We start from the raw sequence: 111793 nt of genomic DNA, 5'->3' as shown, positions 1-111793 counted from the left end.
CAACGCGGCAGCCCGCCCCAGCCCAGCCCCTCACGCATCAACATATGTTTGGTGCGCAGGTCCGTCAGTCGCCAGGTTCGGTAGGCGAAGACGCCAAAATCGCGCCCCTTGGTACGCTCGGACTGGTCGGTGACGACGAGTTGTGTGTGTTCGCGCGCGTCCTCGATCGCTACCGGTTTGGGCAGCAGCGCCAGCGGGTGGCTGGGCGCGGCTGCCAGCACTATCGACATGAAGCCTATACCCACCAGGTGGACGTCGACATCGCCCAGCAGGCCGCCAATACCGAGATCGGCCTGGCCACCGACAACGTGGTCGGGGATTAGGCCGAGTGTGCCGATGTGCAGGCGCAGCATCACGGTCGGAAACTGCGCCTCAAACGCCTTGAGCACCCGCACCAGCACTGGCGAAGGCAGCGCCGCATCTACCGACAGCGCGACTTCCGCCTCCAGCCCCCGATGGTGACCATCGACGCGTGAGCGTATGCGGTGCAGCACGCCGATCATCCGCCGCGCGTCTTCCAGCATCGCCCGACCGATCTCCGTCAGCTGCGGCTCTCGCGTGCCCTCGCGCTCGAACAGCTTCAGCCCAAGCTGCGCCTCGAGATTGGCGATGCCGTAGCTGATGACGGATTGCGCCCGGTTAAGCTTGCGGCCGGCAGCGGAAAAACTTCCGGTGTCGGCAACGGCCACGAGGATCTGAAGCTGGTCGAGTGTCGGGTTGGGTTGCATTATTGTATCTAATTAATGGATGGATCGTATAGAAAATATACCAGTTTATCTGATGGATCGAAAGCCCATATGTAGCGGGACAATCCAATTCCACTGGAGAGACCCACCATGTCCATTCTTCTCGTCACGTCGAGCCCGCGCGGCGCGGCCTCGCACTCGACCCGTATCGCCACCGAATTCGCTCAGAAGCTGCTCGCCGCCGACCCGTCGAACACGCTTGTCGTGCGCGACCTCGTCGCCAACCCGCTGCCGCATATCGATACCGACTATGCGACCGGCATATACACCCCTGCCGAAGCCCGCACGCCGCGTCAGGCCGAAGTGGTCGGGGTCTCGGATGCCGTGCTCGACGAACTGTTTGCCGCCGACACGGTGATCCTGGCCACCGGCTTCATCAACTTCAACATCTCCTCGACGCTGAAGTCCTGGGTCGACCATGTCGCCCGATCCGGCAAAACCTTTGCTTACGGCGAAAATGGCCCCAAAGGCCTCGTCACCGGCAAGAAGGTCTATATCGTGCTGGCATCCGGCGGCATCTACTCGGAAGGCGCGGCTGTGCAGTTCGATCACGCCGTTCCTTATTTGCGCTCGGTGCTCGGCTTCATCGGCATGACCGACGTCGACGTCATCCGCATCGAAGGCGTCGCCAAGGGTCCTGACGCAGTCAGCGAAGCGCTCGCCAAGGCAACCGCCAAGGTCGACGCCGTGGTGGCTGCCAGCCGGGATGTCGCGGCAGCCGCGTAAAAGCTCTGATTGCCAACCAGATCGAAGGCAGGCGCCCGCGCCTGCCTTTTTTGGCCTATCCAATGATGTGCCGCAGCAGTCCTGCCGAAGTGACCCCGATCAGCACGGTCGGCAGCATCGAAAATCGCGTGGCGGCAATCAGCGTGACGGCCAGAGCCAGAAGATCGGCCGGGTTTTTCGAGACGAAGGCAGGCGCGATCACCGAGATCAGCACGCAGCCGGGCGCCGCCTCCATCACGGCCGTTGCCCGCGCGCTGAGCACCCGATTGCGCAGCACGACATAGCCGCCGACGCGGCTGAGGTACGTGACACCGGCCATCAGCACGATGGTGAGAAGCGTCTGCGCGTCGATCATGCCTCATCCCTCCACAACAGCCAGGCCGAGACCAGCCCCGCCAGCGCGCCCGCCGCTACATACCAGGCGCCGGGAACGAAAAGGTAGGTCAGCGCCGCGATGATCAGACTGACCAGCCACGGCCGCGCAGCGGCAACATCCTTCCACATGCCGCGCAGCAGTACCAGGAAGACGGCCGCGAACGCCATGTCGAAGCCGTAGGTCTCGGCTTCGCCCAGCACCGGCCCGAGCAAGGCGCCAATTGTGGTGAAGGCCACCCAGGTCAGGTACATCGCCACTGCCGCGCCCATATAGTAGCGCGGGCTGAAGGCTGGCGCGACGCCGTCGGCGGCGCGCCGTTTGGCATCGGCCAGGCCGAGCGCCCAGCTTTCGTCGCACATGAAGAACAGCGCGGAAAACGCCTTGCGCCGCGGCAGGTCGCGCAGGAACGGCGCCAGTGCCGCCCCCATCAGGAGATGGCGGCTGTTGACCAGGAAGGTAATGGCGACGATGAGCAGGACATGCGGCGGCGACGTCCACAGCTGGATCGCCGCGAATTCCGAGCCGCCGGCGAAGTTCAGTCCCGTCAGCAGCGACAGTTCTGCGGTGCTGAGCCCCCTTTGTGTGGCCTGTGCACCAAGCACCAGCGCATAAGGGATGGTGCCGAACAGCACGGGCGCGCAGGAGGCCACGCCGCGCCGGAACTCGGAGTTCAGTCCGCCGCCCGCCGCCGATCTGGTCTCTGCAATGCTCATGATCTTCCTCCGGCCGCGCCGCGCGGCCGCCTCTGCCGGTTCCGTTGGATGCCGCTGATGTCAGGGCAACCATAGCCGCCAGGCCTCGCAATTTGGTTGCGAAGATTGTTGTCTTTTACCAGATTTTGGCATCTTGTGCCATGAATCAACAGATAAACGGAATTTAGAGCCATGAAACTTGACGAGATCGACAGGCGCATCCTGCGGGCGCTGCAGCGCGATGGGCGCATGGCCAACAATGAGCTGGCCGCTGAAGTCGGCCTGTCGCCGTCGCCGTGCCTGCGCCGCGTCAAGCTCCTGGAGGAGGCCGGCGTCATCGACCGCTACGTCGCAGTGCTCAATCCGGCCCGCATCGGCAAGGGCCTGACCTTCTTCACCCGCATCTGGCTGAAAGCGCAGGACGAAGACACGATCGAGCATTTCGCCACCGAAGTGGCCAAGCTGCCGCAGGTGATGGAATGTTATCTGATGCTCGGCGACTGCGACGCCATGGTGCGCGTGGTGGCGGCCGGCATCGACGACTACCGCCGCTTCCAGTCGGAACATCTCAGCCGCATCAGGGGCGTGCAGAACGTCAAGACCGACGTTCCCAGCCAGACCATCAAATACACATCGGAACTGCCGATCTAGGCGCCGGGGAATGGCCTCATCTCAGACTGGATAAAAAATGCAACCGGATTGTAGGATTGGTGCCGGCGCCGGCGTCCTTCGGACGCAAGCGGCAGGCCAGGTCAGGCCGTGCCGCACAACAAATGCCTTACGGCATGGGAGAAAACCATGAACCTTTCCTATCGTTGGGTCATTGTCGCGGCCGGCGCGCTGATGTCCTGTGTCGCCATCGGCACCATGTTTTCGCTGGCAATCTTCCTCGAGCCGATGGCGCTCGATACCGGTTGGTCACGCGCCGGCATATCGAGCGCGATGACGCTCAATTTCCTGGTCATGGGCCTTGGCGGCTTCGCCTGGGGCGCGCTGTCGGACCGCTTCGGCGCCCGCATCGTCGTCACGATCGGCGCGGTGCTTCTCGGCCTGGCGTTGGTGCTGGCCAGCCGCGCGGGCTCGCTTGTCACCTTCCAGATCACCTTTGGCGTGCTCGTCGGGCTCGCGGCCAGCGCCTTCTTCGCACCGATGATCGCGCTTACAACAGGCTGGTTCGACACCAATCGCGGCCTTGCCGTGTCGCTGGTCTCGGCCGGCATGGGCGTCGCGCCGATGACGATCTCGCCCTTCGCCCGCTGGCTGATCTCGGCCTATGAATGGCGCACCGCCATGTTCGACATCGGCATCATGGCTTGGGTGCTGCTCCTGCCGGCGGTGCTTCTGGTGCGCCAGCCACCGAAGCCTGTCCTGACCGACACTGGCTCCTCGCCGGTTGCCGAGGGCGCCGGCCTGAGCGTCGGCCAAGCGCTGCGCTCGCCGCAATTCATCGTGCTGGGGCTCACCTTCTTCGCCTGCTGCGCGGCGCATTCGGGGCCGATTTTCCACATGGTCAGCTATGCCATGCTGTGCGGCGTGGCACCCATGGCCGCCGTCTCGATCTACAGCGTTGAGGGCCTTGCCGGGCTTGGCGGGCGTCTGCTCTACGGCGTGCTCGCCGACAGGCTTGGCGTCAAGCCGGTGCTGATCGCCGGCTTGTTGATCCAGGCCGTGGTGATCGCCGCCTATCTCTCGATCAGTCAGCTCGGCCAGTTCTACATGCTGGCCGTCGTCTTCGGCGCCACCTATGGCGGCGTCATGCCCCTCTACGCAGTGCTGGCGCGCGAATATTTCGGCCAGCGCATCCTGGGCACCGTGTTCGGCGCCGCCACCATGCTGTCCAGCCTCGGCATGGCGCTCGGCCCGCTCGCCGGCGGCATGGTGTTCGACGCCTACGCCAACTACCATTGGCTGTTCATCGGTTCGGCCCTCATCGGGCTGGGTGCGGCGGGCATCGCCATCGCCTTCCCGCCACTGCCGCGCAGAGCGTTGCAGCCGGCATAGCGGAGCAAACGAAAGGGCCGGCCCATATCTGGACCGGCCCTCGGATCTCTGGAATTCTTGAGCCGTTCGTCGGCGGTCTACCCGAACATCCGCTCGCCCTGCTCGTCGACGAGTTGGATGCCCTTCTTGATCGAGATGTCGACGGCGTCGTCCAACCCGGCGAAGCGATCGGCGCGGATGAATCTGTGTTCCTTCAGGACGCCGTCGACGTCCTTGGAGACGACGCCGCAGGTCTGGTACTGGCCATCGGCCTTGTAGGGCGTGGCGCTGATCGTGAAACCCTTGTGCTCGACCTGCTTGGCCGGTGCGGCGCTCTTTGGCTCGGCCGCTTCATCACCGCCTCCGCCGAAAAGACGCTTCAGAAAAGACATCGGACTTCCTCCAACAGCATTCATCCCGCACCACATAATGTGGCGCGGGATGAATTTCACTATCGCTCCTTGCCTGAACGGGCAAGGGCCGTGCCGGTTGGACCGAAGCCGGGTTATTTGCGCGACAGCGCTTCGAGCGCCGCGGCGGCGTCTTCGAGGATGCTCATCGCCTCGGCCTGCTTGTCCGCCGGCGCATCGACGATGTCGCTCAGCGCGGCGCGCAGCCGGTGGCGCAGCGCACGGAATTCGTCGCGCTTTTCCGAACGGCCGCCTCGGCCGTCGCGCCGATCCTCGCTATCGTCGTTCCAGCCGAACCAGTCGCGCGCCTTGGCCATCTTGCGGCCGAAGCGCTCGAGATGGTCTAGCACGCCGTCGATCATCTCACGGTTGTCGGCAAGATGCGCCTGCCCGGCCTCGGTGATCGAAAACACCTTCTTGTTGCCTTCGCTAGAGGACACGGCATAGCCTGCCTCTTCCAGGAAGGTCAGCGTCGGGTAGACCACGCCCGGGCTCGGGCTGTAGATGCCGCTGGTGCGCTCCTCCAAGGCCTTGATGATGTCATAGCCATGGCGTGGCGCCTCGGCCAGCAGCGACAGCGTGATCAGCTTGAGGTCGCCGTCGGCCAGCATGCGCCCGGCGCGGAACATGTCGCCCGGGCCGCCGCGTCCGCCGCCCCTGCCATGGCCGAACGGGCCAAAGCCGCCGCCCCCGCCTCTGCCGCCAAATTTGCCGGCCATGTGCATGAAGACGCGCTCGGCGCGATCGCCAAAATGATTGTGTCTGTGCATTGATTGCTCCTTGAGTTCTATCTTACGATATATCTTAGCTAGGCGCACGCCAGCATGGAGTCAAGACATATCTTACGATGTATCGGGCCGGAAGCGAACAGCATCTGTCGGACGCCGATCCGTCGGTCGCGCTCGAACATGCGTTCATCATGATTGGAGTAGCCGGCGCTACCAGCGGCCGTTGCGCCGGTTCCAGGCATAGAGCAGGTCGGCGAAGCGGTCGTAGCCGAAGCGAGCGAGCGGCAGGGTAAGGGCGTTGCCGAGCAACTTTGCCAGCCAGCCCTCTCCCGGCGTCAGCGCCCACACGGCGATGGCGACATCGGCGCCGACCAGTAGCCTGCCCTGAGCATCGGTCGCGTGCAGCCGGCGGCGGATGTCTTCCAGCGAAGCGCCAAATCCGGCCAGTGCTTCCGGTTCATGATTGATGTCGCGAAATTCGATCCGCCCGGCCTTGACCACCTCGATCAGCCGCCGCTTCTGCCTGGTAATGCCGGCATCGCAGACCGGGCAGCGCGTGTTGTACCAGACGGTCAGCAAGGGCCTGGTTCTGCTATCGATCACTTCAGGCCCATCGCCATCTTCGGCCCTACGCATTTGTTGTCGCGAAACAGCGCCCATTCTTCGCATAGCCGCTGGTGGGACAGCCGGCAAAATCCATATTCATTGCCGGCCTTGTCCTTCTTGATCACCAGGCGCCCGCCGATCTCTCCGCAATGAACCGATGCGGGATTGGACATGCCGACCGGTTTTTGCGGGGCAGTGTCGGCATCGATCGGCATCGACGACTACGCGGCAAGGCTGATAGCCAATATCGAAACTGTCTTCATCGCGATCTCCGCTGGCTGCATTCTATCACGATGAAGCGCACTGTCTTGCCGCAAGGAGCCATCGAGCCCGGCACCTGCTCATCGGCTCCGGAACGTCCCGATTTGCATCATCCAAGCGACGAGATGATCTCGCGGTAAGCAAGCTCCGGGAAAGCCTTCAGGGTCCGTGACTTGACGTTGCCGCCCGCGGCCAGCATCAGCGCGAAACGCGCCAGCACCGCATCGTCGGGCGCTTCGACCACCGCCACCATGTCGAATTCCCCCATGGTCAGGTAGAACGACTTGAACGATCCCCCCATCTCGCCCAGTTGCGTCTTGGCGGCATCGAGGCGCTTGGGGGATTCGCGCACGTTCTTCGCGCCCTGCTCGGTCCAGTTCATCAGCATGATGTAAGTCGTCATGGCACGCCTCCTCCGGGGCCACGGAGCACGGTGCTCAGGCCATGCGATGTCGACACGGCCTCGACCGGGGCGGGCTTCCCGGGCTGTCGCCCAGAAAAATGCATCCGACACGAAATTATCCTCCCTAACGGCGCGTGCCGCAATGGCGAGCGCCAAAGAAAAAGGGCGCCACGATGGGCGCCCTTGATCTCTTCGCAATCGGTAGGCCTCAGCTATCCAGGAAGCTTCTGAGCTTGCGCGAGCGGCTCGGGTGCTTGAGCTTGCGCAATGCCTTGGCTTCGATCTGGCGGATACGCTCGCGGGTGACCGAGAACTGCTGGCCGACTTCCTCGAGCGTATGGTCGGTGTTCATGCCGATGCCGAAGCGCATGCGCAGCACACGCTCCTCGCGCGGCGTCAGCGAGGCGAGCACGCGCGTGGTGGTCTCGCGCAGATTGGCCTGGATCGCCGCGTCGATCGGCAGGATCGCCATCTTGTCCTCGATGAAGTCGCCCAGATGCGAATCCTCCTCGTCGCCGACCGGCGTTTCGAGCGAGATCGGCTCCTTGGCGATCTTCAGCACCTTGCGCACTTTTTCGAGCGGCATTGCGAGCTTCTCGGCCAGTTCCTCCGGCGTCGGCTCGCGGCCGATCTCGTGCAGCATCTGGCGCGAGGTGCGCACGATCTTGTTGATCGTCTCGATCATGTGCACCGGAATGCGGATGGTGCGCGCCTGGTCGGCGATCGAACGCGTGATCGCCTGCCTGATCCACCATGTCGCGTAGGTCGAGAACTTGTAGCCGCGGCGATACTCGAATTTGTCGACGGCCTTCATCAGGCCGATATTGCCTTCCTGGATCAGGTCGAGGAACTGCAGGCCGCGATTGGTGTATTTCTTGGCGATGGAGATGACGAGGCGCAGATTGGCCTCGACCATTTCCTTCTTGGCGATCGCCGCTTCGCGCTCGCCCTTCTGCACCTGGTTGACGATCTTGCGGAATTCCAGGATCGAGATGGCCGTTTCCGTGGCCAGATTCTGGATCTCGGCGCGCAGATCCCTGATCGCGTCCTTCTCGTTCTTGGTGAACTCCTTCCAGCCGCGCGAGGTCAGATTGGCGATCGAGCGCGTCCAGTTCGGGTCGAGCTCGGAGCCCTGATATTCCTTCAGGAACTCCTCGCGGCGCACGCCATAGCTTTCGGCGAGACGCAGAAGCTTGCCCTCGTTCTGCACCAGGCGCTTGTTGATGTCGTAGAGCTGCTCGACGAGCGCCTCGATGCGCGCCGTGTTGAGCGACAGCGACTTCACCGCCTTGATGAGCTGATCCTTCAGCTCCTTCAAGCGGCGGTCCTGACTGGGCGACAGCGTGCCGGCCGCGGCCAGCCGGTTCTCGACCTGCTGATCCTGCAGCTTGCGCAGCTTCTTGTAGGTGTCGGCGATGACGTCGAGCGTTTCCATGACCTGCGGGCGCAGCTCGGCTTCCATTGCCGCCAGCGACAGGCTGGCCTCGTCCTCGTCCTCCTCGTCGTCATCCCCGATGCCGCGCGTGTCAGCGCCGACATTGGTGATGTCGTCTTCATCGTCGCGTCCGCGGCGCGGCTTTTCCTCGACCTTAGGCGCTTCCTCGACGCGCTCCACCACTGGCGCCTGCTTGGCCTCGGGGCCGGCATAGGTGGCTTCGAGGTCGATGATCTCGCGCAGCAGGATCTTGGATTCGTTGAGCTCGTCGCGCCAGATGATGATGGCCTGGAAGGTCAGCGGGCTTTCGCACAGGCCCGCGATCATCGTCTCGCGGCCGGCCTCGATGCGCTTGGCGATGGCGATTTCGCCCTCGCGCGACAACAACTCGACCGAACCCATTTCGCGCAGGTACATGCGCACCGGATCGTCGGTGCGGTCGGTCGGCTCTTTCTTCGTGGTTGTGGCGGCGACGGCGGTGCCGGTCTGCTCGGCCAGCTCGTTGGCGTCTTCCTCGGCATCCGCCGCGGTGTCGCCGGCCTCGGCCTCTTCGCCCTGCTCGTCGTCCTCGACGACGTTGATGCCCATGTCGGACAGCATCGCCATCGTGTCCTCGATCTGCTCGGAGGTCACTTCCTCGGAGGGCAGCACCGAATTCAGCTCGTCCATGGTGACATAGCCGCGCTTCTTGGCGGCCTTGATCATCTTCTTGACAGCATCATCGGAAAGGTCGAGCAGAGGGCCATCGGTGGCGCCTTCGCGTTCGGTCTCGACCTCTTCCTTTTCCTTTGTCGCCATAGTCTTTATCTTCTCCTAGCGGCCCGACATCGAGGCCGCGCAAGCTGTCGGACCGGTCAAATCGGCTGGGCTCGCTTTTGCAACGCGCTTCACCGGGCCAATAACTGCATCATCTCTTTGTTGGTGCCCTGTCGTCGCCCAAAACCGGTTTCCATTTTTGGGCGACATGCATTAAGTCCAGATTAACCCTGATATCTGTGGCAGGCTGGCTGCCTGTCCAGTGACCAAGACCTCACATCGCTGCTTTTCCCGTCGACGCGAGTGCGGGTTAACGTTTCGAATCGTCCTGATTCCGCCATTCTGCCGGAAGGTCAAGCGCCTCTCGCATGATTCGCATGAAAAAAGCGAATCAATTACCCGACTTAGCGCGGTCCGGCTCTAGAAGATCCATGACAACGCCGTCATTCCTGCACTTGCTGGCATGAGCCCGTCCCAACCCTCGGGCCGAAATGAGCTCCGCCTTTCTTCTGCTGGAGTATGATCGTTCCCGAAAACCGGGTCCCGCTTTTCGGAACCATGCTTCAGGCCCGACCAGCCCTGCCCGACGAAACACCGAAACCTTCGATCAGCGCTTCCGTCGCTTGTACATCCCGAAATTGCGCTTGAATTTCGATCAGATGGCGGAAATTCTCGTCCGAAGGATCCGCATCCATCGCCGCTTCCGCCTGTTTCAGCTCCTTATGTAAGGTGCGCGCGCTACGCTGCAAGTGCAGCGCCTGGTTCAGAGCGTCGCGGGCGTCCTCGAGCGCTGCCGTCTCCAGCGCCGGCCACTGCCGCGCTCGCCTGATCAGGCCGACGGCACGCTCCCAGATCTCGGCGCAGCCGGCGCGTTCGATCGTCGCCACCACGGCGTGGCGGTCATTGGCCATGTCATGTGCCATCGCGTCGAGGATGGCGCCGTGCAGCCGCTTCAGCTCGGAATTGGCGAGATCGAGGAACTCGACATGGGCGAAATTCTCGTCGATCAGCGCCGGGTGGTTGACCAGTGCGACGATGATCGTCGCCTCGCGCACCGACATGCCTTCGCTGCCGCGCTTGACCAGTGCCGACTGGCCGAGGCTTTCCGTGATGGCGATGCGACCACCGCCGGCTTTAGCGAATTGTCCGCCGGGAGCGGGCGCCTTGCCCTGCCCCGGTTTCCAGTCCGGACGACCTTGCCGCGTTGCGCGCTGAGAACCGAAGAAGCTCAGCACGCGCTCGCGCATCTCCTGCTGGTAGTGATATCGCAGGCTTTCATCACGGATGCGGCTGGTCAGTTCGCGCAGCCGCTTCTCCAGTTCGGCCCGCCGCTCCGGCGTGTCGAAGACGCCGCCCGCCGTCTCGCGCATCCATAACAGATCGGCAAGAGGACGCGCTTCCGCCAGCACGGCGCGGAAGGCATCCGGCCCCTCCGCCTTGACCAGGTCGTCGGGATCCTTGCCTTCCGGCAGCAGCGCGAAACGCGCGGTGCGCCCGGCTTGGACTACGGGCAGCACCATGTCGGCGGCCCGCCATGCGGCCTTCAGCCCGGCCTTGTCGCCGTCGAAGCACAGCACCGGCTCGGCGGCCATACGCCACAACAGTTCGAGCTGGTTTTCGGTAAGCGCCGTGCCGAGTGGCGCGACGACATTCTCGAAGCCGGCCTGCGCCAATGCGATGACATCCATATAGCCTTCGACGGCGATGACCGTGCCGCCCTTGGCCAGCGCTTTTCGCGCGCGGGCGAAATTGTAGAGCACGTTGCCCTTGTGGAAGAGCTCGGTATCGGGCGAGTTCATGTATTTGGCGAGCGCATCCGGCGCCAGCGCTCGCCCACCGAAAGCGATGATCTTGCCACGCGAATCCGGAATCGGGAACATGATGCGGTCGCGGAACCAGTCATAGGAGACCGGAATGTCGTCGCCATGGCGCACCAGCCCACAGGCCTCGATATCGGCCTTCGGCACGCCCTTTGCGGCCAGATGCTCCTTCAGCGCATTGCGGCTGTCGGGCGCATAGCCCAGCCGGAAAGCATGCTGCGTCGCGGGCGTCAGTCCGCGGTCGCGCAGATACGCACGGGCCTTGGCGCCTTCCGCGCCCTGTAGCCGCTCCTGGAAAAAGGCAGTCGCCATTTCCATGACGTCGGTAAGGCTGGCGCGTTCCTTCTCGCGCCGCTCCTCCTGCACGTCGCGAACCGGCATCGGCACGCCGGCCATGTCTGCAATCTTCTCGACCGCCTCGGGAAAGCTCAGTCCGTCAAGTTCGGTCAGGAACTTGAAGTGATCGCCCGAGACCGAGCAGCCGAAACAATGGTAGCGGCCCTTCTTGTCCTCGCAATGGAAGGACGGGCTCTTCTCGCCATGAAACGGGCAGCAGGCCCAATAATCGCCGCGCGACGCATTGGTCTTCTTGCGATCCCAGGCGACGCGCTGGCCGATGACCTGCGAAATCGGCACGCGGTCGCGTATCTCGTCGAGGAAGGCGGGCGGAAAGCGCATCGGGGAACTCGTTTATCCCCCATATAATCATGCCCGCGAAGTCCGGCGACCCCTAATGCTGACGATGCCCGGTTTCCACAGGGCAAAAGGAAAGGCGGCCGTTGCGGGCCGCCCTTCCTCCAGTCTGGCACTATCGGGACTTTACTGCGCGGCGATGGCGCCAAAGATGATGCCGGAGAGGGCGCCGACCAGCACATAGTCATTGCCGACGCGGATCCATTCCTGGCCACTGCCCGGACGATGCAGGCCGTAGCGCCCATAATCGCGGACCGGCTGATGCTGCCGCCAGCCGGAATATTTCTGGCCATTGCGCCAGTTGTTCCGCTTCACGACGACCTTCTTTTGAATGATGCGCTTCTGGATGACCCGCTTCTGGATGACGCGCTTCCTGACATCCCGGTTGGTGGGCTTCTGCCAGTCGACATTGGTATAGTTCGACTGCGGCGCGACCGGCGCATTGAGCGGCGCGGCCTGGCCCGTCAGGGACGTGGCGGCCAGCATCGAGAAAGCAAGACCGGAAAGAACGATGCGTTTCATGAAGGAATCTCCTTGGTTGTCGATGCCGCGGAAATAGCCGTCGAAGAATGAACCGAAACTGAACATGAGCATTACAATTCCGTAATAAATCCGAAGCTTAGATCGATTGGTTGAACATCTTCGCAAATTCCGGGCGAAGGGCGGGCGGCAACACCGGCCGATCCGCCGCGTCAAGGCGGCGAGGCTCATGCAACCATTTCGGCATCCGTCCATTCTCCGACACGCCCCGTCGCGCGCCGGCAGCCCTTGAAATCGACAAATTTTTATTATCCGGCTAAAATATTCGAGCTATTATCGGCCAACGCCATGATCATGATTCGCACCCCTCGTCCTTCCCCCGGCCGCCGCGCTGCCCGTGTCTCCGGCTTTGTCCGTATCGGTGCGCCGCAATGAGCGGCTCCGTGGTTCTTCTGCATCTGGCCGGGGCCGTGGCGCTGATGTTGTTTGCCACGCGCATGGTGAAGACCGGCGTCGAGCGCGCCTATGGCGACGTGCTGCGCCACAAGCTGCGCGCCACCATGCGCAATCCTGTCATGGCGGTGCTGGCCGGCACCGGCCTCGCTATAGCGCTGCAGAGCTCCACCGCCGTCACGCTGCTGGTCGGCTCCTTCGCCGGCTCCGGCATCGTCTCGGGCGCGGCCGGGCAACTGGCCGTACGCGGCGCCGAGATCGGTTCGGCTCTGGTGGTCAAGCTGCTCACCTTCGATCTCACGCTGCTGGTGCCGCTCTGCCTGATCACCGGCACGGTCATGTTCATGGCCACCGAGCGGCGCGACTGGCGCCAGACCGGTCGCATCCTGGTCGGCATCGGCCTTTTGATCCTGTCGCTGGAAATGATCGGTCAGGCATCCGAGCCGCTGCGCAACAGCCAGTTAATGCCGGTCATCATCAATTACTTCTCCGGCGATTCCATCACCGCCTATCTACTGGCGGCGCTGATCACCTGGCTGTTCCAGTCGAGCATCGCCGCGGTCCTGTTGATGGCGACGCTGGCGGGCCGCGGCCTGATCACGCCCGAACTCGGCGTCGTCCTCATCCTGGGCGTCAATCTCGGTTCGTCGATCATCGCGCCCATGCTGACCCGCTCCTCCGGCCCCGAAGTGCGCGTCGTGCCGATCGGCAACCTCTTGATGCGCGGGCTTGGCTCGCTGGTCATGCTGATCCTGGTCATGATCTTCAGGCCGCATTTCGCGTTCCTTGGCGCGACGGCAGCGGACCAGATCGTCAATGCCCACATCCTGTTCAACGTGCTGATCCTGCTCGCCGGCCTGCCGCTGGCGGGTCTCGTCTACCGCGCCTCGGAGAAGATCGTGGCGCTCGGCACCAAGACGCCAGCCGCCACGCTCGACGTCGTCGAACTCTCGGCGCTCAACGAAAGCGCGCTCGACGTGCCGAGCCAGGCGCTGGCCAATGCCACCCGCGAGGTGGTGCGGGTCTGCGAGACGGTCGAGATCATGCTCAAGCGCATCATCGAGCTCTACGAGAGCGCCGATGCCGACAAGATCAAGGCGCTGGCCGCCCTTGACGACCGCGTCGACCGCAAGCACGCGGCGATCAAGCTCTACCTCGCCAAGGTCACCAAGAACCCGCTGACCGAGGACGAGGCGTTGCGCTGCCAGGAACTGATCGGCGCCTGCGTCAAGCTGGAGCAGGTCGGCGACATCATCGTGCGCAACATGCTGGTACATGTGAAGAAGAAGTTCGACCGTGGACTGGAATTCACCGACGAGGGTTGGAGCGAGCTGTGCGCCTTCCACGCTTCGGTGCTCGCCAATGCGCGGCTTGCCTTCAACGTGCTGGTGTCGCGCGATGCCGAGACGGCTCGCCAATTGGTGCTGGAGAAGGAACGGCTGCGCGACGCCGAAAAAGAGACCAGCGCCAGCCATTTCCTGCGGCTGCGCGAAGGCACTGCCAAAAGCGTCGAGACCAGTTCGATCCACCTCGACACCATCCGCGATCTCAAACAGATCAACTCGCTGCTGGCATCGATGGCCTATCCCGTGCTGGAAGAACGCGGCCTCCTCGGTGGATCCAGGTTGAAGGCGAGCTGATCAACGACATCTCTCCCTTCTTTGAGACACCTCATCCCACCTCGCTTTGCGACGCCACCTCCCAACAAACAAGGGCAGAAGGAAGAGCGCCGCACTCTGTCGAAAAAATTGTATTGCGGCAGAATTGCATGGCGTCGGTCCTTCGGCGGCAAAATTGCCATTGCCGCGTTTCCATCGCTCGGGCTAGGCATATCAGCCAAAGCTTTCGGAGGAGATCGATGGACACCCATTCGCGCAGTTTCGCCAAGGCGCTTTCGTGGCGCGTGACCGGCACCATCGATACGATGATCATCTCGCTGGTGGTGACCGGAAGCGTCAAGCTGGCGGCCGCCATCGGCGTGACAGAAGTCTTCACCAAGTCGCTGCTCTATTATTTTCATGAGCGGGCATGGCTGAAGGTTCCTTATGGACGCAAGACCCCGTTCTGAACCCGGGGTCAAGATTTTGAACCCGGAGATCAAGAAAAGCTAAAGCGGCGACAAAAATTTCTGGATTGCCGGCAGCGCGCATCCGTGGTTTGAGGCCTGCATTCGAGGATTTAATTCCCGCCATGTCGCTTCCGCTCATCGCCCTGTTCATCGCTGCCTTCGCTTTCGGCACCACCGAATTCGTCATCGCCGGCGTGCTGCCGCAGGTGGCGCAAGGGCTTGGCGTTTCGGTTCCGACATCGGGCTATCTCGTCTCCGGCTATGCCTGCGGCATTGCCATCGGCGGTCCGCTTCTGGCACTTGCCACCAAGTCCTTGCCGCGCAAAACCTTGCTGCTCGGCCTCGCGGTCGCCTTCACCATCGGTCAGGCGGCCTGCGCGCTGGCGCCCGACTTCACCTCGATGCTGCTTCTGCGCATTGCCGTCGCAGTCGCGCATGGCGCTTATTTCGGCGTCGCCATGGTGGTGGCGGTCGGGCTGGTGCGCGAGGACCAGCGCGGCATGGCGGTGGCCGTCATCCTGTCGGGCCTCACCGTCTCCAACGTGATCGGCGTGCCGGCGGGCACTGCCATCGGCAACATCTGGGGCTGGCGCGCGACCTTCTGGGTTATGTGCGCATTGGGCGTGGCGGCCACGCTTGCCATGGCAGCCCTTTTGCCGCGCACCACAGGTTATCAGGCCAAACCCGCCGGCCTCGCCCGCGAGGTCCGCGTGCTTGCCCGCCAGCAGGTCTGGACCTCGCTGATCCTGATGCTGATGCTGATGATCGGCCAGTTCGGCCTGTTCACCTACATCACCCCGACATTGATCGAGATCACCGGCCTCGACGAGAACCTGGTGCCCTGGGTGCTCTTGCTCAACGGCGTCGGCGCCACGCTTGGCGTCTTCCTCGGCGGCAGGCTAGCCGACTGGAAGCTGATGCCCTCGCTGATCACCATGCTGGCCCTGCAGGCGGTGACGCTTGCGGTGATCTATGCCGTCAGCCCCTATCCCGTGCCGATGATCGTGGCGATCGTCATCTGGGGCGGCCTCAACTTCGCCATCGGTACGCCGATTCAGACCCGCATCCTGTCCTGGACTGCGGATGCCTCGAACCTGGCCTCCTCGCTGATCCCATCCGGCTTCAATGTCGGTATAGCGCTCGCGGCATCGCTCGGTGCTGCCATGCTCAATGGCGGTTACGGTTATCGCAGCCTGCCGCTGCTTGGCGCTGTGGCGATGCTCGTCGCCGTCGCGGTGGCGCTCGCCTCGCACATCTGGGAGTGGCGCAGCAACGCCACGCCACCGCTGACGGCAGCGGCTGAGTAGATTATCCGCGTCAGGACATCCACCACCGATCATGCCTGATCCGGGCGTCCACCGGCGCAAGCACGACGCGATGAACAGTCATGTCTCGCCCGGCGGCTGCGCAGCTCCAACGCATTACAGATCGATGCGGAACCGCAGGCTCTCCGCTCCGCCATAGGCGGCATCTTCGAGGAAACGTTCGACCAGTCTGCCGCCGTTGGCCAGGATCACTTTGTGCGAGGCCGGATTGCCAGGTTTTGCGGTGATGTCGACATGAGCCAGGCCGACCGCCCTCGCCTCATCCAGCATAAGCCGCAGCGCTTCCGTCGCGTAGCCGCGTCGCTGTTTCCACGGCACCACGGCGTAGCCGATATGGCCAAGCACGTGCGGCGGCAGCGCCGACGTGCCCTTTTGCCAGCGCAGGCCGATCGAGCCTGACGTCTCGCCGTCCCACATCCAGCGCCTGAAGCCCGGCAGGCGCGGGACCTGTCTGCCGTCAGGCAAGGTGATCGGCGGCCCCTTGGCCTCGGGATCATCGAGGCTGGCCAGGAACGCCGCCGGATCCTCCTCGATTGCGGCAAGCTGCTCGCGAGCTGCCTCCATGAGCCGTACATTGTCGGGCGACCAGCCGCGCTCGAGCGCAGCCTTGTAGGACGCCAGATGCTTGAGCCCGGGCTTGACGATTTCGATCATGATCCATGCTCCCTCGCAGGCCAAGCAGGCATAGCGATGGCCACTGGAACGCTCAAGCGGGCTGGAAGCGGATCGCGCCCTTGTTGAGGAAACACGCTTTGCTGAACAGCGACAGATCCAGCGGGTTCGGTAGCCGAACGTCGCTGATATCGGGAAACGGCTTCGTTGACGGATCGTAGGAGCGGTCGATCTGCGAGATGAAGACCAGGATCACGCCCCTGTCACGCGCAAAAGCCTTCAATGTCCGGACCTGGTCCATCAGCTCCGGATTGTCCCGCTTCTGGTCGAGCAGTTGCAGATAGTCGATGACAGCGAGCGTCCCGCGCGCCGCCGATCCCAACACCTCGACGATGTAGTCGGCGCTGATGCCATCGGAAGTGTCGGACGCGAACAATCGGTCGAACTGGGCGGGGTCCGCCCCGATGGCGCGAAACCGGTCCAGCACATCGCGATGCGTGTATTCCAACGAGAAGAACACGCTGCGATGGCCACGCTTCATGGCTTCGACCGCGAGTTCGAGGCTCATCAGCGTCTTGCCGTGGCCTGGTCGCGCACCGACCAGAACCAGGTCGCCGGGCATCAGCCGCGAGAACAGCCTGCCGGCGGCCGTCGTCTCGGCTGCCTTGGCCGCAAGCAGACTCCAACTCGCAAAACCTTCGCGGGCTGCAATACGGTCAAGCGCCTGATGGAGCGGAATCTTCTCCTCGCGGGACAACAGCCTGGCTTGACGCTTCAGATTGTAAACGGGCGCAATCATCGCAAACCTCCTGGTGCGAGCAGTCTTCGCAACCCCTCCTTATGCCTGGTGCTCGAACAGTCGGTTCGATGATCGGATTGCCCCGCATGAATGATGCTTTCCCGACGGAGGGAGGAGGCGTGGGCGCGCCGGAATCAGACAATACCCTAATGCTGGCGGGTCGAAAACGCGCATACGTGCCGGGAATGCTGAACAAGATGTGTTTCGCCGGCGGGCGTAAGCCGATTTATGATCGTGCCGGGGGTGATTCACCGCCAAAACACAAACGCTTCGACAGGAGAACGGGTCTGGTGCGGTTGAGATCTATCCCGCTGGGTGTCGTCGCCAGCCTCTTCCTCGTTGTCGTCGCTTTGACGGCACGGTCCTTTGCCGCGCCCTCGGCCATTCCGGCCTGGCTGCAGGCCCATGTCGGCGAAGGTGATGGCCAGATCTCAGCTGTGGTCCTGGAGCGGGCCCGAGCGCTTTACCTGAAGAAAGTCGGCGCAGGAGCCGTTAACAATCCCTGCTACTTCGCCATGGATGCGACGCGCCCTAGCGATCTGGGCAACAACAAACTGGGTCACCGTTATTACATCATCTGCGAGGCCAGCCAGGCGTTTCGCGCCGTTTCGGCGGGCCACGGCAGCGGCCGGAATCTGAAGGGCGTCGCCGATTTCGCCAATGGCAAGCGCTGCGCGAAGAACTTCGGCAATGCGCTGGATTCGTCACTGACCGCCGGCGGCGCCTATATGACCGGCGAGGCGAAAACCTCGTTCAAGGGCTATTATCGCACCGCGGCGAAGCAGGACGTGGCTTTCATGCGTACCTTCGTGCAGTTCGATGGCGAGGGCGAGGCCGCGAACGCCAGGCAGCGCGTGATCGGCGGGCATCCGGCGGAAGTGTTGAAGGGAATGTGTCTTCGCAAAGACCCGGCCAGCTCGCATGCCGACCATGACGGCTACGTGCCGTTCGGCAAGCTGGTGGATTATGCCGGCGGCCGCAGCAATGGCTGCACCAGTTGGTCGGCGGCGGATGCGCGGCAGATCATCCCGATGGTGAAGGACAATCCGACGACGCTCTACATCTACCCTGAATCGCGCGACATCGCCGCCGTTGCGCAAATCGTGGCGGCGGGGCGTTCGCTGTCGGACGCTGGGCCCTATTGGAACGCATCCTGCCTGAAGGAAATCGGCTCTCCGAAATTCTGGCCGCGAAAGACGCTCGAGCCGATCATTGCCCAATATAGGAAGGACCACCCGGCACCGCCTCCGCAGCCGGTGCCGATCTGCAAGGAGCCGTGAGGTCCGTCCCGGCTCGGGGGATGCGGGGCCTACGGGATCGCATTCCTCAGCGCAGGAAATCGAACATCGCCTGCATGAAACCGGATGGATATTCGACGTTCGACAGGTGAACCGCCGGCAGGACGACCAGCTTCGCGCCGGGCACCGCCGCGGCGATCAGTTCGCTGTGGCTGGCCGCCGTCACCGTGTCGTGCTCGCCGGCGATCACCAGCGTCGGCCGCGAGATCAGCGCCACCGTGCGGCGAAGGTCGGCGTCGCGCACCGCCGCAAAGAGGCCCGCCAAGCCCTGCCGGTCGATGGTGAGCAGCATGGCGCGAAATTCCCCGATGACGGGCTCGTTGGCCGCCATCATTTTGGCCGGGAACCAGTTGTTGAGGAACGTTTCGGCGGTTTCGGCCATATCGGGCGCCTGCCGGACGGCGGCAATGCGCTCGTCGAAATAGCTTGCCGGTCCGAGATGCGACGAGGTGTTGCTCAGGATCAGCCGGTCGATCCGCTCCGGCGCGTGGATGCCGAGCCATTGCCCGACGAAGCCGCCCAGCGACAGGCCGAGGAAATGCACGCGGCCAAGACCAAGCGCATCGAGCAGTTCGATCACATCGCGGCCGAGCCGGTCGAGCGAATAGGCGCCGGCCGGCACGCTCGATCCGCCATGGCCACGAAAATCATAGCGCAGAACCCGGAAATGCCTGGACAGCTCGCCGATCTGTCCATCCCACATATGCAGCGTGGTGCCGATGGAGTTCGACAGCATCAGAACCGGCTTTCGCGCATCGCCGTCGAAACGGTAGGCGATGCGCGTGCCGTCGCCAACAGTCACAAAATTCAGCTCACTCATGATGAAAGATCCTTCTGGAAGGGTTGAATGACAGAGCGTAGTCAGATCGTTGGTTTGTTGATATTACAAAGTCAGGACAATCTCTGTAATCAAAGCTGACATGGCTGAATTCACCTTGCACGACCTGCAGTGCTTCGACGCCGTGATCCGCACCGGCGGCTTTCAGCCGGCGGCGGCCCTGTTGCATCGTTCACACCCGGCTGTATTCGCCGCTGTCGCCAAGCTGGAACGGCAGCTCGACCTCGTTCTCCTGGACCGCAGCGGCTATCGCGTTCGCCCGACCGAGGCCGGGCTGTCGTTCCACCGCCGGGCGCAATCGCTGCTACGCGAACTGGAAGGCCTGCGCGTGCATGCTGCCCAGCTCTCGATGGGCGAGGAAACCGAAATTCATGTCGTGATCGGCGACCTATGCCCACGACCGCAGGTGCTGGGCCTGCTCGGGCGGTTCTTCGCGCAATGTCCCGGCACGCGTCTGCACCTGCACTTCGAGGCCGTCGGCGGCCCTTGCGAACGCCTTTTCGACGACGAGGCCGATCTGGTCCTGCACTGGATCGACAAGGGCGATGCGCGGGTGGAATGGATCGATTTGTGCAAGGTGCCGTTCATTCCCGTGGTGGCACCGGGCTTTCTGCCGGAGCGCATCGAGCCGCCGATCACGCTCGACCAGATGCAGGCGCTCACCCAATGCGTGATGCGCGACACTGCCCGCCATTCACCACAACAAGATTACTTCATGGTCGAAGGCGCGCCGCAATGTCTGGTCGCTGACCAGGGCATGAAGAAGGAGATCATCCTGCAGGGCCTCGGCTGGGGCCACCTGCCACGCTTCCTGATCGAAGAGGAGCTGCGCGATGGACGCCTGCGGTCCATCGCCGGCCCTCATATGCCGGGCCGCACCGACGAACTGGTGGTGGCGCGCCGCCGCGACCGTCCCCACGGGCCGGTCGCCAACCGTTTGTGGGATCATATCCAGCAGGAGGCGCCGGCATTGCGCCGCGCGTTGGAGCCCCAGAAGGTTGTTCCATAGGGCAGGCAAGCACCGAGGGTCGCGCCGGCTACTGCAGCAGTCCCTTGATGATGCCGCTTGCCTTGCCGAAATCCATCTGGCCGGCATATTTTTGCTTCAGCGCCGCGATCACCTTGCCCATGTCCTTCTGGCTGGCGGCACCGGTCGCTGCGATCGCCTCGCGTGCCGCGGCGGTGATGGCGGCATCGTCCAATTGCGTCGGCAGGAAATCGCGGATGATCTCCATCTCGCCGCGCTCCTGCGCGGCCAGTTCCGGCCGCTTGCCGTCCTCGAACGCTTTGGCCGATTCTTCGCGCTGCTTCACCATCTTGGCCAGGATCTGCAGGATCTCCTCGTCGCTGGCCGGCTCCTTGCCGGCACCGCGATTGGCTATGTCGCGATCGTGGATGGCGGCCTGGATCAGCCGCAATGTCGGCAGCCGGTGCTTGTCCTGCGCCTTCATCGCGCTCTTCAGGGATTCGGCGATTTTTGCGCGCATCGTGCTCTCTCCTTCGGTCGGCGCGGACAATAGCGCCGGGTGCAGGCCAACGCAAACCCTGATATGTCGAGGCAAGCCTATGATATTGCTCAATGAAATAAATCGCGGCGGCATTTCCCATCATCATTGACCGACCTGCCCCCTTCCCCTATGTACTGGGCCTTGCATGAACTGAAGCTTGAGTGCGTGAAGGCCGCGAATTCGCCGCTCCGCGCCGTTTGCCGCGCAAATAGCCCGCCGGGCCTGTTTGAAGCGCGCGGCCTGATAGGAGTGCCGCCATGGCCGACACCGCGTCCACCCCCGCTTGGGCCACCGAGAAACCGACGGCATTGCTGGTGCTGGCCGACGGCACCGTCATTGAGGGTCGCGGTCTCGGCGCAACGGGTTCGGCGGTCGCCGAGGTCTGCTTCAACACCGCGCTTACCGGCTATCAGGAGATCCTGACCGATCCGTCCTATGCCGGCCAGATCGTCACCTTCACCTTCCCGCATGTCGGTAATATCGGCACCAACGGCGAAGACATCGAGGACCTCAATCCGGCTGCTCGCGCCGGTGCCGTCGGCGCCGTGTTCAAGGCCGATGTCACCAATCCCTCCAACTACCGCGCTGCCGGCCATCTCGATCAATGGCTGAAGAAGCGCGGCATCGTCGCCCTCTCGGGCATCGACACCCGCGCGTTGACCGCGTTGATCCGCGAAAAGGGCATGCCCAACGCCGTTATCGCGCATGCGCCCGACGGCGTCTTCGATCTCGACGACCTGAAACGCCGCGCCGCCGCGTGGTCCGGCCTGATCGGCCTCGACCTCGCCAAGGAGGTCACGTCAGGCCAGTCCTCGGTGTGGCGCGAGACGCCTTGGGTGTGGGACGAGGGCTTTGGCGAACAGAACGAGCCCTCCATGCATGTCGTCGCCATCGACTATGGCGTCAAGCGCAACATCCTGCGCCTGCTTGCGGGGCTTGGTGCCAAGGTGACCGTGGTTCCGGCCAAGACCGGCGCCGAGGAAATCCTCGCCATGCAGCCGGACGGCATCTTCCTGTCCAACGGCCCCGGCGACCCTGAAGCCACCGGCGCCTATGCCGTGCCGGTCATCCAGGACCTGCTCAGGACCGAGATTCCGGTGTTCGGCATCTGCCTCGGCCACCAGATGCTGGCGCTGGCGCTGGGCGGCAAGACCGCCAAGATGCATCAGGGCCATCACGGCGCCAACCATCCGGTCAAGGACCACACCACAGGCAAGGTCGAGATCGTCTCGATGAACCACGGCTTTGCCGTCGACGCCGACTCGCTGCCGTCAGGCGTCGAGGAAACCCATGTCTCGCTGTTCGACGGCTCGAATTGCGGCATCGCGCTGACAGGCCGGCCGGTATTCTCGGTCCAGCACCACCCCGAGGCCTCGCCCGGCCCGCAGGATTCGCATTATCTGTTCCGCCGCTTCGTCAACCTGATCCGCGAAAAGCGCGGCGAGGAACTGCTGGCCGAACGGGCTTAGTTCCGACAGATCCTCATATTCGTGCCCCATCTTCCGCGACGCCTTTGGTGACGGTTCCGAGTGCCGCGGGCCTCGCCACTTTCGTAACGAAGACAACGAGCGCCAGCACTAGGAAAACCGCGCCAACCAGGTAAGGCGCACCGCCGAAGGTCACTGGCGCGCTTGGCCCGGTGAACCAGGAAAAGATCGCGGTATAGAGCAGCGGCGTGACGATCGATGTGATCGAGAAGATCGACGTCATCGCGCCTTGTAATTCACCCTGCGCCGAAGGCGGCACCTTGGCGGCGGCGAGGCTCCTGAGCGGCGGGTCGGCCAGCGCTTCCAGGCAGCCGACGACGATCACCGCATAAATCATCCAACCCTGCGTCGCGAAGGCGTAGCCGAAAGCACTGAGCGCCGTGAACGCAAGACCGATAACCGCCGTCCTCCACTCGCCAAGCCTGGGAATGATGCGCGGCAGCACCGTTGCCATGACGATGGCACCGCACAGACCGAAAGCGCCGAGCGAAAAACCGATCTGCTGCTCGTTCCAGCCATAGCGATAGCTGGAGACGAACGACCAGACCGCCGGATACATCATGTGGCCAAGCGTCATCAGGAAGAAGACCAGCCCGATCCAGCCAATGCCTTGATATTGGCGCATCTGGAGAAGCGTGCCGACCGGGTTGGCGCGTTTCCAGTCGAAGCGCCGGCGGTGCTTTTCATCGAGCGTTTCGGGCAGCAGGAACAGCGCGATCAGGAAGTTCACAAAGGCAAGTCCGGCGGCGAAATAAAACGGCACGCGCGGCCCGAAGGTGCCGAGCAGCCCGCCAAGGACCGGCCCGATGACGAAGCCGACGCCGAAGGCGATGCCGAGCAGGCCGAAATTCTTGGCCCGGTTCTCATCGTTCGAGATGTCGGCGATGAAGGCTGATGTGGTCGAATAGCTGGCGCCTGAAATGCCGGCCAGCACGCGCCCGATGAACAGCATCGGGTAGGACCAGGCTATGGCGCAGATCAGATTGTCGATGGAAAACGTCAGCACGGAGGCGAGAAGGATCGGCCGCCGGCCGAACCGGTCGCTCAACCCGCCCATGATGGGCGCGAAGAAGAACTGCATGGCCGCATAGACGAAGAACAGCCAGCCGCCTTCGATCGCCGCCTGCGAGACGCCGACGCCGGTCAACTCTTGCAGATAGGCCGGCAGCACCGGCATGATGATGCCGAATCCGATGATGTCGAGGAGCAGCGTCGTGAAGACGAGCGCAAGCCCCCGCTTGGCGGTTTTGGGATCCATCATGGTTTCGTCTGCTCCTTCCCGGCGCCTGGCGCGCAGGCGGAGGCACTTATAGGCGAGCAGGCCGTCAGGAACAATGAGGGAACAAGCAGGACGTTCGCATCCTGACACCCCCTGACGACATCCTTGCCGTCAGGTCACCCGTGAAAGAACCGGATGCTCAGATCGGGTTGTTGAACGTATCGCAGTCGGAAAGCTTGCCGCTCTTGTAGCCGCGCGCCAGCCAGGTCTGCCGCTGCGCCGACGTGCCGTGGTTGAAGCTTTCCGGCACTACGTAGCCCTGCATCTTCTTCTGCAGCGTATCGTCGCCGATCTGCCTGGCGGCATTGAGCGCGCTTTCCATATCGCCTTGCTCCAATATGCCCTTCTGCGCCGTGTAATGCGCCCAGACGCCGGCGAAGCAGTCGGCCTGAAGCTCGACGCGCACCGACATTTGATTGGCTTCGGCCTCGCCCATGCTTTGCCGCATCTGGTTGAATTTGGACATGATGCCGGTCAGATTCTGCACGTGATGGCCGACCTCATGCGCGATCACATAGGCCCGCGCGAACTCGCCCGAGGCGCCGAACTGCTGGTCCAGCTGCTGGAAGAATGTCATGTCGAGATAGACCTTGTGGTCGCCGGGGCAATAGAACGGTCCGGCCGCCGACGAGGCGAAGCCGCAGGCCGAGCGGATCTGCCCGCTGAACAGCACCAGCTTGGGGTCCTCATAGGTCAGTCCGTTGGCCTTGAAAATGCCTGTCCATGTGTCCTCGGTCTCGGCCAGCACGGTTGCCACGAACTGCTTCATCTCGTCGGAAGCCGGCGCACCGGTGCCCCCGCCCTGGCTGCCGCTGTTGTCCGTTATCTCGCCGCCGCCAGGCAGCAGGCCTCCACCGCCGCCGCTCAGCACCTGGATCGGATCGATGCCGAAGGCTTTCAGGCCGAAATAGAGCACGACGAGGATGATGATGGTCGAGATCGACATGCCGCCGCCGCTGCTGCCGCCGATCGGAATGCGGAACTGGCCGGGTCCGCCGCCACCAAATCCGCCGCCGCCGCTGCTGCGCTGGTCCTCGACATTGTCACTCTGACGACGGCCTCTCCAGAGCATGGCAACTCCCCGCGCTGCGAATTTACTGGTCGATCCGGCGCGAGGCCGGCTCCACCTCATAAACAATTATCTCAATGGTTGCGCCAAGTCACAGCATTTTTCGCAGCCGTGGCCGTGCTGGCATGTTGGCTCCGCTGCTCTGGCCGCGACTGTGGAATGTCTATGGCATCGCCGGCGAAACGAGCCAACGGCTTGGCAAAGTCCCTAGCCCGCCGTCATCGCCTTGCGGAACGCTTCCAGTGTCTCGGCACTGACATGGTGCTCTATGCCCTCGGCATCGATGCGCGCCGTCTCGGCGCTGACGCCGAGCGAACGCAAAAAAGCCTCCACCGTCTGGTGGCGAATGCGGCTCTCTTCCGCGACCTTGCGACCTGCTTCGGTCAAGAACACGCCGCGATAAGGCTTTCTGGAGACCAGCCCGTCGGCACACAGCCTGGTCAGCATCTTGGCCACTGTCGGTTGGGCGACCCCCAGCCTGGCTGCGATGTCGACCTGGCGGGCCTCGTTGCCGTCCTCGATCAGGTCGGCGATCAACTCGACATAGTCCTCGACCAGCGCGCTGCGGCGCGCTTCGCGCGTCTGCCGGAACCCTTCCGAATGGACATCGGCATCGGGCAGCGGCTCACGCGGGACCGGTCTGTTCTTCAGCGCCAATATGCGCTCCTCCTTGGCTGCCCGAAGATTGAATCGGCCCGCATTCATAGCACGGGCCCCGACAATCCTGGCGTTTATTTGCATTCGGGCCCAGGCGCAACCGCATCGCCGCCGCGTCGGAGCACGATCGATCGCATCACAAAAGCATGATCAATGAAATATAGCATATTGCATAATGTTGAGCCGTGGCATAGATAGGAGACATCATCCATTGCATCAAGCGGAATTCGCCATGTCCGAGACCGACGCCACCGCCATAGCCAGACCAGCGTGGCGGTTCGACAGGCCAGGCGATGAGCAGCCGAGCCTGCGCGAGGTCAACTCCTCGATCGCCGTACCGAATTCGGGCGTCTGGTTCCGTCGGCTGTTTGCCTTCATGGGGCCGGGCTACATGGTCTCGGTAGGCTATATGGACCCGGGCAACTGGGCGACCGACCTCGCCGGCGGCGCCCAGTTCGGCTACACGCTGCTGTTCATCATCATGCTGTCCAACCTGATGGCGATCCTGCTGCAGGCGCTGGCCGCGCGTCTCGGCATCGCCACCGGCCGCGACCTCGCCCAGGCCTGCCGCGCCTACTACCCGCGTCCGGTCAACTTCGTGCTGTGGATCGCCTGCGAGCTCGCCATCATCGCCTGCGACCTCGCCGAAGTGATCGGCACCGCGATCGCGCTGCAGCTCCTGTTCGGCATTCCGCTGATCGGCGGCGCCATGCTCACCGCGCTCGACGCCTTCCTGGTGCTTTTGTTGATGAACAAGGGCTTCCGCTATCTCGAAGCCTTCGTCGTCGCGCTTCTGATCATCATCTTCAGCTGCTTTGCCATCCAGATCTTCGTCGCCGCGCCGCCGGCCGGCACGATCCTGCATTCGATGTTCGTGCCGTCATCCGAAATCGTCACCAATCCGGCGATGCTCTACATCGCCATCGGCATCATCGGCGCCACCGTCATGCCGCACAATCTCTATCTGCACTCCTCAATCGTGCAGACCCGCGCCTATGAACGCACCGACGAGGGCAAGCGCGACGCCGTCAAATGGGCAACGACGGACTCGACCATCGCCCTGATGCTGGCCCTGTTCGTCAACGCCTCGATCCTGATCGTGTCGGCGGTCGCCTTCCACAACACCGGCCATCAGGACGTCGCCGAGATCGGCCAGGCTTTCGAACTGCTGTCGCCGCTGCTCGGCCTGAGCATCGCCTCGATCCTGTTTGCCGTGGCGCTGCTCGCCTCCGGCCTGAACTCGACGGTGACCGCTACGCTTGCCGGCCAGATCGTCATGGAAGGCTTCCTGCGCCTGCGCATCCCGCAATGGGCGCGGCGCCTGCTGACGCGCGGCCTCGCCATCATCCCCGTCGTGGTCGTCACCGCGCTCTATGGTGAAAAGGGCACTGGCCAGTTGCTGGTGTTCAGCCAGGTGATCCTGTCGATGCAGCTGCCCTTCGCGGTGATCCCGCTGGTGCAGTTCGTCTCCGACAGGAAGACGATGGGCAATCTCGCCATTCCGCGCGCCGTTGCGGCGCTCGCCTGGGTGGTCGCCGCCATCATCCTGCTGCTCAACTTCAAGCTGCTCTACGACACGCTGTTCGGGATCGGCTGAAATCGGCCGCGACAAAGACGCGGCCCGCGCTATTTCTCGCTCGATCATGACCACGATAGCCCAATCCCGAAGCTTCTATGCCAAGCTGATGGCTGCCCAGGCGCGTTCCGCCGATCCGCGTCTTGAAGAGGTGTTCGCGGCCGTGCCGCGCGAGGCGTTTCTCGGTCCTGGCCCATGGACGATCGTCGCCGGCCAAGGCGCGGTCGAGACCCCGAGCGCCGACCCGCGCTTCATCTACCAGAACGTGCTGGTGGTGCTCGATGCCGACAAGGGCATCAACAATGGCGAGCCGTTCCTGCACGCCATGTGGATCGGGAAACTCGCGCCCAGGCCCGGCGAGGCTGTCACTCACATCGGCGCCGGCACCGGCTACTACACGGCTTTGCTGGCCAGGTTGGTTTCACCTGGCGGCACCGTTGCCGCCTTCGAACTGGACGCCGATCTTGCCTCGCGGGCAAAGGCAAACCTTGCGGGCTACGAGAACGTCACTGTCATTCCTGGCGATGCCGTCACATCGGATTTGCCGCCGTCGGACGTCATCTATGTCAATGCCGGCGTCGCGGCACCTCCACCCGGCTGGCTCAAGGCGCTGAAGCCGGACGGCCGCATGATCTTCCCGTGGCGCCCGGCCGAGCGCGTTCCCCTGGCCGTTCTGGTGACCCGCACCGAAAAAGGTTTTGCCTGCGACCCTTTCATGCGCTCCTGGTTCATCCCTTGCTCCGGCGCGTCGATTGCAAGCCCCGCGGCAAAAATCCCGACGCGCGACCAGGCCGCGCGCAGCCGCTCGATCTGGCTGACGGCGGACAAGTTGCCGGACCGCACCGCCACCGCGATCTTTGAGCATGTCTGGTTTTCGTCACGCAGCCTCGACGCGCGGCCTCGGGGCTGACGAACCGAAATTCGGCAGGGCCTGTCGGACGGCCAGCCAGTCATCCGTCCTTGGACTGAAGTCCGGCCCTGACGGCATGGATCGAAACAGGAGGAGCATCCCATGAGAAAGATCATAGCGGCGACATTCGTCAGCCTCGACGGCGTGATGCAAGCGCCGGGCGGCCCGGAGGAGGATCCCGTCGGCGGCTTCAAGTTCGGCGGCTGGACGTTCCACTATTTTGACGAAGTGGCGGGCGCGGCGATGGATGAACTATTCTCCGAGCCCTTCGCCCTCTTGCTCGGCCGCAGAACCTACGACATCTTCGCCGCGTACTGGCCGTATCAGAAAGATCCGATCGCGGATGCCTTCAACCCTGCGACCAAATATGTGGCGACGCATCGTCCGGATTCGCTCACCTGGCAGAACACGCAATCGCTTGGGCCTGATATCGTCCCGGCGTTGCGCCGCCTCAAACAGGAAGATGGACCTGACCTGCTCATCCAGGGATCGGCCAATCTGATCCAGACCTTGCTCGCCAACGGGCTGATCGACGAGATTCGGCTGATGATCTTCCCGCTGTTGCTGGGCAAGGGCAAGCGGCTGTTCGGCGATGACGCGATGCCGGCCGCCTTCAAGCTGACCCGCTCGCAGACTTCCAGCACCGGCGTCATCATGGCGACCTACGAGCGCGCCGGCGAAATCAAGACCGGTTCCTTTGTCACGGGGGAGCCATCCGACGCCGAGCTCGAGCGGCGCAGGACCTGGAAGTAGTGTGTCGGCCTTGGCACCTTCCTCTCCCTCCGGAGGGGAGAGAGGAACCCAAGGTCTACTTGGTCTCAAGCCGCCATCAGCCGCCGCGCCAGACCGTCGCGTACATACCGCGCAAACTCCTGGGCCGCGGGGCCGACACCATGCCTTGGCAAATGCAAACTGATGGCAAAATTCGGCAGCGGCGGCAGCGCGCCGTCAGACGATAGGATCTCCAAGTCGGCCGGCACCGTGGAGGCCAGCCAGGTGGTGACGGCCAGGTCGGAGCGCACCGTCGCGGTCGTCGCGTCGATATTGCCGTTCTCGAACACGGTGCGCCATTCCAGCCCATGCTCGTGGAGCGCCGAAAGCACCACCGGCCGGAAGGCGCAGCTGTCGGCGACCATCGAGACCGGCAGGGGGCGCTTGGCGCGCGCGACACCGCCCTTGGCGCCGACCCACACCAGCCGATCGATGGCGAGGCACTCGCCATCCGATGCCCCCACCCGCTCCTCGATGACCGCCAGGTCGATAGTGCCGGCCGCGAGCGCCGCGGCCAATTCCGGTGAGGAGGCGCAGACCAGCGATATCTCGACCTGCGGATGGGTTTGCGCATAGGCTTTCAGCACCGGCGCCAGCGTCGTGCCGACAAGGTCGTAAGGCACGCCGAACCGCACCTGGCCGGCCACGACATTGGCAGCCATTTCGGCCCAGATCTCGTCATTAAGGCTGAGCAGCCGCTTTGCCTTGCCGAACAGCCGCTCGCCGGAAGAGGTCAGCCGCAAGCCGCGCCGGTCGCGCTCGAACAGGCTGCGGCCGAGCGCCTCCTCCAGCCGCCGGACTTGCTGGCTGACGGCGCCTTGCGTCAGGTGCAGCGCATTGGCCGCCGCCGTCATGCTGGCCTTGTCGGCGACGGTGACGAAGGTGCGCATGAGCGTCGTATCGAGGTTGCGGATCATGTCCTGCATTATAGATGCTAATGCCAGTCATCGCAAATATTGCATTTACTGATATTCGGCTGCATCTACCATGGGGCCTCCGACTGAGGACGCCGCATGCTCCAACCCGTCATCCCGCTGATCCTGTTCGCCCTGGTGGCGACCAGCACGCCCGGCATCGCCACCACCTTGTCGACGGCGTCGGGCGCGCAGTTCGGCTTTCGCCGCTCCATCCCGCTGGTGGTCGGCAGCGCGGCCGGCTTGGCCACCGTCACCGGGGCGGCGGCCGCCGGGCTGGCCGGCCTGCTTCTCGCCATGCCGTCCTTGCAGCTTGCCATGAAGATCGCCGGCTCGCTCTACCTCGTCTGGCTGGCGCTCAAGATCGGCCGTGCGGGGGCCCCCAAGCTCGATGTGACGATGATCAAACCGAACAGTTTTCTCGGCGGTGCCGGCATTCAGTGGATGAACCCCAAGGGCTGGGCGATGGGGCTTGGAGCCGCGGCATCCTTCGCCGCACTCGCCGACGGGCCGGCGCGGCTGGCCCTGCTGCTCGGCTCCACCTTCGGCCTCACCGCCGCCTTCTCGCTGTCGCTATGGTGTGTGGCCGGCATGCTGCTCGCCCGGCTGCTGAAGACCGAGCGGCAATGGCGCGCGCTCAACATCCTGCTCGGCCTGGTGCTGGCGGCATCGATCATTCCGATGTGGCGGCAGGCGTAAGATGGGCCTGCAGAACCTGGGTTCCTCGCCCCCGCAAGGCGAGGCGAGGAACCCGAATCCTGTCAAGCCGCGTAGCGTGCGGCTGGCTTGTCGGCGTGCAGGCTGCCGTAGAAGGTCTGCCGGGCGCCGAGGAAGGCGTCCAGCTTGGCCGTATCGGCAAGCGCGGGCACGGTGACGGCTTCGCCCCTGGCCAGGCCGACAAGGGCAGCATCGACCATATCGTCGGCAGTCATGATGATTTCCTTCGGAAGCTGGTCGATATTACTTCCCGCGGCTTCCCAGAAATCGGTCCGGGTCGCCCCCGGCAGCACCACCTGCGCCTGGACATGGGTGCCGGCAACCTCGCGCTGCAGGGCTTCGGTGAAGTTGACGACATAGGCCTTGGTGCCGCTGTAGATGCCGCCGAACGAGGTGTCAAAGGCCAGCACCGAGGCGATGTTGACGATAGCGCCGCGGTTGCGCGCGAGAAATCCCGGCAGCACAGCACGCGTCAACCGCGTCAGGGCGATCACATTGACCTTGATCATGCGTTCAGCCGCATCGGCGTCCGCCGTCGCAACCACCTGCGCACCACCAAGCCCGGCATTGTTGACCAACAGCGTGACGCTGTCATCCGTCGACACCGTCCGCTCCACCCGCCGCACATCATCGTCGTTGGCCAGATCGGCACTGATCACGCTGACCTTGCGGCTGTAGGCATAGCGCAGCCTTTCAGCCAATTCCTCGAGCCGGTCGGCGCGGCGCGCCACCAGCACCAGGTCATAGCCCTGCCCCGCCAGCCGGTCGGCATAGACAGCGCCGATGCCGGAGGAGGCGCCGGTGATGACGGCCGTGCCCTTGTTCTCGCTCATTGTCCTGTTCCTTTTCGCTTTTCGCTCTGGTTCGGCTTCGACGGATGCGCCGGCTGCCGAGCTTCTCGATCGTCAATTGGTGGCATATGCCACCTTTGGCGAAGTAGGTATATGCCACTATCTTGTCAACGGCGGTCGCGAAAACTATTTCTGGCGGCAGGCTGGCACAGGCTTTGCCGGCGAGGAGTTGACATGACCGACCTTCAGCAGCCGGGATTCAGCCGATGCAACAATGCCACCTTGCGGCGCACCGCGCGCAGGCTCGGCCGCTTCTACGACGACGCGCTTGCGCCTTCTGGGTTGAAAGGCACGCAATTTGGCCTGCTCTTTCAGATCAGTGCCAGCAGCGAACCGGCGATGGGGACCGTTGCCGAGGCGCTGATCATGGATCTCTCGGCGCTCGGCCATACGCTGAAGCCGCTGGTCCGCGACGGCTATGTCGAAACCTTCCCCGACAAGGACGATCGCCGCGTCAAGCGCGTCCGGCTGACGCCGCACGGCCAGGCCAAGCTCGAAGAGGCGATCAGGCTGTGGAGTGTCGCCCAGCAGCGCTTCGAGGAGATGATCGGCGCGGAGCAAGCCGCGAAGCTGCGTGCGACGCTGGATGATGTGGCCTCTCTGGACCTCGAAACGCCGGCGGCCGCTCCCTCCAGTTGAAGCGGCCGCGTAAGAACCAGTGACGAAAAGCTCGGCGCCCTCTACTCCGCCGGCATGGCGACCGGCCGCGCCAGCATCCGGCCGGCCAGCACGATGCCGAGCCCGATGACCGGGAAGACGGCCGCGATGAGGCCGAGATCGGCCGGCCCGCCATAGCGCAGCACGGCGCCGCCAACCACCGCGCCGAGCGCCACGCCGAGATAGAGCGCGGAGGCGTTGAGCGACAGCACGATCGGGGCAGCGTCCGGGGCGAGCTTGATGATGCGGCTCGCCTGCGCCGGCGGGAAGGCCCAACCGACGATGCCCCATGGCACCATCATGCCCATCAGCGCCGGCCCGGCGAGATGATGTGGCAGGAAGGCCGGGATCAGCGAGAAGGTGACAAGCATGGCAGCGCTCAGCGCCAGCGACCAGCCGACGGTGCGCGTCGCGCCAAACCGGTCCGCGGCCTGGCCGCCGGCGATGTTGCCGATGACGGCGCCGACACCGAAGGCGAGCAGCATGCCGGGCAGCGCTATCGGGGAGAGCCCGCTGGCTTCGATGGCCAGCGGCGCGATAAAGCTGAAGACGGTGAAGGCGCCGATGAGGGCAAGCGTGGTCGTGACCAGGATCGGCATCACGCCGGGACGCATTGCCGCCGCCAGCCGGCGCTTCAGCGGCAGCTTGGTGCCGATGATGCCGCGCGGCAGCCGGTACCAGAGGATGGCGCCGGCGAGCGCGCCGAGGCCTGCGATGGCATAGAACGTTCCGCGCCAGCCGGCGATCGCCGCGACCAGCGCACCGAGCGGGGCGCCCACCGCCACCGCCACCGTGGTACCGCCGACGACGACGGCAATGGCGCGGGCCCGGTGATGGTCATCGACCAGCGCCACCGCCGTGCCTTGCGCGGTCGCCGCGAACAGGCCCGACGACAGCGCCATGATGATGCGCGCGGCGAGCAGCACTTCGAAGGAGGAGCTCAAGGCCGCGGCAACGTTGCCGATGACGAAGAACACCAGCGTCCACAGGATGACGCGGCGCCGGTCCCATTCGCCGGTCAGCGTCGCCAGGATCGGCGTGCCGACCGCATAAGCGAGCGCGAAGGCGGTGATCAGCGTGCCGGCGAGCGGAACGGAGATGCCGGCATCCCAGGCGATGTCGGGCAGAAGGCTGGAGATGACGAAGCCTTCGGTCGAGATCGCAAACGATCCGAGCGCAAGCCAGAAGATCCGCTTGTCCATGGCGATGTGTCCTTAGTTCAAAAGTTATTGAACAATTGGACATAACCCGGCAGGATGTCAATGAAGCCAGGGAAAAATAGCACAACCATCCTGACAGCCCTGTGTCAGCACGGTCGTGAAAGGGAGAGCGGTGTGCACGGCAGACGTGGAGCGGGTGCGTTGAAATCGGCCGGAACTGTGCTTAGGTTGCAGCCATGAGCCTGCCACATCCCAATACGGACCAGATCAGCCTGCCGATCGTGCTCGCCGTGCTCGGCGACCCGACGCGGCTGGCGATCGTGCGTTATCTCGCCAGCAAGGAAGGCGTGCCGCTGAACTGCAGCAAATTCCTCGATCTCGCCTCGAAGACCAATCTGAGCTACCACCTGGCAAAGCTGCGCGAGGCCGGCGTGACTCGCGCACAAGTGGCCGGCACCAACCGCATGATCACGCTGCGCCGCGCCGATCTCGATGCCCGCTTCCCCGGCCTGCTCGACAGCATTATTGCCGCCGCAGGCGACGATCCGGCGCTGCCGGCGGTCGGCGGCCATGATATCGAAGTGACGGCCTGACTCGCGGGATCTGGGTTCTCGCCCCCACGGAAGTGGGGAGAGGAAACGCTGCCTCACAACCGGAGCTCCCCATGCGCATCGCTGTCCTCGCCGATATCCATGGCAATGTGCTGGCGCTTGACGCCGTGCTCGCCGACCTCGAGCGGCGCGGCGGCGCGGATATCACGGTCAATCTCGGCGACAGCGTTTCGGGTCCGCTCTGGCCGCGCGAGACGTTTGCGCGGCTGGAAGCGCTGGACCTGCGGACCGTGCGCGGCAATCATGACCGCCGCGTCGCCGCCGATCCGGCCGATGAGACCATGTGGGCCTCCGACATCTACGCGCGGGAACGGCTGACCGGGGCGCAGCGCGAGGTGCTGTTCGCCTAGCCTCTGACGCTGGAGATCGCGCCCGGCGTGATCGCTTTCCATGCCAGGCCCGATCATGACGAGAAATACCTGCTCGATGCGATCACCGATGGCCGGCTGGTGCGTGCGCCGCTGGCGGCGATCCGGCGGCGGTTGAAGGCGCTCGATCCGGCCTGCCGCCTGGCCCTGTGCGGCCATAGCCACCGGGCCGAACTGATCCGCTTGCCCGGCGGTCCGGTGATCTTCAACCCGGGCAGCGTCGGCTGTCCCGCCTATGAAGACTCGACGCCGCCGGCGCATTCCTCCGAGCAGGGCGCGCCGCATGCGCGCTATGGCATCGTCACTTCAGGCGAGCCCGGCCGGCCCGACCGTTTCGAGGCCATCGCCGTCGATTACGATCACGAGGCGGCCGCTAGCCAGGCCGAACAGGCGGGACGGCCCGAATGGGCCCATGCGCTGCGAACCGGCTTCATGCCCGGCTGAATGCTCTTCGCATTCATGCCGCCAGGCTGCTCTCTCCCCGCTCCTCCGATCATCGCCTTCACGCAGATCCGTCCCTGTCGGAAGAAAATCTCGCTTCTGGACATGGCGCAGCGTCGTCGCCTATAAAATCGGCTTCGCGTGTGGCGGCGTTTTCGTATCTGGCGGTGCCTTTGGTAATGCAATCTATCGGCCACGGCGAAGCGATGAAGCGCCGGTCTACGCTCCGAACGACGCTCTTCGCGCTGATCGCCGCTCCTGTGCTTCTGACGGTGGCCCATGCCGAGGATGGGCCGTTCATCTCCATCATCACCGGCCTCGCCCCCGACGATCTCCTCAACGTCCGCGCCCAGCCATCGCCGATCGGCAAGACCGAGGCGCGGCTGGCCAATGGCGCCAGCGTGAACAATCTCGGCTGCATCGACGTAGACGGCCGGCAATGGTGCAAGGTCGAGGCCGAGAACCCGAAAATCAGCGGCTGGACCCCTGCCCGCTACCTGAACCCCGTCAATCCGGCTTCGCCGCCCGATCCGGATCAGGCGGATGCGTCCGCTGCCGCGACCAACAATGCAGGCCAGGCGCTCGACGCCGCGACGGCCAGCCCCGCGGCCGCTCAGCCGCCCGCCTTGCCGCCCGACCTGACGGCGAGGCTGGGCGGAGCCGATGATGCGGCTGCCCCCGCAACCACGCCGAAATCCGCCGCGGTGATCGCCATGCAGGATGCCTACGGCCTGGCGCTGGTGGCGAATGAACGGCCGCCCACTGGGGAGAATCCGGCTCAGGCGGAGGCCACCGCCGGAGGTGCAGCCATTGAAATTCCCTGTGCGCGCAATGTCGGCCAGCCGATGACCCTTTGCGCGGCAAGTGTCGAGCACAAGGGCAGCGACAAGGCCGACGTCACCGTGACCTGGCCCGACGGCGGCAGCCGCGTCATCTCCTTCTACGGCGGCCTGCCCGCCGGCTCCGACGGCGACAGCGATTTCCGCTTCACCCGCGAAGGCGGCCTAAGCATGATCCGCGTCGGCATCTCGGAACGATTCGAGATTACGGACGCGGTGGCGTTTGGGGATTAGTTTGGAAGGCAGTAGGGCAGTAAGGCAATATGTGAAGTGCCTGGAGTGACTGCCCTACTGCCCTACTGCCCTACTGCCCTACTGCCCTACTGCCCTACTGCCCTACTGCCCTCATTTTCGGGGTTACATCCCGCAAAACTCTTCCCTATAAGGCCCTCCTAGCCTGATACCAGAATCGCAAGCACAACCGGCCGGGTCTCCCGTCCCGGTTTTTCGTGCAAGCCGCTCGCCGAACGGAATTCATAAAGATGCCAAGACGCACCGACATCAAGTCGATCCTGATCATCGGGGCCGGCCCCATCGTCATCGGCCAGGCCTGCGAATTCGACTATTCCGGCACCCAGGCCTGCAAGGCGCTGAAGGAAGAGGGTTTCCGCGTCATCCTGGTCAATTCCAACCCGGCCACCATCATGACCGACCCGGAACTGGCCGACGCCACCTATATCGAGCCGATCACCCCCGAGGTCGTGGCCAAGATCATCGCCAAGGAGCGCCCGGATGCGCTGCTGCCGACCATGGGCGGCCAGACCGCGCTCAACACCGCGCTGTCGCTGCGCCGCATGGGCGTGCTGGAGCGCTACAATGTCGAGATGATCGGCGCCGACGCCACGGCCATCGACAAGGCCGAGGACCGGGCGCTGTTCCGCGAGGCGATGAAGAAGATCGGCCTGGAAACGCCGAAGTCGATGCTGGCCAACGCCACCGACGTCAAGAATGCCGACCGCAAGACGCATGAGGCCGAGCGCGCGGCGCTGAAGGCCGAAAAGCCCGACAATCTCGACGCCGCGCTCGACGCGCTGGAGACAAGCTGGAACCTCGGCGAAGGCGACCGCAAGCAGCGCTACATCAGCCACGCCATGGCGATCGCCGCCCAGGCGCTCGACCATGTCGGCCTGCCCGCCATCATCCGCCCCTCCTTCACCATGGGCGGGACCGGCGGCGGCATCGCCTACAACAGGGCCGAATTCTTCGACATCGTCCAGTCCGGCCTCGACGCCTCGCCGACCACCGAAGTGCTGATCGAGGAGAGCGTGCTCGGCTGGAAGGAGTACGAGATGGAGGTCGTCCGCGACAGAGCGGACAATTGCATCATCGTCTGCTCCATCGAGAACATCGATCCGATGGGCGTGCACACGGGCGATTCGATCACCGTCGCCCCGGCGCTGACCCTGACCGACAAGGAATACCAGATGATGCGCAACGCTTCGATCGCGGTGCTGCGCGAGATCGGCGTCGAGACCGGCGGCTCCAACGTGCAGTTCGCCGTCAACCCGGCCGATGGCCGGCTCGTGGTCATCGAGATGAACCCGCGCGTCTCCCGCTCCTCCGCGCTGGCCTCCAAGGCGACCGGCTTCCCCATCGCCAAGATCGCCGCCAAGCTTGCCGTCGGCTACACGCTGGACGAGCTCGAGAATGACATTACCGGCGGCGCCACGCCCGCCTCGTTCGAACCGAGCATCGATTACGTCGTCACGAAAATCCCGCGCTTTGCGTTCGAAAAATTCCCCGGCGCGGAGCCGGTGCTGACCACCGCCATGAAGTCGGTCGGCGAAGTCATGGCTATCGGCCGCACCTTCCAGGAATCCCTGCAGAAGGCTTTGCGTGGCCTGGAGACCGGCCTCACCGGCCTCGACGAGATCGAGATCCCCGGCCTTGGCTCCGCCAACAGCGCCGACGACCGCAACGCGATCCGCGCCGCCTTGGGCACGCCGACGCCCGACCGGCTGCGCATGGTGGCGCAGGCGATCCGCATGGGCACCTCGCTCGAAGACGTGCACGCAATGTGCAAGATCGATCCGTGGTTCCTCGAGCAGATCGCCGGCATCCTGGCCATGGAAGCCCGCATCCGCGAGCACGGTCTGCCTGAGGACGCCGCCAATCTGCGCATGCTGAAGGCCATGGGTTTTTCGGATGCCCGCCTCGCGTCGCTGACGAAGAGCGACGTGGAAGTCGTTCAGAAGATTCGCGAAAAGCTCGACGTTCATCCGGTTTATAAACGCATCGACACCTGTGCGGCCGAGTTCGCGTCGCCCACCGCCTACATGTACTCCACTTATGAAGTGCCCTTCGCCGGCGCGCTCGCCAACGAGGCGCAGGTGTCGTCGCGCAAGAAGGTGGTTATCCTCGGCGGCGGTCCGAACCGCATCGGCCAGGGCATCGAATTCGACTATTGCTGCTGCCACGCGGCGTTTGCGCTGCGCGACGCCGGCTATGAAGCGATCATGATCAACTGCAACCCGGAGACCGTGTCGACCGACTACGACACGTCGGACCGGCTCTATTTCGATCCCCTGACGGCGGAGGACGTGCTGGAGATCCTGCGCGCCGAGCAGGCCTCGGGCGAGCTGGTCGGCGTCATCGTCCAATTCGGCGGCCAGACGCCGCTGAAGCTCGCCGATGCGCTGGAGAAGGCCGGCATCCCGATCCTCGGCACCTCGCCCGACATGATCGATCTGGCGGAGGACCGCGACCGCTTCCAGAAGCTCTTGCACAAGCTCAATCTCAGCCAGCCGAAGAACGGCATCGCCTATTCGGTCGAGCAGGCCCGCCTCGTCGCCGGCGAGCTCGGCTTCCCCCTGGTGGTGCGCCCCTCCTATGTGCTGGGCGGCCGCGCCATGCAGATCATCCATGACGAGGGCATGCTGCAATCCTACCTGCTCGACACCGTGCCCGGCCTGGTGCCGGAGGACATCAAGCAGAAATACCCCAACGACAAGACCGGCCAGATCAACACGCTGCTGGGCAAGAACCCGCTTTTGTTCGACACCTATCTCTCGGGCGCAATCGAGGTCGATGTCGACTGCCTCTGCGACGGCAAGGCGACCTTCGTGTCGGGCATATTGGAGCACATCGAGGAGGCCGGCATCCATTCGGGCGACTCGGCCTGCTCGCTCCCCGTTCACTCGCTGCCTTCGGAGCTGGTCGAAGAGCTGGAGCGGCAGACGGCGGCCCTTGCCCGCGCGCTCAATGTCGGCGGATTGATGAACGTGCAATACGCGATCAAGGACGGCACGGTCTATGTGCTGGAGGTCAACCCGCGCGCCTCGCGCACCGTGCCCTTCGTCGCCAAGACCATCGGCCGCCCCATCGCCAAGATCGCCGCCCGCATCATGGCCGGAGAGAGCCTGGAAGACGCCTTCGCCCATTACGGCGCCATGCCCGACCCCAGGAACCCGGGCCACATCGCGGTCAAGGAAGCCGTCTTCCCCTTCGCCCGCTTCCCTGGCGTCGACATATTGCTCGGCCCGGAAATGCGCTCGACCGGCGAGGTCATGGGCCTCGACCGCGACTTTGCGCTGGCCTTCGCCAAGAGCCAGTTAGGGGCGGGTGTTGATCTCCCCCGCTCAGGCACGCTGTTCGTCTCGGTGCGCGACGAGGACAAGAAAGGCATATTGCCGGCGGTCAAGCGCCTCGCCGGCCTCGGCTTCAAGGTGATGGCCACATCAGGCACCGCCCGCTTCCTCGCCGAAAACGGCGTCGTCGCCGAGAAAATAAACAAGGTGCTCGAAGGCCGCCCCCACATCGAGGACGCCATCCGCAACCGCCAGGTCCAGATCGTGTTCAACACCACGGACGGCCAGAAGGCGGTATCGGACTCCAAGTCGCTACGCCGCGCGACCCTGATGCAGAAGGTGCCGTATTATACGACGCTGTCGGGTGCTGCGGCGGTGGCGGAATCGATTGCGGCGCTGAAGGCGGGGAGCCTGGAGGTCAGGCCGCTGCAGGAGTATTTTGCTTAAGGCGACAGCCAATCAGTGAAAAATTCCGAGACGATGACTCCCACGGGAAATCAAAGGTCACTTTCTCCTAGGATTCTTAAGCGCTATCAAATAGTCGGCAGACGAATCGACACTGTTCTTTGGAAACGTTAGGCTCTTTTTATTCCGGTTAGTTTTAGAAACACCTTCAATTTGCTTCGACCATTGACCGAACGTATCTAGAATCTGCTGTATCTGCGACAGAGAAAACTTCTCCCCCTTGGCGAGGTAGAGGAGTGGGGTTACTCTTCACTTGGATGCAGGCCATTGGAGCCTGCTCACCCCACCGCCACACACTCAATCTCGATGTCAAACTCCATCGGCCACGAAGCCACCGGCACAAAGCTCCGCGCCGGCGGGTTGGTCGAGAAATACCTGGCATAGACCCGGTTGATCGCGTTGTAGAAGCCGGAATTGACGGCGTAGATGCGCACCATCACGACATTGTCCAGCGAGGTGCCGGCCGCTTCCAGGCAGTGTTTCAGCGCCTTCAGCGACGCCTCGGTCTGCACCTCGATGTCGCCCCGCACCATCTCGCCGGTCACCATGTCCACCGGCGGTGTCGCCGAGATGAACACGAAGCCGTTGGCCCTCACCGCCGTCGAACAGGGCAGGCCGAGCGCCCGCACCTTGTCCGACATGACGGGCACTTCGATGACTTCCTTTTTCACAGTGGTGCTCCCTGGGTTTGGGGGGAGCTTATAGTGCCGGCCGGGGAACGCCAGCGCCGACCCGCAGTCCAGAGCCGGAACTCGTCCCTCGCCTGCGAAATCTCGTAGGGCGCTCCCCCTGGCGCCGACGCGTTGTCCAGCCCTCACCCTTGCCCCGGATAGGGCGTGCCGTCCTTGTGCAGGAAGCGGCCGTCCGAACTCGGGCTCATCATGTCGATGTCGGAGCAGGTGATGACATCGTCCGGGTTGCGCGAGCCGACCTCGAGGTAAAGCGCCGTCGTGGACGAGCGGTTGATCAAATGGTGACCATTGCCGCTGTTCTTGGCGAAGGTGGCGCAGTCGCCGGCGCTGAGCAGCGACTCCCCGCCATCCTCGACCAGCGTCAACTCGCCTTCCAGCACATAGACGAACTCGTCCTCATGGCTGTGCCAGTGACGCTGGCTTGACCAGCCGCCGGGCGGCAGCGTCATCAGGTTGACGCCGAAATCGGTGAGCCCGCCGGCATCGCCAAGCCGGCGGCGCGTGCGGCCGGCGCAAGGGCCATCGAAGGGCGCGGGATAGCCCGAGCCCTTGCGGATGGGCAGGGATGCGAGGTCGAGTTTGGGCATGGGTGCTCTCGGGATGGTGGTGCGGCAGTGTAGTCCCACGCAGGCCTGGGAAGAACCCTGTTGCGCGATGTGAGCCGTCGCGCCCTACGGCGCCCCCCTCTGTCCTGCCGGACATCTCCCCCTCAAGGGGGGAGATTGGCTGTCGCGAATGCTTTCGCCAAATTTTCGGCGTGGGCAGAAAGAGCGCCGACGCCCAAGCTGCCGATCTCCCCCCAAGAGGGGGAGATGTCCGGCAGGAGAGAGGGGGGCGCCGTAGAGTGCTATCGTCTGCGGTTCAGCTCCCTCTCGACCGCCCTCACCCCTGATGCGCGGCCCCCAGTTCCTTCACGTGCTTCTCGTGCATCTTCAGCGTCGGCAGCGTCTTCTTGGCGAATTCCTTCATCGCCGGATCATCGCCCGATTGGGCGTAGGTGCTGAAGAGCGCGACGGCGTCCTTGTGGGCGGCTGTCTGCATCATGATGTATTTGGTGTCGAAGTCCTTGCCGCTGGCGGCCTTGAGTTCGTCGAGCTGGCCCTGTTCTTTCGGCTGAAGCGCCGGGCCGGCCGGCTTGGTCGAGGCGGTGGTCTGGCCCTGCGCGAGTGCCGCCTTGAAGTCCTCGCCGGCCTTGGTGTGATCCTTGATCATCTGTTTGGCGAAGGCCTTGACGTCGGCCGACGCCGATTTCTGCTCGGCGAGCTTGCTCGACTGGATCTCGAACTCGTTGGCGCCGGGCACCGTCTTGATGAAGGTCTGCGTGTCGACCTTGCTGTCGGCCGCCAACGGCGTCGTTTGGGCGGTGGATTGGGCAAGCGCGGCGGGCGCGGCGGCGAGCAAGGCCGCGGCGGTCATGGTCAGAAGCGTTTTCATCTGCAATCTCCGATCGGAATGGTTCCCTCGGGATTCCAACGCCGCAGATGCACGGAAGTTGCGCCGGGCGCCTTGCCGTCAATGGCAGCATGCCTCGCCATATTGCAGCTGCTCGTGCCAGTTCGGCCGGCCCTCCGGGGTGAAATCCATCAGGTTCCACAGGATCTCGCAGGTGCCGATGGCGCGCGGGTCCTGGCCGGGTTCGGGCGGCGCGAAGCCGAGTTCGGACGACCAGAAATGCCTGATGCCGTCAGCGTCGCGGTGGAACACCGAGAGCAGCGGGATCTGCGCACCGTCGGCATCCTCGGCGTTGTAGTCGCGCTTGAAGCTGTTGGAGGCCGACGACACCAGCCGCATGTTCTTCCAGCCACGGTCGCGGCCGAGCGTGACGAGGTTTTCGAGCGCCGTTTTCGCCACCACGGCGAAGTTGAAGCCGGCCGCCTGGAGATGGCCGACGGCGCCGTCGAACTGGTCGAGCAGCGCCGTGCAGGACGGGCATGGCTGGTCCGGCCGAGCCAGCTTCGCCGTGCCGCCCGTCATTGCCACGTCGCGCGTCTCCTGCGGATGGCGCGGAAACATCATCTGGTAGAGGATCAGCGTGTCCTTGCCGGGTGCGAACAGTTGCGACAGCTTTATCTCGGCCGCCCTGCCCTCGGCATCCAGCCCATCAAACACGTAATCCTGTGGCACCAGCCCGCCCGGCGGCAACGCGCGGCGCGCCGCAGCCACATCCTCCATGGCGCGGCGCAGCGCGATTTCCTTCTTCAGCAGCTTTTCGCGGGCGGCGCGGTATCTGGCGGATTCGTTGGGGAAGGTGATCATGATCGGCTCCTTGGGTCACAGCGCCGGCGTCCCGGCGCGGTTGCTCTAAGACCTAAGGACGCGCCGCTGCGGCCGGTTCCGACATTTTCTCCTCACCCCTTCACGCCGCCGGCGGTCAGGCCGGAGACGATCTTGCGCTGGAAGATCAGCACCAGCAGCACCAGCGGCACGGTGACGATCACCGATGCGGCCATGATGTTGCCCCACGGGATCTCGAACTGGGAATTGCCCGAAAGCAGCGCGATCGCCACCGGCACGGTCCGCTGGGCGTTGTTGGAGGTGAATGTCAGCGCAAACAGGAACTCGTTCCACGCGCCGATGAACGCCAAAAGCCCGGTGGTCGCCAGCGCCGGCCACATCAGCGGCAGGAAGATGCGCGTGACGATGATCCACGGCGTCGCGCCGTCAAGGATCGCCGCCTCCTCGACCTCGACCGGCAGGTCCCGCACGAAGGCTGTCAGCACCCAGACGGTGAACGGCAAGGTGAAGATCATGTAGGAGAAGATCAGCGCGACAAGCGAATTGTAGAGGCCGAACATCCGCACCAGCTCGAACAGCCCGGCCAGCACCGCCACCTGCGGAAACATCGACACCGACAGGATGGCGAAGAGCAGCGCCGAGCGGCCACGGAAGCGCACGCGCGCCAGCGCGTAGGCCGCGGTGACGCCAAGGAACAGCGAGAGCGCGACAACCGCGCCCGAAACCACCAGCGAGTTCATGAGGTTGCGCGCGAAGGCGCCTTCGGTGAGCACGTTGCGGTAGTTGCCGAGGCTGAACGTCCGCGGCCACAGGTCGGCCTGGAACAGCTCGGTGCCCGATTTCAGGCTGGTGACGATGGCGTAGTAGAACGGGAATACCGCGACCAGCACGATGACCGCGACCGACAGGTAGAAGCCCGCCCGCTTCAAGATCCACATCTCAGCGCCCGCCCTCGAGGCTGACCCCGCCGATCCGGATATAGGCCATGGTGAGAAGCGCAAGAATGAGGAACAGCAGCGTCGAAGCGGCCGAGCCGTAGGCGAACTTGTCGAACTCGAACAGGTTCTCGCGCGCGAACACCGACATCGACTTGGTGTGCACGTTGTTGGGCGTCAGCACATAGATCAGGTCGAAGATGCGCAGCGCATCGAGCGCGCGGAAGATCACCGCCACCATCACCGCAGGGCGGATCAGCGGCAAGGTCACCCGCCAGAAGATCTGCCACGGATTGGCGCCGTCGAGCCTCGCGACCTCGATGATCTCGCGCGGCAGCATCTGCAGCGCGGCAAGGATGAGCAGCGCCATGAACGGCGTCGTCTTCCAGATGTCGACGACCAGCACGGCCGCCATCGCCGTGTCGGCGTTGGCCGTCCAGGCGATCTTGGTGTCAATCAGGCCGAGATTGAGCAGAACCACATTGATGATGCCGAACTGGTCGTTGAGCATCCACTGCCACATCTTGGCCGAGACGATGGTCGGGATCGCCCAGGGGATGAGGATCGCCGCCCTGACGATGCCGCGGCCCGGGAATTCGGCATTGAGCACCAGCGCGACGATCGTGCCGAGGATCGTCTCGCAGGTCACCGAAATCGCCGCGAAACGCCCCGTGTTCCAGACGGCGCTCCACCAGACCGGATCGGCCAGCACGCCATCATAGAGCACCCGGCCGCTCGGCATGCGCAGCACCGAGAAGTAATTGGCGAAGCCTGCCCACTGGCGGGCGTCGAGGTCGGCCAGCGAAGCGTCGGTGAAGCTGAAATAGATGGTGCGGGCGAGCGGCCAGCCGGCAGCGGCGGCGAGCACCAGGAGCATCGGCGCCAAGAACAGCCAGGCCGAGCGCACGCGCTGGCGCATCAGCCGCGAGCGCGGGCGGCGGGTCGCGACGGCTTCAGTCCTCGGCTCCGCTTCTGTCATCCCTTGCGCCGGGTGGGATTGGGATATGGAGGCGCGTTGTGGTGTCACCAGCCACGGCCCTTCAGCCTTGTCAGCATGGCTTCGAGGTCGGCCAGATTGTCGCCCGCGGTGCCATCGCCCGACAGCGTCTTGTGGACGGCGTTCCAGAACTGGCTCGACGCCTCGTTGTACTTGATCTTGGCCGCGGCCGAGGGACGCGGCACCGCATTGAGGAATATCTGCTTCCAGCGCGGGACGATCGGCTGTTGCCTGGCGATGTCGGCATCGTCATAGAGCGCCTGGATGGTCGGCAGGCTGGAGTTCCTCAGCGCGCGGTATTTCTGCATCGCGGGCGAGGCGATGAATTTGACGAGCCCGATCGCCGCGTCCGGGTGCTTGGAATATTTGGACACGGCAAGATTCCAGCCACCCAGCACCGCCGCCGGGCGCGCGCCTTCGCCGGTGCCGGCCGGCAGCGGCGCGACGTCGAACTTGCCCTTGATCGGCGAGCCTTCGGAATTGCCGAGTGCATAGGCGTAGGGCCAGTTGCGCATGAAGACCGCATTGCCGGTCTGCCACACGCCGCGCGATTCCTCTTCCTGATAGGCCAGCACGCCGGGTGGCGCGATGCTTCCGACCCAGCCCTTGGCCATGTCGAGCGCTGCCGCCGCTTTTGGATTGTTGATCGAGATGGTGCCGTCCGGCTCGATGATCTGGCCGCCGCCATTCGACATCACCCATTCGAGCGCGTCGCAGGTCAGCCCCTCATAGGCATTGCCCTGGAAGACGAAGCCCCAGATGTCCTTGTTGCCGGCAGCCCGCTCCTTGTCCATGACCAGCCTGGCGGTGTCGGCCAGCTCCTTCCAGGTGGCAGGCACCTTGGCGCCGTATTTGTCGAGCAGGTCCTTGCGGTAGTAGAGCGCCGGCGCATCGGTGAAGATCGGCAGCGCCACCAGCCTTCCGTTGACGGTCTGCGACTGGATGATCGAGGGGAAATGGGCGCCGACGACGTCCTTGGTCGCCGCGGTCAGGTCGACGAGCTGGCTGGCGAGCTGCGGCGCCCAGATCACATCGGTCTGGTAGACGTCGATATCGCTATTGCCGGCGGCAAGCCACAGCCTGTACTGGCCGAACTGGTCGGTCCCGGATGCCGGCATGACGACGATGCTGACCTTGTTGCCGCTGTCCTTCTCATAGCGGTCGAGGATTTCACGCAGCACCTTGATGCCGATTCCTGTGTCGCCCGATACGATCGACAATTCGACGGCTCGCGCAGGGATGGCCGCAATCATCGCGGCAGCGACCAACGTGGCAAATGCGTGAAAGAGCCTCATGGCGGCGGAGGATCTCCTTTCGGAACGGCGACGCAAGCCTTCGAGGCTCCGGAAGCTCGTCGGACCCCTCCACCACTCTTTGAATGCGGAGCGGCGCTCTGGGTTCCCGAGCGATGCCCGCGAGCGGCGGTGGGCCGGGCCGCGGCTTCAGCCTTCCCAGGCGACAGGGCTCATCCCAAGCCGCTGATAGAGCCTGACAGCGGCGGCGTTTTCCACCGTGTTGGTCTTGAGGTCGACATGGTCTGCGCCGCGTTCGCGAAAGACGGCGAAGGCGTGCCACATCAGCGCCTCGCCGATGCCCCTGCCGCGCGCCTGCGGATGCACGGCGAGATCCCTGACGAAGGCGCTCGTCCAGCACAGCGCCGCCGCCACCAGCAGGCCCTTGGTGTCGATGACGAGGAAACAGAGCGCAGGGTCGAATTCGGGGTCGCCTGAGATGCGTGGCCACCATTCGTCGAACGGGCCGTCGGCGCCATCATCGAACACCTCGCTCAGCAGCGCATGCAAGGCCGGCGCATCGCCGTGCTCGAGGGTGCGCATGACAAAGCCATCCGGCCAGTGCGCGGGAACCAGCGTCTCGTCGAGGATCTTGCGCAGCCGGATGTCGTTCGGAGCCGGCGGGCGCGGTTCGGGCATTTCGCTCAGGCGTCGGGCAGCAGGCGGCGCCGCTTGCGGTCGACGCCGAGGCCGGTCGCCTCGAGCAGGCCCTTGCGCTTGGCGTCGAAATAGTAGCCGGTCTGGTAGAGCCAGTCGGCGCGCTTGGCGTTGCCGTCCGACACCAGCCAGGCGCCACGCAGGTATTTGACGGCGTATTTCAGGTTGGTTTCGGCATCGAACAGGCCCCTGGCCGGTCCGTCATAGCCCATGCCGCGCGCCGTCGCGTGCTTGATCTGCATCAGCCCCCAATGGCCGTTGTTGTAGGCTTTGGGATTGAAGGTGCTTTCGCGGTTGACGACATGGCGCACAAGGTCGACCGGCACCTGATAAAACGCGGCGTATTTTACGATCAGCCGGTCGATATCGCCGCGCACGCCGGTCGCATGCTCTTCCTGCACCGGAGCGGCAGGAAACTGGACGAGGGCAGCCGGATTCTGCGGCACAACATAGGCCGCCTGCTGCACGCCGGGCATGGCTTTCTGATCGTTCCTGGCGATCGCCGGCACGATGAGCCCGGCGGTGGCGTAGGTGGCTGCCGCCTTGATTGGTGCGCCGGCGCCAGCCGGCGGCGGCGCCTGCCAGGCATTGGCGGTCATCACCGCCGGCACGGCCGGTGCGGTTGGGGTCGCTCCGGCAAAGGCCGCGGTTGCCGCGGCCGCCTGTGTGGTCGGGCCGGCGGACAACTCAGCGGTTTGAACGGGCGTAATCCCCGACGATTCCGGCAGCACCGAAACCGTCTCCGGCAACGGTATGGTGAAGCCGGCATCGGTGCCGGCGACGGTCGCTGTTTCGGTCAGGGAAGACGCGGATTTCATCTGCGATGTCGACGTGCAACCGCTGACGCAGGCCATGGCCGCGATCACGCCGAGCGCGATAAGGGTTTGTTTTGCTGGCAAGCCGCGTTCGGGTCCGGTTCGTCGGATGTTAAGAAATCCCTTACACCAGCGATTCCTGGCGAGCAATCGGGGCGCTCAGGTGGTTTTCGGGTGGCGAGACTCGGGCCGAAATGCCATATTGTTCCTGATATGTACCGGCATGAATGCCGGTTTCTGGCCATTTTGCGAAAGGAGCACGCCATGCAAACGCCGTCGCAGATCACAGCCGGCCACGCAGTGTTAGAAACAGTGATCGGCTTCATGGGTATTGCCTGGAGCGAAAAGGGCCTGATCCGGCTCTGCCTGCCCGAACGCAGCCGCGAGGCGGTCGAGCGGCGGCTGATGCGCCACGCCGGCGTTTCGGCCGCTACCGTGCAGCCGCCGTGGGTGGTCGAGCTGATCGCCTCGATCAAGGCCTATGCGGCGGGCGAGGATATCGATTTCTCCAGCGTGCCGGTCGATCTCGACGGCATCGACGATTTCCGCCTCGCCATCTATGGCGCGGCGCGAAAGCTAGCCTATGGCGAAACCACCACCTATGGAGAACTGGCCAAGCGCGCCGGCCATGCCGGCCTGCCGCGCGAAACCGGTGCCGCGCTTGGCGCCAATCCGGTGCCGCTGGTCATTCCCTGCCACCGTATCCTCGCGGCCGGCGGCAAGATCGGCGGCTTTTCGGCGCCCGGCGGTTCGACCACCAAGGAAAAGATGCTGGCCATGGAAGGCGTGCGCGTCGGCCCGCCGCCGCCCGCGCAGGTCTCATTCGGATTTTGAAACGATAGCCGCCGCGCCAGGCTATGGCCTAGTCGTTATGAAAAAACCGCCGGCGGAAATGCCGATCGTTGTCCGGGCGCTTGCAATTATAGACCGGGCAGGATTTCGTATCGGCGCTCGGCACATAGGCGCGTGTCCTCACCTCGCCCGTTGTGCAGAATTGCTGGCTCTGCACATAGCGGTCGTAGAGTGGCAGTCCCGGTACCCGCCTCGACTGGTAACGCAGGATGACGGCGCCCTGCCGCGCGATCGTCGCCTGCACGCGGCCACACTCCATCCGCGTCGGATCGTAGCGCGAGATCGCCTGCGCCTCGGCGGCAACCAGCGTCAGGCATGCTGCCAGCAGAATGGTCTTCATGGTCCTCTCCCCTGATGCGCGGCTCACGGACAGCGCCATCTGACGCAACGGTTTCACCGGATTGGGGCGGCCATTGGGCGGTCCCTCGATCACGGCTTTCTCACGCAGTCTTGTATTTCGTGCGAAAGCAGCCTATATCAGCCCCATTGATATTTCGGCCGATCGATCCGGGCCTCGCGATCTTCGCGTTTGCTGACGTCTATCTCCAAAATCTCGATGCACACCGGCTGGACCTCGGTTCGGTCAAACCAAAGCAAATGTGAAGGACTATTTTTATGGCAACTGGAACGGTCAAGTGGTTCAACGCCACCAAGGGCTTCGGCTTCATCCAGCCTGACGCGGGCGGCGCGGACGTTTTCGTCCACATCTCCGCTGTCGAGCGCGCTGGGCTGTCGACCCTGGTCGAAGGCCAGAAGATCAACTTCGAGATCGAGCAGGACCGCCGCACTGGCAAGTCGTCCGCTGGATCTCTGAGCAAGGCAGCCTGATTTTGAAAATGGCGCGCGCCGGGCGACAGCCCGGGGCGCGCGGCAAGTCACGGATGTACTGACGGTCGCGCGAGAAGCGCGCCGGAGCGGAAAGACCCGACAAGCCGGATCAGCAGATAGCTGCCAGCCCGGACCGGACGCTCCCGATCAGGCTACCGAAATGGGAAGGCGGGCATTGTCCCGCCTTTTTATTTGCCTGGATTCCAGGCATGTAAAGCCGAACCTGGAGTCCCACCTGTGGTACCACTAGAGTGGTATTATCCGGCCATGACCAAGCTTGAGCAAATCGAAAAGTCCATCACCGAACTGAGCCCCGAGGAGCTGAAGGCGTTTGCCGCATGGTTCGAGGCGCTCCAGGCGGACCTGTGGGATCGGCAGATCGAGACCGACGTGAGGGCGGGGCGATTGGACAAGCTTGCCGAACAGGCATTGGCTGACCATCGCGCCGGCCGGACTCGCCCTCTGTGAATCACGGCGCCTCTCCATCATTCTGGAAGGCTTATGAAAAACTGTCATCGTCGATCAAAGCAAAGGCGGACAGGGAGTTTTCCCAGACTGCGTTCCGATCCTTTTCATCCCTCCTTACATTTCAAGCAGGTCGGTTGCTATTGGTCGGCGCGGGTCGACGAAACTACCGGCTGTTGCCATACGCAACAATGAAGATGTGATCTGGTTCTGGATCGGCACCCTATGCCGACTACGACCATCTGTTGAAATAGCTCCCGCGCAGCTTCCCGGACGATGGGCGGCCGGGCCTCGCGCCTGTTGACGCGTGCCCCGCCCCCAAAGAGCCGCGAGGCGGCGACGAGGTTGAGGATAAAGCTACCCCACCCACTCCATCGGCACATGCCCCGGATCCGCTTCCACTCGTTTTAGCCACGCAGCCACCGCCGGGTAGGCGTCGAGCTGGAAGCCGCCCTGCTCCGCCGTATGCGTATAAGCGTAGAGCGCAATGTCGGCGACGCTGTAGGCGCTTCCGGCGAAGAACGCGTTGTTCTCCAGGTATTTATTCATGACACCGAGCGCCTTGTTGCCGCGCTCCAGTGTCACCGCCAGCCGCTCCGGCGTCGCGTCCTTGGCCCTTTCGGGAAAGGTCAGCAGCGCCTTGCGCACGGCGATATAGGGCTCGTGGCTGTACTGTTCGAAGAACAGCCATTGATAGGCGAGCCCGCGCTCATACTTGTCCGCGGGCAGGAAGCGCGTGCCCTCGGCGAGGTAGAGCAGGATGGCGTTGGATTCAGCGATCCGCCTTCCGTCGTCGAGCTCCAGCAGCGGCACCATGGCGTTCGGATTCTTGGCGACGAAATCCGCTTTTCGCGTATCGCCCGTGTGCGAACTCACCTCGACAGTGGTGAAAGGGAGGCCGAGCTTGGCCATCAGCAGGCGCGGCTTGTAGCAGTTGCCGCTATCGATCATGCTGTAAAGTATCATCGCTGGTCCCCGAGCGCTGCCATGTGCAGACGCGATTATCGTAGCCGCGCCGTCCTCACCAATGATTAGTTTTGGCGCGACGATCAGCGCCGCTGATGTGTAGCACACGGCGCTACCCGAACAGCGGCACCACCTTGCTGTCCCTGCCCAGCAGCGCGTCGATGGCGAGCGGTCGCTCGTCGACGATCACCCCGGCCAGCGCCGGCCGGGCGAGTAGAAAACCTTGCAGCAGGTCGACGCCGCCATCGAGCGCGACGCGCAGATGGGTGGGCTGTTCGATGCCCTCGACCAGGACCTTGGCGCCGCGGTCGTGCAGGCTGGAGACCAGCGGGCGGAAGAACCGCTCGGCGGCGGCGTGGCGGCAGAATTGCGCGAACCAGCCACCGTCGATCTTGACGATATCGGGCTTGAGCAGGCTGACCCGCTCCTCGGTCGAGTGGCCGGTGCCGAAATCGTCGATGGCGATGCGGATGCCGTCGCGGCGCATCTCGCGCACCAGCCTGGCCAGCAGCGTGTCGTCGGCCGCCTGTTCGGTGATTTCGCAGACCAGCATGCCGGGGGCCAGGCCGAGCTCGCCGAGATGCCTGCTCATCAGCCGGATTTCGGCCAAGGCCCGGCCCCGATGGGCGTTGACCAATGGATTGTAGTTGAAGAACAGATCGAGCCCGTCGACGCCGATGTTGCGGAAGTTCCTGAGATGCAGCACGCGGCACATGGTTTCGACGAACAGCCGGTCCTCGGCCGCGACGCCTTCGAAGAACGCCCGTGCGGCGCCCGGCCGGCCGGCGCGATGCGGCTCTATCAGGCCCTCGACCGCGATTGCGTGCAGGAAGCGGCCGCGCGGCGCGAAGATCGGCTGGTAGGCGCTGCGCAGGCGGAAGTCGCCATAAACGCCATATTCGATACCGACCTCGTCCATGAAGATCGCATCGCCGACATCGCGCCGCCGCTCGGGCCTCATCGTGTGCCCCTGCGCCCAAAGGCTTTCGCCGCCCGCGCGGTATGCGGCGCGGCTGCCGGGACGGAAGATGCACTGTCGGCGGCAGGCGATGGCCCGTCCTCGCCGAAGACGCGGAAGCTGGTCGGCGCCAGTTCCGGCCGTGCCAGCACGAAACCCTGGACCATCGAAGCCCCGGATTTCTCGGCCAGCTCCAGCTGCCAGCCTTCCTCGATGCCCTCGAACACGGTGCGGATGCCTTGTGCCTCGAAGCTTTTCACCATGGACGTCAGCAGCGCGAAGCCGGCGCCGGACTCCATCAACTGCGTGATCCAGTGGGCATCGAACTTGACGATGTCGGGTTTCAACTCCTTGATGCGGTTGATGTCGGAATCGTCGGCGCCATAGTCATCGACGGCAATGCGAAAGCCGTTGCCCTTCAACGCCGCGACGAAACCGTGCAGGGTCTCCTGCGAGGCTGGACGCTGCTCGGTCACCTCGCACACGACACGGCCCGGATCGATGCCGGCCTCGTGCAGCACCAGGCGCATTTCGCGCAAGGCATTGTCGGCAACGGCGCGCTCGGTGAACACCGACGGATCGAAATTGACAAAGATCGACGCTTCCTGCGGCAGGCAGGCGCCGGCATTCAGCAGATGCAGCGTCCTGGTCAGCGCCTCGACATGAAGCCGGTCGGCGGCCGGGCAGGTGCTGAAGAAGCTCATTGGCGATTGCGGCTCGCCGTCGCGGAACGGCCGGATCAAGCCCTCGAAGGCGGCAACCGACAGCTTGCCTTCCCTGAAGGCGAAGATCGGCTGGAAGGCGCTTTGCAACGTATAAATGCCCCAGACACCTGACGAGGTGCCGTCATCATGACGGATGATATGGGCAAGCCCGATGCTGCGCGACAAGGTTCCTCGCTCCGCGAACTGGCGCAATTGGGTTACGATCCTGCCACGCAAGCCTCTACCGCCCGTTAATGAACTTTCTGTTGCCGATCACGGCTCATTGACCTCCTTGCGGCACTGGCCCAGCCGACAATGCTTGCACTCACGGGAATGATGCGACATGAGAAGCGCCGCGGCCGCTCCTGGCCGCGCTGATCCTTTCTGGAGAGAAAAAAGGTCATGGCCTTCCTTGCCGACACCCTTTCCCGCGTGAAGCCTTCCGCCACCATCGCAGTGACGCAGAAAGCCCGCGAGCTGAAAAATGCCGGCCGCGACGTCATTGGCTTGGGTGCCGGCGAACCGGATTTCGATACGCCCGACAACATCAAGAATGCGGCGATCGAGGCCATCCGCCGTGGTGAGACCAAATATCCGCCGGTGTCGGGCATCGCGCCGCTGCGCGAAGCGATCGCGAAGAAATTCAAGCGCGAGAACAATCTCGACTACAAGCCGGAGCAGACCATCGTCGGCACTGGCGGCAAGCAGATCCTGTTCAACGCCTTCATGGCGACGCTGAACCCTGGCGACGAGGTCATCATCCCCCGGCCCTATTGGGTCAGCTATCCCGAGATGGTGGCGATCTGCGGCGGCACTTCGGTGTTCGCCGACACTTCGATCGACAACGGCTTCAAGTTGACGGCAGAAGTGCTGGAAAAGGCGATCACGCCGCGCACAAAGTGGCTGCTGATGAACTCGCCGTCGAACCCGTCGGGCGCCGCCTACACCGAGGCCGAGCTTCGGTCGCTCGCCGACGTGCTGCTCAGGCATCCGCATGTCTGGACGCTGACCGACGACATGTACGAGCATCTGACCTACGGCGACTTCGTCTTCAAGACCATCGCCGAGGTCGAGCCGAAGCTCTATGAGCGCACGCTGACCATGAACGGCGTGTCGAAAGCCTATGCGATGACCGGCTGGCGCATTGGCTACGCCGCGGGTCCCGTCCAGCTGATCAAGGCGATGGACATGATCCAGGGCCAGCAGACGTCGGGCGCCTGCACCATCGCGCAATGGGCCTCGGTCGAAGCGCTGAACGGCCCGCAGGACTTCATCGCCAAGAACAAGGCGATCTTCCAGGGGCGCCGCGATCTCGTCGTCTCGATGCTCAACCAGGCGCGCGGCATCTCTTGTCCGTCGCCGGAAGGCGCCTTCTACGTCTATCCGTCCTGCGCCCAGCTGATCGGCAAGAAGACCAAGGCCGGCAAGGTGATCGACACCGACGAGGCCTTCTGCTCGGAGCTGCTCGAGGCCGAGGGCGTGGCGGTGGTATTCGGTTCGGCCTTCGGCCTCGGTCCGAACTTCCGCATCTCCTACGCCACGTCGGAGACGCTGCTGGAGGAGGCGTGCACGCGCATCCAGCGCTTTACGGCATCACTGACCTGATCGTGAAAACAAAACCCGGCCAAACGCCGGGTTTTTAGATCGGCTCGACACGGTACTCAGCCGCCATATTGGGCCGGCGTCACCGCTTCCAGCCAGTCGGCATGCACGCCCTCGAGCGCTTCCTGCATCGCTATATGCGTCATCGCCGTTTTCGGCCCGGCCCCATGCCAGTGCTTTTCGCCTGGCGCGAACGAGATGACGTCCCCTGCCCTGATCTCCTGGATGAGACCGCCCCAGGTCTGGGCGAGGCCGGCACCCGACGTGACGTACAGCGTCTGGCCAAGCGGATGCGTGTGCCAGTGGGTCCGCGCGCCCGGCTCGAAGCTGACCAATGTCGCCCGCAGCCGTGCCGGAGCCTCCTTCTCGATGATCGGCGTCTGCAGCACCCGGCCGGTGAAGTACTTTTCCGGCGCGATGACGGTCGGCGTGCTGCCGCAAGCAATGATCTTCATCGTTCGATCCCTGGAACTGGTGGCGATGCGGGCGGCGGCGACGCCGCTCTTCTTTCGAGACCCTAGTTTCGGCCGATATGGCCGTCGACGCAACCGGTCTGTTCGGCTTGCAAGTCAGCGGCAACCGCACCGCGCGCTCAGCCCCTGAGGCTACCTATTTTCCTTGCCCTGCCGGCAAACAAGTGGGACGATACCTTTGGGCCGGTTGAAGACAAGCCCGCCCGCGACGGTCGAACAGGCCGGCCGCCGCTCAGGACCGACTGACCTTGGCCTGAACCATGAATGCCAGTCGGTCCCCAGGGAAACGCCTGAGTGGAGGTCAGTCATGGGTAATCGCGCCGGAGGACGACGCACGGGACCGAAATGCATTGCCATAGTCGGTCCCTTCGCAAGCGGTAAGACGACACTTCTCGAAGCCATATTGGCGCGCACGGGCGCCATTCCCCGCCAGAACCCGGTTTCCTCAGGAAACACCGTTTCAGATCATTCGCCCGAGGCGCGCGCGCACGCCATGAGCGTCGAGGCGACCTTCGCCACCACAGAATTCATGGGCGAGCAGTTCACCTTCGTCGACTGTCCCGGATCGATCGAATTCTCCTTCGAGGCCGAACCGGTGCTGGCCGCCAGCGACCTCGCAGTGGTCGTCGCCGAAGCCGACGAAAAGAAGATTCCCGCCCTCCAGCTCATCATGCGCAAGCTCGACGATCTCGGCGTGCCGCGCATCCTGTTTCTCAACAAGGTCGACAAGGCGATCGCGGGCGTGCGCGACACGTTGAAGATGCTGCAGCCGGCAAGTGCGGTGCCGTTGCTTCTGCGCCAGATACCGCTGCGCAAGGACGGCGTCGTCATCGGCTCGATCGACCTGGCGCTGGAACGCGCCTACATCTACCGCGAATATGCCGAGAGCGAGGTGGCCCAGATACCTGGCGACGAAAAGGCGCGCGAGCTGGAAGCCCGTTTTTCGATGCTGGAAAGGCTGGCCGACCATGACGACCAGTTGATGGAACAGCTGCTCGAGGAGATCGAGCCGCCCAAGGACGCGGTCTTCGACGATCTTGCCGCGGACCTGCGCGACGGCGCCGTCACGCCGGTGCTGATCGGCACCGCAGAGAAAGGCAATGGCGTGCTGCGTCTCCTGAAGGCGATCCGCCATGATGCGCCCGACATCGACGCGACCCGCAAACGGCTCGGCGCCCCCGAAGGCAACGCGACCGTGGTTCAGGTGATGAAGACCATCCATACGCCGCATGGAGGCAAATTGTCCGTGTCGCGCATCCTTTCGGGACAAGTCGCCGATGGCTCCGAGCTCTGGCTGCCCGGCGGCGACATGGCAAAGGTGTCCGGCATCTACAGGATGCTTGGCAAGGACCAGTCGAAGCTCACCGCGGCGAAGACCGGCGACACGGTCGCGCTCGGCAAGCTGGACGCGGTCAAGACCGGCCAGACGCTGACCTCGGCCAAGGGCGGCATGAAGCCGCTGCTACAGTTCGAGCCGCCGCAGCCTGTCTTCGCTTTCGCCTTGCGGCCGAAGGAGCGCAAGGACGAGGTGAAGATGTCGGCCGCCATCCAACGGCTGGCCGAAGAAGATCCCTCGCTCAGCCTGCATCATAACCAGGACTCGGCCGAGACCGTGCTGTCGGGCCATGGAGAAATGCACCTGCGCGTCGTACGCGAACGGCTCGAGGGCAAGAACCAGATTCCGGTCGAAGGCCATCCGCCGGCGGTGCCCTACCGCGAGACTATCCGCAAATCGGCGCAGCAGCGCGGCCGCCACAAGAAGCAGTCCGGCGGCCACGGCCAGTTCGGCGATGTGGTGATCGAGATAAAGCCGCTGCCGCGCGGCGCAGGTTTCCAGTTCACCGATACCATCACCGGCGGCGTGGTGCCCAAGACCTACATCCAGTCGGTCGAAAGCGGCATACGCGATTACCTGAAGTCGGGCCCGCTCGGCTTTCCCGTCGTCGACGTCGCCGTCAACCTGTCGGACGGCTCCTACCACGCGGTCGATTCCTCCGACATGGCCTTCCAGATGGCGGCCAAGCTTGCCATGAAGGAAGGCATGGCGGGCTGTTCGCCCGTGCTCCTGGAGCCAGTGATGAAGGTCGAGATCGTGACGCCCTCCGATGCGACCTCGAAGATCATCGCCCTGATCCCGCAGCGGCGCGGCCAGATCCTCGGCTACGACGCGCGACCCGGCTGGCCAGGATGGGATGTCGTCGAGGCGACCATGCCGCAATCCGAGATCGGCGATCTGATCATCGAGCTGCGCTCGGCCACCTCAGGCGTCGCCAGCTACCGCGCCGTCTTCGACCACATGGCCGAACTCACCGGCCGGCTCGCCGACGAAGCGATGAATGCCAACGGCAAGGCAGCCTGATTCTGATGCATGTCGTCTAAAGTGATCTCGGCTTTGGGACATCGACATCCACAAAGATTTGGGTGAGTGCCCTCTCGAACCTTGTTCGAGGGGGCGCAAACAAAAAACGACGCCCGGGGGGCCGGACGCCGTTTTGTTTGCGGACCGTTTTCTTGGGAGGAGAAACGGCAGGTCCGCCGCATCTTGAAGTCGCCGCTTCGGCGGAAGAAGGTTCGGACGCGGTAGCCGCCTGAGCCCGGATCGTCCGAGTGATGCCCCCATCTCCCGTCCGACCACACCGCGTCCTATGGTCTGCTTAGCAGGAGCCGAACGCCTTTGACATGTTACCAGAGGTTACATGTCACTGTTACGTGGCTATTTCGGTGGATTTTCCCGCCCTTCCGGCAGCCTCCGGGCAACAAAAAAGCCGGATCAATGAAGATCCGGCTGAGTTTGATTGGAAGTGCCTGTTAAGGCTAACCTCCAGAGGGGAACACTCGAGGGCGCTAATGGGAGGAGAACGCGCCCAGGAGATGAACTATATATGTGCTCATCATGCCCAAGAAACAAGCATCTATTTTGCAACACACGCATGCAAAAAGACGCAGGCTGTGGTCTAAGCCATTTCTGGACCCAATAGGACCAGCAGAATCACCGAAGCGGAACCCGCAATGAGACAATTGTCACGGCGGAATCGCGAATCACGCTCGGTTTTCATCCCGAAATGTCAAAAATGCGCAATGGCGTGGAATGAGGCAGCAGGCGTTTATTTCCGAGGCAACTAATGCATGTCGCGCAAAGTGTCCTCGGTTCGGCAGCGACGTGAACAACAAAGACTTGAGCGCGTCGCGGGAATCGGTTTGGGCGTGACATGCTTCAGGCGGGAGACAAGCAATGCGGACCTTTTCGGCGATCGCCGGCAGTGCTGCGTTCTTCATCGCGGCACCCTGTATCGTCGCCGGCCTCGTGCCGTGGCTGCTGACGGATCGCTGGGACCGGCCATGGTCGAGCCTGCCGGGTCTTGCCCCTCTTGGCTGGATCCTCATCGCGGTCGCCGTGGCGGCGCTGCTGCATGCATTCGCCTGCTTTGCGCTTGAAGGCCTCGGCACGCCTGCTCCGGTCGCTCCGACCGAGAGACTGGTGGTCGGCGGGCTCTACCGCCATGTCCGCAATCCGATGTATGTGGCGGTGCTGTCGATCATCATCGGCCAGGCACTGCTGTTTTCAAGCTGGACGCTTGTCGCCTACGCCGCCATGGCAGCCGCGGCCATGGCCACCTTCGTCAAGCTGTACGAGGAGCCGACGCTCGCACGCCGCTATGGCGATGAATACCAAACCTACCGCCGCAACGTGCCCGCCTGGCTGCCCCGCCTGACGCGCTGGCGGGGGTGAGGGTCTGCACGATCTCCGGTCAATACGACCAGCTCCGCGCCTTGGCGATGATGAAGTCGCGAAATACGTGCAGCTTCGCCTGGTTCTTCATCGCGTCCGGGTAGGCGAAATAGGTGTCGAAGGAAGGCACCTCCGTTTCCGGCAGGAGCTGCACCAGGCCGGAATCCTTGGAGATGACATAGTCGGGCAGCATGGCGATGCCGGCGCCGCCCTGCACCGCGCGCTTGATCGACAATATGTCGTTGATCTGCAGCGTCGGCACGCGCTGGCCGCCCTCGAAATCGCCGACCGTTTCCAGCCAGTTCAGCTCCGACAGATGCGCGGGCACCGGCACGCCGAAAGTGACGATGCGATGCGCCTTGAGCTCGGCCACCGAAGCCGGCCTGCCATGCTTGGCGATATAGCCTGGCGAAGCATAGAGGTGGAAATGCACCGTGAACAGGCGGCGCTGGATAAGGTCCGGCTGCTGCGGCTGGCGCAGCCGGATGGCGCAATCGGCCTGGCGCATGGTGAGGTCGAGCTCCTCGTTGGCGAGGATCAGTTGCAGGCTGATTTCAGGATAGAGCTCGATGAACTCCTGCACGCGCTCGGTCAGCCAGCCGGCGCCGAGCCCGACCGTGGTCGTGACCCTGAGCACGCCGGAGGGGCGGTCCTTGGTCTCGGTCAGCCGCGACTTGATGGTCTCGAGCTTCATCAGCACGTCATGCGCCGTGCGGAACAGCATCTCGCCCTGTTCGGTCAGCACCAGGCCGCGGGCGTGACGGTTGAACAGCGGCACGCCGACATCGTGCTCGAGCGCGCTGACCTGGCGCGAAATCGCCGATTGCGACAGATGCAGCGTCTCGGCCGCATGTGTAAACGACCCCGCTTCCGCCGCAGCGTGAAACACGCGTAGCTTGTCCCAGTCCAACGCCATGATTCCCCTCGTTCCTGTTTGGCGTCTGAATGAAAAATCAGGCTTTTACACGGCGTTTCTAAGCCGTTCTTTCAACAGTTTGCGAACCGCTATTCGGCCGCCTCGCGATGCACCTCGATGCCGGCCAGGTACTTCTCCGCCTCGAGCGCCGCCATGCAGCCCAGCCCCGCCGCAGTCACCGCCTGGCGGTATATATCGTCGGTCACGTCGCCGGCGGCGAACACGCCGGGCACGTCGGTGCGGGTCGAATCCGGCGCCGTCCACAGATAGCCGTTCGGCTTCTGCTTCAGCTTGCCGACGAACAGCTCGACCGCCGGCGCATGGCCGATCGCGACGAACACGCCGTCGACCTCGAGCTGCGTCTCGACACCCGTCACCACGTTGCGCAGCTTCAACCCTTCGACCGAAGGCGGCAGTGGCGTCTTGCCCGGACGGCCGGTGATCTCGTCGACAACCGTGTCCCAGATGACGCGGACATTGTCCTTCTTCAAGAGCCGCTCGCGCAGGATGCGTTCGGCGCGGAAGTCCGAGCGCCTGTGGATGACCGTCACGCTCTTGGCGAGGTTCGACAGATAGAGTGCTTCTTCCACCGCCGAATTGCCGCCGCCGACCACCGCGACATCCTTGCCGCGGTAGAAGAAGCCGTCGCAGGTGGCGCAAGCCGATACGCCGAAGCCCATGAACGTCTGTTCGGTCGGAATGCCAAGCCATTTGGCCTGCGCGCCGGTGGCGATGATCAGGGCATCGGCCGTGTAGACGGTGCCGGAATCGCCGGTTGCGCGGAACGGCCGCACGTTGAGATCGACCTCGGTGATGATGTCGGCGATGATGTCGGTGCCGACATGCTCGGCCTGCCTGAGCATCTCGCTCATCAGCCACGGACCCTGGATGGGTTCGCCGAAACCGGGATAGTTCTCGACGTCGGTGGTGATCATCAGCTGGCCCCCCTGCTGCAGGCCGGCGACCAGCATCGGCTTCAGCATGGCGCGGGCGGCATAGATCGCCGCGGTATAACCGGCCGGGCCGGAACCGATGATGAGGACAGGCGCGTGCTTGGTGGTCATGAAAAGCCTCTGCGGAGGGCTGCCGGCGTTTGCGGCATGGAAAACTCGTCGATGTCGCGCGTAATGTAAGTGTTGCCCACGACGCCAGCAAGGCAAGTTGGCGTTCGTCCCCGGAAAGCTTTGTCGCACCGGGCGAACCGCTCCGGTACGACGCGGATTTCTTCGTAGGGGATGGCGTGGACAGCAAAGTCGTTTAATTACAAAATCCCGCAAGATTCTTGCGCCACCCGTAATCATCGAAAGCCCCGAAATGCCGCTCAAGGCCGACCTCGACGCAATCGACTGGAAGATCCTGCGCGAATTGCAGGCAGATGGGCGCATGACCAATGTCGAACTGTCGAACCGCGTCGGCATTTCGGCACCGCCTTGCCTACGCCGCGTCAAGCGACTGGAGGAAGCCGGCATCATTCGCGGCTATCGGGCGCTGCTCAACGCGCCGGCGCTCGGTCTCGACGTGGTCGCCTTCTGCCTGGTCGGCCTGCACCATCAGGCCGATGCCGAGCTTCGCATCTTCGCTGAGCGCACGCGCGGCTGGCCGGTCGTACGCGATGCCTGGATGGTGTCGGGCGAATCCGATTTCCTCCTGCACTGCGTGGCAAGCGACCTCGGCGCCTTCCAGACCTTTGTCATCGAGGAACTGACCTCCACGCCGAACGTCGACACGGTGCGCACAGCCCTCACCATCCGCCGGGTCAAGGATGAAGGGTTGGTCTCGTTCGAGCGGCCGTGACGCCGATCGATTGCGGCACCCGGCCAAAGCGAATTCCGGAATTTCGCCACATCGCCGCCGCGTTGATAACGGACAGCGCAGGCAGCCGGATCGTCTTGTGCGATTTGGCGCCTGATTGGTTTCCTTGCCCAAGCAGCGTAAGTTCCAAGGACAATCCGCCGTGGAAGGGACCATGACCAGGTTTGCAAGCCCGATTTCGGCGCTCATCATCTGCATGAACGAGGCCGATATGATCGGCCCGTGCCTCGAAAGCATCGATTTTTGCGCCGAGATCGTCATCGTCGATTCAGGCTCCACCGACGCCACGTTGGACATCGTTCGGCAGTTTGTCGCTGAGGGCTATCCGATAAAGCTGCTGCACAATGGCTGGCCGGGTTTTCCGCATCAGCGGCAATTCGCGCTCGACCACGCCACGCAGCCCTGGTGTCTTTCGATCGACCCGGACGAACGCGTCGACGACCGGCTGCGGCAGTCGATCATGGCGGCGGTCGAGACGGCGAATGCCGGCATCAGCGGATGGTACATCCGCCGCCGCGACTGGCTGAAGGGCTACGGCTATGCCCATCGCTGGGTGCTGCACAACAGGCTGTTGCGGCTTTTCCGCCGGGAAGGTGCGACCATGGACGTGACCGCGCGGGTCCATGAATCCTTCGGCGTTTCCGGCGAGACCAGCACGATCGAAAGCGGCGTGCTGCTGCATCGCCGCGAAATATCGGTCGAGGAGGATCTGGCCCGGGCAAATGCCTATTCCAGCCTCAAGGCGGCCACCCTGGTCGAGAAAGGCAAGAAGCCGGGCCTGGTGCGGCTGGTGCTTTCGCCGCTCGGCAACTTCCTGAAATTCTACCTGGCCAAGCGCTACTTCCTGTGCGGCCGGCACGGCTTCGTCTATTCGATGTCGGTGATGATCTATTCCTTCGCCACCGAGGCCAAACTGTATGAGGCCTCGCAAGGCAGCGAACCGGCGTGAGCGGTCAGGCCCGGATCAAGACCGCTTATCCCGGCCATCGAGCCGCCCTATGGCGGCGATGAGACCGTCGAGGTCGCTGCTGTCCCGCAAGGGCCTGATGACGAAGCCGGAGCGAAGCTGCGCCTCGCCGCCGACGAGCCAGCCCTGCGGCAGGCCGGCGCTCAGGCCTGCCTCCATGTCGGCCAGCTTGTCGCCGACGATCACGGACCGCCGGAGATCGAGATCGAGGCGTCTCGCCGCCTCGAAGAGCATGCCGGGATTGGGTTTGCGCATCGGGTGATCCGATATGCCCAGCGGCCCCACGCCAGCCTCGTGGTAGGCGCAGGCCAGCACCATGTCCACGACAACGCCCTGATCGCGCAACAGCTCGAGCACGCGGCGGTTCACATCGGCGAAGGCACTCCAGCCGAAATAGCCGCGCGCGATGCCGGACTGGTTGGTCACCACCACGACCGGGATGCCGGCATTGTTGGCGGCGGCGATCGCCGGCAACATCTGCGGCCGGAGCTCGATCTCGGCCGGATCGCTGGGATAGTCGGTATCGACATTGATGGTGCCGTCGCGATCGAGGAACAGAGCCGGCTGGCCGGCGGGAAAAACCCTGCCGCCGATCCGCTCCACCCACAGGCCCGGCTCGGCCAACGGGTGCGGCGCCTTGTCAGCCATTGCTGAGGCGCGCTTCCACCACCTCGCACAGGTGATGGTAGAGGCACAGATGCCCCTGCTGGATGATCGGCGTCGAGGTCGAGGGCACGTTGAGCAGGATGTCGGTCAGCGGCGCGAGCTTGCCGCCTGTGTCGCCTGTCAGGCTGATCACCGTCATGCCCATGGTCCGCGCCTGTTCGGCGGCCGCCAGGATGCTCGGCGAATTGCCGCTGGTCGAGATCGCCAGAAGCACGCTGCCGGCCGCGCCATGCGCCTCGACTTGGCGCGAAAAAACGGTGTCGAAGCCGTAATCATTGCCCCAGGCGGTCAGCACCGCGGCATTGGCCGGCAGCGCGATGACATTGTAGCCCTTGCGCTCCTTGAGAAAGCGGCCGACCAGTTCGCCGGCGATGTGAATGGCGTCGCTGGCCGAACCGCCATTGCCGCAGATCAGCAGCGCCTTGCCCGACGAAAGGGCGGCGACGATCGCGCTCGCCGCACGTTCCATCGCGCCTGTGAGATCGCGCTCGACCAGCGCCGTGATCGCGGCCGCCGAGCGGACCAGGTAATCGTTCAGTTCGGACATGAAACCCTCAATTCTTATTACCGGCCGAGCGCAACCTGCCGATGGTGCCGGTCGTGCTCTTGCCGGCGACGAGATCGACCAGGACCACGCGCCCGCCGGCTTTCTGCACCACGTCCGCGCCGACCACGGTGTCGACAGTGTAGTCGGCGCCCTTGACCAGTATGTCGGGCAGAAGCGCCTCGATCAGCGCCAGCGGCGTGTCCTCGTCGAAGACCACCACCGCGTCGACAGACGCGAGTGCCGCCAACACGCAGGCGCGGTCATGCTGGTCGTTGACAGGCCGTTCCGGCCCCTTCAGCCGGCGCACCGAAGCGTCGCTGTTGAGGCCGAGCACCAGCCGGTCGCACTGGCTGCGCGCCGCGTGCAGCAGGCTGACATGGCCGGCATGCAGGATGTCGAAACAGCCATTGGTGAAGCCGACGCTGAGGCCCTCCTCCTTCCACGCCGACACCAGCCGTGCGGCCGATTTGGCGTCGAGGATGGCATCCCTGTGGACGCTCGGACCGTGCGATCGAAACAGCGCGCCGTTGAGTTCCTCGACCGTCAGCCGCGCCGTGCCTCGCTTGCCCACCACAACGCCGCCGGCTGCATTGGCGATCGAGGCGGCCGCGGCCGGATCGGCGCCGGCGGCAAGCGCCAGCGCGAAGGTCGCGATCACCGTATCGCCGGCGCCCGACACATCGAACACTTCGCGCGCCTGCGTGGCGATGTGGCGCGCCTCCGTCGGACCGACGACGCTCATGCCCTTTTCGCTGCGCGTGGCGACGACGAAGTCGAAGCCATGCGCCGCAAGCAGCTCGCGCGCCGCGGCCACGATCTCGTCATCGCTGAACACCGGCCGTTCGACCGCTTCGCCGAGTTCCTTGCGGTTGGGCGTGATGGCGGTCGCGCCGGCATAGCGTGCATAATCCCGGCCCTTCGGATCGACCAGCACCGGCTTTCCCGCCTCGCGGCAGATCGCGATCAATTCGCCGGCGACGCCGTCGAGCAGGATGCCCTTGCCGTAATCCGACAGGATGACGATGTCGGCGTGCGCCAGCGCGGCGCGGAAATGCCGGACCAGCGCCGCGCGCTCCGCCGCGCCGAGCGGCTTGATCTCTTCCTCGTCGAAGCGCAGCACCTGCTGGTTGAGCGCGCTGAAGCGGCTCTTGGACGACGTCATGCGGCCGCGCTCCCGCGCCAGGCCTGTCGTGTCGGCGCCAAGCTCGCCGAGCATGCGCACCAGGCTGTCGCCTGCCGTATCAGAGCCGATCACCGAGACCGGAATGGCGGCGGCGCCGAGCGAGATGATGTTGGCCACGACATTGCCGGCGCCGCCCATCGCCAAGCTCTCGCCGCGCCCATGGAGCACCGGGATCGGCGCTTCAGGCGAAATCCGCTCGATGATGCCGTTGACGAACCGGTCAAGGATGAGATCGCCGACCACCAGCACGGTGGCCTGGCCGAAGTGCGCGATGGCGCGGTGCAAGGGCTCGGGGGAAAGTGGGTCGTGCTTGGTCATGTCACTGGCAACGCGCAAAAACCGGTTTTGAAGATGCATGGAGGACAAATTGGCCGGGATCGGTCGTTCATGGCGATGCCGATATACCGCAATTCGAGCCAGCGCAACGCCGGCTGGCCTCGTCAACTCTTCTGCAAGGCGACATGGACGCCAAGCCCGACCAGCACCGCGCCGCCGGCTCGCTGCATCATGCGCTGCGCGCTGCTGGAGCGGCGCAGCCTGCCGATCAGGGCACCAGCCAGGAACACGCAGACGATATCGGCCGAGGAGAACATCAGGTTGACTGTCGTGCCCAGCACGACGAATTGCAGCCAGACCGGGAATGCGGCAGAGGCATCGATGAACTGGGGCAGGAAGGCCATGAAGAAGATCGCGGTCTTCGGATTGAGCACCTCGACGGCGATGCTCTCGAAAAAGGCGCGGCAAGCCGATTTCCGCTCGATCGCCGGCAGTGCCATGTCGCCTTCCGCGCGCTTGCGGAACAGCGCCACACCGAGCCAGATCAGGTAGAGCGCGCCGACGAGCTTGACCGCCATGTAGAGCGGCGGCACGGCGTGGAAAAGCACGGACAGGCCGGCGGCAGCGGCAAAGACGTGAACATAGCCGCCCAGATGAATGCCGAGCGCCGCAGTCAGGCCGGACCAGCGGCCGCGCGCCATCGTCTGCGCGGCGGCATAGAGCATGGCCGGGCCTGGAATATAGGCGAAGATCGCCGTGGTGGCGAAAAACGCGACGAGCAGCTCTGTCGACGGCATTCCTGGTCCCTCATGATCGCGCCCGGCGGCGCGAGCCGACTGAAGCGGCAGCTTTGCGGCGCCACTGTGGCGCGCTGCCCCGCGCAGGGCAATCGCGGACGGGTCCACCCCTCGATTGTTCTTGCGGATCCCAGTGCCGCCCGGCAACGCTGCTTTGTCGACAGCTTCGCAAGCCTCCCTTATAAGGACCGGAATCGCAAGCAACCAGAGGCGTTCATGATCATCGTCACGGGCGGCGCCGGCATGATCGGCTCCAACATCGTCGCCGCGCTCAATTCGGAGGGCCACGACGACATTTTGGTCGTCGACGACCTAAGCGATGGCCACAAGATCGCCAACCTTGCTGACTTGCGGATCGCCGACTATCTCGACAAGGACGATTTCCTGGCCCGCCTCGAGGACGGCGGGCTCGGCCGCATCGAGGCCGTCTTCCATCAGGGCGCCTGCTCGACCACCACCGAATGGAACGGCAAGTTCATGATGGAGGTGAACTACGCCTATTCGAAGCGGCTGCTGCATGCCTGCCTGGCGCTGCGCGTGCCCTTCCTCTACGCCTCCTCGGCATCGGTCTATGGCGGCGGCTCCGAGTTCCGCGAGGACGCGGAGCTTGAGCGGCCGCTCAACGTCTACGCCTATTCAAAAAAGCTGTTCGATGACTATGTCAGGCGCAATGTCTTCGATACCGATCATTCGCAGGTCGCGGGCCTGCGCTACTTCAACGTCTATGGGCCGCGCGAGGCGCACAAGGACGCCATGGCCTCGGTCGCCTTTCATCTGTTCAACCAGGTCGGGCGTGGCGAGAATCCAAAGCTGTTCGGCGCCCATGACGGCTTTGGTCCGGGCGAGCAAAGCCGCGACTTCATCCATGTCGGCGATGTCGCCGATGTCAATCTGTGGCTGTGGAAGCGCGGCGCGAGCGGCATCTTCAACTGCGGCACCGGCCGGGCGCAACCCTTCCGCGCCATTGCCGAAACCGTCATCGACGCGCTGGGCAAGGGCGAGATCGAGTACATCCCCTTTCCCGACCACCTCAAGGGCAGCTACCAGAGCTTCACGCAAGCTGATATGTCGCGTCTGCGCGCCGCCGGTTACAACGGGCAATTCCGCAGCGTCGAAACCGGCGTCAGAGACTATGTCGAATGGCTGAAAGCCCAGCGATCCTCGTGATCGGCCCACGCTGGGTGGGCGATATGGTGATGGCGCAGTGCCTGTTCTCGGCGCTGAAGGAGCTTCATCCAAATGCAGCCATCGACGTGCTGGCGCCGGCCTGGGCGGCCCCTTTGGTCAAGCGCATGCCTGAGGTCCGCCAGCAGATCGATTTCCCGCTGAAACCCGGCGCGCTCGAATTCGCACATCGGCGCCGCTTCGGCCGTCTGCTGCGCGGCCGTTACGACAGGGCCTATATCCTGCCCGGCAGTTGGAAGTCGGCGCTGATCCCGTTCTTTGCCCGCATTCCACGCCGTTTCGGCCATCTCAGGGAAATGCGCTACGGCCTGTTGACCGATATCGTTCCGCTGCCGGAGGCCGTAAAACGGCGCACGGCGCAGGCCTATTTCGGCCTTGCACAGGGTGGCGGTTTCCGGGCGCCTCATCTGACGGTGGACGCCAATAACCAGGCTACGCTGCTCGACCGTTTCGGCCTGGAGTCGCAGAAATTCGTGGCGTTGATGCCAGGTGCCGAGTTCGGCCCGGCCAAGCGCTGGCCGAGCGAACGCTATGCCGGCCTTGCCCGGGAGTTCATGGCCAGAAGGTTCAAGGTCGCGCTGTTCGGGTCGAAGAACGACCGCGACGTGACCGCGGAGATCGCAGCCCTCGCTCCTGGCGTGGTCGACCTGGCCGGCCAGACGCGGCTGGAGGACGCCATCGACCTGATCGCGGCCGCCGGGCTGGCGGTCTCCAACGACAGCGGGCTGATGCATGTTGCGGCGGCGGTCGGCACGCCGGTTGTCGCCGTCTATGGTTCGACCTCGCCACAGAATACGCCGCCGCTGGCCGAACGGCGCGAACTGGTCTGGCTCGGCCTCTCCTGCTCGCCTTGCCACCGCAAGATCTGTCCGCTCGGCCACCTCAATTGCCTGAAGACGCTCGAGGTCGCACGGGTCATGGCGGCGGCGGACCGCCTGCTGGACATCCCGGCCTCCGCATGAAGGTGCTGATCGTCAAGACCTCGTCGATGGGCGATGTCATCCACACTTTTCCGGCGCTCCAGGATGCGCGCCGCGCACGGCCCGATATTGCCTTCGCCTGGTGCGTCGAGGAGGCTTTCGCCGGCATCGTCGCGCTGCACCCCGCAGTCGGAACCATTCACATGGTCGCCATCCGGCGTTGGCGAAAACATCTCTTCGACAAGGCCACCTGGCGCGAGGCGACCGCCTTGCGACGCGCCTTGCGTGCGTGCCGCTATGATCTGGTCATCGATGCGCAAGGCCTGTTGAAATCGGCGCTGGTGGCCAGGCAGGCGAAGGCGCCGATCGCCGGCTTCGACCGCTCAAGCGCGCGCGAGCCTTCGGCAACGCTGCTTTACGACGTCGGCCACGCCGTCCCCCGCAACCTCCACGCCATCGAGCGGACGCGGCGGCTTTTCGGGCTGGCATTGGGCTACCGGCCCGATCTTTCGATGCTGGATTCGGGCATTGTGCCGCCGCCCGGCAATCAGACCGGCATAGCCGGCAACACGGCCTTCCTGCTGCACGGCACCAGCCGCGAGGACAAGAAGTGGCCTGTTGAAGACTGGATCGAAACCGGCCGCCTGCTGGTTGAGCGCGGCATGACGCCGGTCACGACCTGGTCGGACGAGCGCGAACAGGCGGTGGCCGAAGCGATCGCCCGGGCAGTTCCATCGACGAGCATCGTGCCAAAATCACCATTGGCCGACATCGCGGCGATCCTGGGCAGCTCGAGGCTGGTAATCGGCGCCGACACGGGGCTCACGCATCTCGCCAGCGCCTTCGGCCTGCCGACGGTCGCGGTGTTTTTGGCCACGGAGCCGGGTTTGACCGGCCCGCGCGGCCCCTATGCATCGACGCTGCAGGCCGCGCCCGGTGAGCGAGTGTCGCCCGCGAGGGTGGTGGCTGAGGCTGAGAGGCTGCTGGAGCACCAGACGCATGGTCAGGCCGGCGCTGGCAAGAACTGATCTATTCAATGGGAAAGCTGGCGCTGCCCCTCATCGCCCTGCCGGGGAGAAGGACACCTTCACCGATGACTGCGCCAATTTTAAGCGTTTGCAGAATAGACGCCGACTTCGCGTTCAGCCGTCTTCTCCCCGTCACTATACGGGGAGAAGGTGCCGGCAGGCGGATGAGGGGCGGCGCCAACCTTGGCTAAAAACGCGCAGATCAGCGCCCCTCGAACCCCTTAGATAAACTGCACCTGGACGATCTCGTATCCCCTTGCACCACCCGGCGCGTTGACCTCGATGGCGTCGCCGACTTCCTTGCCGATGAGCGCCCGCGCGATCGGCGAGGAGATCGAGATGCGGCCGGACTTCACGTCCGCCTCCTGATCGCCGACGATCTGGTAGGTCTTCTTCTCCTCGGTGTCCTCGTCGACCAGCACCACGGTGGCGCCGAACTTGACCTTGTCGCCGCTGAGCTTGGTGACATCGATGACTTCGGCCCGGGCGATGAGATCCTCGAGCTCGTTGACACGGCCCTCATTGAGGCTCTGCGCCTCTTTGGCGGCATGGTATTCGGCATTTTCGGATAGGTCGCCGTGCGAGCGCGCTTCGGAGATCGCCTCGATGATGCGCGGCCGCTCCTCCTGCTGGCGCCAGCGCAGTTCTTCCTTCAATGACGCGAACCCCTCGCCTGTCATCGGGACCTTGTTCATGATACCTGACCTTTCCTGCCGCCACCCCCGCATTTCGGGGAAAGCCTTATCGATGGTGCAAAAAGAAAACGGTCCGGCAGCCTCGGGCTAACGGAACCGTTCACCGCAATTTCCCTGAATATAGCAATCTTTGCGGGCTTTTCACGCCCAAAAATCGGTTTCTGAAGAAATCATCACCGTTTTCGCCCGCGCCGTCGCAGGAGCCGGCATGGCAACAAAAAACCGGCCGTGATTGCTCGCGGCCGGTTCGAAAAGGCATCGAGGGGGGTCAGCTCCTCATGAAATGGTCGATCTGTTCGGCCAGCATGCCGTATTCGCGTGAACCCTTGCCGGTTCGCTTTTCGATCTCCATCAGCTGTTGCTGGGCGCCGGCCAGGTCGCCGATCTGGAGATGGGCTTCGCCGAGATATTCGCGCACCAGCGTGTAGTTGGGATCGATGCGCAGCGCTTCCTCGTAATAGCCGAGGCCAACGGCGACGCGGCCGGAATGGCGGTGCGAATAGCCGAGATAGTTGAGGATGCGCGGGTCCTGCTTGTTGGCGGCGAGGCTGAGCACGGCGATCGCCTCGTCATAGCGGCCGGCCATCGCCAGGTCATGCCCGGCATCATAGATGCTGTCGTCGTCCAGCATGCCTTCCTGGGGTGCGACGCACTTGTTCTTCTTCTTGTCCCAGACCATGCCTTTCTTGCATTTGGTGGTCGTACTGGTGTCGTCACCGCTGCCTGCGGCAAACACCGGAACGGCAAGGAACTGCAGAGCGAGAAGCGCGCTCGCCGCCTGGATCAGCACTCTTTTATGCATCGGAGCCTCCTGGAGGGGTGAGAATGCAACACTAACGCAGCGTGTCGGCGGTTTCATCCCGGAAAAAAGCAAGGGGCTAACATGAGGTGACGGATGCTCGAAATCCGCTATCATCGGCGGCGATGAAAGCTGAGCCAGCGGAGACCGCCAGTGCAGCGACGGCTTGAAAAGAACTGGGATTTGACGATCGGGCCCGACACCGTGCGGCTGTTCATCCTCAAATGCAAGGCGTTGAGCGCCGCGATCAATGAAGACTATGCCGACGGCGCCGAACACGAAATCGAGTTCGATGGAAACACCCGTGACAATCATCATCATGACGGACTCGCCGAGGAAAGCTCGGAAAACCTGACCGAAGAGGAACTGCGCGAGCTGATCAACGACCTCAATGTCGACGAGGCGGCCGAGCTCGTCGCACTCGCTTGGGTCGGCCGTGGCGACTACGATGCCTCGGAATGGGCCGACGCCGTCGCCGCCGCGCGCGAGCGCGCCAACAAGCACACGGCCAAATACCTGCTCGGCTTGCCGTTGCTCGCCGATTGGCTGGAGGAAGGGCTGGAAGCGATCGGTGCGTAACGCGCCGGTAATCGATTGTGATCGGGCCTAAGCGCCTTCCAGGCAACTTCGAGCATCCCGGCACCGTTTCGAGGCGATGGCAACACTGAGCTTTTCCCGAAAATACAGGATTGCATTGGTCATGGTCGTGACAGCACTGCTGGTGACGCCGGCCGATGCCAGGCATCGTCACAGGCATCACGAGCCGCTTTCACCACGGGTGGAACAGCCGCTGACGCCGCGGGTTGACCGGCAGCTGAAACCGCGCGGCGAAAGGCATCGCAAGCCGAAGCCGGCACGGCAGAGGACGCAAAATCCGAAGCCGGTACGTGCGGATGTCCCCGTGCCTGAACCGCGCCCCGCTGACGCGCCAGAACCGAACACGCAAAATCCAGCCGCAACATCCGACCGGTTTCAGGAGGAAGGATCCCCTCGGAAGCAACAAGCCCGGCCCGAGCCGCCAGCCGATGCGAAAGGCGAACCGGAGCCGCCAGCCGTGGCGCCGACGCCGACACAAAGGCCTGAGACTGCGGAACCGGAGGTTGAGCCGCCGGCCCTCGCCCCGCCACCGCCGCCAAAGCCGGCGGACGCGGACAAAAAGGAGATGCTTCCCGATCCGCGTTCGGCTGACCTGCCAGACGCGAAAATGCCTGCCGAGGAAGTCGCCTGCCGCGAGCGGCTGAGGGGTCTCGGTGTCGAATTCGAGGAGCACAAGGCTGAAAGCGATCGCGATATCGGCTGTTCGATCCCCTATCCCCTGGTGCTGAAGAGCCTTGGCAAGTCGATCGCCATTGCCCCGGGCGCCGAGCTCAATTGCGCAATGGCCGAGGCGGCGGCACGCTTTGCCGGCAACGTCATCCAGCCGGCGGCGAAAGCCGAATTCGGCACCGACCTGAAATCGATCGGCCAGGCATCGGCCTTTGTGTGCCGGCCACGCAACGGCACGCGCAAACTGTCCGAACATGCCTTCGGCAATGCGCTCGATATTGCCAGCTTCACACTTGCGGACGGCAGGACGATCGAGGTCGGCCCGGCGCCACCGGACAAGGACGCCAAATTCCTCGACGCGGTGCGCAAGGCCGCCTGCGGGCCGTTCAAGACCGTGCTGGGCCCGGGCAGCGATGCCGATCATTCGCTGCATTTGCACCTCGACCTCGAGCCGCGCCGCCACGGCGGTACTTTCTGCCAGTAGGGCCGGCTCAGAAGCGATGCCGCAATTCGGCCGCAGGCATGAACGCCGGCGCTGATTTTTCCTTTACCGTTGATCGTTAAAATCCCGCCTATCGGGAAAGGGACTGCCGATGGACGGGATATTTCGTGCCGCGCTGGCGCTTGCGCGGCAATCGAAACGCGCGCGCGCCGCGGCCGGCGGGCTGGCCGCCCTGCTTGCGCTGGCCGCGGTGTCGGCCTGCAACACCGGCAACGTGCTGGCACTGGAGCCAGCCGTCGATGTCGGCGCGCAGACCGCGGCCGTGCCGCAATATTCAGGCATGCAGCGGCTGGTTCCTTCCAATCCCTACATGACGCAGGCCGCCTATCCACGCATGGACGAGCCGATGTCGCCGGTCGAGCAGATGCCGGCCAGCGAGACCGACTGCCGTCAGCAGCTGAGGCGCCTCGGCGTCACCTTCACCGACCTGGCGCCGATCCATGAAGGCCAGTGCGGCATCGACTATCCGGTGAAGGTTTCGGCCATCGGCAGCGTCGAGATGAAGCCCGCCGCGACGCTGACCTGCGACATGGCCGCCAGCTTCGCCGCGTGGACGAAGAACGAGCTCGTTCCTTCCGCCCGCTGGCGCTACTTCTCCGGCGTCAGGACCATCCACCAGGGTTCCAGCTATTCCTGCCGCAACATCGCCGGCGAAGGCGTGCTGTCGGAACACGGCAAGGGCAACGCGCTCGACGTGATGAGCATCGAACTCAACAATGGCAACGACATCGACGTGCGCAAGCCCGGCCTGTTCGCCTTCCGCACCCGCGGCTTCCTCAACAATGTGCGCGCCGACGGCTGCCAGTATTTCACCACCGTGCTCGGCCCCGGCTACAACTACGACCACCGCAACCATTTCCACTTCGACATCAAGAACCGCAAGAGCGGCTATCGCGCCTGCCGCTGATCCCTTTGCCTGGCGGCGGCTTCGCCGCGTACAGTGACGTCGTAGAACTCGAGCGGCATCGATGAGCCAACGAAGCTTCCGACGACGCGCTGCGACCTGGCTGGTGTTGCTCCTGGCGACCTATCTGGTGCTGGCCTATGTCGCCGCGCCGGAATTCTGGACGTTTCGCGATCGCGGCTTTCGCAGCCAAAGCTTCGAGATGGTGACGCACACCCCGCAAGGCATTCCGGGCGACCCGATCAATGTCGGCCTGATCGGCACGCAAAAGGAGGTTGTCCATGCCTTCGCCGTCGCTGGCTGGGACACGGCCGACGCCATCACATTGAGGACAGCGATCGACATCGGCGAAAGCGTCTTGTTTTCGCGCCCCTATCCGGACGCGCCGGTGAGCCGGCTGCTGTTCGAAGGTCGCGCCCAGGATCTTGCCTTCGAGAAGCCGGTCGGCGGCAGCGCCGACCGCCGTCACCATGTGCGCTTCTGGCAGACTGATGCCACCGGCGACGACGGCCGTCCGCTACGGCTGGGCTCGGCCAGTTTCGACCGTGGCGTGGGCCTGAGCCACGACACCGGCGCCATCACCCATCATATCGGCCCCGACATCGATGCCGAACGCGACTTTCTTATCCAGGATTTGACCGCCGCCGGAATGCTGATCTCAACCAGCGAACTGGAAGGCATCGGCGCCACCACGCACGGGCGCAATGGCGGCGGCGACCCCTATTTCACCGACGGCAAGGCCGTGCTCGGCGTGCTGAAGCAACTGCCGTGATGCCTGAAGTCAGCTCGTGGCGACCACGACCTTGCCGAACGGTCCCTTCTCCAGATGCTGGAAGGCCTGCTCCACCTCCTCGAAGCCGAAGACCTTGTCGACCACCGGCCGGATACCGAGCACCTCGATCGCCTGGTTCATCCGCTCGAAGGCGCGGCGATGACCGATCGATATCCCTTGCACGACGATGCGATTGCGCAGGAACGGCACGATCGGAAAGCTGAGTTCCATCGAGCCCAGCAGGCCGATGACCGACAGGCGGCCGTCGGCGGCCAGGGCATCGAGCGATCGCCGCGCATTGTCGCCGCCGACCATCTCCAGGATATGGTTGACGCCGGTTCCACCCGTCAGGTCACGCGCGGCTTCGTCCCATGCCGGCTGGGTGCGGTAGTTGATCACTTGCCAGGCGCCGAGTTTCCTGGCCCGTTCGAGCTTGTCGTCGCTGCTCGAGGTGACGATGGCGCGCAGGCCGAAAGCGGCCGCGAATTGCAGTGCAAACAGCGACACGCCGCCGGTACCCTGGATAAGAATGGTCTGGCCGGGCACCGGCTTCGTCGCCTCCGCCAAGGCAAACCACGCCGTCAGCGCCGCGATCGGCAGCGTCGAGGCCTCGGCGTCGCTGAGCGAAGGCGGCGCCAGCACGACGGCATCCTCGTGAAGCAGCACGTAATCGGACAAGGTGCCGGGCAGTGACAATCCCAGCGTGTGCTGGTGAAGCACCGGCGGCGCATCGCCGTCAGGCCAGTCGGCGATCACTTGGCCCAGCACGCGTTGCCCGGCCTGGAAGCGGCTGACGCCGCCGCCGACCGCCACGACCTCGCCCACCGCATCCGATGTCGGCACGAAGGGAAAGACGAGGTCCGGGATCAGCACCCCGTCCAGGATCATTCGATCCTTGTAATTCAGCGATATGGCCTTGATCCGCACCAGCAGCTCATGAGGCCTGGGGGCGGGTACCTTTCCCTGCGCCGGTTGCAGCTTGGACAGGCCAAAACCGGTCATTTGCCAGGATCTGTTGATGTCTCTGTTCATCTCGTCTGCTCCGGATTGAGTTGCTGGCGAGATCTTTACGTCATTCCACTATGGAAAAAAGTGCTTCTATGCGGCATAATTGGAAACGAATTGAAGATCATTATTCTACAATAGGGGCACAGCCATGGAATCCGCCGATCTGCAGGGCATTGTCGCCTTCGTTCAAACGATCGAAGCCGGCAGCTTCACCAGTGCGGGAGAACGGCTGCGCGTGACGAAATCGGCGGTCGGCAAATCGATCGCACAGCTGGAGCATCGGCTTGGGGTGCGTCTGCTCAATCGCACCACCCGCAGCCTGAGCCCGACAAGCGAAGGCCTCAGCTATTACGAAGCCTGCGTCAGGGCGCTGTCCGAAATCGAAGCCGCCCAGTCGCTGCTTGCCTCGCACCGGCAGGTGCCCTCGGGCCGGCTTCGGGTCGATTTGCCGTCGGCCTTCGGCCAGCGCTGCGTTGCCCCAGTTTTGTTCGACATTTCCAAGCGCTTCCCCGATCTGGCGATGGAGATCTCCTTCAACGACCGTCGCGTCGATCTCATCGAAGAAGGCATCGACCTGGCAGTTCGCATGGGCGAGCTCGACGACAGCCTGTCGCTCGCGGCGCGGCGGCTCTATGTCCAACGCTCGTGCGTATTGGCCGCCCCCGCCTACCTCGAGGAGCACGGCAGGCCGCGAACGATCGAGGAGCTCGCCGCTCATAAGCTGATCGGCTACACCCGTAACGGCGTCGCCCATCCCTGGACCATAAGGCACGTCGACGGCCAAATCGGAAAGTTCACACCGCGGGCAAGGCTGGTCCTCGACAATGGCGAGCCGATGCTCGACGCCGCCCTTGCCGGCTGCGGCATCACCTTCCTGCCGACATGGTTGGCGGCGGACAGCCTCAGGAGCGGTGCGCTCGAAATGGTGCTGTCGGACCGCCTCGTCGAAAACATTGCCGTCCACGCCGTTTGGCCGGTGACGCGAGCAGTGACGCCGAAGGTCCGCGTCGTAGTCGATGCGCTGGTCGAGCATTTTTCGGCGCCGCCCTGGGATGCCGCCTGACGGGGCCGCATGCGCTGTCATCTTCCTGAAAACGGCTGCTGACTATTTTCCAATCCAGCACGGCAATGCTATTGACCCCTGATGCTATATGTTGAAATCGCCACCGTGGTCGTCCTCATCTGCGTGAACGGCCTTCTGGCAATGTCCGAGCTTGCCATCGTCTCGTCGCGGCCGGCCCGCCTCAAGGCAATGATCGATCGCGAGGTCAAAGGCGCCGGCCGGGCGCTTGCGCTTGGCTCCAACCCCGGCAAGTTCCTGTCCTCGGTGCAGATCGGCATCACCCTGGTCGGGGTGCTGTCCGGCGCCTTTTCCGGCGCCACTCTCGGCGAAAGGCTGGCGCAGTTCCTGGCCTCGAACGGCATCCGCGAAAACATCGCCGATCCGCTCGGCGTCGGCATCGTCGTGGCCATCATCACCTATGCCTCGCTGATCATCGGTGAGCTCGTGCCCAAGCAGATCGCGCTGCGCGATCCCGAGCGGGTCGCCGTGCGCGCCGCCCCGGCCATGACCGTCCTCGCCACCGTCTCGGCGCCGCTGGTCTTCCTGCTCGATATTTCGGGCCGCGCCGTGCTTTGGCTGCTCGGCCAGCGCGGCGAGAGCGAGGAGAAGGTTACCGACGAGGAGATCAAGATGCTGGTCGCCGAGGCCGAGCATCACGGCACCATCGAGTCCGACGAGCGCCGCATGATCGCCGGCGTCATGCGGCTTGGCGACCGCGCCGTGCGCGCCGTCATGACGCCGCGCACCGAGGTCGACTGGATCAACCTCCAGTCCGACGATGCGACCACCCGCAAGCTCCTGATGGATACGCAGCATTCGCGCTTGCCCGCCGGCGACGGCGGCGTCGACGCCATGATCGGTGTCGTCCAGACACGTGATGTGCTGGCGGCATTGCTGGGCGGCCGCGCGCTCGACCCGCGTCGGCACGTGCGCACCGCGCCCATCGTGCACGATCAGGCCGACGCGCTCGACGTGCTGCAGACGCTGAAGGAATCCGACGTGCCGATGGCGCTGGTGCACGACGAATACGGCCATTTCGAAGGCATCGTCACCCCCGCCGACATCCTGGAGGCCATCACCGGTGTCTTCCGTTCCGACCTCGAAGCCGGCGAGGAGGAGAATGCCGTCAAGCGCGACGACGGCTCATGGCTGCTTGCCGGCTATATGCAGGCCGACGAGATGGCCGAGGTGCTGGGCATCGACCTGCCGGAAAACCGCGACTACGAGACCGTCGCCGGCTATGTGCTGTCACACATGCACCATCTGCCGGCGACCGGCGAATGCGTCGACGCGCAAGGCTGGCGCTTCGAGGTGGTCGATCTCGACGGCCGCCGCATCGACAAGCTGATCGCCACGCGCCTGCCCAGCGGCCACCGCGAAGTGGTGCGCTGACTGTTCCAACGTTGCCTCGGGCCAAGAGCTATGGGCGTCGGCCGATCGATCTACCGGTCCGCGCCTACTGCTCCGTGAAGGCGCGGGCGAACGAATCGAGCATCGGCCGTGCGAGATATTCCAGGAAAGTCCGGTCGCCAGTGTTGATGAACGTCTCGACCGGCGTCCCGGGATAGAGCTGTTCGGGCCTCACGCGGGATGGCAGGGCGTCGATCTTCAGCTTCGCCCGGAAATAGGGTTCACGCGTAGCCTCGTCGATCAGCCGATCCGCGGAAATCTGTGTCACGGTGGCTGGAACCTCGGGCGTGAGCCGCGTGTTCAAGGCGGACAATCGTAGTTTCGCCGGCTGGCCGACGCGCACCTGATCGATGTCCTTCGGCCGCAGCTTCGCGTCGACGACCAATCCCGATGTCGTCGGCAGGATTTCCATGATCTTTTCGCCCGGAGCAATCACGCTGCCCTTGGAATTGTAGGTCGATGACACCACGATGCCCGCTGCCGGCGCCTTGATTGTCGTGCGCCGCAGCACCGCCGCGGCCGCCCTGATCTGTTCCTCGACATCGGCCAGGTTGGAGCGAACCTCGTCCAGCTTCGTCAGCGCCTCCTCCACCCGTTGCGTGGTCAAGCGCTCGGTCTGCTCCTGCGCCTCGACGATCTGGGTGCTGGCCGATGCAAGATTGGCCTCCAGTGCCCCCGCCTGGCCGACGAGGTCGGCTTCGCTGCGCAGAAGCTGGGAGTATTCGGTGCGGTTGGTCAGGCCCTTGTCCAAGAGGCTGGTCTTGATGCCGAGCTCCTTCTTCACCACCTCGACCTGCTGCTGGATGGCTTGTTTCTGGGCGTCCAATCCCACGACGGACTGCCGATGCATGACGACCCGCTGCTGGAGGATCGATCGTTCCGACCGGAACCGGGCGAGCCTGGCGTCGAATTCCTTCTGCTGTTCGCGAACCAGCATTTCGAAATCGTGCTGAAGCGGCGCCGGCGCCGCTGTTGTGATCGGCGCCAGCCTGTCCAGCCCGTCCCGCTCCGCCTCCAGCCGCGCCGCACTTGCCCTGAGCGCGATCGACTGCCTCGTCAGCCGGTTCAATTCGGCCTCCGCGGCGGTTGGATCCAGCACGATCAGATCCTGCGCCTGCTGCACGCGATCGCCTTCGTGGACCAGCAACTCTTGGACGATGCCGCCCTCGGGGTGCTGGATGAGGATGTTGCCTCCCATCGCCGAGATCGTTCCTTGCGTGATCACCGCGCCGGACAAGGGGGCATAGGCCGCCCAATAACCGAAGCAACCTGCAAATATCGCTATCGCCGCATAACCGGCGAATGCCACGCGCCCTGTGTCGGTGCGTGGATTGCGTTCCCCGGCGAGGCTGTGCACTGCCATCATCTACGATCCAAAGCGGGTTTTTTGCGGGGCGCTGCGGATCGTCGTGGCGAACGACCCCGTCACCACCGTATTCTGCCGGGAAGAATTGCCGACGAGCGGCTGCCGCAGCAAATCGCTGCTCGGGCCGAAGGCTTCGATCGCGCCGTCGCGCAGCAGCATCACGCGGTCGCAGGCCGCTGCGATCGAAGGGCGGTGCGTGATCACGATCAAGGTAATCCCCGCCGCGCGCGCAGCCGAGAGCACCGCTTCGAGCGCCGCCTCGCCGGCGCCGTCGAGATGAGCGTTGGGCTCGTCCAGGACGAGAATTCTGGGGTTGCCGTGCAGGGCGCGCGCCAGCCCGATCCTTTGGCGCTCGCCGCCCGACAGCGCCCGGTCAGACGGACCGATCATCGTCTGGTAGCCGTCGCGCTGCGTCAAAATCAGTTCATGTGCCTCGGCACGCTTTGCCGCCTCGACGATCGAGGCGTCATCCGCGTCGGGGTCGAAGCGGCCGACGTTCTCCGCGATCGATCCCGGGAACAGTTCCACCTCCTGCGCGAGATAGCCGATATGCCTTCCAAGCTGCTTTTCGTCCCAGGTCCTGAGGTCCGCGCCGTCGATCCTGACCGAGCCGCTGACCGGTTGGAGCGCACCGACAAGCAATCTGGCGAGCGTCGATTTGCCGGCTCCGCTCGGGCCGACGATCGCCACCGCCTCGCCGGCCCCGATGTGGAAATTCAGCCTCTTGACGATGGGCGGACCGCCGGGCGTATTCGGCGCGACGTAGATCAGATCCTGCGCCGAAATCGCGCCTGACGGATCAGGCAAGGCCAGTTTTTGCACCGCGGACGGACGTGCCGAAAGGGTTGCCTCCAGCCGTTTCCACGATCGCCTGGCGTCGACGATCTGCCGCCACGAGCCGATCAGTTGGTCGAGCGGCTGCAGCGCGCGCGACGATACCAGGGAAGACGCGAATATCATCCCAGCCGTCATCTTGCCTTGCAGGACAAGCCATGCGCCCACGCCCAGTATCGCCAGCTGGAGCATCATCCGCACGGCCCGGGACGTTCCGCTGAAGATCGCATTGGCCGTCGATGCGCGGTCGTGAACGATCAGCGCTTCGGCGACGTGCTTGCCCCACGCCCGCGCGGCGTTCTGGACCATGCCCATGGCGCGCAGCGTCTCCGCGTTGCGGGCAAAGGCCTGCTCCGACTGGCTGGCGACCGCCGAACGCTGTGAAAACAAGGCGTCGTTCCTGCCGATGGCAAGCTGGGTTGCCAGGACCAGTGCAAGCAGCATCGCCACGCCAGCCAGAGTGAGCCAGAACAGGACGGGATGGATCAGGTAGAGCAGGCCGAGGAAGAACGGAGCAAACGGCAGGTCGAACAGGACGGCCACGCCGCGCGACCTGATGAAGGCGCATACCGAGGCGAGATCACGCAATGGCGACAGGCCTGCGGAGGCGTGGTCGGCGCCAAGCGTGGCGGCGAACGTCTCCTCCCCGAGCTTGCTGTCGATGCTGGCCGCGACGCGCTGTGTGTATATGGAGCGCACCGTGTCCAGAAAGCCCAGAAAGACCAGCGCGAGAACCGCGATGACCGACAGGTAGACAAGCGTCTCGACATTGGAGGAAGGCAGGACCCGATCATACACCTGCAACAGATAGAGCGGGATCACCAGCAGCAGGATGTTGATCAGCAACGAGAAAACGCCGACATCGGCGATGGCGCGCCACAAGACCGCCCGCAGACCTGACTGTCCCATCGTTCCCGCGCTCCCTTGGCGGCTCATGTCCCGAGACATCGGCGCTCAGACCGAGTGGTCGCCCGCGACGTCCAGGGGGTGGTGCTGCAGGTCATCCAGCGTATAGGCGCGGATATAGTCGATCTTCATCTCCGCCGGCGTGGCGAGATGGTCGGGAGGCGCGCCGGCAAAGCCGCCGACGGCGAGATCGGCCAGCATGTACATGGGCGTGTGCATGTCGGACGGCGTCGCGGCTTCGGCGACCTTTACGCCGTCATAGGTCCAGACGAGCGTATCCGGCGTCCACAGCAGGCCATAGGTATGGAAGCCGTCGGTGTCCGAAACATTCACCGAGGAAGAGACCTTGGTGTGCTGTCCCGTCTCGTTCGTGTGCGCCGTCATGATGAGCGTGTTCGGATCCTGCCCGCGCGCTTCCAGGACGTCCAGCTCCGGCGGCCACGAGCCGTCTTCCGGCAGCAGCCAGAAGGCCGGCCAGGCTCCGGCCGTTTCGGGCAGGTCCGCCCGCATTTCGAAATAGCCGTAGGTTTGCGAGAAGCTTTCGTGGGTCGTCAGGATGCCCGAAGTGTAATCGTAATTGTTGATCAGTGGCTTGATGTCTGCCGGCGCTTGCGCCGCGGTGATGGTGAGCACCCCGTTTTCCACGCTGAACGGGTGGACTGAGCTGGTCGGGCCGTAATTGGCGTCGATGTACCATTGCAGCTCCCCATTGCTGCTCAACGTGCTTCCGTTCGGCGCTCCCCACCAGAAGTTGGAATTCCAGGTGCCATCATGGCCGTTCCAAAGGCTGAGCGTGTTGAAGTCGTCGGAAAAGGACAGCGTCATTCCGGACTTGTCGATCGGCAGTTCGAACTGGCTGGGCGCCAGCTTGTCCACCGTCGTGTTGTTGAAGACCAGCACCTCGTCGGATCCGAGGTTCAGCAGAAGGTTCGATCCTGCCTGGGTCATATGTGCCTTGACGTCGTCGAAAGACATGAAGTCGTAGCCATTGAGGCGGACCGTGTCGTCCGCGCCGAAATCGGTGATGAGGTCGCTTCCATTGCCCCTGGTGATGATGAAAGTGTCGGCGCCGCTGCCGCCGATCAGCACGTCGTTGCCCTGACCGCCATCCAGCGTCTGATGGCCCGAGCCACCCTTGATGATGTTGTCCAACGCATTTCCGAACGCATAGCGATTGTTGCCGGTGACGACGAGATTCTCGAAATTGTCGGGGAGCTTGTAGCTCATCCATGTGTCGATCGTGTCGATGCCAGCCCCGGGATCCTCCACCACCTTGTTGTTGGTGGAATAGAGGTGATAGTAGTCGTCGCCCGCGCCGCCATAGATGGTGACGTTGACGCTGGCGTCCCCCCAGAAGGAGTCGTTGCCGGAGGTGCCGTGCAATTCCGGCCCGGATCCGGTCGCCGAGAACCAATGGGTGGACGTGCCCGTGTAGGGGAGAGGGATGCCTTTGGCGTTCACGACGGTGCTCATCAGGAAATCCTTTCCTCGCGCCTGTTCAGGTCATTCGAAACGGCAACCGCTTACGGAGCAACGTTGCCATGCACGATGTCGGTCCAGGAGCTTGCCACACAGTTCAGCATTACATCGACTGTTGGGTGACATTTTTCGAAACGAAAGCACTAGAGGCCAAGAAATGGTCTATAAATCGTAATGAAGTCAGTAAAACTTTTAATAAAATTTTCGCTTATACCGAGAAAACGGCGATATACTTGCTGCCACGCCTGGCGTAGGTCACAAAAAAGCGATTCCGGCTTTCTGGCGGGCCGTAACATTGCCGCTCTGGAGCGATGGGCGAATTCGAGGGCTGGCGCATCGAGCGAGGGAACAGGCCTCGGGCCGGCGGCGCAGTGCCTGCTATTTGTCGCAGGGGAACACCGTCAAACCGCGGCTTCGATCGGTTCGGAAAGCTTCGGGTTCGAGCGCGAGGCGATCAGGCAACTGGCCACGATGAGGCCCGCTCCCGCCAGCGTGGTCCAGGTCACCGCCTCGTCGAAGAAGAACCACCCAAGCGCAATCGCCCAGATGAAGGCGGAGTATTCGGTCGGGATCAGATATTGCGCTTCGGCGCGCGCGTAGGCCCAGCTCATCAGGAATTGGCCGGCGAGCGAAAGCGCCGTCACCCCGGCGAGAGGAAGCCAGAGCTCGCTTGGCAGCGCAATGGCAAGCCAGGGTGCCGCGAGACCGAGGATGACGGCAACGCAAAGGTTCTGGAACAGCATGATTTCGATCGGCTTGGCCAGCAGCGCCTGTTGCCGCGCGAGGATCAGATTGTAGGCGTAGAACACCGTCGATACCAGCACGGCGGCCGTGCCGAGCAGGGCATCCTCGGCATAGGTCGCATGCCCGAACTGTCCGGCTATTATGATTGCGACGCCGGCAATGCCGGCCAGCGATGCCCAGATCGCCTGTCGCTGTATCCGTTCGCCCAGCAACAGTGCGGCCAGCAGGAGCGCAAACAGCGGCGCCACGAAACTGAGGCCGATCGCCTCCGCCAGCGGCAGCCTGGCAAGCCCCCAGAAGAACGACAGCAAGACAATGCCGACAACAACGGCACGCAGCGCATGCAGCCTCAACACGGAAAGGGCGGGAAATGAACGCGACCCTGCCGACCAGCCGGCGCCCGCGACCACGGTTGCCAGCATGCTGCGCCATAGCACCGTGTTGTAGACGCCCACGGCAATGACCAGAACCTTCATCGCCGCATCCATCCCCGACAGAAGGAAGATGCCGAGCGCGCACACCAGCACCGGGATCATCGGGGAAACGACGCCTGCCAGGCTGGATGACTTCACGGGGCTTTGCTCATGTGATGGATCGCGGCCGGATATATCAGGGCAGAACGGCCGAGCCAGATGGCAGCTCCGCCCATATGGAGGGCCAACCCGTATCGGTCCGGCATCGCGCGAAAGCAACCTTCACAGCTCCACGCCTCAGCCCGGATACGATGCTGAATCCGCTGTCTTGCTCACTTCCGCTGCCCCGAACGCCGATGAAAACAGATGAACTCCCAAGCTTGGCCGGCGTTCCCCGCGCATGATGCGGAAACTCTTCGTGTTTGGTACCTTGAAGAAAGGCTTTCCCCTTCACGGCGAGGGTTTGTCCGAAGCCGCATTTCTGGGCGCCTACAGGACGCGAGAGCGCTTCCCGATGCTGATCGCTGGACCTCGCTTCGCTCCGATGATGTTCAATGAACCAGGCGTCGGCTTCCAGGTCGGCGGCGAACTCTACGCCGTGGACGATCGCGCCTTGGCAAACCTCGACAGGATCGAATCCGTTGGCAAGCCCGGAAATTTGCGCGTGCTGATCGAAGCAGAGCCTGTCGATGGCGGGCCGCCTGTCTCGGCGTATGTCTACATGAAATCCCGGCATCTCGCCGCGCCGATCCACTCCCGATATCTCAAAGACTACAATGATCGGCGCTTCGCGCTTTCATGGGGTGGCTAGAACAACTCCAGGAAACGTGCATGGCGTTTCCCGCCTGGTTCGGCTTTTCTGCGACGCCAAGTGGTTTCACCTCGCCACTGATGCTCCGGCACGTTTTAGCGCCAAGGGATTTTGAGCTAAGGTGACGCATCACCGATGCGGCATAGAGCATTCTCATGACTGAACGTACCGGCGCCGGAGGCAGCAACACGGCAGTCGCAAGCGATCCTGCCGACGACGATCCTCGCCTGGCATTTATCTATCAGGAGGCAGTGCGAGGCCTCAATCATCAGCAGAATCTCGTCGAGAACATGAACACGCGCGCGGGCAGCCTCATCTTCGCCACCGCGTTTGTAAACTCGTTGCTTGGCGCAAGGGCGCTTTCCGACGGGCTCGGGCTCTGGGATTGGATCGCAGTGGCCCTGCTGTTCGGCATTGGCGGACTGATCGTCTTCCTGCTTTGGCCCTATCACAAATACACGTTCCGCTTCGATCCGGAAGAGCTGCTCCATCACTATGTCGATGGCGACAGGCCGCTGAAGATATCGGCCATGCAGCGCGCGCTTGCCCTTCGCATCAAGGCCGACATGGCCAGCAACTGGCGCATCATCCAGCGGCTTCGGGTAGCATTGCAGATCGCGCTGGTTCTTTTGTTGTTCGATATCCTGGCCTGGCTTTTCGCCGTCGCCGGCGTTTGACACGCACGATTTTGGGCCGAAGGCTATTTCTATCCCCAGCGGATTGCCCGGCAGCCCGACACTAAGGCATCAGCACGACCTTGCCGATCGAGCGGTGCTCTTCGAGCAGGCGATGCGCCTCGCCGGCTTGGTCGAGCGGAAAGCGCCCGCCAGTCGTGACGACAATGTCGCCGCTGGCAGCCAGATCGAAAAGCTCCGAAAGGCTCGCTCTCAGCACTCCAGGGGACAGCAGCGGGAGCAGCGCGAAGCCCTTCAACGACTGATTCCTGCCGATCATCGCCTCAAGCCGGGCAACGCCAAGCGCATAGCGGCCAAGTGCTGCAAACACGAGCTCGCCACCGGGCGCCAGGATATCGAGGAAGTCCCCGGTCATCGCTCCGCCGACGGTGTCATAGATCGTATCGAGACCACCCTGCGCGGCGTCTCTGGTTTCGGCCACCCAGTCTCCGGAATGACGATCGATGGCGATGTCGGCACCGTGCGACATGGCGACGTCGAGCTTGGCCTTGCCGCCGGCGAGCCCAATGACCCGGCGCGCGCCTTGGCGCTTCGCCAACTGGACGAGCAGCGAACCGACCCCGCCCGCGGCGGCGGGAACCAAAACCGTCCTGTTCGCCGGCGGACTTTGCCGCAACAGATGAAAGGCGGTCAGCCCCTGCACCATCAACGCCGTCGCCTCCTCGGACGAAAGCGGAGCCGGTAGGGGAAGGCCCAAGCCTGCGTCGATCGTCACATACTCGGCATAGCCGCCAAAGGGGCGTGTCGAGGCAAACAAGGGCGCGGCGATCCGGGTCCCGATCAGCGCACCGTCCACCCCTTGCCCGACGGCCTCGACGACGCCCGCCGCCTCGACGCCGGGAACCATCGGCAATTGCGGCGTCACCGCATAGCCATCCGCGCGCATCAGCACCTCGAAAAAGTTGATGCCGGCGGCATGAACGCGGATCAGCACCTCGCCGGCCTGCGGCTCCGGCGTCGGCAAGTCGACAATCTCCAGCACCTGGGGGCCGCCGAAACGGCTGAATTGTGCGGCTTTCATGGCAAACTCCGATCGCTATGGCATCGGCCGCGGTTTGCCACTATCTGCGAGACCTCGACTACACACTTATTTGTCCCCTGCTGACCAGGTGGTGACCATGGCCGGAATAACCAAGAGACTGCCGTTGCTGCCGGCGGAGCGTGCCCTGAAAGTGATCGCAGGGCGCTGGAAGGCGGTCATCCTCTACCATCTCTTCGACGGCCCAAGGCGGCTGACCGCACTCAAGGCGCTGATGCCGGGCATCACCCAGAAAGTGCTGATCCAGCAGCTCCGCGAAATGGAGGAGCACGGTCTCGTCAGCCGCGAAATCTTCGCCGAAGTGCCGTCGCGCGTCGAATATTCCGCCACGCCGCTCGGCCTCAGCCTCGAGCCCATCCTGCTGGCGCTGTGCCAATGGGGCCAGCACCACGCCGACGAACTGAACGAAAAGCATCGCCTTGCTGACTGCGTCATCCGGCCACGGCCAGGGCGGGACGAGCAAGCAGCCTTCCGCAATTGAAAAGGGCGGCGCAAGCGCCGCCCCACATCCTTGGGAGGATGATTTCGAGGCGGTCAGGCCGCCTTGATTTCCTCGTCTATGGCGTCGGCCTGGCGCGCGGTCTTGAGCGCCTTGGCCCACCAGGCGACGTCGTTGACGAGCGCGGTCGCGGCCTGGTTCAGGTGCTCGATCTCCTCGAGCTTCTTCTCGCCCTGGCGCACCGCGAGGAAATCGCCCCAGGCGATATGGACGGCCGACTTGACCGGCGCCATCTGCAATTCGACCGCGTGGAGGCGCAGCTGCTCGACAGCGCGGGCACCGCCGACGCTGCCATAGCCGACGAAGCCGGCCGGCTTCTTGTTCCATTCATTGGCGGCGTAGTCGATGGCGTTCTTCAGCACGGCCGTCGGGCCGTGATTGTACTCGGCGGCGGTGAAGATGAAGCCGTCATATTCGGCGACCTTCTTCTGCCAGCGCTGCGCCACCTCGTTGGTCGATGGCACCCAGGCGGAGGATGCGACCTCGTCGAAGAAGGGCATCGGGAAATCGCGCAGGTCAACGACATCGACCTCGATATCGGCATGCGATTTGGCGATCTTGGCGATCCATTGGGTGGGCACGTCGGCGAAGCGCGCGGCGCGTGTCGAACCGACGATGATGGCGATCTTGGGTTTGGACATAGGGGCTCTCCTGGTAAGCAATTCCTGGGCAGGTAAGACTGGTATCGTTTGGATACCGGGGCTATATGAGTTCCTGTCAACTTCATGCGCAAGGAGGCACCTTTTTGTTACTGAGGAACCCGCACAACACCGAAGACTGCCGTGCCGTTTCGGAAATCCTGCAGCGCGTCGGCGACAAGTGGACCGTGCTCGTCGTCGGCAAGCTCGGCGACGGACCGCTGCGCTTCAATGAGCTGCGCGCGGCTGTCGGCGGCATCTCGCAGAAGATGCTGACCACCACCTTGCGAGGGCTGGAACGCGACGGTTTCGTCACCCGCACCGTGTTCCCGACCATTCCGCCGCGCGTCGACTACGAGCTGACCGAACTCGGCCATGAACTGCTGGTCCCCGTCAGCGCGCTCGGCGAATGGGCGCGCAGGAACACCACGCGCGTGCGGGCCGCGCGTGCGAAATTCGATGGCCTGCATGGCTGAAATTCTACAGTCGTTCAGCAATCATTGACTGATTGTCTTCGTGCCTGCACCGCCGCTGCAGGGCTGAAAGACAGTTTCACAGCGGTCCCAGGCTTTAGTTTTCGGCTGGAACGGCCTTCGGCTTGCCCTCGCCGTCCAGCGCCACCATGACGAAATCGGCGTGCGTGACCTTTTCCATCAGGTCGGAGAGATAGCGCTGCGCCCAGGCCTCGACCTTGAGCGTCATCGAGGTGCGGCCGACGCGCTCGACATGGGTGTAGATGCACAGCGTATCGCCGATCTTCATCGGCTTGGCGAAGGACATCTCCTTGACCGCCGCCGTCACCACGCGGCCCTTGGCGCGCTCGGCGGCGCGGATGCCGCAGGCCAGGTCCATCTGCGCCATCACCCAGCCGCCGAAAATGTCGCCGGCGGCATTGGCGTCCGAAGGCATGGCCAGCGTGCGCAGCGTCAGATCGCCGATCGGCCGCCCGTCCGCGTAGTGCACCATGCGAGTTATCCCCAGAGATTGACTGCCCTGATCCCGTATCGTCAAGGCGCCAACGCGTCAACGCGAGACGATCGCGATCCACGGCTCGGACCTTCATTTCGAGTCCCCCCGCAAGGGCTCGCGGCCTTCTAGAAATAGCGCTCGAGGTTCGCTCGAATGCGATCGAGAACAGTATGCCCGGAAACGTCGGGGACGAACGTCCTGCCGGTGATGGCCTCGTAAGCCTGCGCATAGACTTTGGAGGCCTGTTCGACGATCTCATCCGGGATTTCCGGAATAGGCTCCCTGTACGGATCGCAGCGCGCCGTCACCCACGATCGGATGAAATCCTTGTCGAAACTTTCCGGCCGAGTGCCGTTCGCCAGGGCCTGTTCGTAACTCCCGGCGATCCAGTACCGGCTGCTGTCGGGCGTGTGGATTTCGTCGGCCAGGATGATCGTCCTGTTTTGGTCGATGCCGAATTCGTATTTCGTGTCGGCGAGGATCAGGCCGCGTTCGGCGGCACGCGCCTGGCCGCGGGCGAACAGGTTCAAGGCGTAATCCGAGACGGTGTCCCACTGCGCCTGGGTGAGCAGGCCCTGTTCGATGATCTCGGTCCTGGACAGCGGCTCGTCATGGCCGCCATGCGCGGCCTTGCTGGTCGGCGTGATGATCGGTTCGGCCAGCTTCTCATTGTCGCGCAGGCCGTCCGGCAGCCGCATGCCATACATGTCCCGTTCGCCGCGACGATAGCGGGTCAGGATCGAGGTGCTGGTGGTGCCCGCCAGATAGCCGCGCACGACGATCTCGACCGGCAGGATGTCGAGCCTGGTGCCGACGACGACATTCGGGTCGGGATATTCGAGAACATGGTTCGGGCAGATATCGGCGGTTTCCTCGAACCAGTACCGCGCCGTCTGCGTCAGGACCTCGCCCTTGAACGGGATCGAGGTCAGGATGGTGTCGAAGGCGCTGAGGCGGTCTGTGGCGATGATGATGCGCCTCCCGTCCGGGAGGTCGTAATTCTCGCGGACCTTGCCCTTGTAGTGACCCGGCAGTTCGGGAATGAAAGCATCCGACAGGACACGCATGGGATCTCCTGCCTTGCGCAGATTGGCCGATGTCCTCGCATAAGCTGTCGACCCCATGCGTATCAAGCGGGATTGTTAAGGGTTCCCCGCAACTGGATCCGGCATCGCGGTCGCTTTTTTCACAACGCATGCCGGAAGGCCCAGCGACGCGGCAAGCCCGCCCCGTCTAGGCTGCGGCCAGATTTCCGGAGCCGGCCATACCCATCATGCAGACCTACGACTTCATCATCGTCGGCTCCGGCTCGGCCGGTTCGGTGCTCGCCGATAAATTGTCGGCCTCGGGCCGCTTTTCGGTGCTTGTGCTCGAAGCCGGCGGCAGCGACCGCCGCTTCTACGTGCAGATGCCGCTCGGCTACGGCAAGACCTTCTTCGATCCCACGGTCAACTGGAACTACAAGACCGAGCCGGATCCCGGTCTTGGCGGCAATGTCGACCACTGGCCGCGCGGCAAGTTGCTTGGCGGGTCCAGCTCGATCAACGCCATGGTGTGGATCCGCGGCGCGCGCGAGGATTTCGACGACTGGCGCGACGCGGGCAATCCCGGCTGGGGCTATGACGACCTGCTGCCGGCCTTCAAGGCGCTGGAGGACAATGAAGCCGGGGCCGATAGATGGCGTGGCAGAGGTGGCCCGCTGCACATCAGCGATACGTCTGATGCCGTCCACCCGCTGACGAAGCGCTACCTCGCCGCCGGCCAGCAAGCCGGACTGCCGTTCAACTCCGATTTCAATGGCGCTGCCCAGGAAGGCGTCGGCGTCTACCAGATCTCGACCCGCAACGGCCGCCGCATGTCGGCCGCGCGCGCCTTCCTGCGCCCGGCGATGAAGCGCGCAAACGTCCGTGTCGAGACCAACGCGCTGGCAAGCCGCATCCTGTTCGAAGGCAAGCGTGCCGTCGGGGTCGAATATTTACAGAACGGCCAGACGAAGACGGCCCGCGCCGGCCGCGAAATCATCCTGTCCGCCGGCTCGATCAACTCGCCGCAGCTTCTGCAGCTCTCCGGCGTCGGCCCGGCGGCGCTGCTCAAAGGGCTGGGCATCCCGGTCATTCACGCCAACGAGAATGTCGGCGCCAACCTGCAGGACCATGTCGGCATCAACTACACCTTCAAGGGCAAATTGCCGACACTGAACCAGATCCTGCGTCCCTGGTGGGGCAAGCTCATGGTGGGCATGCAATACATCCTGACGCGCTCCGGCCCGCTGTCGCTGTCGATGAACCACGGCGGCGGCTTCTTCCGCACCGATCCGGCGTTCTCCCGGCCCAACATGCAGCTCTATTTCCAGGCGTTTTCGACCGTCATCCCGAAGAGCGGCGAGCGCCCGATCCTGACGCCGGACCCTTGGCCTGGCTTCTCCATCGGCCTGTCCAACTGCCGCCCGTCGAGCCGCGGCGAGATCATGATCCGCTCCAGCAATCCGTTGGACCATCCCAAGATCGTCGGCAACGCCTATTCGACCAATGCCGATGTCGAGGAGATGCTGGCGGCGGTGAAATTCGTGCGCAAGATCGCCTCGATGCCGGCTATGGCCGAGATCATCGCGGAGGAGGTTTTGCCAGGCCCATCAATCACTTCGGACGCCGACCTGATCACGGATTTCAGGAAACGCTCCGGCACCGTCTATCATCCGGTTTCGACCTGCCGCATGGGACCCGATCCCGCGCGCGCCGTGGTCGATCCGCGGCTCAAGGTACATGGGCTAGAAGGCTTGCGCGTGATCGACGCCTCGATCTTTCCCGACAACATCACCGGCAACACCAACGCCGCCTCGATCCTGACCGGATGGAAAGGCGCCGAACTGGTTCTGGAGGACCAAGAATGAAGATCACCGACGTCAAGACCTGGGTTGTCGGCAATCCGCCGCCCGGCATCGGCGGCAAGTATTTCATCTTCGTCAAGCTTACCACCGATGGCGGTGTGGTGGGTTACGGCGAGGCCTACAACGCCACCTTCTCCGCCCATGTCACGGCCAGGATGGTCGAGGACATGGCCGAGCGCTATCTCGTCGGCCGCGATCCGCACGACATCGAGAATTTCTTTCGCCGCGCCTATTCCTCCGGCTTCACGCAGCGGCCAGACGTGTCCGGCATGGGCTGCTTCTCGGCGCTGGAAATGGCCTGCTGGGACATTATTGGTAAGGAAGCGGACAAACCCGTCTACAAGCTGCTCGGGGGCCAGGTGCACGAGACGCTGCGCTCCTACACTTACCTCTATCCGCATACCGGCAGCGTCCATTCCGAGGACGCCCCGGACGGCAGGAATGTCTACAACGACCCCGAAATGGCGGCGGCCTGCGCGCTCGAATATGTCGAGCAGGGTTTCAATGCCGTCAAGCTCGACCCGGCCGGTCCCTACACCGCCTTTGACGGCCACCAGCCGCGCCTGCTCGACATCGACGTCTCGACCCGCATGATCAAGGCGATCCGCGAGGCGGTCGGCACGCGTGCCGACATATTGTTCGGCACGCACGGCCAGTTCACCGCCTCCGGCGCCCTGCGCCTTGCCCGTGCCATCGAGCCCTATGACCCCTTGTGGTTCGAGGAGCCGGTGCCGCCCGATATGCCCGAAGTCATGGCGCAGGTCGCCCGCGCGACTTCCATCCCGATCGCCACCGGCGAACGGCTGACGACCAAGTTCGAATTCGCCCGCGTCATCGAGAACCGCGCCGCGACCATATTGCAGCCGGACCTCGGCCGCTCCGGCGGCATTCTCGAAACCAAGAAGATCGCCGCCATGGCCGAGGCCTACCACATCCAGATCGCACCGCATTGCTATTGCGGCCCGATCGTCGGCGCCGCCAACATCCAGCTGGCGGTGACGCTGCCCAACTTCCTGATCCTGGAATCGCTGAAGCAGTGGGACGGTTTCCACGCCACGTTGCTCAAGAAGAAGATCGAGTGGCAGGACGGCAACGTCATCCCGTCGAAGGAACCTGGCCTCGGCGTCGAACTCAACGAAGACGTCTGCGACGCTCACCCCTACACCGGCAAGGACCTGCATTTGCAGATGATGCAAACGCCGCTGATGCCGTGAGCGAACGCTACGCCTTCATCGGCCTTGGCCATCTCGGCGGCAAACTTGCCGCCAGCCTGGTGCGCAACGGTTTTGCCGTCACCGTCTTCGACCGGGAGCCCACCGCCGTCCAGCGCCTCGTGGCGCTCGGCGCTATTGCTGCCGGCAGCCCCGCCGAGGCGGCTGAGCGGGCGGGCAATGCCATAACTTGCCTGCCGTCACCGAGGGTCAGTGAGGCGGTTCTCGCGGGGCCTGTTGGACTGCTCAACGGCCTCCCCGCCGGCGGCACCTGGATTGAGATGTCGACCAATGGCCGCGACGAGATCGTGCGCCTCGCGGGCCTTGCCTCGGCCAGGGGAATCGAGACCTTGGAATGCCCGGTCACCGGTGGCGTGCATCTGGCGGCGGCCGGGAAAATCACCGCGCTGGTCGGTGGCGATGCCGATCTTTACGGGCGTCATCGCCCTGCCATCGATGCGATGTGCGCGAAGTCGTTCCTGATGGGCCCGATCGGCTCGGCGGCGGTGATCAAGGTCATCACCAACATGCTGGCCTTCATCCATCTCGTCGCCGCCGGTGAGGCGCTGATGCTGGCCAGGCAAGGCGGGCTCGACCTCGCCCAAGCCTATCACGCCATCGTCGCCTCCTCCGGCAACAGCTTCGTCCACGAAACCGAAAGCCAACTCATCCTGAACGGCTCCTACGACATCGGCTTCACCATGGACCTGGCGCTGAAGGACCTCGGCTTCGCGCTCGGCCTGAGTCGGGATTTCGGTGTGCCGGTGGAACTGGCATCGCGCGTCAATGCGATTTTCGAGCAGGGCAAGGCGGCTTACGGCGGCGGCGCCTGGTCGACCCAGATCGTCAAATTGCTCGAGGACGCTGTCGGCGCCGACCTGCGCGCGCCCGGTTTTCCGTCCAAACTGGAAATCTGAATCCGGGAAACTTGAAGCGGTTTCAAAAGGTTGAGCGCTCATCTGGAATCAGGACCGGAGCGACCTGAATCAAAGCCGCAACGTCTTGATTCAATATCTGAGCGTCAGAGCGCCGGGCAGGATCTCGAAGGTCGCTGGTATGCGCCCGGGCGACTCGCCGTCGATGTCGACCAGCGCGCCGTTCTTTTCCACGTCGCCGAGCGGTTCGACAACCACTTTCTTGCCGCGCAGGATGGTGATGGCCGGATGGTTGCGATGCCTGCCGCCATAGAGCAGGCGGATATCCCAGATCAGCTTCAGCTTGCTGGCCGCGCGCAGGATGACGATGTCGAATTGGCCGTCGGTCAGTTCGGCGTCCGGCGCGATCATCATGCCGCCGCCGAAGAATTTGCCATTGGCCACCGCGACCAGCGCCATGCGCGCCTCGACCGGCGCGCCGTCATCGACTGAAATCGTTACATCCTGGAACCGGTAGCGGGCGAATTCGACCACGGTGCGACACAGGAACAACGTCTTGGCCGCAACCTTGCCCTTGCGCTTGTCGGCGTTGACGGCGCGATCGGTAGCGCCCGAGAGCCCCAGGCTCGCAATGTTGACGAAGTGCCGGCTGGCCAGCGCGCCATGGTCGTCGATATAGCAGATGCGCCCTGCATCGACCGCCCTGCCCTTGGCCCCGGCGATCCGCTTCAGCGTCGCGTCCACCTCCTTCGGCAGGCCGAGCCCGCGCGCGAAATCGATACCCGTGCCGCACGGCAGCAGGCCGAGTTCGGGCGCGCGGCCGTTTTCCTTGGACGCCTGCAACAGGCCGTCGGCCACTTCGCTGGCCGTGCCGTCGCCACCGGCCGCGATCACCAGGTCGAACCCGTTTGCCGCGAGGTCGAGCGCCAGCCTTTCGGCATCGCCTTCGGCCTGCGTTTCGCGCAGTTCGAAATCGCCGAAGTGATTTTTCAACGAAGCGGCGACCTCGGACCAGTGCCGTTTCAGCCAGCCGCCGCCGGCAATCGGATTGAGCACCACCCCGACCTTCAATGCGCATCCCTCCCCGCAAGGCGCCAGGCACGCACTGCCCGATCCTTTGCCGGCATTGAAGCCCGCGCCCGTCGGCTGAGCAATAGGCGCTCTCGGTTCGGGTCCCGAAAAAGCAGGGCAGGCTGTCTAAGGCCTTGGAGGGCGAAATTCCGAGACTTCTGGCAATGGTCCCCGATAATCCCGCTATCCACAGGCCCGCGGGCATTCCCCAACATCCTTGGCCGGCGTAAGTTTAACCCATCTCAGGCGGCTACCAATCGCCCAGCCGAAAGGCGAAAGTGAAAGGCGGATTTCCTGAGGCCCGTACGGCCCGAAGCGAGAGCAGGCTCGCCTGCTTCGAGGGACGGAAGCCGAGACCTACGGGGCCGCGGAAAGCGTGCCAACGCCGACGGCGGACCGATGCTGCCATGAAGGACGGCAAAAACCTTCGATGGCCGCAGGGCAAAGCCCGCAAGGGTGGAGACCGGCGTGGTCTGGAACGGGCGCGGCCTTCGGGCGGCGACTGGCAGGACCGTCAAAATCAAGGCCGGCTTGGTGCGACGACTTTACGGAAGTTGCTGCCGTGACCGTGTCCTGGTCTGACAGGGAGGCGCTGGGAGAAATCCCGGCGCCGACTGTCTTTTTCCCTCCCGCTCAAGCGCCTTCCCGGCGAAGTTGCGGGCGCCGCTTCACCGCGCGCCAAAATCGGTTAGTATCGCCCTGTCAGAGTCCGTTTGCGTTTGCAGGCGGGTTCGCTGAAGGGGGTACTTCATGACATTGATCCAGAAGCTTGCCGCCGCCCTGGCCTGACCGGCCATGGTCCTGTTTCGCTTCATGAAGCGTGTCATCAGGACGATCCTCTGGCTGATCGTCATCATTGTCCTGATCCCGATCGCCGGGCTGGCCTACGGTTTCCTGACGACGCCGTCGCTGGACAAGACACCGTTGCCGGGTATCGCCGAAGGTGCACCGCCGCCGGCGCTCGCCGCCAGGGTGCGCGCCGAAATCCCCGGCTACCAGCGACCTGAGGAATCGACCTTCCTCACCTACCCGGAATGGGCCATCGTCTATGCTGCGCGCGAATATGCCGGCTTCGTCGCCAAGGACCAGCCGAGCGGCTTTCCCTATTTCGCCTATGTCGGCCGCTTCTGGCAGGACTACGCCATGGTGATCCGCGCCAGCTCCGCCTATAAATTCAACTACGCCAACCACCAGATGCCGGTCGTCATCGGCACCAGCCACACGATCGAGCATGCCGTGCAATGGGCTTATGAAAACACGGTGGGCCGCATCACCGAGGCGATTGCGGGCAGGCGCACGGCGACTGACATCTACCAGGGCAAGGTGGCGGCCGAATACGCCGCCTTCCTCGACCAGGGGCCGTGGTACCAGTTTCCCTATGCCGAGAAGCGCGCCGGGCTTTTCGCGGTCCAGCCGGCGCCGGGCGACAGCGCCGTGCGCTCCAGCGAACGAAAGCTTGCCTTCGCCCTCGCCGACACGATCAAGCAGTTCTATGCCAGCCTGATCAGGCAGGCACTCGCGGCAACGTCCGATCCGGCCTTGCTCGACATCCACGTCTGGGCCAAGGGACCGGTCGGCGAAGCGACGCGCAACGAAGCCGACACCTTGCTCGAACGCGACTACGGCCCCGACGGCACCGTTTTCGTCACCAAGCGCTACCAGATGTTCACCGACATGATTCCGCGCCTGATCGACAAGGGCGTCTCATTCGTCGAGATCGGCGGCAATGACGAGATCATGATCACCGTGCTCTCCACGGATTCGATCGCCGTCCCCGAAGGCATGCGCATCCTGTTCAGCTATCCGCTGCCGGCCGATCCATCGACACGCCGCACCGGCATGGTCGTAGCCGTACCCAGGCTGCATCTGGTATTGCCGGCGCTGATCAAGTCAGGCGCCAGGCTGGAGCACGTCTACGACTACTGAGGCCTTTCGGCCACGCTGCGCGGAGAACGGCCGTGTCGAGCGCCACGCCACGCTCATTTCACAATCGCGGCCAAATCCCGCCTTGTTCGCGCGCGATGGACTGTCGCATGTCGCCCAAAGCGTGCCCGCGGGCTCCGCTCAGGGACCGGTTTGGACAGCGACATGCACCTGAATGGGCTGCCGAGGGGCACATCGAGGGGACGAGACCGTGATCAAGACCGCCCTTGTCGCCATGACCATCGTCGGCTGCGACTGCGACGCCAAGCTTTGCGAATATATCGGCGAGACGCCGGCCAAGTGGTCGACCATCGCCGAGTGCGAAGCGGCGATGAAGAGCCAGATGCTGCACGAGCGCAATTTCAACTATCCGCTCGTCTCTGGCATCTGCCGCGCGAAAGGTTCCGCGTCCTCCTCGCAACTGGCCGCGACCGCTTCGCGCCCGGAGCTGAGGCCCGCCAGCCGCGCCGTTGAACCGACGCTGCCGCCCGAGCTGAGCCACAGGCCGACGGTCCCGGTCGGCTCGCCGACGACGGCGATGGAAGCGGCCGCCGCGCGGCCGGTCGCCTATGAACAGGTGGTCGATGGCGGCACCGGCGTGCTCTATCGTACGAAAAACGGCTATGCCGTCGTCAAGACCGATCTCGGCCGCGCTGTATCGGCGACCGCCGACATGGCCAAGCGGTCAGCCAACTGGCTGGCTGGCCTGGTGCCGAGCAAGCTGTAGGGACGAAACTTTCTTCACCGGCGTCACCATCCCGGTCTGTCATCAACGGTCGCCGCCACCTTGGACCTGAAGAGACAAGACTCGCGCAAAGGTTGCAAACCGGATGGGGATGCAGCATTGTGTCGACCGCAACGATGAAGGGGGGCCTTCCATGAAACCAGCGGTTCGAACTGCGGCAGCCTTGATGCTGGCGCTTGCTCCGGGATCGGTCGGCGCGCAAGGCGTGGATCCGGGTGACGACAAGGGGATCATCTTCGCTCCGGGCGATCCCGACATGGCGGCGGCGACCGCGCAGGCGCTCGCCGGCCTCGATGAATTCCTGGCACTGTCCGAAATGCCTCCCTCCGGCACAGGTAGGTTCAAGTTGAAGGTCAAGGTGCGGGATGGGCATGTCACCGAGCACTTCTGGGTCATACCGTTCCGCCGTGCCGGGACAGGGTTTGTCGGCATATTGGCCAATGAGCCGGAGGCAGTGCACAACGTCGTGCTCGGCCAGAACATAGAATTCACCAGGGACGACATTTCCGACTGGGGATATACGCGGGACGGCCATCAGGTCGGCAGCTTCACGATCTGCGTGATGTTCAAGCGAATGTCGAAAGAAGAGGCGGACAACATGCGCGAAAAGTACGGCTTCGATTGCTGACGGGAACGCCGGCTGATCAAGCCGCTTCGTCCCTGGCGCCGATCTTGCGCACCAGCGCTGCCGTCGCCAGCATCGCGCCCATATCCGATATCATCGGCGCGACATGGGTCTGGTAGTCCAGTGGCACCGAAATGGCGGGCAATTCGAAGAAATTCTTCGCCTGCGGCAGGAGCAGAAAACCGTCGCTGCCGTTGAGGGCCACGCGCGCCGGTTCCTCCGGCCAGGTTTCGCCCAGCCATTTCAGCGCTTGCGCCAACCGGCCGCTCACCAATGGCTGCGCCGCCTCGGCATTGTCGGTGCGGAACTCATAGGCGGCATCGAGTTCCGGCACGCCGGATGACAGTTCCTGCATCTTGCTGGCGAACATGCCACGGAAGAAGCCGACGACGGCATTGGTCCGCCGCGTCGCCACCAGGATTCCCGGCAACGGTTCGATGGCTTCGAAGGCGACGATCACGCCTTTGAAAGCCGTCGATGAGCCCTTGCCTGTCCCTTCCCGCAGTTCCGCTTCGTAGAGCTCGAACGAAAACTCTTCGTAGCGGCCGGAAACGACATCGTCGAACGACTGCCGGTTGAACGGCCCGACCGCCTCGCGCGGCAGCCGGTCGAAGGAATTTGGCCGCCCGCCATGCGCGTAGCGCACGTCGCGGATGAAGCCGAAGATGATGGGCAGCAGTGTTTGGCGAAATGATTGCTGCAGCCGCGTCGCCGGCTTCATCGCCTGGAAATAAAGCAGGATCGAAACCGCGAAACCGACGACATAGAGGAACACATGCGGCGTCGAGAACCATTGCTCGTTGGGATCGGCGACCTTGTTGAACAGCCAGGCGATCAGCACCACCGTCGCCAGCACCAAACCGACGAACAGCGGCACCCGCCAGCGTACCTGCCGCACCACGGAGGCCCGCGCCGCTTCATAAGCCTCGATGTTTTTCCGGATGCCGGCAACCACGGCGTCGCCAGGTATGAAATCCGCTGTTTCCACCGCCACCCCCGCTTGCCTGGACCGGTTCATGATAGCCGGTTTTGTCTGAAGTATCGACTGTAGCGCCTCTTCAACAGATGCTTGCGCCGCCTCTTCATTCGCCAATCATCAGCGCTTGGAAAAGCGCCGACATGGCGATCTTGGCCAATGTCCACCACCTGTAGTTACGGAAAGACCGCGCTCAACCGCCTCTCCACCTTGTCACGCATGCGGCCCTCCAATCCTTCCACCGGCGCCAGCCGCTCATGATCCCCGGCGCGCAGCCGCACAAAGGGATGCATCCGGTAGGAAATGACTGACCCCCGCGTTCCCGCATCGGCGCTGACGTCGGCGACAAGAATCCCGCCAATGCGTCCCGGCCAAGGCTGGCGGATAAGGGCGGTTCCGAGGAAATCGCCAAGTCCATAGGCGACAATCGTATCGCCGATCCACTCCACCGGCTGCACGACATGGGCGTGGTGGCCGGCGATCAGCCCGACGCCCTGCCCTGCCAGGCGCCTCGCCAGTCTCCGCGTTTCGGCGCGCGGAAAGTGGCGGAACTCCCAATCCCAATGCGGCACGGCGCAGAGGAGATCGAACCCGTCACCTCGCAGGTGGGCAATATCGCCGGCCATCGAAACGCGGCCGGCGAACAGGTCCTCGCCCGCATTGCGCCACAGCGTGAAGGCGGCGAACCCGACAGTCAGCGGCCCGACTTCGACAGGCTGCACCGGGCTGTTGCCGGCGAGGCCAATAGTGCCGATACCGAGCCGCTTCAGCGCCGCCACGGTCTCATCGAAACCGGCGACGCCCTGGTCGAGCACATGGTTGTTGGCCAGCGACAGCACCAGTCTTTCACGCGAGATGCCGACTGCCGCCAACGCGTCGCCGAGAAAGCGCTCGCTCATCGCGTGATGGGTGCCGAGCCTGGTGCCGAGCACGGCGCTTGGCTTGTCCACGATCGGGCTTTCGCAATTGCCGATCACCAGGTCGGCCGCGCCAAGCAGCGTTTTGATCACCGGATCACAGTCGGGCGCGCTGCGGTTGGCCACCGCCGAAATGTCGCCGACGAAGGCGAGCCGCACCGTCCGTTTCGGCGCCCGATCCACCATCGTTCCGGCCACGGGCGCGAAGCCTTGCACACCACCGGACAGCGACGGTTTCAGGAATCGCGGCAGCCACGACAGTTTGTAGGAGAGCGGATAGTTCGACACGCGATGTCCAATCGTTTGCCCTGTGTAGACCGTCTGCCGGGCGCGTTGAAGCCAGCCAATGGCAATCATGCATCAGCGCCCGGCAGACGCGGCATTGCAAATGCGTGTATGATTGCCGGCACGACGCGCATGGGAGGGGGAAAATGACCACCACTGGCAAGTCTGCTGGCATTGGCACTTGCTCTGGTTCTGCCGATGTCTTCGGCGCAGGCCGCCATGCCCGAAACCGCGGCCGCTCTGTTCGAGGCCAAAACCGTGGTCGCGCGCGACACGGCGCTCTCGACGCTGGAGGCAGCCGCATCCACCGACCCGGCATCCGCCTATGCCGCCGGCGCCGGCGAATTCTTCACCGCGCTGGAATTGCTGGCCAGCGGTCTGCACCGCCACGGCTTCGAGAGCCCGCGATCCTTCATGCTGCCGCTGATGCGTCTGCCTGTGCCGGAAAACCCGAACCCCGAACCGCTGACCTACGAACAGTTCCGCGCCATATTGGTCGCCTTCCGCAACCGGCTCGAGAAATCCGCAGCCACGCTGGGCTCGGTGCCTGCCAATGCCGATATCGGCATTGTCATTGACCTCACCCAAGTCGGCATCGACCTTAACGAGGACGGCACGATCGCGCCGGACGAAAGCATTGCCGCCATAATGGCCTCGCTGTCGCGCGGCGTGGCGCCCGACGATGCCGCGCCTGCGCTCACCTTCCGCTTCGACCGCGCCGACGGTTATTGGCTGCAGGGCTATGCCGAGTTCCTGATGGCGCAGGCCGATTTCTGGCTGGCGCATGATTTCAGGAGCACGTTCGACGGTTCCTTCCACATGCTCTTCCCGCGCGCAAAACTGCCGTTGCAGGACATCCTCGTTCCGCCGGCTGGCGACATGGGCAGCAGCATCTTCTCCTCGGAATGGCGCATCGCCGATTTCATCTCGCTGGTGCATCTTGTCAACTGGCCGGTGGTCGAGCCCGAGCGGCGGCAGGCGGCGCGCCGTCACCTGCTGGAGATGATCCGGCTGTCGCGCGAGGACTGGAAGGCGATCCGCGCCGAGACCGACAATGACCGCGAATGGCTGCCGGGACCGCAACAGAAGGGCGAAAACCCGCTCACCGGCCTCGAAGTCGGAGAGCAGCAGGTCGCGGCCTGGCTCGCCACCTTGACCATGGCCGAGGACCTGCTCGAAGGCCGCGTGCTGCTGCCGCATTTCCGCATCACCGGCAAGGGCATTAATATGAAGCGCTTCTTCGACGAGCCGAAACCGTTCGACCTGGTGCTGTCGATCACCGGCCCGGCCATCGCGCCGTATCTCGAAAGCGGCACAATCCTGACCAGCGACGATTTCGACCAGATCCAGAGCGAATTCGGCGGCGGTGGTTTCCTGACGTTTGCGCTGTGGTTCAATTGACGGCCTAACAGGGCTGCGTTCCTGGGCGGTCGGCGCCAGCCCCCCACCCGGACCTGCGCTCCGACCTCCCCACAAGGGGGAGGTAGAAGCTCCATTGCAAACCCTAGAAAATCGCGCCTTGGTACAGCACCGCTTCCGCCTCCTCCGGCGCGAACCGCCGCGCCAACACGGTGGCCGATCAATGGTCGCCGCGAAACCGCGGTACGGGCCGGTTATCTGCTGCGGGCGGATAGCAGTTTTGGGGCGACGCACTGGGCCTTCTCGGGAGTACGGAATGACACGCGCCACCGTCGCGGCCCCGCTGAAACGGCCATTCGCTTCAATTAGCAAGAGCTGTTTTGCTTGACTCGGCCGTTAAAAGCAGGCAGCAAAATACTCTTGGAAGGGCTGCAATACCGCGTTCATGGTCGTGGACGAGCCTTTTTTGGCACAAAGTCCACGTCTCTCGGTTGGTTTTGAGAGGGATTGGTTAACCAACTTTGTCCATATTTTGAAGCAATCGGCAACCAAAGACAGGCGCGGCAAACGCGTCGGGGACCACCTGGGATCACTCACAGAATGGTCGTCGCGGCTATCACAGCCGCGGACGTGGGAGCCGATTGGAGCAAGATTGGTTGAATGGCGTTCTTGAGTAAGAAAATTGTCGGGGACAGGCGTTGGGACGGCGAAGCTGCCGGCAACGCGTCACGTGCCTCATCCTTCAACTCTAAGCGGATCGTCCGCTGGGTCGCGGTGCCCGGCGTCAGCGCTGCCGTTGGCCTGTGGCTGGTCGGGACAATGGCTGGTCTGAGCTCCGTCGGCGCTTCGCTGTCGTCGACGTCGAGCGTCCTGCCGCAGAGGCTGGCCATGCCGGGCTCGCTCGCTCTTGCCGATCCGCTGAAACAGCATTTCCTGATGCCCGCTGCGCCATTCGCACTGGCCAACGCCGATGGCGGCACGCAGGCGCTGCAGAACCACGCCGTGCAATGCGGCTCCGGATGCTTCAGGCTGGCCGCGCTCGCTCCTCGGGCGGAAAAGTCGGCGCGCCTCGTGGCCGCGTCCACGGCACACCCTGTCCCGGTCGCCAAGACGACCTCGCAGGAGCGCTTCGAGCGCATGGAAGCATCTCTCTCGCCAAGCAAGCTCGCCGCCGCCTTCGCCAACGCGGCCAAGCCCGTGGCCACGGCCGGCGCACCCGCCCGTCCTATCATCTCAACCTCCGCTCCACAGGTCGCCGAGGCATCGCTGGTGCCGGGCGCCAAGCTCGTCGCCAGCCTGTCTGAAGACTTGCCGGCACCCGCGGCGGAGCGCTTCGCCCGGATCGACACCGGCTCGGTGGTTGTCCAGACAGCGCCGCAGCCGATGCATTTTGCCCAGCCGGATGCCGGCACGCCGGACAATTCGCAACTGGCCCTCGCGCTTGCCCGCTCGCTGCCTGTCGAGGACGAGGCATTCGCCTCGCCATTGCCGATGACGGACTCTTCGGCCGATGTCGCGGTTTCGCCTGTCGAAACCCAGCAGGAACAGCCGGGCGATGCCGCGGCCTTGCCCGACGCGCTCACCGATGACGTGCCGCTGCCGACCCGTCGGCCGCAATTCGACGCGCCGGAGCCGTTGAAGTCCGTGGAGCAGGAAAAGCCGACTCAACAGCCCAAGGTCGTGCAGCAGAAGCCGGCACCTCAGACAAAGCCGGTCCAGCAAGCCCAGCCGGCAAAGCCGATCCAGCAAGCCCAGCCGGCAAAGCCGGCCCGGCAGGGCCGGCCGGCGGATGGCGGCGACGCGTTGGCCTATGCAAAGCCAGACACGCCTTCGGGCGGCCTCGGCCAGGCGTTCAGGAACCTGTTCAACGCGCCGGGCGGCTCCAGGAGCGGAGCCGGCAGCGGTGTCGCCATCTATGACATCAGCGCCAAGACCGTCTACATGCCCGACGGTTCGAGGCTCGAAGCGCATTCGGGCATCGGCGCCATGGCGGACCAGCCGCGCTATGCCGATCAGAAGAACCGCGGACCGACACCGCCCAACACCTACAATCTGTCCTTGCGCGAGTCGCGCTTTCATGGTGTCGAGGCTTTGCGTCTGACACCCGTCGATGGCCGCAATAAATACAACCGCGACGGGCTGCTGGCCCACACCTACCTGCTTCGGGGCCGCTACGCACAGTCCAGTGGATGCGTCGCCTTCAAGGACTATGCGCGCTTCCTCGCCGCCTTCAAGAAGGGCAAAATCAAGCGCCTCGTCGTGGTGCCGCGCCTGAACGGATCGCCGACACGCGTGGCGGACAACGCACGCGGCGCCTGACCGCAATCGGCAGGCATCACCGGCACTTGCCTCCTCCTGACAGCCTTCTGTCAGGAGCCGCATCTGGTGGTGCGCCTCGGCTGATCGCGCTCTTTCCATTTTCGCCGAGACCTCCCATATTCCGGACATGGCCAAATCCACCGAAAAGAGAACGCCGCCGACGGCGAATGACGACCGCGCCGCGCCCAAGCGGCGCAGCCCGCTGACCGATTTCCTCGACGCCTCGGAACCGCTGCACAAAGGCGGCTTCGCCGAGATGCCGCAGCCCGAACTGTCGGGCACGCCGCTCACCGGTTCGGTCGCGGACTGGGCCGAGCAGATCGAGCAGGAAGCCGAACGCGAAGGGCGCCAGGCCGGCAAGGACGGCGGCAAGTCGCCGAAGCCATCGAAGAAGATCCCCGAGCGCTCCGCGGCGCCCGGGCGCACGGCGCGTGGCACCTCGATGGGCGGCGCGGCGACAGCCCGCGAGCGCGCGGCGGCCGGCCTCAATCCCGTCGCCGGCCTCGACGTCTCGCTCGAGGAAGCCGAGACGATGACGTCGAGCGGCGTCACCGCGACGGTGGCGGCTCTCTCGGCATTGATTGAATCCGGCAATCCGCTGCACAAGGACGGCGTGCTGTGGACGCCGCACCGGCCTGCCCGGCCGGAAAAGTCCGAAGGCGGCATCACCATCAAGATGGTGTCGGATTTCGAGCCGGCCGGCGACCAGCCGACCGCCATCAAGGACCTTGTCGAGGGCGTCCAAAACAACGACCGCACGCAGGTGCTGCTGGGCGTCACCGGCTCGGGCAAGACCTTCACCATGGCCAAGGTGATCGAGGAGACGCAGCGTCCCGCCTTGATCCTGGCGCCGAACAAGACGCTGGCGGCGCAGCTTTATTCCGAGTTCAAGAAATTCTTCCCCGACAATGCGGTGGAGTATTTCGTCTCCTACTACGACTATTACCAGCCGGAAGCCTACGTTCCGCGCACCGACACCTTCATCGAGAAGGAATCCTCCATCAACGAGCAGATCGACCGCATGCGCCACTCGGCGACGCGCTCGCTGCTCGAACGCGACGACGTCATCATTGTCGCTTCGGTCTCCTGCATCTACGGTATCGGCTCGGTCGAGACCTATACCGCCATGACCTTCCAGATGCAGATCGGCGACCGGCTCGACCAGCGCGCTCTGCTCGCCGACCTCGTCGCCCAGCAATACAAGCGCCAGGACATCAATTTCGTGCGCGGCTCCTTCCGCGTGCGCGGCGACACGATCGAGATCTTCCCGGCCCACCTTGAGGATCGCGCCTGGCGCATCTCCATGTTCGGCGACGAAATCGAGGCGATCACCGAATTCGACCCGCTGACCGGCCAGAAGACGGGCGAGCTGAAAAGCGTCAAGATCTACGCCAATTCGCATTATGTGACGCCGCGCCCGACGCTGAACCAGGCCATCAAGTCGATTAAGGAAGAGCTCAAGCACCGTCTGGTCGAGCTCGAGCGCGCCGGCCGCCTGCTGGAGGCGCAGCGTCTGGAACAGCGCACCCGCTTCGATCTGGAAATGCTGGAAGCCACCGGCTCCTGCGCCGGCATCGAGAACTATTCGCGCTATCTCACCGGACGCCAGCCGGGCGATCCGCCGCCGACACTGTTCGAATATATCCCCGACAATGCTCTGGTCTTCATCGACGAAAGCCACGTCACCGTGCCGCAGATCGGCGGCATGTATCGCGGCGACTTCAGGCGCAAGGCGACGCTTGCCGAATACGGCTTCCGCCTGCCTTCCTGCATGGACAACCGGCCGCTGCGCTTCGAGGAATGGGACGCCATGCGCCCGCTCTCGGTCGCTGTCTCGGCAACGCCCGGCGGCTGGGAGATGGAGCAGTCCGGCGGCGTATTCGCCGAGCAGGTCATCCGACCGACCGGCCTCATCGACCCGCCGGTCGAGGTGCGCCCGGCCAAGACCCAGGTCGACGACGTCGTCGGGGAGATCCGCGAGACGACCAAGGCCGGCTACCGCACGCTGGTCACCGTGCTGACCAAGCGCATGGCCGAGGACCTGACCGAATATCTGCACGAGCAAGGCGTGCGTGTGCGCTACATGCACTCCGACATCGACACGCTGGAGCGTATCGAAATCCTGCGCGATTTGCGCCTCGGCGCCTTCGACGTGCTGGTCGGCATCAACCTTTTGCGCGAAGGCCTCGACATTCCCGAATGTGGCTTTGTCGCCATACTCGACGCCGACAAGGAAGGTTTTTTGCGCTCGGAGACGTCGCTGATCCAGACCATCGGCCGCGCCGCCCGCAATGTCGACGGCAAGGTCATTCTCTATGCCGACCAGGTCACCGGCTCGATGGAGCGGGCGATGGCCGAGACCAACCGCCGCCGCGAAAAGCAGATGGAATGGAATGCCGCCAACGGCATCACGCCGGAATCGGTCAAGTCGCGCATCTCGGACATTCTGGATTCGGTCTACGAGAAGGACCATGTCCGCGCCGATATCTCGCAGTTCACCGACAGCGCCGGCGCCATGATGGGCAACAACCTCAAGGCCCATCTGGACGCGCTGGAGAAGCAGATGCGCGACGCCGCCGCCAACCTCGATTTCGAGAAGGCGGCCCGCATTCGCGACGAGATCAAGCGGCTGCGTGAGATGGAGATGTCGATCTCCGACGATCCGCTGGCCAAATACGCCGATATGGAAAGCCCGGTCTCGGGCCGCGAAAAAGGCAAGCACAACAAGGGCGTGGCCAGGCATCGTACATCGGAGGAACAGGAGCGGTTCCGCAAGCTCGACGAAGCACGCGCCGCCGAAGAGGCAGCCAAGGCTGCCCGGCCCAATCTCTTCCGCAAGCCTGATCTCGACGAGATGGGCGCCGATGGCGCGGTGCCGGTGAAGAAGCCCCTGTTCGCCAAACCGTCGATCGACGACATGGGCCCAGGCACCGACATGCCGACGCCGGCCGGTGCCGTGTCGCGCTCGCTGTTCAAGAAACAGTCGGCGTCCGAAGCACACGGCTCGGATTTCGGCATCCCCGGCGAGCCGACCAAACCACTGTTCAAGAAAAACTCTCTCGACGAGATGACCGTGCGTCGCACCGAGAAACCGGTCGAGGGAAAAGTGCCGGCGAAGCCACAGCCGATCTCCCCCGTTGTTGGGGCCGGCAGGACAGAGGGGGGCGCGAAGGAACGCGACGACAAACCAATCGTGCGCCAACGCGCCGGCATTGGTTCTTACGAAGCCCCCGGCGACGCCCGCCGCGAAAAGCGCCGGCCCGCAAAGACAGGAAGGCCCGGAAAGTAGTTCGTTCGAAATGCCGGCTGGACAGCGCCCCCTCTGTCCTGCCCGTCCTCCACAGCAGCTGCGCTGCAGCTGCGGAGGGTGGACCGGACATCTCCCCCACGAGTGGGGAGATTGGCAGCTTCAGCGCCTCGCTCGACGCTACCCTCCTCTTGCCCAGCGCATGACCTTTGGTGTACTCAGTCCCCACACCCAACGTCTTGAAAGGAGGGCTGCGTGTTTATCGATCACCATCGTCAGCGTGGCCCGATTTCCGCCCTGCGAGCTTGCTTGCAGGGCTGACCAGGGACGGTCCGGGTTTTTCCCGCTTCGATTTTTTGGTCTGCCCTTCGTGGTGCGCATTGCCGAGCCTGATGGCCGCTTGCGCACTGACAAAGTGCATTGAGCCGGACTTTCCGGATAGACCAGAGAAATCGACATGGCCCTGATCAGCCTCAAATCCCTCGGCGTCACGATGAGTGCGCCGCTCTTTTCCAATCTCGACCTCACCATCGGCAGCGGCGACCGGCTCGGCATCGTTGCCGCCAACGGTCGCGGCAAGTCGACCTTGCTCAAATGCCTGGCCGGCGAGATGGAGCCGACCTCCGGCGACATTACCCGCACGCGCGGCTTGCGCGTCGGCCATGTCGAGCAGTCCGTTCCTGCTGCCCTGCTTGGCCGCAGCTTTCATCAGGTGGTGGCTGACGCTTTGCCGCCCGAGCAAGCCGAAAGCGAACTATGGCGTGTCGATGTGGTGCTGGATTCGCTCGACGTTCCTGAGGCGATGCGCGAGCGAGAGATGCAGGCGCTGAGCGGCGGCTGGCAGAGGCTGGCACTGATCGCGCGTGTCTGGGTCACCGATCCCGACATGCTGCTGCTCGACGAACCGACTAACCATCTCGACCTTGCCCGCATCAGCCAGCTCGAAACTTGGCTGAACGCGCTACCGCGAGAGGTGCCGGTGGTGATCGCCAGCCACGACCGCGCCTTTCTCGACGCCGCCACCAACCGCACGTTGTTCCTGCGCCCGGACCAGTCGCCGGTGTTTTCCCTTCCCTACTCCCGCGCCCGGCAGGCCCTCGATGAGGTCGATGCCTCGACCGAGCGAAAATTCCAGCGCGACATGAAGGTGGCGCAGCAATTGCGACGCCAGGCCGCCAAGCTCAACAATATCGGCATCAATTCGGGCAGCGACCTTCTCACGGTCAAGACCAAGCAGCTCAAGCAGCGCGCGGAGCGACTTGAGGACGCGGCGGCCCCGGCGCATCACGAGAAATCGGCGGGGGCGATCCGGCTGGCCAATCGCGGCACGCACGCCAAGGTGCTGATCACGCTCGACGACGCGGCGGTGGAAACGCCCGACGGCACGCTCTTGTTCAGGACCGGCAAGCGCCACATCTGCCAGGGCGACCGCATCGTGCTGCTTGGCCGCAACGGCGTCGGCAAGTCGCGCTTCGTCACGCTGATCCGCAACGCCATTATCGAACCCGACACGGTTCAGAACGTGAAGGTGACGCCGTCGACGGTGCTCGGCTACAGCGACCAGGCGCTGTCCGGCATCGGCGGCGACGATACGCCACTGGCGATGGTGTCGCGCCGTTACGATGTCGGCGAACAGCGCGCCCGCTCTCTGCTTGCCGGCGCCGGCGTCGGCATCGAGATGCAGGAGCGCAGGATCAGTGTGCTGTCCGGCGGCCAGAAGGCGCGGCTGATGATGCTGGCGCTGAGGCTCGCCAATCCGAATTTTTATCTGCTCGACGAGCCGACCAACCATCTCGACATCGACGGCCAGGAAGCGCTGGAGGAGGGATTGCTCAAGCACCAGGCAAGTTGCGTGCTCGCCTCGCACGATCGCTCCTTCATCCGTGCCATCGGCAACCGCTTCTGGCTGATCGAGAGGCGGCGGCTGACCGAAGTCGACGATCCCAAGGAGTTCTTCCGCTCAGTGGCTGAAGGGGCGGGATAGATCGGATTGTAAATTATCCGCTTACAGGTCCTTGAATCTTGTAAGCGATCTGTTTACATACGTCATGATCAAGTCTTTCAGGAACAAGGCCCTGTCAGAGCTCTTTCAAGCCGGGAAAACCGGCAAGATCGACACCAAGATGCACAAGCGCGTTCTTGTCCGGCTTGACCGCCTGGAAGCTTCAGAAAAGCCGGAGGAGATGAACCTTCCTGGCTTTGCCTTCCATGCGCTGAGAGGCTTCGATCCCATCCGTTACACGGTCCACGTCAACGGCCCGTGGTGCATCACGTTTGAATTCGACGGCAAGGACGCCGCCCGCGTCGATTTCGAGCAATACCACTGAGGCGGCCAGATTGGAGAAGTTCGACCAATGAGCGTGCACGAGCCGACGCGTCCTATCGAGCGCTGTCCCTCCCACCCGGGAGCGCTGCTTGGGGACATTATCCCGGCAACTGGAAAGACCAAGGTGGAAATTGCAAACCTGCTCGGCATCTCCCGGCAGCAGCTCTATGATATCATCCGCGAAAAGAAGCCGGTTTCACCGGCTGTGGCCGCCCGCCTTGGGAAGCTGTTCGGCGACGGGGCCGCGATCTGGCTTCGCATGCAGGCAGCTTTCGATGCCTGGCATGCCGAACGTGAGGTGGATGTTTCGGCTATTCCGACGCTCAAGGTCGCGTAGGCGGTGGCGCTCGAATGAGAAATTAAACGCTGCGAGAAAAATCGACGACCTGTCGGATCGCCTGAACCTGCCTCGTCCTTGGGATGCCGACACGATGATGCCGGCGCCAACCCAGGGAGAATGCATCATGTCCGTCCTTTCCTCCATCGGCCGCATCGCAACCCGATATGCGGCGGCGCGTGCCCGCCATCGCAGCGAGCGCATCCTGCTTTCGCTGCCCGTCGAACTGCGCAAGGACATCGGCTTTCCAGAACTCTTCGACGCGCAGAACAGCCGCCGCTCAGCCGCCGTCCCGGCCAGGGTCATATGAACGGCCGAGCCATGCGTCTATTGCTGGAGTTCGCCGGTCGCCCGGCCAGTCCGGGCCCGGCCCACGAGAAAAATTTCAAGCCCATGTAGGACCGCCGTCACCTCACGCGTCCTATGTCCGCAAGGCCAAATCAAACGTGAAGAGGAACACGCAATGACCGACCAGACCCCTGTTCAGCCCAAGGCGAAAGTGCTCGGCGGATTGACCCCCTATCTGCAGGTGGACGGCGCCTTCAAGGCTGCCGAATTCTACCAGAAGGCGTTCGGCGCCGAACAGGTCTTTGCCTACCCCGCGGACGAAAAAGGCCGCACGATGCATGTCCACCTCCACATCAACGGCTCGACGCTGATGTTGGGTGACGCCTATCCCGAGCACGGCCACCCGCACCAGGCGCCGCAGGGCTATACGCTCCAGCTTCATCTCGGCAGCGACGAGATCGACGGCTGGTGGCAGCGCGCGGTCGACGCCGGCTGCGAGATCGTGACGCCGCTGCAGGTGATGTTCTGGGGCGACCGCTGGGGCCAGGTGAAGGACCCTTTCGGAGTCGCATGGGCGATGAACGCTCCAGTGGAGCAATAACCGTCGCAATTCGATAGCGGGCGTCAGCACTCTCGGCGAGAAGGGCGCGCCCACCTGCCCCGGGTCGCATCCCTGCCGGCCCGGCGCCGGATGCAGCAAACAAGGAGATTGCCATGTCCTATGTCGACGGTTTCGTGCTTGCCGTGCCAAAGGCAAAACTCGACGATTACAAGAAGCTGGCCAACACCGCCGGCGCCGTCTGGAAGGAACACGGCGCGCTCGCCTATGTCGAGTGCGTCGGCGACGATGTGCCTTATGGCGAGGTCACGTCGTTTCCACGCGCCGTGCAGGCCAAGGACGACGAAGTCGTCATCTTTTCCTGGATCGTCTACAAATCCAGGCAGGACCGCGACGCGGTCATGGCCAAGGTGATGGCCGATCCACGATTGCAGCCGGATATGTCGACAATGCCGTTCGACGGCAAGCGCATGATCTTCGGCGGATTCCAGACGTTCATGGAATTGTAGGCAACGCACTTGGGCGGAGCGGGAGCGCTCCGCCGGAAATGCCGAGCCGCATTAAGCCAGTCTGTCCAGCAGAGGCTTCAGCCTGTCGCCGTAGCGCTTCCACAGGTCGACCGAGCCTTGATACATCGGCTGGCGCACCTGCGCGGCGGAAGCCGTGCGCACCGGCCGGTCGGTCTGGTGGAACGACAGCACGGCATCGTCCCATGGCAGCCCGAGATAGTTGATCAGCGCCCGGCTCTGGCCTTCCTGGTCGGCGACGAAATCCTCGTAGCGCACATCGTGCACGACGCCAGGCAGCACCTTGTGCCAATGCGCCATGATGTCCGTGTAGAGATTGTGGAAATCGGCGAGTTCGCCCAGATCATAGCCGTAGCGGTGGCTGTCGCCGCGGAAATGCACCTTGTAGATCGAAAGGCAGGTTGCCGCCGCATCGCGGGCGCAATGGATGATCCTGGCCTTTGGCATCATCATGTGGATGAAGCCGACAAGCAGGAAGTTGCCCGGCATCTTGTCGGTGACGTGGCGCATGTGCGGATAGCGGGCATGCAGCATGTCGAGATAGGCGCGTCCCGCCTCGGCAAAATCCGTATCGGGCGCATCCGAAACGCCCCAGGGGAAGCCGCCGGGCATGGTCGCCGGGAACTGCCTGCCGACCGCCGTCTTCAGGATGCCGAGCTCGCCGGCGCCGTAGACCTGCGGATGGCTGGCGATGATCTGCTCGACCAGGGTCGTGCCCGAACGAGGCATGCCGACGACGAAGATCGGCGTATCGTCGGAGATCGCGCTGGGCCTGTGCTTCTGGAAGAAATCCCTGTCGAACACCGTTTTCATAGCCTCGAATTCGGCGCGTGTCCTTTCCGCGTCGTAGTCGATGCCCTTGCGGCGGATGGCATTGCCTTCGGCGAAATAGTCGAAGGCTCTGTTATAATCCTTCAGATCGTCGTTGACCTTGCCGAGGCCGAAGGCAAGCTGCATGCGCGCCAGGCTGTCCGGCAGCGCCTTGGCGTGCTGGGCCTCCATCCCGGTCAATTCGGCATCGCGCTCCTTCTGGCGCTTGACCTGCGTCAGCATCAGCCAGGCGCGCGCCATGCCGGGATCGGCCGCCAGCGCCTGCCGGAACAGGTCGGCCGCCTCGTCGAGCTCGCCTTTTTCCATCAACCCGACGCCCAGCCCGTGCAGCAGTTCGGCGTCCTTCGGACGGATCGACAGCGCCTCGCGAAAGACGGCCAGCGCCTCGTCCAGGCGCCCCGCTTCCTGCAAGGTTTCGGCAAGCCCGATGCGGGCGCGGAAATGGAAGGGATTGCGCGCGACCGTGCCGCGATAGATCTCCTCGGCGCCCTCGAACTGCCCAAGCTGTTTCAGTGACGAGCCGAGATTGTCGCGCGCCGCGAGCTGGTCCGGCCGCAGCGCCACCGCGCCGCGGAAGAAGTCGGCGGCCGCCGCGACACGGCCGAGATCGCGCATCACCGTGCCGAGGTTGTTGAGGAAATCCGGATTCTTCGGCTGCAAGCGCACCGATTGCTCGAGGAGACCGAGCCCCTCGGCGCTGCGCCCGGTCTGGTGCAGCAAAAGACCGAGAAAATGCGCAGCCGCCGCATGGTTGACCTTGTGCGTCAGCACTTGCCGATAGAGCGCCTCGGCCTCTTGCCGCCGCCCCGCCTGATGCAGTTGCAGCGCCCTCTGCACATGCTGGTCGAGACTCGACGGCGGCTGTCCGCCCGAGCCGGAGTTGGCGCCAGCACCCGCCGCTCGTCTCTGATCTCTGTTAATGGGAAACCTGCCGTGTTTGTCCGCCTGCCGCGATCTAGGCCATTGGCGCGGCGGGTTCAAGGCTTTGCTTGATTTCTGTCGTAAGCAGATGAGTTGTCCGGATTAGGTAGCACGTGAGTTGTCCGGTTTTATCGCCAGCGGATGGAGGCTGGGATGAAGCGGACGGCATGGCTACAGGACCGGAGAATGCAAAAGTTTCGGGACGTATTGAGCCGCTGGAATGGTGGCGATCTTTCGATGATGGAGGCAGGGGAGTTGCTTGGCATGTCGGAGCGGCAATTCCGACGCTACCGCGACCGGTACGAAGAGGCTGGGGAAGCAGGGTTGCTGGATCGGCGCTTGGGCAAGCTTTCGACGCGTCGGGTGCCGGCGGAAGCGATTGAGGAGATGCTGGAGCTTTACCGTCATCGCTATCTCGGCTGGAATGTGAAGCATTTCCACGAGCACCTGCTGCGCGATCACCATTTCAGCTGGGGCTACACCTTCATCAAGACGCAGCTCCACGCGGCGGGCCTTGTGGAACGGGCCAAGCGGCGCGGTGCTCACCGGCGCAAGCGGGAGAGGAAGCCTTGCGAGGGGATGATGCTGCATCAGGATGGCAGCCGTCATCGATGGCTGGCGGGTGAGCCGATGCTGGACCTGATCGTGACGATGGACGATGCGACGAGCACGATCTATTCGGCCTTCCTGATCGAGGAGGAAGGCACGGCGTCGAGCTTTCAGGGCCTTCTGGAGACATTCGTCGCCAAGGGATTGCCATCGAGCCTCTACAGCGATCGCGGCAGCCACTATTTCGTGACGCTGAAAGCCGGCGAGGCGGTCGACAAAAGCCGGCTGACCCAGGTCGGCCGGGCACTCGAGCGGCTGGGTATCGAACATATTCCAGCCTATTCCCCTGAAGCGCGAGGCCGCTCGGAGCGGATGTTCTCCACCTTGCAGGAT

Annotated in this window: 113 protein-coding genes (1 of these 113 cut by a window edge); 57 read left to right on the top strand and 56 right to left on the bottom strand. The window is 64.0% G+C overall.

The window, feature by feature from the left end; translation table 11 throughout:
* Positions 1 to 728: the 5' portion of a LysR family transcriptional regulator gene (locus LB541_RS22750; protein WP_140581999.1), read on the bottom strand. Its footprint begins 226 nt before the window's first position; only the first 728 of its 954 coding nucleotides appear in the window; it begins with the start codon at positions 726 to 728; its stop codon lies off the left edge, out of view.
* A gap of 108 nt (positions 729 to 836) precedes the next feature.
* Here LB541_RS22750 and LB541_RS22745 point away from each other — a divergent pair, with 108 nt between their 5' ends.
* Positions 837 to 1472 carry an FMN-dependent NADH-azoreductase gene (locus tag LB541_RS22745; protein WP_140495902.1) on the top strand — a complete coding sequence of 212 codons (636 nt, stop codon included), beginning with the start codon at positions 837 to 839 and terminating at the stop codon, positions 1470 to 1472.
* A gap of 55 nt (positions 1473 to 1527) precedes the next feature.
* On the opposite strand, the gene LB541_RS22740 is transcribed toward LB541_RS22745, so the two are convergent.
* A complete protein-coding gene (locus tag LB541_RS22740) occupies positions 1528 to 1827 on the bottom strand; it encodes an AzlD family protein (protein ID WP_140631957.1) in 300 nt (99 codons plus the stop codon).
* Positions 1824 to 2561 (bottom strand): AzlC family ABC transporter permease, encoded by a 738-nt coding sequence (locus LB541_RS22735; RefSeq protein ID WP_140555975.1) that lies wholly within the window; start codon positions 2559 to 2561, stop codon positions 1824 to 1826. Before LB541_RS22735 ends, LB541_RS22740 begins: the two co-directional genes overlap by 4 nt.
* A gap of 171 nt (positions 2562 to 2732) precedes the next feature.
* Between LB541_RS22735 and LB541_RS22730 the strand changes: the two genes are divergently transcribed.
* Both LB541_RS22730 and LB541_RS22725 read left to right on the top strand, forming a co-directional pair.
* Positions 2733 to 3191: an Lrp/AsnC family transcriptional regulator gene (locus tag LB541_RS22730; protein ID WP_140524836.1), complete on the top strand. Its 459-nt coding sequence runs from the start codon at positions 2733 to 2735 to the stop codon at positions 3189 to 3191.
* Positions 3192 to 3338: 147 nt separating this feature from the next.
* Positions 3339 to 4541, top strand: a complete 1203-nt coding sequence (locus tag LB541_RS22725) for an MFS transporter (RefSeq protein ID WP_224619670.1) — start codon at positions 3339 to 3341, stop codon at positions 4539 to 4541.
* 77 nt (positions 4542 to 4618) lie between these two features.
* Here the strand turns inward: LB541_RS22725 and LB541_RS22720 are convergent, their stop codons facing one another.
* The 8 genes from LB541_RS22720 to LB541_RS22685 form a co-directional block, all read right to left on the bottom strand.
* A complete protein-coding gene (locus LB541_RS22720; RefSeq protein WP_140495907.1) occupies positions 4619 to 4912 on the bottom strand; it encodes an HlyU family transcriptional regulator in 294 nt (97 codons plus the stop codon).
* Between the two features lie 113 nt (positions 4913 to 5025).
* On the bottom strand, positions 5026 to 5700 hold the full coding sequence (locus LB541_RS22715) for a PadR family transcriptional regulator (protein ID WP_140555979.1): 675 nt from the start codon (positions 5698 to 5700) through the stop codon (positions 5026 to 5028).
* Between the two features lie 168 nt (positions 5701 to 5868).
* Positions 5869 to 6237 carry a thiol-disulfide oxidoreductase DCC family protein gene (locus tag LB541_RS22710; protein WP_140556197.1) on the bottom strand — a complete coding sequence of 123 codons (369 nt, stop codon included), beginning with the start codon at positions 6235 to 6237 and terminating at the stop codon, positions 5869 to 5871.
* Positions 6238 to 6257: 20 nt separating this feature from the next.
* A complete protein-coding gene (locus LB541_RS22705; protein ID WP_181167697.1) occupies positions 6258 to 6479 on the bottom strand; it encodes a DUF333 domain-containing protein in 222 nt (73 codons plus the stop codon).
* A gap of 155 nt (positions 6480 to 6634) precedes the next feature.
* On the bottom strand, positions 6635 to 6928 hold the full coding sequence (locus LB541_RS22700; RefSeq protein ID WP_140495910.1) for a GYD domain-containing protein: 294 nt from the start codon (positions 6926 to 6928) through the stop codon (positions 6635 to 6637).
* A 208-nt stretch (positions 6929 to 7136) separates the two neighbouring features.
* The gene (gene rpoD, locus LB541_RS22695) at positions 7137 to 9161 is read right to left on the bottom strand and encodes an RNA polymerase sigma factor RpoD (protein ID WP_140495911.1); all 2025 of its coding nucleotides are present in this window, start codon (positions 9159 to 9161) and stop codon (positions 7137 to 7139) included.
* Between the two features lie 521 nt (positions 9162 to 9682).
* Positions 9683 to 11617: a DNA primase gene (gene dnaG, locus LB541_RS22690; RefSeq protein WP_224619669.1), complete on the bottom strand. Its 1935-nt coding sequence runs from the start codon at positions 11615 to 11617 to the stop codon at positions 9683 to 9685.
* 141 nt (positions 11618 to 11758) lie between these two features.
* Positions 11759 to 12154 carry an RcnB family protein gene (locus LB541_RS22685; RefSeq protein ID WP_318012631.1) on the bottom strand — a complete coding sequence of 132 codons (396 nt, stop codon included), beginning with the start codon at positions 12152 to 12154 and terminating at the stop codon, positions 11759 to 11761.
* 389 nt (positions 12155 to 12543) lie between these two features.
* On the opposite strand from LB541_RS22685, the gene LB541_RS22680 reads away from it, so the two are divergent.
* The 3 genes from LB541_RS22680 (at position 12544) to LB541_RS22670 (ending at position 15940) form a co-directional block, all read left to right on the top strand.
* Positions 12544 to 14205, top strand: a complete 1662-nt coding sequence (locus LB541_RS22680) for a Na/Pi cotransporter family protein (protein ID WP_140495914.1) — start codon at positions 12544 to 12546, stop codon at positions 14203 to 14205.
* A 218-nt stretch (positions 14206 to 14423) separates the two neighbouring features.
* Positions 14424 to 14633 (top strand): DUF2061 domain-containing protein, encoded by a 210-nt coding sequence (locus tag LB541_RS22675; RefSeq protein ID WP_140495915.1) that lies wholly within the window; start codon positions 14424 to 14426, stop codon positions 14631 to 14633.
* A gap of 122 nt (positions 14634 to 14755) precedes the next feature.
* Positions 14756 to 15940 (top strand): MFS transporter, encoded by a 1185-nt coding sequence (locus LB541_RS22670; RefSeq protein ID WP_140666143.1) that lies wholly within the window; start codon positions 14756 to 14758, stop codon positions 15938 to 15940.
* Between the two features lie 114 nt (positions 15941 to 16054).
* On the opposite strand, the gene LB541_RS22665 is transcribed toward LB541_RS22670, so the two are convergent.
* Together LB541_RS22665 and LB541_RS22660 are read right to left on the bottom strand one after the other, a co-directional pair.
* The gene (locus LB541_RS22665) at positions 16055 to 16612 is read right to left on the bottom strand and encodes a GNAT family N-acetyltransferase (protein ID WP_140582017.1); all 558 of its coding nucleotides are present in this window, start codon (positions 16610 to 16612) and stop codon (positions 16055 to 16057) included.
* A 52-nt stretch (positions 16613 to 16664) separates the two neighbouring features.
* Positions 16665 to 17369 carry a DNA helicase gene (locus LB541_RS22660; protein WP_224619667.1) on the bottom strand — a complete coding sequence of 235 codons (705 nt, stop codon included), beginning with the start codon at positions 17367 to 17369 and terminating at the stop codon, positions 16665 to 16667.
* Between the two features lie 290 nt (positions 17370 to 17659).
* Between LB541_RS22660 and LB541_RS22655 the strand changes: the two genes are divergently transcribed.
* Positions 17660 to 18649 (top strand): murein L,D-transpeptidase catalytic domain family protein, encoded by a 990-nt coding sequence (locus tag LB541_RS22655; RefSeq protein ID WP_224619685.1) that lies wholly within the window; start codon positions 17660 to 17662, stop codon positions 18647 to 18649.
* 46 nt (positions 18650 to 18695) lie between these two features.
* Here the strand turns inward: LB541_RS22655 and LB541_RS22650 are convergent, their stop codons facing one another.
* Positions 18696 to 19487 (bottom strand): alpha/beta fold hydrolase, encoded by a 792-nt coding sequence (locus LB541_RS22650; RefSeq protein ID WP_224619666.1) that lies wholly within the window; start codon positions 19485 to 19487, stop codon positions 18696 to 18698.
* 100 nt (positions 19488 to 19587) lie between these two features.
* Here LB541_RS22650 and LB541_RS22645 point away from each other — a divergent pair, with 100 nt between their 5' ends.
* Entirely contained in the window at positions 19588 to 20514 is a 927-nt protein-coding gene (locus LB541_RS22645) for a LysR family transcriptional regulator (protein WP_224619664.1), read from the top strand.
* A gap of 28 nt (positions 20515 to 20542) precedes the next feature.
* On the opposite strand, the gene LB541_RS22640 is transcribed toward LB541_RS22645, so the two are convergent.
* Complete coding sequence (locus LB541_RS22640) at positions 20543 to 20992, bottom strand: GatB/YqeY domain-containing protein (protein ID WP_224619661.1); 450 nt, start codon at positions 20990 to 20992, stop codon at positions 20543 to 20545.
* Between the two features lie 278 nt (positions 20993 to 21270).
* On the opposite strand from LB541_RS22640, the gene carA reads away from it, so the two are divergent.
* Positions 21271 to 22482, top strand: a complete 1212-nt coding sequence (gene carA, locus LB541_RS22635; RefSeq protein ID WP_224619659.1) for a glutamine-hydrolyzing carbamoyl-phosphate synthase small subunit — start codon at positions 21271 to 21273, stop codon at positions 22480 to 22482.
* 13 nt (positions 22483 to 22495) lie between these two features.
* Here carA and LB541_RS22630 read toward each other — a convergent pair whose 3' ends face one another.
* The 3 genes from LB541_RS22630 to mntR all read right to left on the bottom strand — a co-directional run bounded on the left by LB541_RS22630 (position 22496) and on the right by mntR (position 25505).
* On the bottom strand, positions 22496 to 23797 hold the full coding sequence (locus LB541_RS22630) for a TCR/Tet family MFS transporter (RefSeq protein WP_224619684.1): 1302 nt from the start codon (positions 23795 to 23797) through the stop codon (positions 22496 to 22498).
* 121 nt (positions 23798 to 23918) lie between these two features.
* Positions 23919 to 24851, bottom strand: coding sequence for a neutral zinc metallopeptidase (locus LB541_RS22625; protein ID WP_140555992.1), 933 nt, complete (start codon positions 24849 to 24851; stop codon positions 23919 to 23921).
* A 204-nt stretch (positions 24852 to 25055) separates the two neighbouring features.
* Positions 25056 to 25505, bottom strand: a complete 450-nt coding sequence (gene mntR / locus LB541_RS22620) for a manganese-binding transcriptional regulator MntR (RefSeq protein ID WP_181165236.1) — start codon at positions 25503 to 25505, stop codon at positions 25056 to 25058.
* Positions 25506 to 25737: 232 nt separating this feature from the next.
* On the opposite strand from mntR, the gene LB541_RS22615 reads away from it, so the two are divergent.
* From LB541_RS22615 to LB541_RS22605, 3 genes are all read left to right on the top strand, one after another.
* Positions 25738 to 27102: an Nramp family divalent metal transporter gene (locus LB541_RS22615; RefSeq protein WP_224619657.1), complete on the top strand. Its 1365-nt coding sequence runs from the start codon at positions 25738 to 25740 to the stop codon at positions 27100 to 27102.
* 46 nt (positions 27103 to 27148) lie between these two features.
* Entirely contained in the window at positions 27149 to 27991 is an 843-nt protein-coding gene (locus LB541_RS22610; protein ID WP_224619655.1) for a protein-L-isoaspartate O-methyltransferase family protein, read from the top strand.
* A gap of 102 nt (positions 27992 to 28093) precedes the next feature.
* Positions 28094 to 28744: a dihydrofolate reductase family protein gene (locus LB541_RS22605; protein WP_140728585.1), complete on the top strand. Its 651-nt coding sequence runs from the start codon at positions 28094 to 28096 to the stop codon at positions 28742 to 28744.
* 65 nt (positions 28745 to 28809) lie between these two features.
* Here LB541_RS22605 and LB541_RS22600 read toward each other — a convergent pair whose 3' ends face one another.
* On the bottom strand, positions 28810 to 29679 hold the full coding sequence (locus LB541_RS22600) for a LysR family transcriptional regulator (RefSeq protein ID WP_140582270.1): 870 nt from the start codon (positions 29677 to 29679) through the stop codon (positions 28810 to 28812).
* Between the two features lie 96 nt (positions 29680 to 29775).
* Here LB541_RS22600 and LB541_RS22595 point away from each other — a divergent pair, with 96 nt between their 5' ends.
* Positions 29776 to 30375, top strand: a complete 600-nt coding sequence (locus LB541_RS22595; RefSeq protein WP_224619654.1) for a LysE family translocator — start codon at positions 29776 to 29778, stop codon at positions 30373 to 30375.
* Positions 30376 to 30437: 62 nt separating this feature from the next.
* Here the strand turns inward: LB541_RS22595 and LB541_RS22590 are convergent, their stop codons facing one another.
* Positions 30438 to 31226: an SDR family NAD(P)-dependent oxidoreductase gene (locus LB541_RS22590; RefSeq protein ID WP_140582040.1), complete on the bottom strand. Its 789-nt coding sequence runs from the start codon at positions 31224 to 31226 to the stop codon at positions 30438 to 30440.
* Here LB541_RS22590 and LB541_RS22585 point away from each other — a divergent pair.
* Both LB541_RS22585 and LB541_RS22580 read left to right on the top strand, forming a co-directional pair.
* On the top strand, positions 31198 to 31422 hold the full coding sequence (locus LB541_RS22585; RefSeq protein ID WP_140582043.1) for a hypothetical protein: 225 nt from the start codon (positions 31198 to 31200) through the stop codon (positions 31420 to 31422). The two genes, LB541_RS22590 and LB541_RS22585, sit on opposite strands and share 29 nt — an antisense overlap.
* Positions 31419 to 31883 carry a MarR family winged helix-turn-helix transcriptional regulator gene (locus tag LB541_RS22580; RefSeq protein WP_140495930.1) on the top strand — a complete coding sequence of 155 codons (465 nt, stop codon included), beginning with the start codon at positions 31419 to 31421 and terminating at the stop codon, positions 31881 to 31883. The genes LB541_RS22585 and LB541_RS22580 overlap by 4 nt, the downstream gene beginning before the upstream one ends.
* Positions 31884 to 31924: 41 nt before the next feature.
* On the opposite strand, the gene LB541_RS22575 is transcribed toward LB541_RS22580, so the two are convergent.
* On the bottom strand, positions 31925 to 33103 hold the full coding sequence (locus LB541_RS22575; protein ID WP_140582045.1) for an MFS transporter: 1179 nt from the start codon (positions 33101 to 33103) through the stop codon (positions 31925 to 31927).
* A 194-nt stretch (positions 33104 to 33297) separates the two neighbouring features.
* Here LB541_RS22575 and LB541_RS22570 point away from each other — a divergent pair, with 194 nt between their 5' ends.
* The 5 genes from LB541_RS22570 to carB all read left to right on the top strand — a co-directional run bounded on the left by LB541_RS22570 (position 33298) and on the right by carB (position 39294).
* The gene (locus LB541_RS22570; protein ID WP_224619652.1) at positions 33298 to 33654 is read left to right on the top strand and encodes an ArsR/SmtB family transcription factor; all 357 of its coding nucleotides are present in this window, start codon (positions 33298 to 33300) and stop codon (positions 33652 to 33654) included.
* 71 nt (positions 33655 to 33725) lie between these two features.
* On the top strand, positions 33726 to 34022 hold the full coding sequence (locus LB541_RS22565; protein ID WP_224619650.1) for a metallophosphoesterase family protein: 297 nt from the start codon (positions 33726 to 33728) through the stop codon (positions 34020 to 34022).
* A gap of 27 nt (positions 34023 to 34049) precedes the next feature.
* Positions 34050 to 34484 carry a hypothetical protein gene (locus tag LB541_RS22560; protein ID WP_224619648.1) on the top strand — a complete coding sequence of 145 codons (435 nt, stop codon included), beginning with the start codon at positions 34050 to 34052 and terminating at the stop codon, positions 34482 to 34484.
* A gap of 203 nt (positions 34485 to 34687) precedes the next feature.
* On the top strand, positions 34688 to 35554 hold the full coding sequence (locus tag LB541_RS22555) for an SH3 domain-containing protein (RefSeq protein ID WP_140582051.1): 867 nt from the start codon (positions 34688 to 34690) through the stop codon (positions 35552 to 35554).
* Positions 35555 to 35802: 248 nt separating this feature from the next.
* Positions 35803 to 39294, top strand: a complete 3492-nt coding sequence (gene carB / locus LB541_RS22550) for a carbamoyl-phosphate synthase large subunit (RefSeq protein ID WP_224619646.1) — start codon at positions 35803 to 35805, stop codon at positions 39292 to 39294.
* Positions 39295 to 39590: 296 nt separating this feature from the next.
* Here carB and LB541_RS22545 read toward each other — a convergent pair whose 3' ends face one another.
* From LB541_RS22545 to LB541_RS22505, 9 genes are all read right to left on the bottom strand, one after another.
* On the bottom strand, positions 39591 to 39983 hold the full coding sequence (locus tag LB541_RS22545) for a Rid family hydrolase (RefSeq protein WP_224619644.1): 393 nt from the start codon (positions 39981 to 39983) through the stop codon (positions 39591 to 39593).
* Between the two features lie 143 nt (positions 39984 to 40126).
* The gene (locus tag LB541_RS22540; protein WP_224619642.1) at positions 40127 to 40591 is read right to left on the bottom strand and encodes a cupin domain-containing protein; all 465 of its coding nucleotides are present in this window, start codon (positions 40589 to 40591) and stop codon (positions 40127 to 40129) included.
* A 295-nt stretch (positions 40592 to 40886) separates the two neighbouring features.
* Positions 40887 to 41438 (bottom strand): DUF4142 domain-containing protein, encoded by a 552-nt coding sequence (locus LB541_RS22535; RefSeq protein WP_140495937.1) that lies wholly within the window; start codon positions 41436 to 41438, stop codon positions 40887 to 40889.
* A gap of 78 nt (positions 41439 to 41516) precedes the next feature.
* The gene (locus tag LB541_RS22530; protein ID WP_224619639.1) at positions 41517 to 42260 is read right to left on the bottom strand and encodes a DUF899 family protein; all 744 of its coding nucleotides are present in this window, start codon (positions 42258 to 42260) and stop codon (positions 41517 to 41519) included.
* 92 nt (positions 42261 to 42352) lie between these two features.
* Entirely contained in the window at positions 42353 to 43177 is an 825-nt protein-coding gene (locus LB541_RS22525) for a carbohydrate ABC transporter permease (protein ID WP_140818146.1), read from the bottom strand.
* Position 43178: 1 nt separating this feature from the next.
* On the bottom strand, positions 43179 to 44153 hold the full coding sequence (locus tag LB541_RS22520) for a carbohydrate ABC transporter permease (protein WP_140818148.1): 975 nt from the start codon (positions 44151 to 44153) through the stop codon (positions 43179 to 43181).
* Between the two features lie 44 nt (positions 44154 to 44197).
* Positions 44198 to 45466: an ABC transporter substrate-binding protein gene (locus LB541_RS22515; protein WP_140818150.1), complete on the bottom strand. Its 1269-nt coding sequence runs from the start codon at positions 45464 to 45466 to the stop codon at positions 44198 to 44200.
* A gap of 147 nt (positions 45467 to 45613) precedes the next feature.
* Positions 45614 to 46102, bottom strand: a complete 489-nt coding sequence (locus tag LB541_RS22510; RefSeq protein WP_140566986.1) for a GNAT family N-acetyltransferase — start codon at positions 46100 to 46102, stop codon at positions 45614 to 45616.
* Positions 46103 to 46107: 5 nt separating this feature from the next.
* The gene (locus LB541_RS22505) at positions 46108 to 47019 is read right to left on the bottom strand and encodes a lytic transglycosylase domain-containing protein (protein ID WP_140495943.1); all 912 of its coding nucleotides are present in this window, start codon (positions 47017 to 47019) and stop codon (positions 46108 to 46110) included.
* Positions 47020 to 47199: 180 nt separating this feature from the next.
* On the opposite strand from LB541_RS22505, the gene LB541_RS22500 reads away from it, so the two are divergent.
* Entirely contained in the window at positions 47200 to 47769 is a 570-nt protein-coding gene (locus tag LB541_RS22500; protein WP_224619636.1) for a methylated-DNA--[protein]-cysteine S-methyltransferase, read from the top strand.
* A 28-nt stretch (positions 47770 to 47797) separates the two neighbouring features.
* Here the strand turns inward: LB541_RS22500 and LB541_RS22495 are convergent, their stop codons facing one another.
* Entirely contained in the window at positions 47798 to 48127 is a 330-nt protein-coding gene (locus tag LB541_RS22495; protein WP_224619634.1) for a hypothetical protein, read from the bottom strand.
* 275 nt (positions 48128 to 48402) lie between these two features.
* Here LB541_RS22495 and LB541_RS22490 point away from each other — a divergent pair, with 275 nt between their 5' ends.
* Complete coding sequence (locus LB541_RS22490) at positions 48403 to 48615, top strand: cold-shock protein (protein ID WP_010910991.1); 213 nt, start codon at positions 48403 to 48405, stop codon at positions 48613 to 48615.
* A gap of 267 nt (positions 48616 to 48882) precedes the next feature.
* A complete protein-coding gene (locus tag LB541_RS22485; protein WP_140556015.1) occupies positions 48883 to 49083 on the top strand; it encodes an iron-containing alcohol dehydrogenase in 201 nt (66 codons plus the stop codon).
* A gap of 354 nt (positions 49084 to 49437) precedes the next feature.
* Here the strand turns inward: LB541_RS22485 and LB541_RS22475 are convergent, their stop codons facing one another.
* The 3 genes from LB541_RS22475 to LB541_RS22465 all read right to left on the bottom strand — a co-directional run bounded on the left by LB541_RS22475 (position 49438) and on the right by LB541_RS22465 (position 51894).
* A complete protein-coding gene (locus LB541_RS22475; protein WP_140556017.1) occupies positions 49438 to 50046 on the bottom strand; it encodes a glutathione S-transferase family protein in 609 nt (202 codons plus the stop codon).
* Positions 50047 to 50158: 112 nt separating this feature from the next.
* The gene (locus LB541_RS22470; protein ID WP_140556019.1) at positions 50159 to 51007 is read right to left on the bottom strand and encodes an EAL domain-containing protein; all 849 of its coding nucleotides are present in this window, start codon (positions 51005 to 51007) and stop codon (positions 50159 to 50161) included.
* Entirely contained in the window at positions 51004 to 51894 is an 891-nt protein-coding gene (locus LB541_RS22465) for an EAL domain-containing protein (protein WP_140556021.1), read from the bottom strand. The genes LB541_RS22470 and LB541_RS22465 overlap by 4 nt, the downstream gene beginning before the upstream one ends.
* A gap of 216 nt (positions 51895 to 52110) precedes the next feature.
* On the opposite strand from LB541_RS22465, the gene LB541_RS22460 reads away from it, so the two are divergent.
* A complete protein-coding gene (locus LB541_RS22460; protein WP_140495950.1) occupies positions 52111 to 53313 on the top strand; it encodes a pyridoxal phosphate-dependent aminotransferase in 1203 nt (400 codons plus the stop codon).
* A gap of 56 nt (positions 53314 to 53369) precedes the next feature.
* On the opposite strand, the gene LB541_RS22455 is transcribed toward LB541_RS22460, so the two are convergent.
* Positions 53370 to 53765: a cupin domain-containing protein gene (locus LB541_RS22455; RefSeq protein ID WP_140495951.1), complete on the bottom strand. Its 396-nt coding sequence runs from the start codon at positions 53763 to 53765 to the stop codon at positions 53370 to 53372.
* Between the two features lie 325 nt (positions 53766 to 54090).
* Here LB541_RS22455 and LB541_RS22450 point away from each other — a divergent pair, with 325 nt between their 5' ends.
* Positions 54091 to 56142, top strand: a complete 2052-nt coding sequence (locus tag LB541_RS22450; RefSeq protein WP_140524872.1) for an elongation factor G — start codon at positions 54091 to 54093, stop codon at positions 56140 to 56142.
* Positions 56143 to 57015: 873 nt separating this feature from the next.
* Entirely contained in the window at positions 57016 to 57513 is a 498-nt protein-coding gene (locus LB541_RS22445; protein WP_140897372.1) for a methyltransferase family protein, read from the top strand.
* A 19-nt stretch (positions 57514 to 57532) separates the two neighbouring features.
* Here LB541_RS22445 and LB541_RS22440 read toward each other — a convergent pair whose 3' ends face one another.
* Entirely contained in the window at positions 57533 to 58429 is an 897-nt protein-coding gene (locus LB541_RS22440) for a LysR family transcriptional regulator (RefSeq protein WP_140495954.1), read from the bottom strand.
* Positions 58430 to 58518: 89 nt separating this feature from the next.
* Positions 58519 to 59493, bottom strand: coding sequence for a thioredoxin-disulfide reductase (trxB, locus tag LB541_RS22435; RefSeq protein ID WP_140495955.1), 975 nt, complete (start codon positions 59491 to 59493; stop codon positions 58519 to 58521).
* Between the two features lie 250 nt (positions 59494 to 59743).
* Between trxB and LB541_RS22430 the strand changes: the two genes are divergently transcribed.
* Together LB541_RS22430 and LB541_RS22425 are read left to right on the top strand one after the other, a co-directional pair.
* Positions 59744 to 60223 (top strand): Lrp/AsnC family transcriptional regulator, encoded by a 480-nt coding sequence (locus LB541_RS22430; RefSeq protein WP_140495956.1) that lies wholly within the window; start codon positions 59744 to 59746, stop codon positions 60221 to 60223.
* 172 nt (positions 60224 to 60395) lie between these two features.
* On the top strand, positions 60396 to 61190 hold the full coding sequence (locus LB541_RS22425; RefSeq protein WP_140560642.1) for a glycosyltransferase family 2 protein: 795 nt from the start codon (positions 60396 to 60398) through the stop codon (positions 61188 to 61190).
* A gap of 15 nt (positions 61191 to 61205) precedes the next feature.
* On the opposite strand, the gene gmhB is transcribed toward LB541_RS22425, so the two are convergent.
* The 4 genes from gmhB to LB541_RS22405 form a co-directional block, all read right to left on the bottom strand.
* The gene (gene gmhB / locus LB541_RS22420) at positions 61206 to 61856 is read right to left on the bottom strand and encodes a D-glycero-beta-D-manno-heptose 1,7-bisphosphate 7-phosphatase (RefSeq protein WP_140631912.1); all 651 of its coding nucleotides are present in this window, start codon (positions 61854 to 61856) and stop codon (positions 61206 to 61208) included.
* Positions 61849 to 62421: an SIS domain-containing protein gene (locus tag LB541_RS22415; RefSeq protein ID WP_224619632.1), complete on the bottom strand. Its 573-nt coding sequence runs from the start codon at positions 62419 to 62421 to the stop codon at positions 61849 to 61851. Before LB541_RS22415 ends, gmhB begins: the two co-directional genes overlap by 8 nt.
* Before the next feature lie 7 nt (positions 62422 to 62428).
* Positions 62429 to 63922: a D-glycero-beta-D-manno-heptose-7-phosphate kinase gene (rfaE1, locus tag LB541_RS22410; RefSeq protein ID WP_140556030.1), complete on the bottom strand. Its 1494-nt coding sequence runs from the start codon at positions 63920 to 63922 to the stop codon at positions 62429 to 62431.
* A gap of 122 nt (positions 63923 to 64044) precedes the next feature.
* Entirely contained in the window at positions 64045 to 64677 is a 633-nt protein-coding gene (locus LB541_RS22405) for a LysE family translocator (RefSeq protein WP_224619630.1), read from the bottom strand.
* Positions 64678 to 64893: 216 nt separating this feature from the next.
* Here LB541_RS22405 and rfaD point away from each other — a divergent pair, with 216 nt between their 5' ends.
* From rfaD to waaC, 3 genes are read left to right on the top strand one after another with little or no spacing between them, the layout of a single operon-like run.
* A complete protein-coding gene (rfaD, locus tag LB541_RS22400; RefSeq protein WP_140524877.1) occupies positions 64894 to 65844 on the top strand; it encodes an ADP-glyceromanno-heptose 6-epimerase in 951 nt (316 codons plus the stop codon).
* Positions 65817 to 66824, top strand: coding sequence for a lipopolysaccharide heptosyltransferase II (gene waaF / locus LB541_RS22395; RefSeq protein WP_224619628.1), 1008 nt, complete (start codon positions 65817 to 65819; stop codon positions 66822 to 66824). The genes rfaD and waaF overlap by 28 nt, the downstream gene beginning before the upstream one ends.
* Positions 66821 to 67810, top strand: a complete 990-nt coding sequence (gene waaC / locus LB541_RS22390) for a lipopolysaccharide heptosyltransferase I (RefSeq protein ID WP_224619627.1) — start codon at positions 66821 to 66823, stop codon at positions 67808 to 67810. The genes waaF and waaC overlap by 4 nt, the downstream gene beginning before the upstream one ends.
* A gap of 221 nt (positions 67811 to 68031) precedes the next feature.
* Here waaC and greA read toward each other — a convergent pair whose 3' ends face one another.
* Both greA and LB541_RS22380 read right to left on the bottom strand, forming a co-directional pair.
* The gene (gene greA, locus LB541_RS22385; protein ID WP_008877613.1) at positions 68032 to 68505 is read right to left on the bottom strand and encodes a transcription elongation factor GreA; all 474 of its coding nucleotides are present in this window, start codon (positions 68503 to 68505) and stop codon (positions 68032 to 68034) included.
* A gap of 268 nt (positions 68506 to 68773) precedes the next feature.
* A complete protein-coding gene (locus LB541_RS22380) occupies positions 68774 to 69307 on the bottom strand; it encodes a tetratricopeptide repeat protein (RefSeq protein WP_140495965.1) in 534 nt (177 codons plus the stop codon).
* Positions 69308 to 69457: 150 nt separating this feature from the next.
* Between LB541_RS22380 and LB541_RS22375 the strand changes: the two genes are divergently transcribed.
* The 4 genes from LB541_RS22375 to LB541_RS22360 all read left to right on the top strand — a co-directional run bounded on the left by LB541_RS22375 (position 69458) and on the right by LB541_RS22360 (position 72748).
* Entirely contained in the window at positions 69458 to 69883 is a 426-nt protein-coding gene (locus LB541_RS22375) for a DUF3775 domain-containing protein (RefSeq protein WP_140524880.1), read from the top strand.
* Positions 69884 to 69998: 115 nt separating this feature from the next.
* Complete coding sequence (locus LB541_RS28710; RefSeq protein WP_140879266.1) at positions 69999 to 71054, top strand: extensin family protein; 1056 nt, start codon at positions 69999 to 70001, stop codon at positions 71052 to 71054.
* 109 nt (positions 71055 to 71163) lie between these two features.
* Positions 71164 to 71979: an extensin family protein gene (locus LB541_RS22365; RefSeq protein ID WP_224619624.1), complete on the top strand. Its 816-nt coding sequence runs from the start codon at positions 71164 to 71166 to the stop codon at positions 71977 to 71979.
* A gap of 61 nt (positions 71980 to 72040) precedes the next feature.
* Entirely contained in the window at positions 72041 to 72748 is a 708-nt protein-coding gene (locus LB541_RS22360; RefSeq protein ID WP_224619622.1) for an LssY C-terminal domain-containing protein, read from the top strand.
* Between the two features lie 9 nt (positions 72749 to 72757).
* Here the strand turns inward: LB541_RS22360 and LB541_RS22355 are convergent, their stop codons facing one another.
* Positions 72758 to 73780 (bottom strand): zinc-dependent alcohol dehydrogenase family protein, encoded by a 1023-nt coding sequence (locus tag LB541_RS22355; protein WP_140556036.1) that lies wholly within the window; start codon positions 73778 to 73780, stop codon positions 72758 to 72760.
* Positions 73781 to 73904: 124 nt separating this feature from the next.
* Between LB541_RS22355 and LB541_RS22350 the strand changes: the two genes are divergently transcribed.
* On the top strand, positions 73905 to 74819 hold the full coding sequence (locus LB541_RS22350) for a LysR family transcriptional regulator (protein ID WP_224619620.1): 915 nt from the start codon (positions 73905 to 73907) through the stop codon (positions 74817 to 74819).
* Positions 74820 to 74900: 81 nt separating this feature from the next.
* Positions 74901 to 76211: a hemolysin family protein gene (locus tag LB541_RS22345; RefSeq protein WP_140495971.1), complete on the top strand. Its 1311-nt coding sequence runs from the start codon at positions 74901 to 74903 to the stop codon at positions 76209 to 76211.
* 64 nt (positions 76212 to 76275) lie between these two features.
* Here the strand turns inward: LB541_RS22345 and LB541_RS22340 are convergent, their stop codons facing one another.
* The 4 genes from LB541_RS22340 to LB541_RS22325 form a co-directional block, all read right to left on the bottom strand.
* A complete protein-coding gene (locus LB541_RS22340; RefSeq protein ID WP_224671405.1) occupies positions 76276 to 77592 on the bottom strand; it encodes an HlyD family type I secretion periplasmic adaptor subunit in 1317 nt (438 codons plus the stop codon).
* A gap of 3 nt (positions 77593 to 77595) precedes the next feature.
* Positions 77596 to 79338, bottom strand: coding sequence for a type I secretion system permease/ATPase (locus tag LB541_RS22335; RefSeq protein WP_224619617.1), 1743 nt, complete (start codon positions 79336 to 79338; stop codon positions 77596 to 77598).
* 45 nt (positions 79339 to 79383) lie between these two features.
* Positions 79384 to 80808 carry a family 16 glycosylhydrolase gene (locus LB541_RS22330; RefSeq protein ID WP_318012629.1) on the bottom strand — a complete coding sequence of 475 codons (1425 nt, stop codon included), beginning with the start codon at positions 80806 to 80808 and terminating at the stop codon, positions 79384 to 79386.
* A 407-nt stretch (positions 80809 to 81215) separates the two neighbouring features.
* On the bottom strand, positions 81216 to 82094 hold the full coding sequence (locus LB541_RS22325) for a DMT family transporter (RefSeq protein ID WP_140516990.1): 879 nt from the start codon (positions 82092 to 82094) through the stop codon (positions 81216 to 81218).
* Between the two features lie 295 nt (positions 82095 to 82389).
* Here LB541_RS22325 and LB541_RS22320 point away from each other — a divergent pair, with 295 nt between their 5' ends.
* Complete coding sequence (locus LB541_RS22320; protein WP_246674162.1) at positions 82390 to 82782, top strand: gamma-glutamylcyclotransferase family protein; 393 nt, start codon at positions 82390 to 82392, stop codon at positions 82780 to 82782.
* Positions 82783 to 82937: 155 nt separating this feature from the next.
* Positions 82938 to 83459: a hypothetical protein gene (locus LB541_RS22315; RefSeq protein WP_181169647.1), complete on the top strand. Its 522-nt coding sequence runs from the start codon at positions 82938 to 82940 to the stop codon at positions 83457 to 83459.
* Between the two features lie 61 nt (positions 83460 to 83520).
* On the opposite strand, the gene LB541_RS22310 is transcribed toward LB541_RS22315, so the two are convergent.
* Positions 83521 to 84498 carry a zinc-binding alcohol dehydrogenase family protein gene (locus LB541_RS22310; RefSeq protein ID WP_224619615.1) on the bottom strand — a complete coding sequence of 326 codons (978 nt, stop codon included), beginning with the start codon at positions 84496 to 84498 and terminating at the stop codon, positions 83521 to 83523.
* 97 nt (positions 84499 to 84595) lie between these two features.
* On the opposite strand from LB541_RS22310, the gene LB541_RS22305 reads away from it, so the two are divergent.
* Complete coding sequence (locus LB541_RS22305) at positions 84596 to 84997, top strand: winged helix-turn-helix transcriptional regulator (protein ID WP_140560633.1); 402 nt, start codon at positions 84596 to 84598, stop codon at positions 84995 to 84997.
* Between the two features lie 53 nt (positions 84998 to 85050).
* On the opposite strand, the gene LB541_RS22300 is transcribed toward LB541_RS22305, so the two are convergent.
* Positions 85051 to 85656, bottom strand: a complete 606-nt coding sequence (locus tag LB541_RS22300) for an NADPH-dependent FMN reductase (protein ID WP_140495977.1) — start codon at positions 85654 to 85656, stop codon at positions 85051 to 85053.
* A gap of 104 nt (positions 85657 to 85760) precedes the next feature.
* On the opposite strand from LB541_RS22300, the gene LB541_RS22295 reads away from it, so the two are divergent.
* On the top strand, positions 85761 to 86129 hold the full coding sequence (locus LB541_RS22295) for a winged helix-turn-helix transcriptional regulator (RefSeq protein ID WP_181165214.1): 369 nt from the start codon (positions 85761 to 85763) through the stop codon (positions 86127 to 86129).
* 94 nt (positions 86130 to 86223) lie between these two features.
* Here LB541_RS22295 and LB541_RS22290 read toward each other — a convergent pair whose 3' ends face one another.
* On the bottom strand, positions 86224 to 86619 hold the full coding sequence (locus LB541_RS22290) for an acyl-CoA thioesterase (RefSeq protein ID WP_224619614.1): 396 nt from the start codon (positions 86617 to 86619) through the stop codon (positions 86224 to 86226).
* A 128-nt stretch (positions 86620 to 86747) separates the two neighbouring features.
* On the bottom strand, positions 86748 to 87689 hold the full coding sequence (locus LB541_RS22285; protein ID WP_224619613.1) for a phosphoribosylaminoimidazolesuccinocarboxamide synthase: 942 nt from the start codon (positions 87687 to 87689) through the stop codon (positions 86748 to 86750).
* Positions 87690 to 87895: 206 nt separating this feature from the next.
* Here LB541_RS22285 and LB541_RS22280 point away from each other — a divergent pair, with 206 nt between their 5' ends.
* From LB541_RS22280 to LB541_RS22270, 3 genes are read left to right on the top strand one after another with little or no spacing between them, the layout of a single operon-like run.
* The gene (locus tag LB541_RS22280) at positions 87896 to 89512 is read left to right on the top strand and encodes a GMC family oxidoreductase (protein ID WP_224619612.1); all 1617 of its coding nucleotides are present in this window, start codon (positions 87896 to 87898) and stop codon (positions 89510 to 89512) included.
* Positions 89509 to 90723, top strand: coding sequence for a mandelate racemase/muconate lactonizing enzyme family protein (locus tag LB541_RS22275; protein WP_140495981.1), 1215 nt, complete (start codon positions 89509 to 89511; stop codon positions 90721 to 90723). Before LB541_RS22280 ends, LB541_RS22275 begins: the two co-directional genes overlap by 4 nt.
* Complete coding sequence (locus LB541_RS22270) at positions 90720 to 91637, top strand: NAD(P)-dependent oxidoreductase (RefSeq protein ID WP_140524891.1); 918 nt, start codon at positions 90720 to 90722, stop codon at positions 91635 to 91637. Before LB541_RS22275 ends, LB541_RS22270 begins: the two co-directional genes overlap by 4 nt.
* Before the next feature lie 90 nt (positions 91638 to 91727).
* Here LB541_RS22270 and LB541_RS22265 read toward each other — a convergent pair whose 3' ends face one another.
* Positions 91728 to 92666 carry a diacylglycerol/lipid kinase family protein gene (locus LB541_RS22265; protein ID WP_140524892.1) on the bottom strand — a complete coding sequence of 313 codons (939 nt, stop codon included), beginning with the start codon at positions 92664 to 92666 and terminating at the stop codon, positions 91728 to 91730.
* A gap of 795 nt (positions 92667 to 93461) precedes the next feature.
* Between LB541_RS22265 and LB541_RS22260 the strand changes: the two genes are divergently transcribed.
* The 3 genes from LB541_RS22260 to LB541_RS22250 all read left to right on the top strand — a co-directional run bounded on the left by LB541_RS22260 (position 93462) and on the right by LB541_RS22250 (position 95962).
* Positions 93462 to 94592 carry a hypothetical protein gene (locus tag LB541_RS22260; protein ID WP_224619611.1) on the top strand — a complete coding sequence of 377 codons (1131 nt, stop codon included), beginning with the start codon at positions 93462 to 93464 and terminating at the stop codon, positions 94590 to 94592.
* Between the two features lie 208 nt (positions 94593 to 94800).
* Entirely contained in the window at positions 94801 to 95316 is a 516-nt protein-coding gene (locus LB541_RS22255; protein WP_140495985.1) for a hypothetical protein, read from the top strand.
* 151 nt (positions 95317 to 95467) lie between these two features.
* On the top strand, positions 95468 to 95962 hold the full coding sequence (locus LB541_RS22250; RefSeq protein WP_140495986.1) for a YegJ family protein: 495 nt from the start codon (positions 95468 to 95470) through the stop codon (positions 95960 to 95962).
* Positions 95963 to 95978: 16 nt separating this feature from the next.
* On the opposite strand, the gene LB541_RS22245 is transcribed toward LB541_RS22250, so the two are convergent.
* Positions 95979 to 96947 (bottom strand): hypothetical protein, encoded by a 969-nt coding sequence (locus LB541_RS22245; RefSeq protein WP_224619682.1) that lies wholly within the window; start codon positions 96945 to 96947, stop codon positions 95979 to 95981.
* A 164-nt stretch (positions 96948 to 97111) separates the two neighbouring features.
* The gene (locus tag LB541_RS22240; protein WP_140495987.1) at positions 97112 to 98140 is read right to left on the bottom strand and encodes a CapA family protein; all 1029 of its coding nucleotides are present in this window, start codon (positions 98138 to 98140) and stop codon (positions 97112 to 97114) included.
* Between the two features lie 195 nt (positions 98141 to 98335).
* Here LB541_RS22240 and LB541_RS22235 point away from each other — a divergent pair, with 195 nt between their 5' ends.
* The 9 genes from LB541_RS22235 (at position 98336) to LB541_RS22195 (ending at position 109081) form a co-directional block, all read left to right on the top strand.
* On the top strand, positions 98336 to 99538 hold the full coding sequence (locus tag LB541_RS22235; RefSeq protein ID WP_224619608.1) for a hypothetical protein: 1203 nt from the start codon (positions 98336 to 98338) through the stop codon (positions 99536 to 99538).
* Positions 99539 to 100156: 618 nt separating this feature from the next.
* On the top strand, positions 100157 to 101815 hold the full coding sequence (locus tag LB541_RS22230) for a DUF2778 domain-containing protein (protein ID WP_140631858.1): 1659 nt from the start codon (positions 100157 to 100159) through the stop codon (positions 101813 to 101815).
* Positions 101816 to 101942: 127 nt separating this feature from the next.
* Positions 101943 to 105104, top strand: a complete 3162-nt coding sequence (gene uvrB / locus LB541_RS22225) for an excinuclease ABC subunit UvrB (RefSeq protein ID WP_140671195.1) — start codon at positions 101943 to 101945, stop codon at positions 105102 to 105104.
* Between the two features lie 415 nt (positions 105105 to 105519).
* Entirely contained in the window at positions 105520 to 107046 is a 1527-nt protein-coding gene (locus LB541_RS22220; RefSeq protein WP_140671193.1) for an ABC-F family ATP-binding cassette domain-containing protein, read from the top strand.
* 64 nt (positions 107047 to 107110) lie between these two features.
* A complete protein-coding gene (locus tag LB541_RS22215) occupies positions 107111 to 107389 on the top strand; it encodes a type II toxin-antitoxin system RelE/ParE family toxin (protein ID WP_140524899.1) in 279 nt (92 codons plus the stop codon).
* 27 nt (positions 107390 to 107416) lie between these two features.
* Positions 107417 to 107725, top strand: a complete 309-nt coding sequence (locus LB541_RS22210) for a HigA family addiction module antitoxin (protein ID WP_140556065.1) — start codon at positions 107417 to 107419, stop codon at positions 107723 to 107725.
* A 127-nt stretch (positions 107726 to 107852) separates the two neighbouring features.
* A complete protein-coding gene (locus LB541_RS22205) occupies positions 107853 to 108035 on the top strand; it encodes a hypothetical protein (protein WP_140495993.1) in 183 nt (60 codons plus the stop codon).
* Positions 108036 to 108188: 153 nt separating this feature from the next.
* Positions 108189 to 108614, top strand: coding sequence for a VOC family protein (locus LB541_RS22200; RefSeq protein WP_140495994.1), 426 nt, complete (start codon positions 108189 to 108191; stop codon positions 108612 to 108614).
* 113 nt (positions 108615 to 108727) lie between these two features.
* Positions 108728 to 109081, top strand: a complete 354-nt coding sequence (locus LB541_RS22195; RefSeq protein WP_140495995.1) for a DUF1428 domain-containing protein — start codon at positions 108728 to 108730, stop codon at positions 109079 to 109081.
* A 51-nt stretch (positions 109082 to 109132) separates the two neighbouring features.
* Here LB541_RS22195 and LB541_RS22190 read toward each other — a convergent pair whose 3' ends face one another.
* Positions 109133 to 110767 (bottom strand): tetratricopeptide repeat-containing sulfotransferase family protein, encoded by a 1635-nt coding sequence (locus tag LB541_RS22190; RefSeq protein WP_140624140.1) that lies wholly within the window; start codon positions 110765 to 110767, stop codon positions 109133 to 109135.
* A 270-nt stretch (positions 110768 to 111037) separates the two neighbouring features.
* Between LB541_RS22190 and LB541_RS22185 the strand changes: the two genes are divergently transcribed.
* Positions 111038 to 111793 (top strand): helix-turn-helix domain-containing protein (locus tag LB541_RS22185; protein WP_224619606.1); only part of this gene is annotated, 756 nt, incomplete at its 3' end.

The organism is Mesorhizobium sp. BR1-1-15 (assembly GCF_020165475.1).
Lineage (GTDB): Bacteria > Pseudomonadota > Alphaproteobacteria > Rhizobiales > Rhizobiaceae > Mesorhizobium.
This window is presented reverse-complemented; position numbering and strand designations above follow the sequence as displayed.

Bases quoted from the DNA above. Each gene is read 5' to 3' on its own strand.
- LB541_RS22210 (WP_140556065.1), top strand. From the start codon at position 107,417: ATGAGCGTGCACGAGCCGACGCGTCCTATCGAGCGCTGTCCCTCCCAC.
- LB541_RS22595 (WP_224619654.1), top strand. From the start codon at position 29,776: ATGCTCCAACCCGTCATCCCGCTGATCCTGTTCGCCCTGGTGGCGACC.
- LB541_RS22315 (WP_181169647.1), top strand. From the start codon at position 82,938: ATGACTGAACGTACCGGCGCCGGAGGCAGCAACACGGCAGTCGCAAGC.
- LB541_RS22460 (WP_140495950.1), top strand. From the start codon at position 52,111: ATGGCCTTCCTTGCCGACACCCTTTCCCGCGTGAAGCCTTCCGCCACC.
- LB541_RS22485 (WP_140556015.1), top strand. From the start codon at position 48,883: ATGACCAAGCTTGAGCAAATCGAAAAGTCCATCACCGAACTGAGCCCC.
- LB541_RS22220 (WP_140671193.1), top strand. From the start codon at position 105,520: ATGGCCCTGATCAGCCTCAAATCCCTCGGCGTCACGATGAGTGCGCCG.
- LB541_RS22475 (WP_140556017.1), bottom strand. From the start codon at position 50,046: ATGATACTTTACAGCATGATCGATAGCGGCAACTGCTACAAGCCGCGC.
- carB (WP_224619646.1), top strand. From the start codon at position 35,803: ATGCCAAGACGCACCGACATCAAGTCGATCCTGATCATCGGGGCCGGC.
- LB541_RS22575 (WP_140582045.1), bottom strand. From the start codon at position 33,103: ATGGACAAGCGGATCTTCTGGCTTGCGCTCGGATCGTTTGCGATCTCG.
- LB541_RS22565 (WP_224619650.1), top strand. From the start codon at position 33,726: ATGCGCATCGCTGTCCTCGCCGATATCCATGGCAATGTGCTGGCGCTT.
- LB541_RS22340 (WP_224671405.1), bottom strand. From the start codon at position 77,592: ATGGCAGTGCACAGCCTCGCCGGGGAACGCAATCCACGCACCGACACA.
- dnaG (WP_224619669.1), bottom strand. From the start codon at position 11,617: ATGCGCTTTCCGCCCGCCTTCCTCGACGAGATACGCGACCGCGTGCCG.
- LB541_RS22705 (WP_181167697.1), bottom strand. From the start codon at position 6,479: ATGCCGATCGATGCCGACACTGCCCCGCAAAAACCGGTCGGCATGTCC.
- LB541_RS22610 (WP_224619655.1), top strand. From the start codon at position 27,149: ATGACCACGATAGCCCAATCCCGAAGCTTCTATGCCAAGCTGATGGCT.
- LB541_RS22495 (WP_224619634.1), bottom strand. From the start codon at position 48,127: ATGAAGACCATTCTGCTGGCAGCATGCCTGACGCTGGTTGCCGCCGAG.
- LB541_RS22640 (WP_224619661.1), bottom strand. From the start codon at position 20,992: ATGCGCGCAAAAATCGCCGAATCCCTGAAGAGCGCGATGAAGGCGCAG.
- LB541_RS22490 (WP_010910991.1), top strand. From the start codon at position 48,403: ATGGCAACTGGAACGGTCAAGTGGTTCAACGCCACCAAGGGCTTCGGC.
- LB541_RS22500 (WP_224619636.1), top strand. From the start codon at position 47,200: ATGCAAACGCCGTCGCAGATCACAGCCGGCCACGCAGTGTTAGAAACA.
- uvrB (WP_140671195.1), top strand. From the start codon at position 101,943: ATGGCCAAATCCACCGAAAAGAGAACGCCGCCGACGGCGAATGACGAC.
- LB541_RS22615 (WP_224619657.1), top strand. From the start codon at position 25,738: ATGTCCGAGACCGACGCCACCGCCATAGCCAGACCAGCGTGGCGGTTC.
- LB541_RS22215 (WP_140524899.1), top strand. From the start codon at position 107,111: ATGATCAAGTCTTTCAGGAACAAGGCCCTGTCAGAGCTCTTTCAAGCC.
- LB541_RS22195 (WP_140495995.1), top strand. From the start codon at position 108,728: ATGTCCTATGTCGACGGTTTCGTGCTTGCCGTGCCAAAGGCAAAACTC.
- LB541_RS22350 (WP_224619620.1), top strand. From the start codon at position 73,905: ATGGAATCCGCCGATCTGCAGGGCATTGTCGCCTTCGTTCAAACGATC.
- waaC (WP_224619627.1), top strand. From the start codon at position 66,821: ATGAAGGTGCTGATCGTCAAGACCTCGTCGATGGGCGATGTCATCCAC.
- LB541_RS22525 (WP_140818146.1), bottom strand. From the start codon at position 43,177: ATGTGGATCTTGAAGCGGGCGGGCTTCTACCTGTCGGTCGCGGTCATC.
- LB541_RS22415 (WP_224619632.1), bottom strand. From the start codon at position 62,421: ATGTCCGAACTGAACGATTACCTGGTCCGCTCGGCGGCCGCGATCACG.
- LB541_RS22515 (WP_140818150.1), bottom strand. From the start codon at position 45,466: ATGAGGCTCTTTCACGCATTTGCCACGTTGGTCGCTGCCGCGATGATT.
- LB541_RS22580 (WP_140495930.1), top strand. From the start codon at position 31,419: ATGACCGACCTTCAGCAGCCGGGATTCAGCCGATGCAACAATGCCACC.
- waaF (WP_224619628.1), top strand. From the start codon at position 65,817: ATGGCTGAAAGCCCAGCGATCCTCGTGATCGGCCCACGCTGGGTGGGC.
- LB541_RS22720 (WP_140495907.1), bottom strand. From the start codon at position 4,912: ATGTCTTTTCTGAAGCGTCTTTTCGGCGGAGGCGGTGATGAAGCGGCC.
- LB541_RS22360 (WP_224619622.1), top strand. From the start codon at position 72,041: ATGAGCCAACGAAGCTTCCGACGACGCGCTGCGACCTGGCTGGTGTTG.
- LB541_RS22430 (WP_140495956.1), top strand. From the start codon at position 59,744: ATGCCGCTCAAGGCCGACCTCGACGCAATCGACTGGAAGATCCTGCGC.
- LB541_RS22280 (WP_224619612.1), top strand. From the start codon at position 87,896: ATGCAGACCTACGACTTCATCATCGTCGGCTCCGGCTCGGCCGGTTCG.
- LB541_RS22645 (WP_224619664.1), top strand. From the start codon at position 19,588: ATGGCTGAATTCACCTTGCACGACCTGCAGTGCTTCGACGCCGTGATC.
- LB541_RS22700 (WP_140495910.1), bottom strand. From the start codon at position 6,928: ATGACGACTTACATCATGCTGATGAACTGGACCGAGCAGGGCGCGAAG.
- LB541_RS22275 (WP_140495981.1), top strand. From the start codon at position 89,509: ATGAAGATCACCGACGTCAAGACCTGGGTTGTCGGCAATCCGCCGCCC.
- LB541_RS22540 (WP_224619642.1), bottom strand. From the start codon at position 40,591: ATGCCCAAACTCGACCTCGCATCCCTGCCCATCCGCAAGGGCTCGGGC.
- LB541_RS22260 (WP_224619611.1), top strand. From the start codon at position 93,462: ATGGTCCTGTTTCGCTTCATGAAGCGTGTCATCAGGACGATCCTCTGG.
- LB541_RS22555 (WP_140582051.1), top strand. From the start codon at position 34,688: ATGAAGCGCCGGTCTACGCTCCGAACGACGCTCTTCGCGCTGATCGCC.
- LB541_RS22725 (WP_224619670.1), top strand. From the start codon at position 3,339: ATGAACCTTTCCTATCGTTGGGTCATTGTCGCGGCCGGCGCGCTGATG.
- LB541_RS22685 (WP_318012631.1), bottom strand. From the start codon at position 12,154: ATGAAACGCATCGTTCTTTCCGGTCTTGCTTTCTCGATGCTGGCCGCC.
- LB541_RS22730 (WP_140524836.1), top strand. From the start codon at position 2,733: ATGAAACTTGACGAGATCGACAGGCGCATCCTGCGGGCGCTGCAGCGC.
- LB541_RS22445 (WP_140897372.1), top strand. From the start codon at position 57,016: ATGCGGACCTTTTCGGCGATCGCCGGCAGTGCTGCGTTCTTCATCGCG.
- LB541_RS22570 (WP_224619652.1), top strand. From the start codon at position 33,298: ATGAGCCTGCCACATCCCAATACGGACCAGATCAGCCTGCCGATCGTG.
- LB541_RS22625 (WP_140555992.1), bottom strand. From the start codon at position 24,851: ATGCTCTGGAGAGGCCGTCGTCAGAGTGACAATGTCGAGGACCAGCGC.
- LB541_RS22470 (WP_140556019.1), bottom strand. From the start codon at position 51,007: ATGAGGCCCGAGCGGCGGCGCGATGTCGGCGATGCGATCTTCATGGAC.
- LB541_RS22345 (WP_140495971.1), top strand. From the start codon at position 74,901: ATGCTATATGTTGAAATCGCCACCGTGGTCGTCCTCATCTGCGTGAAC.
- LB541_RS22440 (WP_140495954.1), bottom strand. From the start codon at position 58,429: ATGGCGTTGGACTGGGACAAGCTACGCGTGTTTCACGCTGCGGCGGAA.
- rfaD (WP_140524877.1), top strand. From the start codon at position 64,894: ATGATCATCGTCACGGGCGGCGCCGGCATGATCGGCTCCAACATCGTC.
- LB541_RS22235 (WP_224619608.1), top strand. From the start codon at position 98,336: ATGTCTTCGGCGCAGGCCGCCATGCCCGAAACCGCGGCCGCTCTGTTC.
- LB541_RS22740 (WP_140631957.1), bottom strand. From the start codon at position 1,827: ATGATCGACGCGCAGACGCTTCTCACCATCGTGCTGATGGCCGGTGTC.
- LB541_RS22715 (WP_140555979.1), bottom strand. From the start codon at position 5,700: ATGCACAGACACAATCATTTTGGCGATCGCGCCGAGCGCGTCTTCATG.
- LB541_RS22305 (WP_140560633.1), top strand. From the start codon at position 84,596: ATGGCCGGAATAACCAAGAGACTGCCGTTGCTGCCGGCGGAGCGTGCC.
- LB541_RS22425 (WP_140560642.1), top strand. From the start codon at position 60,396: ATGACCAGGTTTGCAAGCCCGATTTCGGCGCTCATCATCTGCATGAAC.
- LB541_RS22680 (WP_140495914.1), top strand. From the start codon at position 12,544: ATGAGCGGCTCCGTGGTTCTTCTGCATCTGGCCGGGGCCGTGGCGCTG.
- LB541_RS22450 (WP_140524872.1), top strand. From the start codon at position 54,091: ATGGGTAATCGCGCCGGAGGACGACGCACGGGACCGAAATGCATTGCC.
- LB541_RS22650 (WP_224619666.1), bottom strand. From the start codon at position 19,487: ATGAGTGAGCTGAATTTTGTGACTGTTGGCGACGGCACGCGCATCGCC.
- LB541_RS22530 (WP_224619639.1), bottom strand. From the start codon at position 42,260: ATGATCACCTTCCCCAACGAATCCGCCAGATACCGCGCCGCCCGCGAA.
- LB541_RS22330 (WP_318012629.1), bottom strand. From the start codon at position 80,808: ATGAGCACCGTCGTGAACGCCAAAGGCATCCCTCTCCCCTACACGGGC.
- LB541_RS22325 (WP_140516990.1), bottom strand. From the start codon at position 82,094: ATGATCCCGGTGCTGGTGTGCGCGCTCGGCATCTTCCTTCTGTCGGGG.
- LB541_RS22745 (WP_140495902.1), top strand. From the start codon at position 837: ATGTCCATTCTTCTCGTCACGTCGAGCCCGCGCGGCGCGGCCTCGCAC.
- LB541_RS22405 (WP_224619630.1), bottom strand. From the start codon at position 64,677: ATGCCGTCGACAGAGCTGCTCGTCGCGTTTTTCGCCACCACGGCGATC.
- LB541_RS22585 (WP_140582043.1), top strand. From the start codon at position 31,198: ATGACGGCCGTGCCCTTGTTCTCGCTCATTGTCCTGTTCCTTTTCGCT.
- LB541_RS22335 (WP_224619617.1), bottom strand. From the start codon at position 79,338: ATGGGACAGTCAGGTCTGCGGGCGGTCTTGTGGCGCGCCATCGCCGAT.
- LB541_RS22605 (WP_140728585.1), top strand. From the start codon at position 28,094: ATGAGAAAGATCATAGCGGCGACATTCGTCAGCCTCGACGGCGTGATG.
- rpoD (WP_140495911.1), bottom strand. From the start codon at position 9,161: ATGGCGACAAAGGAAAAGGAAGAGGTCGAGACCGAACGCGAAGGCGCC.
- rfaE1 (WP_140556030.1), bottom strand. From the start codon at position 63,922: ATGACCAAGCACGACCCACTTTCCCCCGAGCCCTTGCACCGCGCCATC.
- LB541_RS22520 (WP_140818148.1), bottom strand. From the start codon at position 44,153: ATGACAGAAGCGGAGCCGAGGACTGAAGCCGTCGCGACCCGCCGCCCG.
- LB541_RS22735 (WP_140555975.1), bottom strand. From the start codon at position 2,561: ATGAGCATTGCAGAGACCAGATCGGCGGCGGGCGGCGGACTGAACTCC.
- LB541_RS22660 (WP_224619667.1), bottom strand. From the start codon at position 17,369: ATGATTGCGCCCGTTTACAATCTGAAGCGTCAAGCCAGGCTGTTGTCC.
- LB541_RS22230 (WP_140631858.1), top strand. From the start codon at position 100,157: ATGGCGTTCTTGAGTAAGAAAATTGTCGGGGACAGGCGTTGGGACGGC.
- LB541_RS22590 (WP_140582040.1), bottom strand. From the start codon at position 31,226: ATGAGCGAGAACAAGGGCACGGCCGTCATCACCGGCGCCTCCTCCGGC.
- LB541_RS22600 (WP_140582270.1), bottom strand. From the start codon at position 29,679: ATGATCCGCAACCTCGATACGACGCTCATGCGCACCTTCGTCACCGTC.
- LB541_RS22380 (WP_140495965.1), bottom strand. From the start codon at position 69,307: ATGCATAAAAGAGTGCTGATCCAGGCGGCGAGCGCGCTTCTCGCTCTG.
- LB541_RS22290 (WP_224619614.1), bottom strand. From the start codon at position 86,619: ATGGTGCACTACGCGGACGGGCGGCCGATCGGCGATCTGACGCTGCGC.
- gmhB (WP_140631912.1), bottom strand. From the start codon at position 61,856: ATGGCTGACAAGGCGCCGCACCCGTTGGCCGAGCCGGGCCTGTGGGTG.
- LB541_RS22355 (WP_140556036.1), bottom strand. From the start codon at position 73,780: ATGAACAGAGACATCAACAGATCCTGGCAAATGACCGGTTTTGGCCTG.
- LB541_RS22675 (WP_140495915.1), top strand. From the start codon at position 14,424: ATGGACACCCATTCGCGCAGTTTCGCCAAGGCGCTTTCGTGGCGCGTG.
- LB541_RS22310 (WP_224619615.1), bottom strand. From the start codon at position 84,498: ATGAAAGCCGCACAATTCAGCCGTTTCGGCGGCCCCCAGGTGCTGGAG.
- LB541_RS22670 (WP_140666143.1), top strand. From the start codon at position 14,756: ATGTCGCTTCCGCTCATCGCCCTGTTCATCGCTGCCTTCGCTTTCGGC.
- LB541_RS22200 (WP_140495994.1), top strand. From the start codon at position 108,189: ATGACCGACCAGACCCCTGTTCAGCCCAAGGCGAAAGTGCTCGGCGGA.
- LB541_RS22455 (WP_140495951.1), bottom strand. From the start codon at position 53,765: ATGAAGATCATTGCTTGCGGCAGCACGCCGACCGTCATCGCGCCGGAA.
- LB541_RS22535 (WP_140495937.1), bottom strand. From the start codon at position 41,438: ATGAAAACGCTTCTGACCATGACCGCCGCGGCCTTGCTCGCCGCCGCG.
- LB541_RS22300 (WP_140495977.1), bottom strand. From the start codon at position 85,656: ATGTCCAAACCCAAGATCGCCATCATCGTCGGTTCGACACGCGCCGCG.
- LB541_RS22285 (WP_224619613.1), bottom strand. From the start codon at position 87,689: ATGCGTGTCCTGTCGGATGCTTTCATTCCCGAACTGCCGGGTCACTAC.
- LB541_RS22250 (WP_140495986.1), top strand. From the start codon at position 95,468: ATGAAACCAGCGGTTCGAACTGCGGCAGCCTTGATGCTGGCGCTTGCT.
- trxB (WP_140495955.1), bottom strand. From the start codon at position 59,493: ATGACCACCAAGCACGCGCCTGTCCTCATCATCGGTTCCGGCCCGGCC.
- greA (WP_008877613.1), bottom strand. From the start codon at position 68,505: ATGAACAAGGTCCCGATGACAGGCGAGGGGTTCGCGTCATTGAAGGAA.
- carA (WP_224619659.1), top strand. From the start codon at position 21,271: ATGGCCGACACCGCGTCCACCCCCGCTTGGGCCACCGAGAAACCGACG.
- LB541_RS22205 (WP_140495993.1), top strand. From the start codon at position 107,853: ATGTCCGTCCTTTCCTCCATCGGCCGCATCGCAACCCGATATGCGGCG.
- LB541_RS22665 (WP_140582017.1), bottom strand. From the start codon at position 16,612: ATGATCGAAATCGTCAAGCCCGGGCTCAAGCATCTGGCGTCCTACAAG.
- LB541_RS22510 (WP_140566986.1), bottom strand. From the start codon at position 46,102: ATGCCCGAACCGCGCCCGCCGGCTCCGAACGACATCCGGCTGCGCAAG.
- LB541_RS22365 (WP_224619624.1), top strand. From the start codon at position 71,164: ATGGACGGGATATTTCGTGCCGCGCTGGCGCTTGCGCGGCAATCGAAA.